Consider the following 107,891-nt stretch of genomic DNA (forward strand, 5'->3'; position numbering starts at 1 on the left):
GAGCCGGTCGTGGTCGGCCGCCGACCAGCAGCGGTAGACCGTGCCCTCCGCCTCCCGCCCGGCCCGGCCCGCGCGCTGGCCGGCCGACGCCTTCGAGACCCTGACCGTGGTGAGGGAGCCCAGGCCGCGGGCGTGGTCGGTACGGGGCTCGCGGGCCAGGCCGGAGTCGACCACCACCCGGACGCCGGGCACGGTCAGGCTCGACTCGGCGACCGACGTGGCCAGCACCACCCTGCGGGCCGGGCCCGGCGCGAGCACGGCGTCCTGGACGTGGGCCGGGGCCTGCCCGTGCACCTGGAGCACCGTCACGCCGTCGAGCATCCCGGCGACCCTGGCGATCTCGGCCACGCCGGGCAGGAAGCACAGCACGTCGCCCGCCCGCTCCGCCAGCGCCCTGCGGACCACCGAGGCCACGTGGGCCAGCAGCGCCGGGTCGACGCGCAGGCCGTGCGGCGGGGCGACCGGGCGGGCAGGCGGGGCCCACACCGTTTCGACGGGGTACGCGGCGCCGGTGGCCGCGACGATCGGGCCGCCGATCAGCCGGGACCACGGCTCGGCGTCGGCGGTCGCCGAGGTGGCCAGCAGGCGCAGGTCGGGCCGGAGCGTGTCGCGTACGTCCAGGAGGAACGCCAGGGAGGCGTCCGCGTCCAGGTGCCGCTCGTGGCACTCGTCGAGCACGACCGCGTCTACCCCGGCCAGCTCCTGGTCGCGCTGGAGGCGCTGGAGCAGGACGCCGGTGGTGACGACCTCGACCATCGGGTTGGCGCCCGTGTGGCGCTCGCCCCTGATCGTGTAGCTCACGCCCATCCGCCTGGCCGCCGCGCGCACGGCCAGCCGCCGCGGCTCGGCGACCAGCACCCGCATGCCCGCCTCGGCCAGGGCCAGGGGCACGACCGTCGTCTTGCCCGTGCCGGGCGGGGCCGTGAGCACCGCGCTGCCGTGCCGGTCGAGCGCGGCGAGCAGGCCGGGCAGGACGTGCCGGATGGGCAGCGAGTCGTGGCGCATCAACGCGGGGCGGGGACGTCGGCGGCCGGGCCGAGAACGGTGCTCGGGATCCCGGCGGCGGACAGGACGGAGTCGAGCAGGCCGGGGAAGCGGGACTCGAGGTCGTCGCGGCGCAGGCTCATGAACTTCAGCCGTCCCTCCTGCTTGGTCATCACCACGCCCGCCTCGCGCAGCGTCCGGTAGTGGTGCGAGGCCGTCGACTTGTGCACGCCCAGGTGGTCGCCCGCCTCGCCGCAGTTCATCACGCCGCTCAGGGCGAGCCGGACGACGATCTCCAGGCGGACGGGGTCGGACAGCGCCCGCAGGACCTCGGTGAGCTCGATGTCCTCCGTAGCCGGGTGAGGTAGCAGGCGCATGGTCAAACCCTACCTTCGTTTTATTGTTTGACAACAATCCAACTATAGGTCAGTTTGATGCGTGTCCAACTTTTTTGTGGAGGCCCCATGACTTCGCGGCTCTACCCGCTTGCTGCCGGAAATTTCGCCGTCGGTACGGGCATGTTCGTGACCGCCGGGCTCTTACCGCCCATCTCGAAGGACCTGGGGATCTCGTCCTCCGCGGCGGGGCAGCTCATGACCGTCTTCGCGCTGGCGTACGCGCTGCTGTCGCCCGTCCTCGCCGCCCTGACCGCCCGCCTGTCGCGCAGGACGCTGCTGCTGGTGGCCCTTGGCGTGTTCGTGCTGGGCAACGTCCTGACCGCGCTGGCTCCGACGTACCCGCTGGTCATGGCCACCCGGGTGGTCGCGGCGGCGGGGGCGGCGATGTTCACGCCGACCGCGTCCGGCGTGGCGAACGCGCTGACCGAGCCCGAGCGGCGCGGTCGCGCGCTCGCGCTGGTGATGGGCGGGATGACGGTCGCGAACGCGATCGGCGTGCCCCTGGGCACCTGGCTGGGCTCGGTCTCGGGCTGGCGGTCCACGCTCTGGCTGGTGGCGGGGCTGGGCGTGGTCGGGTTCGCCTGGGTCGCGACGGTGGTGCCGGACGTCAGGATCCCGACGTCGGGGCGGCTGCGGGAGCGTCTCGCGCCGCTGGGCGACCGGCAGGTGCTGGCGGTGCTGGTGACGCAGCTGCTGATGTTCGCGGCGGCGTTCACCGCCTACACCTACATCGGGTCGCTGATCGACCTGCCGCTGCCCGCCGTGCTGTGGGCGTGGGGCATCGGCGGCATCGTGGGCAACCAGCTCGGCGGGCGCTTCACCGACCTGTACGGGCCGCGCAGGATGGTGCTGCTCGCCCTGGGTGCGAGTACCGTGTTCCTGGCCCTCATCCCCGTCGCGAACCTGGCCCTGCCCGTCGCCCTGGTGTGGGCGTTCCTGTGGGGCGCGCTCGGCTGGCTGGTGGCCCCCGCCCAGCAGTTCAGGACCGTCTCCGTGGTGCCCGGCAACGTGCCGATCGGCCTGGGGCTGCTGTCGTCCGCCCAGTACGTGGGGCTGTTCCTGGCCGGGCTGGCCGGCGGCGCGACGCTCGACTGGTACGGCAGGACGGGCGTGATCGTGCTGGCCACCGCGTTCGGGCTGGTGGCGCTGCTGTTCACGCTGGCCACCTACCGCCCGGCGGCGCTGTCCCCGAAGGAGGGCGTGTCCGTCGGGTAGCGCGCCGTCGGCCAGAATGGTGATCATGTCCGAAGACATCGACCCCCGGAACGAGCCCGCGCCCTTCGGGGCCGTGGTGCTCCTGACGGCCGCGTCGGCGGTGGCGGTCATGGCGCTCAGCGCGTTGCTGTCCCAGCCGCCCGGGCTGAAGTGGCTGCTGTTCGGCCCGATCGCCCTCGTCGTGTTCGAGGTGGTCGTCCACGAGGTGTGGTGGCAGCGCTGGTGGGGCGCGATCCCCGGCGCGGTGGCGGGCCTGGCGCTCTACTTCGAGGGCCGCGCCGCGCTGAGCGACCTCGTCGGCGACGCCTGGGCCCACCCCGTCGCGTACGTCGCCGCCTGGACCCTCTTCGCCGTCGTCTTCGCCCTGTGCAGCCGCTACCCCCGGACCCTCCGGCCGACGTGATCTTCTCCGCCCCATAGGGGACGCCAGGTCGGTCCGCAGGCGGACGACGGGCGGCGGGCGCGGCGCCTACCGTCGTCGGCATGTTGAACGACCAGGTGACCTTTCGGCGCATCGCGGCGGGCGTACTGCTCATCGTGGCCCCGCTGCTCCAGGCCGTCGCCGTCGTCGTCGATCCCGGCACCTGGGGCGACGACCGGGAGGCGGTCAGCTACGGCGCGAACCCCGCGCTGGCCCAGACCGAGTCCGCGCTCTACCACTGGAGCTGGATGCTCATGGCCGTGGCCGCGCTCGGCCTGGCCCATCTCACCCGGCGCAGGGCCACGCGGCTCGGCCACGTGGCGGCGGGGATGACGGTGATCGGCTATCTCTCGATGTCCGCGCTGCTCATGATGGACCCCGTCGAGTGGTGGCTGGGACAGCACCACCCGCCGGAGGAGGCCCAGCGGATCCTCGACGAGATGCTGAACCTGCCCGGCGTCATCATCGGCTTCCAGATGCCGTGGATGTTCTTCGCCATCCTCGGCCTGCCGCTGCTGACCGCGGCCGTGTGGCGGGCGGGCTTCGTCGGCTGGTGGGTGCCGCTGCTCGTCTTCACCGGCTACGTCGTCTCGTTCCCCATCCCGTACGGGCCCCTGACCGTGGCGTTCTGGATCCTGCCCGTCGCCGCCCTGGGCTGGACCGGGTTGAAGATCCTGCGCATGGGCGACGAGGCGTGGGCGGCGTACTATCCGGCTCCGGCCCTCGTGTCAGCCTAGGGCCGGGATCCAGCCCGCGGTGACCGCGAGGATGAGGAAGAAGCCCAGGACGATCCGGTAGATCACGAAGCCGGTGAAGCGGTGGGTGCTGATGTAACGCAGGAACCAGGCCACGGCCAGGTATCCGACGACGAACGAGATCACCGTGGCGAGGATCGTCGGCCCCCACTCGGGGGCCGGGCCCTTGCCGATCTCGCGCAGCTCGTAGACGCCCGAGCCCAGCACGGCGGGGATGGCCAGCAGGAACGAGTATTTGGCGGCGTCCTCACGGCGGTAGTCGAGCAGCAGGCCGGCGGTCGTGGTGCCGCCCGAGCGGGACACGCCGGGGATCAGGGCGAGCGCCTGGGCGAAGCCGTACACGATGGCGTGGGTGAAGCTGAGGTGCTTCTCCAGCGTGAGCTTGTTGCGGGCGGTGCGGTCGGCGAACCAGAGGAGGAGGGCGAAGACGATCAGCGTCGTGCCCACCAGGCGCAGGTCGCGGAAGACGGTCTCGATCTGGTCCTTGAACGTCACCCCGAGCACCACGATCGGCAGCGAGCCGACGATGATGTACCACCCCATGCGCGCGGCCCAGTGGCCGCGCAGGTCCCTGTTGAACAGGGATCTGGTCCAGGTCGAGATGATCTCCCAGATCTCCTTGCGGAAATAGATCAGCACGGCCAGCTCGGTGCCGATCTGGATGACGGCGGTGAACGCCGCGCCTGGGTCCTGCCAGCCGGCGATGGCGGAGACCACCCGGATGTGGGCGCTGGAGGAGATCGGCAGGAACTCCGTGAGCCCCTGGACCAACCCCAGAACCACCGCTTCTAGCCAGCCGATCACGACGACAACCTTCCGAGAACGCGGGAGTGACGAGGGTGAGGCTAGCGGATGCCGGGGCCGGTGAGTTGCTCGCGTCGCGTACAGAGTCCCGTACGGCCACGAGGAGCACCGACCCCGTGAGATCTCAGAGGCGCTGCCACATCGCGGCGGCGGCCTCGGCGTAGTCGGTGAAGTCGCGGGCCGGGCGGCCGAGCGCCTGGCGCACGCCGTCCGCCACGGAGGCGTTGCGGCCGTCCAGGATGCCGGTGAACAGCGCGGCCAGGCCCGCGGCCTCCTCCTCGGGCACGCCGTCCTTGACGGCCGCGGCCACGTACTCCTCCGGCGTCACCCGCACGAACGAGATCTCCCTGCCGGTGGCCCTGGACAGCTCCTCGGCCGCCTGCGCGAACGTCAGCAGCCGCGGCCCGGTGAGCTCGTAGAGCCTGCCGGCGTGGCCGTCCCGGCTGAGCGCGGCGGCGGCCACGTCGGCGATGTCGTTCACGTCCACGAACGGCTCGGGCACGTCGGCGACCGGCAGCGCGACGACGCCTTCGAGCACCTGGTCGTAGAAGAAGCCCTCGCTGAAGTTCTGCATGAACCAGCTGCAGCGGACGATCGTCCACTCGGCCCCGGACTCCCGCACGGTCCGCTCGCTGGCCTCCGCCTCCGGCTCGCCCCGCCCGGACAGCAGGACCAGCCGCCGTACGCCGCCGCTCACGGCCAGCTCCGTGAACGCCTTGACGTCCTCGTACGCGCCGGGGAAGGCCAGGTCGGGGACGTAAGCGATGTAGACGGCCGTCACGCCGTCGAGGGCCGCCGGCCACGTGGAGCGGTCCTGCCAGTCGAAGAGGGGGCGGGACCCGATCCGCACGGGCAGTCCGAGAGCGTTGAGGCGGTCGACCACACGGCGGCCGGTCTTGCCCGTGCCGCCCAGAACCAGAATCGTCATATGTCTAGTAAGCCGCCATACCCATAAGACTCTCCATGGTTGAGAAGCGCAATGGCATATGCGATCGTCTAACCCATGGACCAGCTGGCGGCGCTCCTGGACGGCCCGCGGGCCCGTGGCGCCTTCCTGCTCCGCTCGATCCTGGATCCGCCCTGGTCGATGCGCATCCAGGACGAGGCCCCGCTGTCGTTGATCGCGCAGGTGCGCGGGGAGTCGTGGATCGCGTTCGACTCGGGCGAGCCGGTGCGCCTGTCGCCGGGGGAGGTCGCGATCGCCCGGGGGCCGCGGCCGTACACGGTGGCCTCGGAGCCCGGCCTCAAGCCGCAGGTCGTCATCCTCCCCGGCCAGGAGTGCCGCACGATCGACGGCGGGTCGCCCTACGGCACCATGTCCATGGGCGTGCGCACGTGGGGGAACGACCCGTCGGGGGGCACCGTGCTGCTCACCGGCACGTACAACCTGGAGGGCGAGGTCAGCAGGCGGCTGCTGGACGCGCTGCCGCAGCTGCTCACCCGGCCGGGCGACCCGATCATCTCGCTGCTCGGCGCCGAGATCGTCAAGGACGAGCCGGGCCAGGAGGCGGTCCTCGACCGGCTGCTCGACCTGCTGCTCATCGCGGTGCTGCGCTCGTGGTTCGCCGCTCACGCGAAGGAGGCGCCCGCCTGGTACCGCGCGATGGGCGACCCGGTGGTGGGCCGGGCCATGCGCCTGCTGCAGAACAACCCGGCGCACCCGTGGACGGTCGCCGCCCTGGCCACCGAGGTGGGCGTGTCCAGGGCGTCGCTGGCCAGGCGCTTCACCGACCTGGTCGGAGAGCCGCCGATGTCCTTCCTCACGGACTGGCGCCTGGCGCTGGCCGCCGACCTGCTGCGGGAGCCGGACGCGACGATCGGCTCGGTGGCCAGGAAGGTCGGGTACGGGAGCCCGTTCGCGCTCAGCGCGGCCTTCAAGCGCGTACGGGGCGTCAGCCCGCAGGAGTACCGGGCCGGATGAAACCACTGCTGCTGCTGGACGTGGACGGCGTGCTCAACCCGATGGGCCGGCCCACTCCGGACTTCCGGCGCTACCGGTGCACGATCGACGGCGACGTCTACACCGTGCACCTCAACCCGCGCCACGGCCGCCGGCTCCTCGACCTGGCCCTGGCGACCGGCTCCGAGCTGGTCTGGGCGACGACGTGGGAGCAGCACGCCAACGAATGGATCGCTCCCAGGATCGGCCTGCCCTCGCTGCCCGTCATCCCCGTGAGCCCGGACGTCGTCTCGGAGCGCGGGGAGATGTTCAAGACGTCGCACGTGGCCCGCTACGTTGGCCGGCGGCCGTTCGTCTGGTTCGACGACCAGGTGTGGGCGGAGGACGAGGAGTATCTCAGGGTGCATCAGGGTCTGGCCGACTTCCTGCTCGTCCACGTGGACCCGCTACGGGGACTGACCAGCCGACATCTGGGCATGGCACACGAATGGCTGACCCTTACAGGGTTTTCTCAGGGTTCCTGACGGGAGTCCGACGGCTTGGCCGTCCGTTGGACAGGTAGGTCGTCACACACGGAGGAAACATCATGTACCGCTCACGAGAGCACAGGATTCTGGCCGGCGTCTGCGGCGGTCTCGCCGACAAGATGGGCCTGCCGCCCACTCTCGTCCGCATCCTGTGGCTGCTGCTGTCGCTCATCCCCGGGCCGCTGTGGGTCGTCTACGTCGCCATGTGGATCCTCGTCCCGGAGGAGCCGCGGGGCTACCGCTCGGCGGCGTGACGCCCGCGCCGGGCGCCGGCCGGCCGCCCGCCGCTCAGGTCCGCGAGGGTGCGCGGATCCTGCACGCGGCGGGCCCGCGACGGCGGCTCGGGGCGCATGCGCCGATGCCCGGGACGCGGCTTATCCTCGAAGGATGAGGGCAAGGCCGCTGACACTCGTCCAGGACGAACTCGTCGACTACGACGCCGCGATGGAGCGCATGACCGACCTCGTCGGGCAGCGCCAGCGGGACGAACGGCCGGACACGCTGTGGCTGCTCAGCCACCCGTCGGTCTACACGATCGGGCGCCGCACGCCGATGTCCCACCTGCCCGCCCCCGAGCGCGGCATCCCCGTCATGGAGACCGGGCGGGGCGGCCAGCTCACCTACCACGGGCCGGGCCAGCTTGTCGGCTACCTGATCGTCAAGCTCGCCGAGGATCAGGGCATCGTCGACTACGTGCGCGAGGTGGAGCTGCGGCTGGTGGAGGCGCTGGGCAAGCTGGGGCTGCCCGCCGAGCGCCGTGACACGCCGCCGGGCTCGGAGCTGCTGACCGGCGTCTGGACCGCCGAGACCGGCCGCAAGATCATCTCGATCGGGATGCGGCAGAGCCGGGGCGTCACGAGCCACGGGTTCGCGCTCAACGTGGACGGTGACCTGGAGCCGTGGAACTGGGCGGTCGCCTGCGGGATGCCCGACGTGGACATGACCTCGCTCAAGCGGGAGCTGGGCACGGCCTCGATGGACGAGGTCCGCACGGCCGTGGCCGCCGCCTTCGAAGCGTCCTGAGCGATCTTTCAGCTGCGTGGAAAGACCTGCACGTCGGCATCATGCCCGCCACCGTCGAGTTTGGCGTCGCACGTATAGAGCGGCGTCTCGAGTGCTTCGGCGAGCGCAAGGTAGGAGGCGTCGTACGACGTGTAATTGTGCCGCAGCTCCCAGACGCGCTCCGCGATGCCCTTGATCTCGTAGCGGGCGATCCGCAGCGCGAGGTAATCGGCTCGTGCCTGCTCCGCCGCGGCCGTGCTGAGCCTGCCGCCGAGCGCGAGGCCCCGCAGGGTCGAGAGCACCTCGACATCGAGCAGGTGAGGGGCGTGGATGCTCGCCTGGAGGGCGTCGATGAGCTCGGCATCCGCCGCGCGTCCCGCCAATGCCTCGACCATCGCGGACGAGTCGATGACGATCACCGCCTGCCCTCGTGGACGGCGTCGAGGATGTCGGCGGTGGACGGCCCTTGGGATCGATCCCGAGACTTGAGCCGCTTGACTATTTCGGCATTGGTCGGCCTGGCGGCGATGTCCGCCAGCTCCCGTGCGACGTAAGCCGAGAGAGACATGCCTGCCTCGGCCGCCCGCTCCTTCAACGACTCGGCCACAGGCTCGGGGACATCGCGGATGTAGAGCGTTGCCATGAAGGAAATGCTAGCAGTTTGCTAGCAGGCGGGTACGGCCGCGGAGGCCGTACCCGCCTGCCGGGTCAGGAGATCGGGACCTCGTCGATCGTGCGGCGGGGGCCGGTGAACCAGTGCTTGGCCGACAGCGCCCACCACAGGGCGATGCCGACCAGCACCACCCCGACCGCGATCGGGGCGTAGTTGACCGAGGTCCAGGTGAAGGCCTCGTTGCCGGGCACGCCGGCGGGCGAGATCGGCATGATGAAGTAGATCGAGACGACGACGATCTCGACGCAGGCGATCCAGCACAGGACCTTGTACTTGCGGCCGAGCGTCCACGGGCCCGGCCTGAAGGCGTCGCCCGCGCGCAGCCGGAGCCAGATCGGGATGAGGAAGGCCAGATAGAGGCCGACGACCGCGATCGACACGACGGCGAGGAACGCGACCGGCGTGGTCAGCCCGGGAGGCGCGTAGAGGGCGGGCAAGGTGATCAGGGCGGCCACGACGCAGCCGCCGATGATCGCGTTGACCGGGGTGCGGTTGCGGTCCACCTTCGACCACAGCCGCCAGCCGGGCACGCCGCGGTCGCGGGAGAACGCGTACGTCATGCGCGACATCGACGTCACGCAGCTCATCCCGCAGAAGAACTGGCCGATCGTGGAGATCGCGAACACCGCGGTGGCCAGCGGGGCGGAGAGCGCGGTCTCGAAGATGGCCCCCACGAAGCCGCCCTGCTTGTTGATCTCGTCCACGTTCGTGGCCGCGAACAGGAACGACAGCAGCAGGATCCAGCCGCCGATCGCCGAGTAGAAGATCGACTGCCACAGCCCCCGGGCGGCGGTCCTGGCCGCGCCCTGGGTCTCCTCCGACACGTGCGCGCAGGCGTCGAAGCCGGTGATCGTGTACTGGGTCAGCAGGAAGCCGAGCGGCAGCACGTAGAACCAGAACGACAGCCCGTCGGAGCCCGCGCCGAAGCCGGAGTTGTTGTTCGTGCCGCCGAAGACGAAGCCGAGCGACTGGTGGTGGTCGGGCGCGAAGATCAGGATCCCGACCACGATCGCGGCGCCCGCGACGTGCCACCAGACCGAGACGTTCTGCAGCAGCGAGATGAGCTTGTGGCTGTAGATGTTGATCAGCGCGTGGGCCACGAGGATGATCACGAACAGCAGGAACGCCTGGGGCAGCGTGGCTTCCCACGCGCCGTCGGTGAGCAGCTTGAGCGTGGTGTTGAGGAACGTGGCGCAGCCGTAGTCGACCGACGCGGTGACGGCGATGAGGCCGATCAGGTTGAGCCAGCCGGTGAACCAGCCGTGGATCGGCTTGCCCAGCGTGGCGGCCCACCAGTAGATGCCGCCTGCCGTCGGGTACGCCGACACCAGCTCCGACATGCAGAAACCGATGATCAGGATGAACGCGGAGATCAGCGGCCAGCCCCAGGAGATGGCGATCGGGCCGCCGTAGTTCCAGGCCTGTCCGAAGGTGGTGAAGCAGCCGGCGAGGATGGAGATGATCGAGAAGGAGATGGCGAAGTTGGAGAAACCGCTCCAGGTGCGGGCCAGCTCCTGCTTGTAGCCGAGCTCGGCGAGTCGCCTGGAATCCTCTTCAGTGGTCATTGAGGTCTCCCTGGGGGGCGCGGAGGACGCTCCATTTGGACTACATCTAGACCATTTCTTTGGCGAGGACAAGGCGTTACAGGTGGGTTTCGGGCGCGTCAGGGTGTCCGGCCAACCGCCAGGACGATCTTCCCGGTGAGGGAACCGCCGAGCTGGGCGGTCTTCGCGGCGTCCAGGTCCTCCCACGAGCCGTTCAGGCCGATCTCGACGGAGACCTCGCCCGCCGCCACCAGGGCGAGCAGGTGCGCGAGATCGTCGGCGGGGGCCGTCACGTCGCCGAAGGAGTTGAGGGACCTGGCCGGGCCCAGGGAGAAGGTCGAGTTCGGGGGGAAGACGGCGGGCTGCCCGCAGGCCCAGCCGACGCTCTGGAGGTTGCCGCCGGGCCTCAGCAGGGCCCAGGCGGCGACGAGCGCCGGCCCGCCGACCGTCTCGATCACGACGTCGACCGGCTCCACCCCGTCCAGGCCCACCATGACGTCGACCCGCTCCACGCCGTCCCGGCCCACCGCGACGTCGACCGGTTCCACGCCGTCCCGGCCCGCCACGACGTCGGCGGCCGCGCCGAGGCCGGCCGCCAGCCGCGCCGCGCGTTCCGGCCTGCTGACCGAGGCGATGACGTGGGCGCCCGCGCGCTGGGCCAGCTGCACGGCCAGCCGTCCCACGGCCCCCGACGCCCCGGTCACCAGGACGCGCGAGCCCGGCGCGGGTCCGGCGGCCCGCAGCGAACGCAGCGCCGTGAGGCCGGCCATCGGGAGCGCGGCGGCCCGTACCAGGTCCACCCCGTCGGGCACCACCGCGATCGAGCCGGTGTCGAACGCCGCCCGCTCGGCCCACGCGCCCGCCCCGAACGCCGCCACCCGCGCCCCTTCGCGCGGTCCCGTGCCGTCCTCGGCGGCGCGCAGGACGACCCCGGCGGCGTCGTAGCCGAGCACGGTGCCCTCCGGCAGGCGGCCCATGTGCCGCAGGTCGCTGAAGTTGACGGACGCCTGACGGACCTCGACGAGCGCCTGCCCGGGCCCCGGCACGGGTTCGGGCACCTCCGCGAAGCGGCCCTCGGCCCCTGGGCCCACGACCAAAGCGCGCATGCTCATCCTCCCTGGCGTCAAGATGCGGACTGCCGGTCCGCTTCGATGGGAGGGATAGTATGAGGACCGACGGTCCGCTTGCAAGAGGAGGTAAGGCCGGTGCGGTCAGACGCGACCCGTAATCGGGAGGCGATCCTGCGGGCCACGGAGGAGCTGCTCGCCGCCCACGGCGCCGAGCACATCTCCCTCGACCGGGTGGCCGCGGCGGCGGGGGTCGGCAAGGGCACGCTGTTCCGGCGCTTCGGCAGCCGTACCGGGCTGTTCCAGGAGCTGCTCGCCGAGCGGGCCGCCGCGCTGGCGCTGGCCATCGAGACGCCCGGCTCCGCGCTCGGGCCCGGCACGCCGCCCGAGGACCGGCTGCCGGCCTTCCTGGACGAGCTGTGCGAGCTGGCCGAGCGCAACCTGGCGCTCTTCGCCGCGCACGAGCGGGCCTGCGCGGAGGACAAGTACCGCGACCCGACCTACCTGCGCTGGCACGCGCACGTGACGAACCTGATCGCCGAGGCCCGACCGGAAGGCGGCCTGGACGCGGAGTTCGCCGCCCACGCGCTGCTGGGCTGCTTCGACGCCGACCTGGCCCGGCACGTCATGGCGGACGGCGGGGCGGCGCGGCTCAAGTCCGCGGTCAGGGGCCTGGCCGAGAGCCTGCTCCAGGGCGCGGCTACTCCGTGAACGCGTCGGTAGCGGCCTGGCAGAAGGCCTTGAGGTCGTCGGGCTTGCGGCTGCTGACCAGGGTGTTGGGCCCTGACGTGCAGATCACGACCTCCTGATCCACCCACGTCGCCCCCGCGTTGCGCAGGTCGGTCCGCAGGCTCGGCCAGGACGTGATCGTACGGCCGCGCACGACGTCCGCCTCGATCAGCGTCCAGGGCGCGTGGCAGATGGCGGCCACGGGCTTGCCCAGGTCGAAGAAGGCGCGGGCGAACCGGACGGCCTGCGGGTCCATCCGCAGGAAGTCGGGGTTCGCGACGCCTCCGGGGAGCACGAGGCCGTCGAACGAGGCCGGGTCGGCGTCCTCCACCGTGGCGTCCACGGCGAACCGGTCGCCCTTGTCCAGGTGGTGGAACGCCTGGACCTGGCCCTGCTTGGTGGAGACGAGCTTGGGCGTGCCGCCCGCCTGCTTGACCGCCTTCCACGGCTCCGTGAGCTCCACCTGCTCCACTCCCTCGGGCGCGACGAGGAACGCGATGATCTTGCCGTCCAACATGTGACCTCCCTTGGGTCGAGTGCTTCCTTTCCCCCTTTCCGGGCGCGGCCGTAGTATGCACCTTTACCCCTAGGGGGTATAGTGGCGGCCAAGGATCAAGGGAGTGGAGGAGTGGGGCATGACCGTCACGACGTACCAGGTTGAGGGCATGACCTGCGGTCACTGCGTGAGCGCCGTGGCCGAGGAGGTCGGCAAGGTCGCGGGCGTCAGCGGGGTCCAGGTGGACCTGTCGGCCAAGGCCGTGACCGTCACGAGCGAGGCGCCGATCGACCGCGGGCTGATCGACGCGGCGGTGGTGGAGGCCGGCTACGAGCTCGCCGGGACGATCGAGCTGCTGCCGCAGGCGGAGGGCGGCTCGTGCTGCGGCTCCGGCGGCTGCCACTGATCGCCCCGTAGGATGCCTCATCGTCCCCTTGGGGGTGCCGCATCACGGCAGCCCCAAGGGGACTGAAAATTTACACCGCAAAAGGAAACGAGAATGAAACAATTTTCCGCAGCGCGTTGACACGCGGACTCTCTATGGTGTGCCTTTCTCTACACAGGAAAACCCCCGCCTGAAGGTGAGGCACATATGAGGAAATGGATCGCGCGCCTGGCAGCGCTGGGTGTCGCGCTGTTAGTTGCGGGTCAGGGCGCGACAGCCGCCCATGCCCAGGAGCCCGCGGCGGGGAAGAAGGTACTGCGCGTCGGGGCCACCCAGTCGATGGACTCGATGAACCCGTTCCTGGCCGTCCGCCTGGTCTCGACGTCGATCCACCGCTGGATGTACGGCTTCCTCACGGTGCCCGACTCCAAGACGCTGCAGCCCAGCGCCGACCTGGCCGAGTCGTGGACCACGTCGCCCGACGGGCTCACGTGGACGTTCAAGATCCGTGCGACCAAGTGGTCGGACGGCAAGCCGGTCACGGCCGACGACGCGGCCTGGACGTTCAACAAGATCATGACGGACGAGGCCGCCAAGACGGCCAACGGCCCGGCGGTCGAGAACTTCGAGAGCGTCACCGCCAGCGGCCAGGACCTGACGATCAAGCTCAAGTCGCCGCAGGCGTCCATGCTGGACAACCCGATCCCGATCATGCCCAAGCATGTCTGGGAGTCGGTCACCGACATGGCCAACTACGACGCCGAGAAGTACCCGGCCGTCACCAGCGGCCCGTACATCGCGATCGAGCACAAGAAGGACCAGTACGTCAAGCTGCAGGCCAACCCCAACTACTGGCGGGGCAAGCCCAAGATCGACGAGCTGCAGGTCATCTTCTACGACAACCCGCAGGCCGCCGTCGCCGGTCTCAAGAACGGCGACATCGACCTGCTCGGCCGGATGAACCCGCCGGAGTTCCAGGCCATCCAGAACGACCCGAACATCGAGGCGTGGAACACCCAGGGCCGCCGCGCGGCGTACCTGCAGATCAACCACGGCGCCACCACCACCGACGACAAGCCCGTCGGTGACGGTCACCCGGCGCTGAAGGACGTCAAGGTCCGCCAGGCGCTGCACTACGCCATCGACAAGCAGAAGCTGGTCGCCGAGGTCCAGAACGGGCTGGCCAAGCCCGCCGACGGCTCGATCATCCCGCCGATGTACAAGGACTTCTTCTGGGAGGCCACGGGCGACGAGAAGGTCACCTACGACCCCGCCAAGGCCAACAAGATCCTCGACGACGCCGGCTACAAGAAGGGCTCCGACGGCGTCCGCACGATGCCCGACGGCAAGCGCAAGCTGGAGTTCCGCTTCAGCATCCACACCGACACCCCGATCGAGGACAAGCTCGCCGAATACCTGACGGGCTTCTTCAAGGAGATCGGCATCACGCTGACGACCAAGAAGCTCGACTCCAGCAAGTTCACCGAGGAGACGGGCGTCACCGGCCTCTTCGACATCGCGATCAGCGGCTGGTCGGTCAACCCGGACCCCGAGGAGGTCCTGGCCACGCACCTGTGCAGCCGCAGGCCGGCCCCCGGCGGCGAGGGCGGCGGCACCGAGTCGTTCTTCTGCGACGAGACCTTCGAGAAGCTCTACAAGGAGCAGCTGCAGGAGCTCGACCGGCCCAAGCGCGCCGAGACCATCAAGAAGATGCAGGAGCGGCTCTACACCGAGGCCCCGGTCATCGCGATCTACTACAACAACGACCTCGAGGGCTACCGCAAGGACCGGATCACCAGCATCACCCCGATCCCCGAGGACAAGGGCCTCCTGTACGGCGGCAGCGGCTACTGGCCGTTCTACACCGTGGACGTCAAGGCCGCGGCGGCGAGCGGCGGCAGCGGCGGCGGCGGCTCCAACACCGGCCTCATCGCCGGCATCGTGGGCGGCGTCGTGGTCCTCGGACTGGCGGGCTTCCTCCTGAGCAGGCGGCGTAAGAGCGTCGCCGACGAGCGCGAATGACCACTCCGCTAGAAGCAGCAGAGCCCGCCGTCCAGGCGGCGGGCCCTGGTGACGAGCGCTCCACCGGCCGCGGCACGCTGCAGTACGCGCTGTCCAAGGCCGGTGGGGCGTTGTTCAGCATCGCCATGGTGATCGTCGGGACGTTCTTCGTGTTCCGGCTGCTGCCCGGCGACCCGGTGCGCAACCTCGCGCAGGGCCGCAACATGACGCCGGACCAGCTCAACCTCGAACGCCACCGGCTCGGCCTGGACAAGCCGGTGCTCCAGCAGTTCTTCGACTTCGTGGGCAACACGCTCAGGCTCGACCTGGGCACGTCCTACGAGTACAAGCGGCCGGTCCTGGACCTGATCGGCGAGCGCATCGGCCCGACGCTGCTCCTCGCGGGCACGGGCCTGGTCATCGCCGTCAGCCTCGGGATCTGGCAGGGCACGCGGTCCGGATGGCGGCCGGGCACCAGGTTCGACCGCTTCTCCACCGGCGTCTCGCTGGTGCTCTGGTCGGTGCCCACCTTCTGGCTCGGACTGCTGTTGATGATGGTGCTCGGCGTCGGCATCGGGCCCATTCCCGGCCTGTTCCCGTTCAGGGGCATCGAGAGCGTGGACGCGCCGGACGGCTTCGCGTACGTGCTGGATGTGGCCTCGCACATGGTCCTGCCGTGCCTGACCCTGGTGGGCGTGGTCTACGCCCAGTACCTGCTGATCATGCGCTCCTCGCTGCTGGAGGAGGTCAGCCAGGACTACGTGACCGTCGCCAGGGCCAAGGGGCTCCGCGACGACGAGGTCCGGCGCCGCCACGCGGTGCCCAACGCGCTGCTGCCCACGGTGACGCTGGTCTTCATGCGCATCGGCTTCGTGGTCGGCGGCGCGGTCACCGTGGAGACGATCTACACCTGGCCCGGCCTGGGTCAGCTGTTCTACCGTGCGATCAAGGTGCCTGACTTCACCCTCATGCAAGGGACGTTCCTGCTGATCACCGTGTCCGTGATCGTCATGAACACGCTGGCCGACGTGGTCTACCACATGCTCGACCCGAGAGTGAGGTCGGCATGACCAGCGTCGCCGCGGCCCGCCGGCGGCTCGTCCTGAGCCGGTTCTGGGCCGACTTCCGCACCCACAGAGCAGGCGTCGCCGGGATGGTGGTCCTGCTCGTCGCCGTGGTGCTCGCGCTGATCGCGCCGCTGTTCATCGACGAGGGCGTGACCAGTGTCGTCGACGCCCCCGGGCCCGAATTCGCCGCGCCGAGCCTGGACTTCCCCTTCGGGACCGACGAGTCCGGCCGCTCGATCCTGCTGATGGTCTGGTGGGGCTCGCGCACGTCGCTGCTCATCGGCTTCCTGGCCGCCCTGCTCAGCATCGTGATCGGCACGGTCATCGGCATCGCCGCGGGGCACTTCCGCGGCTGGGCCGGCGGCGCGCTCATGCGGGTCACGGACTGGTTCCTGGTGCTGCCCTCGCTGGTGACCGCACTGGTGCTGGCGGCCATCCTGGGCGGCACCACGTTCACGGTCATCATGGCGATCGCGGTCACCTCCTGGCCGTCCACCGCCCGCCTGATCAGGGCGCAGACGCTCGCCGTGGAGGCCAGGCCGTACATCGAGCGGTCGAAGGCGCTCGGCGGCGGGCACTGGCACATCACCACCCGGCACGTGCTCCCCAACGTGGCGCCGCTGCTGCTGGCCAGCACCACGCTGGAGGTGGCCAGCGCGATCGTCACCGAGTCCACGCTGGCCTTCCTGGGCGCGAGCGCGAACAAGACGTCATGGGGGACCATGCTGCGCTCCTCCTACGACTACGGCGCGGCCACGCATGGCGCGTGGTGGTACATCCTCATCCCCGGTCTCGCCATCCTGGCCGTCGTCATGGCGTTCACCCTGGTCGGGCGGGCGCTGGAGGCCGTGCTGAACCCGCGGCTCAGGAGGGCGGCATGAGTCTCCTTGAACTCGACGACGTGTCGGTGACGTACCGCATCGCCTCGGGCGAGGTGCCCGCCGTACGCGGTGTGTCGCTGAAACTCGACTCCGGAGCGGCACTCGGAGTCGCCGGCGAGTCGGGATCCGGCAAATCGACGTTGGCCATGGCGCTGATGCGGCTCCTGCCCCGCGACGCGCGCGTCGATGGCCGGATCCTGCTCGACGGCGAGGACGTGCTCACCATGAAGTGGGGCCGCATGCGCGCCGTACGGTGGGCCGAGGCCTCGATCGTGTTCCAGGGCGCGCAGCACGGGCTCAACCCGGTGCGCAGGATCGGCGACCAGATCGCCGAGCCGCTGCTCGTCCACGGCCTGGCCAAGCCGGAGGCCGCCCGCAAGCGCGTGGCCGAGCTGCTCGAACAGGTCGGCCTGCCCTCCTGGCGGGCCCGCAGCTACCCGCACGAGCTGTCCGGCGGGCAGCGGCAGCGCGTGATGATCGCGATGGCGCTGGCCTGCTCGCCCCGGCTGATCATCGCCGACGAGCCGACCACCGCGCTCGACGTGATGGTGCAGGCCCAGGTCCTGTCGCTGATCAAGGAGCTGGTCGCCGAGCACGACATCTCGCTGATCATGATCTCGCACGACCTGTCGGTGCTGGCGGACGTGTGCGGCCGGCTCGCGGTCATGTACGCGGGCCGCGTCGTCGAGTACGGCCCGTCCGCCGAGGTGTTCCACGACGCCAAGCACCCCTACAGCCGGGCGCTGGCGGCGGCGTTCCCCACGGTGGGCGACCCGGCCTCGCGGCTGGCGCCGAAGGGTCTCGGGGGCGACCCGCCCGACCCGATGCAGCTCCCGGGCGGCTGCTCGTTCCACCCGCGCTGCCCGGTCGCGCTGGACGAATGCGCCACGCTGGACGTGGACCTGTGGCCCGCGGGTGAGCGCCGTACCGCCGCTTGCGTGCACGTACGCGAGAAGGAGGGGGCCTCATGACCGAGACGCAGACCACCGCCGAGGCGGTCTCCACGGCCCGGCCGAGCCTGCTGGAGGCCCGCGACCTGCGCGTGGAGTTCCCCTCGCGGGGCCGCCGCGCCAAGGCCGTGGACGGCGTGAACCTGGCCGTCGGCGAGGGCGAGATCGTGGCCCTGGTCGGCGAGTCGGGCTGCGGCAAGACCACGCTGGCGCGCACGCTGCTCGGCCTCGAACGCCCCACCTCGGGCGAGGTCCGCTACGGCGGCGCCGCCCTGGACTACGGCTCCAGGGCGCTCAAGGCGTACCGCAGGCAGGTGCAGCTCGTGCTGCAGGACCCGACCGGCTCGCTCAACCCCAGGCACACCGTCTATGAGGCGGTCGCCGAGGGGCCGCGCATCCACGGCCTGCCGGACGAGCGGGAGGTCGTGGCCGAGGCCCTGTCCAGGGCGGGGCTGCGGCCGCCGGACCGGTTCTTCCTGCGCTACCCGCACGAGCTGTCCGGCGGGCAGCGGCAGCGCGTGGTGATCGCCGGGGCGCTGGCGCTCAACCCGAAGGTGCTGATCGCCGACGAGCCGGTGGCCTCGCTGGACGCCTCCGTGCGCGGCGAGATCCTGGCCCTGATGCTGCGGCTGCGCGACGAGCTGGGGCTGTCGGCCCTGGTCGTCACCCACGACCTGGGCCTGGCCTGGAACATCGCCGACCGGGTGGCGGTCATGTACCTGGGCCGGATCGTCGAGTCGGGGCCGGTGGAGCAGGTGCTGACCGCGCCGCGGCACCCGTACACGCAGGCCCTGATGTCGGTGCTGCCGGAGTCTCCCGAGCGGGTGGTGCTGACCGGCGAGCCGCCGGACCCGACCCGGATCCCGGGCGGGTGCCGCTTCCACGCCCGCTGCCAGGTGCTGGCCTCCGGGAAGGCGGCCGAGGCGGGGGTGGACGGCAGGTGCCGGTCGGAGCTGCTGGACATCCTGCCGGCCGTGCCCGGGGCCCAGGCGGCCTGCTACTACGCGGACGCCGCCGGCGCCTAGCCCAGGTCGGCGTCGTGGACCAGGATGGCGGCCTGGACGCGGTTGGCCAGGCCCAGCTTGGCCAGCATGCGGCTGACGTGCGCCTTCACCGTCGCCTCCGTCAGGCGTAGCTCGCGGCCGATCTCGGCGTTGGACAGGCCGCGGGCGACGGCCCTGATCACGTCCTCCTCCCGCCCGGTGAGCCGGTCGAGCTGCCTGCGCGCCACCTCGGCGCGGGAGGGGGCCCGGTTCGCGTACGAGGCGATCAGGCGCCTGGTGACCGAGGGCGAGAGCATGGCCTGGCCGCCGGCGACCGTGCGGACGGCGGCGGCCAGCTCTCTCGGCGGGGTGTCCTTGAGCAGGAACCCGACCGCGCCCAGGCGCAGCGCCTCGTGCACGTACTCGTCCAGGTCGAACGTGGTCAGCATGATCAGCTTGGGCGCGTCCGGCTCGGACAGGAGCCGCGCGGCGGCGGTCAGGCCGTCCATGCCCGGCATGCGGACGTCCATCAGCACGACCTCGGGCCGCAGCCGCCGCACGGCGGAGACGGCCTCCGCGCCGTCGCGGGCCTCACCGGCGATCGCGATGTCGCCCGCCGCCTCCAGGATCAGCCGCAGCCCCGAACGGACGAGCTCCTCGTCGTCCACGACGAGCACCCTGATCATGCCGGGATCCTGGCGCTCACGAGGAAGCCGCCGCCGTCCTGGGCGCTGGTACGGAGCGTGCCGCCGAGCAGCTCCACCCGTTCCCGCAGCCCCACCAGGCCCCAGCCCGCGCCGGGCAGCTCCTCGGGCGGCGACCCCGGCGCCTGGTTGCGCACCTCCACCTCCAGCTCCCCGGGCCCGTAGCGGATGAGCACGTCCGTGGCGGCGTCGCCCGCGTGCTTGTGCACGTTGGTGAGCGCCTCCTGGACCACCCGGTACGCCGTCCGCTCCACGGCCGGCTCGACCGGCCGCGCCTCGCCCTCGTCGTGCCTGGCCACCGCGATGCCCAGGGCGCGGGACTGGTCGAGCAGCCGGTCGAGGTCCCCCAGGGCGGGCGGCGGCCGGCGCTGGGAGTTCTCGGGCGTGCGCAGGACGCCGAGCACGTCGCGCAGGTTCGCCAGCGCCTCCCGCCCGATCCCGCCGATCAGGGCGGCGGCCCGCTCCGTCTCCTCGTCGGACGCCCGCATCTCCAGCGCGCCCGCGTGCAGCACCATGAGCGAGACCCGGTGCGCGACCACGTCGTGCATCTCCCTGGCGATCCTGGCCCGCTCCTGCGCCCTGGCCCGTTCGGCCCGCATGACGTGCTCGTGCTCGCGGCGCTCCGCGCGCTCCCTGGCCGCTTCCCGGCGGGTGCGCACCAGGAGGCCGAGCGCCAGCGGCAGCCCGATCACGGCCAGCGCCAGGATCAGCGCGTTGCCCGTGGTGGCGGTCATCAGCTCGTACGGGCCGCCGCGCCCCGCGCCCGCCAGCGCGGCGATCCCGCACACGGCCAGGCAGCCCCCGAGGTACGCGGCCAGGCGCCGCCCGCTCAGGGCCAGGCCCGCGTAGTAGCAGGCCACCAGCAGCGGCGGCCACATCACCAGCCACACGTAGCCGGCGGCGCCCACCGCGGCCAGCGGCCACCAGGACCGCCGCGCCTGCCAGGCGGCCAGGCCCGCGACCGCGGCGACCGCGACGAGCACCGGGAACGGCAGGCTCGACGGCACCCCGATCTGCCCGTTCACCACGAGCAGCGAGGCCGCGAACACACCTGCGCCGAGCAGCACGAACCGCATGCCTCACAGCGTAGGGGCCACCCGGAAAGGGACATTACGACGAAAGTAGCAACAGCCGATCGACGATCGGGGCGTCCCGGGCGGCGGCCCCCGGCACCAGCCTGGGCCCATGCGTAAAACCCTCGCGACAGTCGTGACGTCCCTGGCCGTCCTCGCCGGAGCAGCACCGGCGCAGGCGGCCGACCTTGCCCTTCCGAAGCCGACCGGGCCGCGGCCCGTCGGCACGACCAGCCTGCACCTGGTGGACTCGAGCCGCCCCGACCCCTGGAACCCCGAGGCGTCCCGGCGCGAGCTGATGGTCTCGCTCTGGTACCCGGCCAGGAAGGCCGCGGGGCGGCCCGCGCCGTACGTGACGCCCCAGGAGTCGGCCGCCATCGTGAAGGGCTTCCCGGACGTCTCCCCGGACGCGCTCACGAAGACCAGGACGTACGCCAGGCTCGACGCCCCCGTGAGAGGGGGCAGGCTGCCCCTGGTCGTCATGTCGCCGGGCTTCTCCTTCCCGCGCGCCACCCTGACCTCGCTGGCCGAGGAGCTGGCGAGCAGGGGATACCTGGTGGCGGCGGTGGAGCACACGTACGAGTCGGTCGCGACCACGTTCCCCGACGGCCGGACCACCACCTGCCTGGCCTGCGTGAAGGGCCAAGACAACGTCAAGGTGGCCGCGAGCCGGGTCAAGGACGTGCGGTTCGTGCTCGGCGAGCTGGTCAGGGGCCGGTGGGGCAAGGCGATCGACCGGTCGAGGATCGCCATGGTCGGCCACTCCATGGGCGGGTACGCCACCGCCCAGACCATGCTGGCCGACACCCGGATCAAGGCCGGCGTCAACCTGGACGGCACGTTCGCGCTGGACGAGCCGCTCGACCGGCCGTTCATGCTGGTCGGGGCGCCGGGGCACGCCCCCGGCTACGGCTCCTGGGACAGGGCCTGGACCAATCTGAAGGGCTGGAAGCGCTGGATCACGGTGGCGGGGACCGACCACTCGGCGTTCGTGGACTACGCCGTGCTCAGGCCGGCGCTCGGCCTGCCCGCGCAGGAGCTGGACGGCGCGCGGGCGCTGCGGATCACCCGCGCTCACCTGGTCGGCTTCCTCGACCTGCACCTGCTCGGTAAGCGGACCCCGGTCGAGGCTTATCCCGAGGTCACCGATCACGCCCGGAACGCGTCGGCGTTCTCCGAGGCCCACTGAGCGAAGCTGCGCGCGTCCCGGCCGGTGATCTCGCGCACGGTCGGGACCACCGTGTAGCCGACCTCCGGGGTGTCGCCCAGGGCGTGGACAAGGAACTCGATGGTCTGCTCGCCCATGCCGTCGGCGGCCCACTTGGCCCGCGCCTCGTCCACGGTCAGCTCCACGTACTCGACGCGGCTGCCGATCGAGGTGCCCAGGATCTCGACCTTCTGCCTGAGCGTGATCGCCTCGGGACCCGTCAGCACGTACGTCCTGCCGCCGTGGCCGCCCTCGACCAGCACCGTCGCGGCCACGGCGGCGATGTCGCGCTCGTGCACGAGGGCGCTCAGCCGGTCGCCGAACGGCTCCTTGATGACGCCTTCCGTCTTCACGGTCTGCGCCCACCAGCGCAGCGTGTTGGACATGAACTCGACCGGGTGCAGCAGCGTCCACTCCACCTCGGTCGCGGCCAGCGCCTGCTCGAGCGGGCCGTCCTCGCGGCCGCCCAGCACGGTGACCCGCCGCACGCCCGCCTTGACGGCCAGCTCCACGATCGCGGCGCCGTCCGGCAGGGGCGCGTAGTCGTCGCCCGCGAAGTTGATGAGGTGCGCGCCGGTGACGCCCTCGAAGGCGTCCTTCAGCGTCTCGGGCCGGGCGAGGTCACCGGCGACGACCTCGACGCTCTCGGGGAGTCCGGCCTTGGCGGGGTTCCGGGTCAGGGCGCGTACGTGCTGCCCGGCCGCGAGGAGCTCCTCGACGACGAGACGGCCGACGGTCCCGGTGGCTCCGGTGACGAGGATGGTCATGGCGAACCCCTTTTTCTTTGGAACGGAACGTTCTGCTCTTAGTGTAGCAGAACGGAACGCTTCATTCCGAGTAGTTCTTGAGCGAGATGGCGTTCGCGGCGCGGTGGATGGGGCCGGCGATCCTGTCGATCATCCGGTCGCGGCCGGGCAGGTGCGGGAGCAGCCTGAGCATCCTGGTCTGGAACCAGATGGCCACGGGCGAGCCGATCACCATGCCCTTGACGTTGGCCGGCCCGAGCGCCTGGTTGGCCTCGACGAACTCGCGCATCTCGCGCTCGTAGCCCTCCGCCCCGCCACCGCCGGCCAGCTCGCCGGCCAGCACGTACGCGCCCACGAGCGCCAGGCTCGTGCCCTGCCCGGAGGCCGGCGAGGCGCAGTACGCCGCGTCGCCCACCAGCACGACGCGCCCCTTGGACCAGCTGTCCAGGTGGATCTGGGTGACCGAGTCGAAGTAGAAGTCCTTGGCGTCGCGTACGGACTCCAGCAGCGCGGGCACCTCCCAGCCCACCCCCGCCATGGCCTTCACCAGCAGGTCCTTCTGGCCCTCGACGTCGCGGTGATCGTAGGCCAGCGGCTCGGACGACCACATGAACAGCGCCTTGGCGCGGGTGTCCTGGCGGGTGCTGTAGACGTTCGCGGTCCGGCCCGGGGCCGCGTGCACGGCCTCCTCGCGGTCCAGGCCCAGGGTGTTGGGGACGGTGCAGATGGAGATGTAGTAGCCGAGGTCGCGGGCGTACTGGGACTCCTCGCCGAAGGCGATCCTCCTGGTGTTGGAGTGCGCGCCGTCGGCCCCGACGACCAGGTCGAACCTGCGGGGCGCCGAGCGCTCGAACGTCACCGTGCCGTCCTCCGCGATGTCCGTGACCGAGTCACCGAAGACGTAGTCGACGTCGTGGCGGGTGAGGTCGTACAGGAGCTCGTTGAGGTCGCCGCGCATGATCTCGGCGTCGTCGCCCGTGCGCCCGCCGAACAGGTCGGCGTCCATGGTCGCGACCTTCCTGCCCCTGGCGTCGTAGTGGGTGGCGATCCGCATGTCCGTGCTCGCCGCGCGGACCGCCTCCATGAGGCCCATGCGCTCGACGACCCGGAGGGCCGCGCCCCGGATGTCCACCTTGTAGCCGCCCTCGCGGATCGCGGGGGCCCGCTCGACCACGGTCACGTCGAAGCCGTGCCGCCTGAGCCAGTACGCGGTCGCGGTGCCGGCGATGCTCGCCCCTGAGATGAGGATGCTCTTCGTCATGCCCCAGACGGTACAGATGTCTCAGACGCTTGTCTAGGACAAAATTTCAAGACAGTTGTGCTAGGCTCCGGGCATGGGAAACAGGGAAGATCTGCTGGCCGGGGCCAAGCGGTGCCTGATCGAGAAGGGCTACTCGCGTACGACGGCGCGCGACATCGCCAACGCGTCCGGGGTGAGCCTGGCGGGCATCGGTTACCACTTCAAGTCGAAGGAGGCGCTGATGAACGAGGCGCTCTTCGAGGCGATGCGGGAGTGGGGGGACGACCTGGCGGCGACCCTGACGGCCGACGTCCAGCCGGACGCCACGCCGCTGGAGCGGTTCGAGACGGCCTGGGACCGGGTGGTGGAGTCGTTCACCCGCCTGCGGCCGCTGTGGCTGACGCAGTTCGAGCTGCTGGGGCAGATCGACCACCTGCCGGAGGTGCGCGAGCAGCTGGTGCAGGCCACGGGGGAGGCGCGGCTGGGGCTGGCCGAGCTGTTCGAGGGGGTGGAGCTGGGGGGCGATCCGGAGCGCGAGCGGCTGGCGGGGGCGCTCTACCAGGCGCTGCTGACGGGTTTCCTGTCGCAGTGGCTCCTCGACCCGGCCGGCGCCCTGTCGGGCCGCGAGGTCGTCGCAGCCCTCCGCTCATTCACCTCCTGACGAGACGGTCAGAAGGCGCTGATGGTGGCGGGGGCGCGTTCGGTGCGGCTGAGCGTGCGGATGACCGCCGTGGCCCCGTGCCGGTGGACGGCCAGCCGGGCCAGCAGTTCGACCACGGGGTCGATGATCGAGGACGGCAGCTCCGGCGTGTCCAGCCCCACGCTCGCCGCCAGGTCGTCCGAGTGCACGACCAGCTCCACGAGCCGCGTGAGCAGGAAGTCGTCGAGCCGCAGCGACCACCCCGCCCACGGCAGGCCCACGACCCGGTCGCCGGGTTCGGCGGCCAGGGCGGCGGTCAGCGCGTCGAGCAGCGCCTGCGTCCGGTCGGCCAGCGCCGCGGGCCCGTCGGCGGCGGCGGCCTGGCCGCCGCGCCTGATGCTCACGTTGCTCTCGTGGTCGAGCCCCGCCTGCACCCACGGCGACCTCGAGTAGTGCTCCAGGAGCTCGACCGGCTCGCCGGCCACGCCGTCGGGCGCGAGGACGTCACGGACGCGGACGAGCTGGTGGGCCAGGTGCCCGGCCAGCCCCGCGACGCTGAACTCGGTCAGCGCGCTCGGCTTGTCCCAGGCCGCCGCCACGGCGGGATGGCGCAGCAGGGACACCGCGGACGTCGCGGCCACCAGATAGGACTGCCTGATTTCCCCCATTTGCCGCCCTTCCTCTGGTTTAGGTGGTAACTCGCGCCAACACTATCCCTCCGACAATCAGGGCGAGCGCCGCCATCCTGCCGACCGAGACGGGGTCGTCGTTGAGCGCGATGCCCAGGGTGATCGCGCCGACCGCGCCGATGCCCGTGAAGACGGCGTACGCGGTGCCGACGGGCAGCGTGTTCATCGCCTGGGACAGCAGCCAGACGGCGGCGGCCATCAGGACGAGGCTCACGAGCGTCGGCACCGGCCGGGTGAAGTTGTGCGTCGGCTTGATGCTCTGCGACCACGCCACTTCGACGAGGCCGGCGAGGAGCAGGACGAGCCAGTTCACCGGGCCGCCTCCTTGAGCGCCGCCGCCAGGGACTCCTCGTGCCTGTCGCGCAGGTCCGCCAGGGCCGGATCGAGCCGCGCGTTGACCAGCTCCGCGTGGATGAACGTCACGTCCTCGACCCTGAAGTGCCCCTTGAAGAAGTCGCGCAGGTAGCGCTCCTGGTGGTCGTAGGGCTCGCGGGGCGTGCCCGGCCCGTACGCGCCGCCCCGCGCGCTCGTCACCACGAACGAGCGGCCTTCGAGCGACATCTTCGGGAACGTGATCTGGTCGAGCCAGGCCTTGAGTGAGGAGGGGATCGAGTAGTTGTACATGGGCGTGCCGATCAGGATCACCTCGGCCGCCACCACCTCGTCGAGCAGCGGCTCCACGACGGCCCACGCCTGCCGCTGGGCGGGCGTCCGCACCGCCTCCCGATATCGCGAAATGTCGGTGATCTTGTGTTCGAGGAGGTGGTCGCAGAGCTCGGTCCACGCCTCGCCGATGTGCGGCACCGGCTGCGCGGCCAGGTCCCGGTACGCGTACGGGCGATCGGGGTGCGCCGCCCGCCACGTGTCGGCGTACACGGCGGACAACCTTCGCGAGAACGACGACGCCCGGCGCGCGCTCGCGTCCAGATGCAGCAACATGGTCTCTCCCTGAAGTGGACACGCTGTCCACTTCAATATAACCGGACGCCGTGTCCACATACAATGGGACGCATGGAGAGAGCCGACGCCGCGCGGAACCGCGCGCGCATCCTGGAGGCGGCCGCGCAGCTCTTCGCGGAGCGGCTCCCGCAGGACGTGACGATGGACGACATCGCCAAGAAGGCCGGGGTGGGCCGGGGCACGCTCTACCGCCGCTACCCCGACCGGGCGTCGATCGCCGTCGCGCTCCTCGACGAGCACGAGCGGGCGCTCCAGGAGCGGCTGCTGCGCGGAGACCCGCCGCTCGGCCCGGGAGCGCCGCCCGGCGAGCGGCTCGCCGCCTTCTACGCCGCGATGGTGCGCCTGCTGGAGGACCACCGGCACCTGGTCCTCGGCTCGGAAGTGGGCCGCTCGCGCTTCGAGACGGGCGCGTACGGCTTCTGGCGGGCGCACGTGCGCGCGCTCCTGGTCGCGGCCCGCACCCCGGACCCCGACGCGCTGGTGGACGTCCTGCTCGCGCCGCTGGCCCCCGAGGTGTACGGCTACCAGCGCGCGGTGCTCGGCCTGACCCCGGAGCAGATCACGCGGGCGCTGGCCGAGCTCACGGCGACCCTCAGGTCAGGGCCTTCCTGATGGCCGACCTGACGAACGCGCGGGCCAGCCGCCCCCTCCTGAACCGGCTCAGCACCGGCCGCGGCGTGCCGTACCTGCGCGCCCGGATGTCGGCCACCACGCTCTCGGGCGCCCCCAGCTCGGCGAGCACGTCGAGGGCCTCCCGCTTGCTGATCATCCGCCCTTCGCGCAGCGTGACCGTGGCCCGGGCGACCGTGAGCAGGCCCAGGTCCACCCAGATGTCACGCAGCCAGCGCCGCCGGGCCCGCGTCTTGACGAGCCAGTAGTCGCGCAGGTCACCGCGTACGAAGTCGGTCAGCTCCTCGTCCGACACCGGCGGCAGCAGCTCGGCGGGCGGCGGGCCGTACAGCTCCAAAGGCGCTTCGTGCAGCTCGCGGCGGGTGACCGCGCTGACGGGACGGCGGAAGATGCGCTCGTGCGCCCAGGTCACGTGCTCGGCCGAGGGCTCGGCCAGCTCCTGCCTGGCCAGGTACGAGCAGTGCAGCCGCGCGGCCAGCGGCCCGTCGAGCCCCCGGTGGACGGCCTTGATCCGGCGCCACTGCTCCATCGTCACCGGCGCGTCGACGACCGCGATCAGATCCAGGTCGCTGCGGCCGGGCTGGTAGTCATCGGTGGCGAGCGAACCGTGCGCCCATAAGGCGACCAAGGGCACGGCCGGTTCGACGCCCCGGAGAAAGTCGCTCAGCAGTCGTTCGGTCGCCGCGTGCATACTGGCAACTATGATCGATAAACCGCCGAGTGGGAAAGCCGCGCAGATCACAGCGGGTCCCCGCGGCTCCGGTCACTTCCTCAGGACGCGTTGAACAGCGCGCTCACCGACTCCCCGTCGTGGATGCGGCGCATGGCCTCGGCCAGAGCGGGCGCGATCGACAGCACGGTGAGCTTGTCGCTGGGCTTGGGCGACGGCACCGTGTTGGTGCAGACGATCTCCTCGACCTCCGGCAGCGCGCTCAGCCGCTCCACCGCCCCGCCCGCGAACAGCCCGTGCGTGCAGGCCACCCGCACCGAGCGGGCCCCGCGCTCCCGCAGCCGGTCGAGCAGTTCGATGACCGTGCTGCCCTTGGCGATCTCGTCGTCCAGGATGATCACGTCCTTGCCCGTGACGTCGCCGATCACGGAGCTGATCACCACGCGGTCGTCGCTGAAGCGCTGCTTGGCGCCCATGGCGACGCCCGTGCCGAGCAGGCGGGCGAAGTGGGCGGCCTCCTTGGCGTTGCCGAGGTCGGGGGAGACGACGACCGTGTTCGACAGGTCGTACTGGCGGAAGTGCGCGGCCAGCTCGCGCAGCGCGTGCAGGTGGTCGACGGGGACGCTGAAGAAGCCGTGCACCTGCGGCGAGTGCAGCGTCATCGCCAGCACCCGGCTGGCGCCCGCGGCCACCATCAGGTCGGCGACCAGCCGCGCGCCGATCGAGATGCGCGGGGCGTCCTTCTTGTCCGATCTGGCATAGGCGTAATGCGGAAGGACGACGGTGGTCCGCGCGGCGGACGCGCCCCGCGCCGCGTCCAGCATCAGCAGCAGCTCGACCAGATGCTCCTGCACGGGCGGCACGAGCGGCTGGATGAGGAACACGTCGCGTTCACGGCAGTTGGCCTGGAGCTGCACTTCGAGGACGTCGTTGGCGAAGCGCTCGATGCGCACCGGGTGGAGTGGCGTGCCCAGCTGCCGGCAGATCTCTTCAGCCAGCTCAGGATGGGCGCTTCCGCTGAAAACCGTGATGTCTCGCACGATTCCGTAAGCATAGCCACCCGACCTCGGCGTTCGCGTGAGCGACCCGGGGGTCCGGTCAGGCGAGCAGCAGATCGGCGGTCAGCTCGTCGAGGCCGGGCAGGACCCGCCAGGCCAGCGCCAGCGCGTCGGGAGCGGGCGGGTAGTGCGGGTGCGGCACGGCGATCACGCGCATGCCCGCCGCGTGCGCCGAACGCAGCCCGTTGCTCGAGTCCTCCACCGCCACGCACTTGCGCGGGTCCGCCCCGATCCGCCGGGCGGCCTCCAGATACCCGTCGGGCGCCGGCTTGCCGCGCTCGACCTCCTCGGTCGAGACCGTGGCCGCGAAGCACTCCTTGAGCTCGGCCGCGTCCAGCACCACGTCGATCAGCGTGCGCGGGGACGAGCTGGCCAGCCCCAGCGTGACGGCGTCGGACAGCCGCCGCACCGTCTCCACCGCCCCGGGCATCAGCGGCACCCCGTCGCGGTAGCGGGCGGCCATCTGGTCCACCACGCCCCGCGCGATCTCGTCGGGAGGCATCGACACCCCCAGCGAGTGCAGGTACGCGGCCCACTCCCCGGTGCTCATGCCCATGAGCCTGGACTGCGTGTCGGGCTGCCAGGTGCCGCCGTGTTCGGCGACGAACGCCCGGCGCACCTCCTCCCACACGGGTTCGGAGTCCACCAGCACGCCATCGAGGTCGAACACGCACGCTTCCATCCGCCCAGCCAATCACACGGCGTCGAGAAGCCGGGCCGGTCCTGTCCTTATTGCCCTAGATTCATGCTATTAGGGGTGTTTATTGAGCTATGTGAAGTGATTCCTGGGCACTCGGCTAGGCATGGCAGACCTTCCATTTCATGACAAGGACGACTTCGCGGACGCGGACCGCGGGTTCATCGCGAAGCTGAGCCCGGCAGTGATCCAGACTGCGGACGGCCGGGTCATCTGGGACAACGACTCCTACGACTTCCTCCAGGGGGAGTGCCCGGCGACGGCCCACCCCAGCCTCTGGCGGCAGGGCCAGCTGTGCGCCAGGCAAGGTCTGTACGAGGTCACCGAGGGGGTCTACCAGGTACGCGGCCTGGACCTGTCGAACATGACTTTGGTCGAGGGCGAGCGCGGCGTCCTCGTGATCGACCCGCTGATCTCCACGGAGTGCGCCGCCGCCGCGCTCCGGCTCTACCGCGAGCACCGCGGCGACCGCCCGGTCACCGGCGTGGTCTACACGCACTCGCACGTCGACCACTTCGGCGGCGTACGCGGCGTCACCGGCGGCGGCGTGCCGATCCTGGCCCCGGAGGGGTTCATGGAGCACGCGGTGTCGGAGAACGTCTACGCGGGCCCCGCCATGACCCGCCGGGCCGTCTACATGTACGGCCCCGCCCTGCCCCGCTCGCCCGAGGGCCAGATCGGCTGCGGCCTCGGCATGACCACCTCGACGGGCACCGTGTCGCTCATCCCGCCCACGACGGAGATCACCCGTACCGGCCAGGAGGAGACCGTCGACGGGATCCGGATGCTCTTCCAGCTCACGCCCGGCACCGAGGCCCCCGCCGAGATGAACTTCCTCTTCCCCGACCGGCGCGCCCTGTGCCTGGCCGAGAACGCCACGCACAACCAGCACAACATCGTCACCCTGCGCGGCGCCAAGGTCCGCGACGCCCGCGCCTGGGCGCGCTACCTGAACGAGACCGTCACGCTGTTCGCCGACCGCGCCGAGGTCGCCTTCGCCTCGCACCACTGGCCCACCTGGGGCCGCGGCGGCATCGTCCGCTTCCTCGAACAGCAGCGGGACATGTACGCGTACCTGCACGACCAGACGCTGCGGCTGCTCAACAAGGGCCTGACCGGGCCCGAGATCGCCGAGGCCATGCACATGCCGCCCGAACTGGAGCAGGCCTGGCACACGCACGGCTACTACGGCTCGGTCAGCCACAACGTCAAGGCCGTCTACCAGCGCTACCTGGGGTGGTTCGACGGGAACCCGGCGCACCTGTGGGAGCACCCGCCGAGGGAGAGCGCCGTCCGGTACGTCGACTGCCTGGGCGGCGGCTCGGCCGTGGTCGCGTTCGCCAGGCGCTACATCGGCGAGAACGACCTGCGCTTCGCCGCCCAGCTGCTCAACCACGCCGTCTTCGCCGACGAGGGCAACAAGGAGGCCCGCGACCTGCTCGCCGAGGTCTACACCCGGCTCGGCCACGGCGCCGAGAACGCCGTGTGGCGCAACTTCTACCTCATGGGCGCCCTGGAGCTGTCCGACGGCATCGTGCCCGCCGCCGTGGACACCACCACCTCGCTCGACCTGCTCGCCGCGCTGTCCGTGGAGCAGATCTTCGACTCGCTCGCCATCCGCGTGGACGGGCCGCGCGCCTGGCACGAGCGGCTGTCGATCGACTGGCACCTGACCGACCTGGGGGAGCGGTACCGTACGACGCTCTCGAACGGCGCGCTCATCCAGCAGCGCGACCCCGCGGACGAGAGCGCCGACCTGACGCTCCGGCTGACCAAGGACCAGCTCGTCGGGCTGCTGGCGGGCAAGGGCGTCGGGGGCGTGGAGCGCGAGGGGGACACGGGGGCGCTGCAGCGGCTGGTCGCGGTCCTCGACCACGCGACACCCGACTTCGCCATCGTCACGGCCTGATCCTTCGCCGAGCCATCGTCACGGCCTGATCGGGGACTCCTGCTCGGGCCGTTCGACCTCGCGGCGCAGCGCCTTGCAGGCCAACGCCTTGCAGGCCAGCGCCAGCATCGTCACCACCGCGGCCCCGACGCTCGGCCCGAGCACCAGCGGCAGGGTCAGCTCACCGGCGTGCCACACCGCCGCCAGGATCGCCGCCGAGGTCAGCACCGCCACCCCGAACATCGCCCCCCACAGCGGCAGCACGTCCAGGTACGCGAACAGCAGCGGGAACGCCAGCCACACGAACGGCGGCGCCGCCACCGCCAGCACCACCCATCCGGCCGTCACGAGCCCGAGCCACACGCCCCGCCGGACCCCGGACATCATCGGACCGGCGGCATAGGCGACGCCGAGCACGAGCCCCCCGACGGCCACGGCCACCCGGTCCTCGCGCAGCGAGCTCACCGCGGCGGGCACGAGAAGCCCGCAGGCCGTGGCATGCACCGCCCACCGCAGCAACCGCGACGGAATGTCCATCATTACTCACCAAGAGTAACCTCAGGATCCGGCGCCGTCACGCCTCGCGGCGCCGCCCGGCGAAGGTGGTGATCAGGAGGTACAGCAGCCCGGCCAGCACGAGGGCGATGACCACGCCGATGTTCGCCCCGGCGAACGTGCCCGCCTTCATCCCGTCACTCATCAGGAAGCCGACGATCCTGGCGATGTTCGGGTCGCTCGACGTGATCAGCCCGAGGCCCACGACCGAGGCCACGACCAGCGACACCAGTCCGGCCCAGTTGAGCGCGGGCGCGCCCGGCCGCAGCAGCCGCTCGTCGTACGACCTGCCGCCCGCGCGCAGCCGCCACATGTCCACCAGGAAGATCGCCACCCAGGCCGCCATCACGACCCCGATGATCGCCAGGAACGCCTGGAAGGTGGCGAGGAAGCTGCTGGACACGAACAGCAGGTAGTAGCCGCCGAGCACCATGAGCAGGCCGTCGATCAGCACCGCGTAGTGCCGCCTGACCGGCACGCCGAGCGCCAGCATCGACAGCCCGGACGAGTAGATGTCCATGATCGCCCCGGCCAGGAAGCCGCCGATGGCGGTCAGCAGGTACGGCAGTAAGAACCAGGTCGGCAGCGCCTGGGCCAGCGCGCCCACCGGGTCGCCCCCGGCGGTCTTGGCCAGGTTGGGGTCGCCGCCCGTCAGCAGCACGCCGAACACGAGCAGCACCATGGGCGGCACCGCGCCCCCCAGCGTCGTCCACAGCGCCACCGATCTCGCCCGGGAGTTCGCGGGCAGGTAGCGGGAGTAGTCGGCGCCGCAGTTGACCCAGCCCAGGCCCAGCAGCGTCATGGCGAAGACGACCCCGCCGACCCACTCGCCGGGGCCCGCGCCGCCGTTCAGCGACCCGCCGAGCTTCGGCAGCATGAGGGCCATGTAGACGACGGTCAGCACGACGAACGCGTACGTCAGGTACCGCTGGACCGCCATGATCAGGGCGTGGCCGTACACGCCGACCGCGATCACCACGACGGCCGCGACGGCGAAGCACACGGCGGTGGCCGTGGTGGCGGGGACGCCGGGCGCGAGCCGCCCCAGGATCGCCGCGCCGCTCTGCGCGGAGAGCGTGACGAGCACGATCTCCCAGCCGACGTTCGAGATGTAGGAGAAGACGGCGGGCAGCTTGTTCCCCTGGTAGCCGAACGGCGCCCGCCCCAGCGTCATCGTCGGCACGCCCGACCGCGTCCCCGCGACCGCGACCAGGCCCACCAGCAGGAACGACAGCGCGTACCCGACCGCCCCGGCGACGATCGCGGGGATCACGCCCAGGCCGAGACCGACCATGTAGACGCCGAAGGCGACACCGAACAGGGAGAGGTTGGAGCCGGCCCACGGCCAGAAGAGATCCCCCGGCCGGCCGCGCCGCTCGGCCTCGGGGACCGCGTTGATGCCGTTCTGCTCGACGGTCATCGTGTCCATGATCGGACGTTACTCGCCCCATACCCGGTAAGAGAACCCTTGGAGGGGCGATGACAATCTGGATGGCATGAGCGCGGAGACCGGGTTCGGCAGGCGGCGGCAGGCACTGGGCGTGTGCCTGGTGTCGGCGTTCATGACGGGTCTGGACGTGAGCATCGTCAACGTGGCGCTGCCGTCGATCCGCGCCGGCCTGCAGGCGACGGAGGACGGCCTGCAGTGGACGGTCTCCGGCTACGCGCTGACGTTCGGCCTGCTGCTGGTCCCGGCCGGGCGCATGGGGGACGCCAGGAGCCGCAGGACGCTGTTCATGTGGGGCGTGGCGCTGTTCACGCTCGCCAGCGCGGCGTGCGGCTTCGCCTGGGACATGAAGGTGCTGATCGCGGCCAGGCTCGTGCAGGGCATGGCGGCCGGGACGGTGAACCCGCAGGTGTCGGGGCTGATCCAGCAGATGTTCGAGCGGCACGAGCGGGGCCGGGCGTTCGGCGCGCTGGGCGCCACCATCGGCCTGTCCACGGCCGCCGGGCCGCTGATCGGCGGCGCCCTCGTCACCCTGTCCGGGCCCGAGCTGGGGTGGCGGTGGGTGTTCCTGGTGAACGTGCCGATCGGACTGGCCCTGCTGCCGCTGGCCTGGCGGGTCCTGCCGGCCCCGCGGCAGGACGTGTCGCGGCGGCCCGAGAGCATGGACCCGGTGGGCGTGCTCCTCCTGGGCGTCGGGGTGGCGGGCCTGCTGCTGCCCTTCATCCAGCGCCACCAGTGGGAGGGGAACGCCAAATGGCTGATCATCCCCGCCTCGCTCCTGATCCTGGGCGGTTTCGTGACGTGGGAGCGGTTCTACCGCCGCGAGCCTCTCGTGGACCTGGCGCTGTTCAGGAAACGCTCCTATCGCCTCGGCACGGCCATTGGGCTGTTCTACTTCGCCGGGTTCACCGGCATCTTCTTCATCTTCACCCTGTACCTGCAGAGCGGCCTCCATTACAGCCCCCTGCTGGCGGGCCTGTCGATCACGCCGTTCGCCCTCGGCTCGGCCTCGGCCAGCGTGGTGGGCGGGCGGGTGGTGTCCCGCGCGGGGCGCCGCGTGGTGGTCATCGGCCTGCTCACGGTGATCGCCGGCCTGTCGGCGACCATGGCCGCCACCGCGCTGGTGCCCGGACCCGGCGCGGGCCTGGCCACCGCCCTGCCCCTGCTGGTCGCGGGCATCGGCAGCGGCCTGGTCATCTCACCCAACCAGGCCATCACCCTGTCGGAGGTGCCGCCCGAGGGCGGCGGGAGCGCGGCGGGGGTCCTGCAGACGGGCCAGCGGCTGGGCTCGGCGATCGGCATCGCGACGGCCGGCTCCACCTTCTTCGGCGCGCTCGGCACGGACTGGGCGACCGCCTTCCGTCACGGCCTGCTGGTGATCCTGCTGTTCATCGTCATCTCCCTGTCGGCCGCCGCGTACGACCTCGCCCGCCCGAGTTAGCACCTCCGCTCGGGACCCCTCCCGACGCGTGGCCTGTAGAAAGGTCTTACCCCCTGCGGCCGGGCCACGTGAGCACGGCGTACCGGGCCGCAACAGCCGACGAAAGGGAGACCATGCACCCCCTGAAGGCCATCACCGCCCTGACCCTCGCCTGCGCGCTGGTCGCGACGCCGGTCCCGGCCGCTGCTGCTGCCGGACCGAACCTGCGGGCCTGCTACGACGGGAAGTGTAAGTTCACGTTCACGAGGGCCGTGAGCTTCCGCGTCTCCAGCACGTACGGCCTCGGCAGGGTGTACGTCTCCAAGCAGCACGTGGGCGGCATCTTCGACCAGGACATGGTCGTCGTGCGCGCCCCCGGCCTCAGCTCGTCCCTGGGGGAGGGCGCCAGAGGGGAGTTCCGGCACGGGAAAAAGCGCACCCTCAACTTCCGCGTGCTCTCGATCACCGACCAGGGGGCGACGATCCGTTTCGAAGGCTGACCGCCAACGGGCCGCGCCGAACACCGGACCTCATCACCGGCCGCTCCCCGCCCCCAGGCTAGGCTTCGGCGCAGGCTGGGAAGGCGGGGTGGGCACCATGAGGGCGAGGTTGCGGAGGTTGCTCGCGGGCGGGCGGGAGTTCGTGTGGAAGGGCGAGCTCCACCACGTGTCCGGCGGGCGCGACTGCCACAGGTGCGTCCGCCTGCGGGTCTGGGGCGCCGGGAAGAACAGCCGCGTGCTCCAGGCGGACCTGCTGTCGACGGCGGTCCTGCCGTGGGGCTGCGCGAGCGACAACTCCTACCCGACCCCGAAGGACGTGCGGGAGGTCATCGACCATGCGCTGAGGCGTGGCTGGGACCCTGACGCCGCCGGCGGGGTCTTCTTCCTGGGCGAGGACGAGCACGCCGCCGGGTTCGAGCTGACCGGTTTCCTCCTCACCGACCGCCTCAGAGACGAGGGGGCGCCGGACCCGACCGCCCGCGTGCTCAGCGCCTTCCAGCGCGCGACCGGCTCACCGCCCTAGCGCCGTCTCCGCCACGCGGCCGCGAAGGGGATCGGGTGTACCTGAAAGAAGGGACGCCATGCCGTGTCTCCACCTCGTACCAGGCGATCGGCTGGACCGGCGAACGACCTCGACTGCCCGCACACCGGGACTGACCCGCTCGTCGCCGCCTCCTGGAGTGCCGTGGCCTCCGAACCCCGAAGGCCACGGTCACAGCGTTAGCCTCGTGATCGTGACGACCAGAAACTCGCACTGCTCCTTCTGCGGCACGGCGTACGTCCCGGACCAGGAGTGGCCGCGGACCTGCGCCGGCTGCGGCAACACCAGCTACCTCAACCCGCTGCCCGTCGCCGTGATGGTGCTGCCGGTGGACGAGGGGCTGCTCGTGATCCGCCGTGACGTCGAGCCGCATCGCGGGGAGCTCGCCCTGCCCGGCGGCTTCATCGACCTGGGCGAATCCTGGCAGCAGGCGGCCGCTCGGGAGCTTCGGGAGGAGACGGGCATCCTCGTCGAGGCGGCCGACGTCCGGCTGTTCGACGTGCTCAGCGCTCCCGACGGCACGGTGCTGATCTTCGGGTTGGGGCCGCGTACGAGCTCGGCCGCCCTCCCGCCGGTGACGGCCACGGCCGAAACGACGGAGTGGCTGGTGATCGACGAGCCGCGGGAACTGGCGTTCCCGCTGCACACGCGGATCGTGGCGGAGTACTTCACCACGAATTGACCATCGGTCAGCCCGTACGCGTCCAGAAGTCATGGGGGTGACGGCCGGGCCGGAAACCCTGCGCCTCGACCATGGCCGTCGCCTCGTCGAAGCGGTGCGCGATCCCGGTCGGGTCGTGGGCATCGCTGCCGAAGGCGACCGCGTCCCCGCCTTCGTCGCGCCACCAGCGGACGATCTCGGGATGGAGCGGCCCCCGCGTGTTGACCTCCAGAGCCCGGCCGCTGTCGGCGAGCACGCGCAAGGCATGACGGAACTCGTCCTGGAACGCGTTCGGATCGTACGGCCCGGCCTGCGCAGGCCAGTAGCGAAGCGGGTAGTCGATGTGGGCGAGCACCGTGAAGGCGTCCGAGCTCTTGATCAGGCGAGGGATCTCGGCCAGGTAGTCCCGGACCACCTCCGCGGCCGGCCGCTGACGGTACAGGTATGGCGGTTCGGAGAACTGCCGCCCCACCGGCAGGCAGTGCAGCGAACCGAGCACCCGGTCGAACTGCCCGGCGTCGAGCAGGTTCGCGACCTCGTCGGCGTACCAATGCGGTTCGCCCAATTCCACCCCGGTGATGATGCGCAGGCCCGGAAACCGATCGCGGCAGCGCCGCACGCACTCCAGATATCCCTCGGAATCGAATCGCGGCGGAGCCAGCGTCCCCGTCAGCGTCCCGGCCGGCGTTCCAGCCGGCGTGACGAACGGCTTTAGCTGCGCGTATTCGTCGAGGTCGTCGGCATGGACCACCGAGGCCGTGAAGTCCACGTGCTCGGTGAACGCGACCGCGGGCAGCCCTGACTCCACCGCCCGCGCGCAGGTCCGCTCCATCGACCCGCCCGGCGCATCCCACGACCACTCGCTGTGAACATGATTGTCCGCAGGCAGCCCCACAACCCCGTCCTCTCCACCGGTCCTTTGCACCGTCTCTTATCGTGCGCGCCCTTCGGCCGGCCGGCTATATGGACATCGTCTCCGTCGAGCGCTCGTGCTGGTGCTGCTCGGGCAGGTGGCTTTCCGCATGCGCCCACACCACGACGTTGTCGTGCCGTCCCCGTTCCCGCTCTCGCTGAAAGAAGGTGACCACCTCCTGATCGGAATGGCGCAGGCTGAAATGGGTCAGCACGAACAGCGTGTCCGGGTGCGCCTCGATCACGGGTTTGAGCCGGCTCCACACCGTGTGCCCGACCCGATCGGCGCGAGCCAGCTCGCTGTCGTGGAGAAAGGTGCACTCGGTGATGATGACCGGATAGGTGAACAGCCAGGGGTTCCGCTCGAACACCGACACATGCGTATCGCCGAGGAAGGCGAAAAGAGGACGGCGTACCTGCCGGTCGACCTCCACGCCTTCTCGCCGCTTCTCGGCCATGATCCGGCCGAACGCCGCGCCGCGTCCTTCCCGAACCAGTTCGTCCCGCAGGTCCTGGAACTCGGGCAGCAGTTCCTTGACGTTCTCGCTGAACGCGTAGCCCACGCAGGGCACCTTGTGCTCGCATCTCACCACGCGCACGTGGTGGCCACGGGAGCCGAAAACGAATTCGTCGTCCTGCCGCACGCCGTGAAGACGGTAGGCCGGGGCCAATGCCGGATCGTACGGCGCCGCGTGATTCAGCTCGGAGGACGCGCGCAGGAAAGCCTCCACATACGGCAGCGCCTCGGCCGGCAGGTAGATGTCGGCACCGGACGGCCTGGAGGCGAGGTAGTCGAGATCCTTGGCGTGGTCGTGGTGCGTGTGCGTCAGGAAGACCGTCTCGGGCTGCCGCCCTTCACATAATCCGGCGTCGAGGGCGCATCGCAGCTCCGGTATGTGAAAGAAGGTCTTGTCGTTCGCCCGGGAGTAACCGGTGAGGGTGAACGTGGTGCCGGGGATCCGCCACGTCTTCCACTGCCGGAAAGGATGCCCCTTATCCAACAGGTCCGGATGCTCTTGGGAGGTCTGCGTCATCGGGTACGCCTTCCAGATGTTCGGACACTGGCCTTGTTGGCTGCTCGCCAGGTTCGCGGTCCGGCGGCGAAATTTCCAGTAAATATCTCTACCGGGCCGGCCGCCTTTCTCTCGGATGGGTGCACACGCTGGATGACGTCTACCGGTTCGAGCCCGTACCGCCCCGGCCGGTCGGAATGGGTCACGCGGCCCGCGTCATCGGCACCCAGGCCAACCTGTGGACAGAAGTCGCCGAAAATCGCGGGCGAGTGGACTACCAGGCGTTTCCCTGGGTGGTCGCGTTCACCGACGTGGCCTGGTCGGACCTGCCGGCTCCCGACGTGGCCTGGTCGGACCTGCCGGCTCCCAATGAACGCGACTTCGACGACTTCGAGCACTGGATGAACGCGGCACACTACGCCCGCCTGGACGCCCTGGACGTCGCCCACCGCCCGCCCGACGGACCCCGCCCCTGGCAGCAACGCCCCGGCATCCCCGGACGCCCGCAGAACAAACCCCTACGAACGTGGCGAATGGCCTGACCCGCCACACGGCCTGCAAGGCGACGAGCGACCTCCCCGCCGACCAGCCCCCTCGGAGCCGCCGCTCGATCGAGCAAGGCCCCTCGGCTCCCCCTCCACGCTCTTCGCCGCCCCGGCGACGCGCGCACCCTTGACCCTCACTCCAGAACCGAAGCACCTGCGCCTTCGCCGCCGAAGCCGTGAAGGACCTTGCTGTCAGGGTTTGCCGGCCTGACCAAACGAGCCGACCAGCGAAGGTCTGATGAAGTCGGCACGGTGCAGCCGCACTCCGGTGGCCCGCTCCGCCAGCGCAAGCGCGCTTGGCAGGGGTTGTTCGGTGAGATCGTCGAGGTCAAGCCCCAACTCGTGTACGTCGGCCAGGAGCGGATCAGGGTCGAGACCGTCTCGAAGGGAGTAGGCGTACCAGCTGAATGAGCTGATCAGCCGGCCGTCGACGAGATAGAAGAAGTAATCGTGCTTGAGGTCAACGAGCACGGTGGCCACGGCGGTGCCGACGGACAAGGAAACACGCTGCTCCCATGACATCCACGCCCATCCGTACTCGAGAACGGTCCCGCTCTGCACGGCATAGGCTGCGATCGGGAACCCGCCGGCAACCCCAGGGGCGGCCCCGATCCGCCGAAAGACTGCGTCGGGAGGCAACCCCCGCACGAAGGTCAGGCACAGCCCCGCCTCACCATCGCCACCGGTGCACTCCTCCGCCAGCCACACATAGTCGGCCGCCGGGGCCGAACTCCAGCCCACTCCGGCTCTCGGGGTGCTGGCGAGCGCGTCCCCCAGGGGCAGATGGCCGGCGATCTGCACCGGCCGATCAGGTGTCATAGAGGCCGTCCCATGGTGCATAGAACCCAAGGTGGTTGGGATAAAGCTCCGCGCACTCCTCGCCCTCATGATCTTCCAGGATCAGCCCGAACACCACGCCATCGAACTCCAGCCGAAACGGACGAATGGCGATGTCGCCGAACTCGAGGCCGGGCAACTCCGCAAGCCATTCGCCCAGCCGCCGATCGGCGGCGTCCACCGACTCCCTGTGCCTGTCATCGGCCCCGGTGCATTCGACGCGCGAGTCAAGGTAGTGACCTTCAGGGCTGAAGCGATGAAGAACGGCGTACCACCGCTTGTGGGACAACCAATCCTCTGTTCTCGAGTAGCCCTCCCGAAAGGCAGGAACAACCCCGCCAAGGAACTGACCATCGCGCCACTGGCCGATGCGGTCGGTGTGATAGTCGGGCTCGTACGAAATCGGGATGACCTCGGGATACGTCACGCCCCGAACAGTAACCAGCCCGTACGACAATCTCCCATTCCGCCTGCCGAGCACGCGTTACCCAGGACCCCTGAAAAAGCGGGAGCCGCAGGAAGCAACAACTTCCCGCGGCTCCGGTCTTCCACTCACGCGACATGGTTGGAAGGGCTCCAGCGTACTGTTCCAAGAGGATCTTTGGCGATGAGCCGCACCGCACCGCCTCCAACCGGCCGCGGCGGCACAGACCCAAAACACTCCGACTCAGCCGCCACCTTGATGAGCCATACGCCGCAATTTCGGTTGCCTGACTTCATGCCATCGACAACACTGCAGCGTGCACTCCCATGAGCACTTGATGGGCCTCGCGCCGATCGCAAGGACGGCCGGGCGGACCTTGCACTTGCGATCCCGACCGAGTCGGCAGTAGCCGTACTACCAGGCGCACTCGATGGCATGAACACGACGAAACCCATGTTCATCAACCCCGACCAGGGCACCACGCCCGGGCAACGACCTTGACCTCTGGTCTGCTCGCCCTCTCCCGGGTCGACGCCGGGCGGGATGATCAGGCCTCCACTTCAGCTACCCACCGCCCTGCCTCCACCACGGCGATCATCCCGAAGTAAAAGCCCTCCGGGAGGCAGAATGGAGGGCAATCGGCAGAGACGGGGGTTGCAGCATGAGCGAGCAACCTGGCGCTGCGCTGCAAATTCATGGGGCGCTGCACGATTGGTATGCGGTCCTGCACGTGAGCGGTGAGTTCTCCCGCGATGCTCGCTTAGGGTCTCGTCTTCGCGATGCGATGGCGGCGCTGCCCATCCCCGATCCGCCTTATCTGGTCCTCGACCTTGCTGGCGTTGCCTCTTGGGACAGCTGGACCATCGGAGCGATTCTGTCGAGCGCGAAGCGGGTGATGACAGGCGGCGGAGCATTGGTCGTCGCGGCAGCTCCCGCCGACCTGCTGGCGCACTGCCGACAGACAAGGCTGGACCGGCCGCTCAGATTCTGCGAGACGGTGGAGTCGGCCGAGGAGCAACTGCGCTCTGGCACCTGAGCGTCGGTACGGCGCTCAGCCAGCGAGTTGGATGAGCACGGCGTCGTAATGCCACGGCGAACTGTTGCAGATCCAGTTTTGGGCCTGAGCACCGCATGCATGGGAAGCCAACCACTCACCCGCCTTTGTAGCTGTACCAACGGCCCTTCAAGTAGCTGTAGCTCTCGCCGTACTTTCCGGCTATATCGTTTGGCTCGCCGGTGGGCAGCCAGATGAAACCTTTGTCGTCGCCAAGAAACCAGTCCCGTACACCGAACTGCGCACTGCCGGGGAGTCCTTCCCCGGTGACGCCGTCGTGGTACTGCGTTCCGTCGCACACGCGGTACAGGCCTGCCCATTGGCAGGGCTCTTTGCCGCTGGGACTCACGGCCACGGCTTTGGCGTAGGCCTCCATGCTTGTCTCGGAGAGTGTGAAGCGAATCCAGAACGGCGCGTCCGTGACGAGCGCGAGCATGACGCCGCCTGCGACAACGAAGGGCAAGACCCACCGGTACTTCAGGTCCTGTGCCAAAGTCCCCTTGTGCTCGGCCCACACCATCCGGATCGCCCAGTGGGCGAGCAGAAGCGCGCCGACAGGGATCGCGAGGAGAAACATCTCGAACTTGTCCCAGTACGGGTAGCTAGCCCGTATCAAGATGACAGTGGCCACGGCCGAGAAGACGATCAGAAACGGTAATCCGGGCGGTTTGCTGATCACGGCGTCACCCTAGCGTTGTCCGGTGACACCAGAGCAGCCGACTAGCCTGGCACCAGGCGACAGTGCGGCGCCTGGACGTCGAGTTCGGTGATGCGGCACAGCGACGCTACTGGGCGGGATGATCAGTTCCGCCCCTTGCCATCTACGAACCTCAGGCTCGCGCGCTGACCATCTCAGAGTCAGAAACCCCGCTTGGAGGCGAGTTCTCAAGGGATGCTGAGTGCTGTGCCTGACTTGTTGTGGGATGACGTTAAGGTTCTCTTCGACCCTGAGTTCAACGGAGCGTTGCCTGACGTGGTTGTAGAGGGGACGACTGTCGAGGACTGGCAGGTGCTGCTGGATCTCGTTCGGGCGCAGGGTTGGCAGTACGCCTACTCGGTAGGTGGCGAGCCGATGGAGTTTTCTTCGGCGGCTGACATGGCGGCGGCCGCCTACGGCGCCGGCGCGCCTGAGCTGAGGGTCACGCCCGAGCTGAGAGTCTGGCCGATTCCCGAAGTGCTGATGATCTTCCGGATGTATCAGACTGAGTCCATCGACTTCGATGTCGATCTCAGAGAGTTGCAGGGGCAGGAGCGATTGGACGTCCTGGTGGATGTCCTCTGCGTGATCGGACGGCGTCTCGGGAAGTCCGTGTTGATGAGCGCGGAGGGATCTCCTGGTCGTCCAGATCTTGGGTTCGATGTCGAGGCCGACCGGGTGGTAAAGATGGTTGATCCGGGCGTGTAACCGCTGTTGAAGAGCTTGGGGATGGGGCTCATGCCGACCGGCGCATCTCCGTCACGCTGGCAACATGATCGCGGCGGTCTTGACCTCATGACGCGTATGGGACGGACCTGTCGCCCTGACCGCCGTGAGGAGAATGAGATTCTTCCCTGGTTCACGAGATCAGGACTGCAGCCAGCGTCCATCGCGGTATTCGATCGGGATCTCGTCGTCCCCTGGGTCGATCCCAAGCGCCTCCAGCTCATCGAACCACCGGTCTCGACGAGAGTCGGGCAGCCGTGTCCCACACCAGGGACAGAACGAGATGATGACGGAGGAGCTGCCGCCATCATGGACCAGCAAGCCGTACTCGACGAACCGCTCATCGAAACTGATCAGCATGTCTGGGCAGCAGGAGCGATCCGGATGCCGCCCGCAGTTCCGAGTTACCTGTCGAACCATCGACTCGCAGCAGTGCTCGACCAAGGACGCCTCTCCCTCTAATGGCACGCAGAGATCGACAACTCTAGACAAGATCAAAGCCTGGGCGCTGAATCCATCGGCCTACCTGGGCCTCTCGGACGGAGAGCGGGTGACGAGAATCGAACCCGCGCTGTCAGCTTGGGAACTCTTTCGAGATTGTGGCGTCTGAGCAGGGGAACGCTGACCTGGCGTATGCGGGTCGAGCGACCGTGATTCCCTGTGGGCCGCCGACCGTACGGGCATGCAGTGGGAACGACGCGGGCTGTCAAGGTATGTGCTTAGTCCGATCGCCCCGGAGGCGCGTCTGACACGATGGGGGTGTGTCACGCCCTCTCCCACCTTCGGCTCCCGAGGGTCATGTCAGTTTGTTCGTAGATCTCAGTCCGTCCGGGAAGCCCGTGTTCGAAGTCCTGCCTGCGGCCAGGCTCGGTAATGATCGTTATGAGCTGCTTGGAAGTCCTGGTCTCGCTCTCGGCTGTGCGGTAGGTGACATCATCCGGCGTTCGCCTGATGGCCGATTCGTAGTGGAACTCAAGGGCGGCCAGCACTGCGTTCAGGCGGCCGCCATGGGGCCTTTGCCTGACGCCGGACTGCAGACTCTCTCGAATCTGGCTCAGCGATTCAAGGGCATAGCTGAATGGCCTCACGACCGGCGCTTGGCCGTGCTGACGCTTCCCGAATCAACCTTCCTTCCGGAAGCGGAATCGGCTCTCGATGCTTGGGCGAACACAATTCCGGACGCTCGATGGTGGTTCGGTAATCAGGAATGATGCGTCGGCGGTGTCGTGTGCCTTGATTGTGCCATCGGAGATTGGCGACCAGCCTCAAGCCTTCCCGGTCTCCATCCGGTCTGCCGTTGACCCGACCGCGGAGCGGCAGCGGGCCGGCTGGAGCCGGGGGAGGATCATCAATGTTCCCTATCCTCCCTATGGGTGGCTCGAACCCTGCACCGGCCCGGTCCAAGATCAATTAATGAGGCGCTCGTCCGGCTCCAACTCAGCACCCGGGATTGTGGAGCCGAGGAGCTATCCCAGCCCTGACGGAGTGGATCGCACCGCGCCGCACACGTTCTCCACCAAGAAGGACGCGGAGATCTGGCTGACCAACAAAGAGGCCGAACTGCTGGCCGGCGACTGGCTGGACCCGCCTCTCGGGAAAGTCGCTAAAAGTGCGGCGAGGCGTGGGTCGATGAGCGCCCGCGGTCGAGGTGGCTCGCGTCCGGAAGTGGCGAAGGCGTACCGGCTCCTGAAGGCCATCTTCAACACGGCTGTGGAGGACAGGCTGATCAAGGCCGATCGCGGACCCGTAGTCGGCCGCAAGGTGGCTGTGGCGCGATCGACCGCACGTGCTCTCGGGGCGGCCGAGGCAGTTCTCTGGTCCTCCCTGACTCCGTCCTCCGGATGAGCATTTCCTAGGTCACGAACCAGAGCCTCCACGCTACGTAACAGTTTCGTCACTCAAATGAGTATAGTCACGATTAGTGATCTATCGAAAACATTGAGTCTCCCGAAGAGCGGAGGCGGATGTGGCCAGTGAGTTCCAGCGTAGAAAGGTCGGCGGAGTCTTCCGGGCGATGGATGTGGACGGCGACGGCCGACTGACCCAAGCCGACTTCCAGGCGCTCGCCCACCGCTGGACGGCCGTCGGCGGGTCCGTCGACCCAGAGCGACTGGCCTCCATCATGACCGGTTGGTGGCCGGTGCTCCGGGCGGCCTCCGACCCTGGTGGCGATGATGCCGTCTCCCTCGACGAGGTGCTTCGCGTCGTGGAAGGACTCGGTGACATGGCCGACGCGGTCTCCGGCACGGCCGACGCGATGTTCGAGGCCATCGACTTCAATGGCGACGGCCTCATCTCCTGCTCGGAGTACGGCGCGCTCATCGAGACGTGGAACGGGGCGCCCGCGGCGACCGATGAGATCTTCCCGCGCCTCGACCTGGACGGTGACGGCCACCTCACCCGCGATGAGTTTCGCATCCACTGGACGGAGTTCTGGGCCGGCGACGACCCGGACGCTCCCGGAACCTACGTATTCGGCGCGCTGTCGGAATAGCCCGAAGGCGGCGTCCTCAGCGAGGTCGTAGAGCGCACCGAACGCCGGGGCGTTCCGCTATGACAGGACGTTGTCACGGGTGGAGGGTGCGGTCCTGCGCAGGTTCGGCTCCGGCCGTTGTTCCACACCGTGTCGTCGATGGCGGTGCATGGCCCGACCGGGCGGATGATCAGATGCCCCGCAAGCCGCCACAGGACGTTCCGCTCCTCCGGGGCGTCATCCTCGTTCGCGGCGAACTCCAGGACCAACGTCTGGTCCTTGCCGAGGCGCCGGGGTCGGGAGATGGTCCTCGGGCCGCCCAAGTATCCCGCAGGCGCGGGTACATGAGGATCTATGTGAAGCGGGAGGACGATGCGCTCGTCTTCGCGGGGGTCAAGGGCGGCCCGATGCGGCGAGCGGGTTCTACAAGGTGAGCGGTTGGACGTATGCGTACGGGCCATCGGGGTGCCGAGGCTCCATCCGCACGACCTCCACCACGCGGAGAACACGATCGCGGCGGAGCCGGGTACGGGGCTCAAGGACCTGATGGTTCGGATGGGCCATGACGGCGTGCGCGTCGCGATGATCTATCAGACCCGCCTGGCGTTCTGGTACCCGCTGGATGATCAGCGGCCCAAATGGCACGCTAAGACCAATAGGCTCGAACAAGATCAAAGCCCAGATCTTGAAAATTCCGGTCGACCTGGGCTTTCTGCTGTGGAGCGGGTGACGGGAATCGAACCTGCGCCGTCAGCTTCCAAGGAGCGGTCTCCAGCAGCGCAAACAGATCCGGGAGCGGATGCAGTGCGTGATCGGGTAGCGCGGAGATCTGTTCCTCGGCTACGGGGTCGATGATGAGGTTGAACACCTAGACATCGATCCCACGAGCAGCAAGGATCTCTCGCCATGGCCTCCCCTGAGGAACCGGTTCGCCGGCCAAGGCCTGCTGGGCAAGGACGTGCATCTGCCGGCGTCCTTCGGGATCCTTTGCGGTGTCACACGCGGAGATCCACCAGCGGTGCACGAAAGCGTTCAGCGCTCCAAGATCCAGGGTCACCCTGACCTCGTCGAGCACAGCCTTGAGCCCGGCATCGAAAGCCTCGCGATCTTCCGGGACGACCAGCGCGGCACGGATGGCCCGCAGGTTCTTCTCAGGCAGAGGCGAGCCGACGGAGATGAATTCCTGCGGCTGTGCGGTCATGCCCGCTTCCTTCCCTTCCTCTAGAGACTACAGAGGAAGGGTGACATCCTTCACGCACCCACGAGAGCTGGGCCTGCCAAGCCCTGTTCAGAGCCGTTCGCGCGGCTGCTCGTCGGGACCCTGGCTGTTCAGATCCGCCCCGGTCAGTTCGTGATCGTCCGCTTGAGAGGCGCCACGCTGTGTGCTTCCCCGCGGTGCAGTGATCTCAGAGTTTGTACAGCTTGTTGAATGGTGTCGTGATTCGTTCCTGCCGTGATCCGAAATCGACGACCACGGCGACCTCGTCTTCTACACCGATGACGACACCAAGGCCATACCGGTCGTGGGTCACCTGGTCGTTCACGCTGAACCGCTCGGCAGGCGGGGCGGGTGGCGGAGGTTTGAAGGGACTTGTGGACAGGTGAGGGCGGGACTGGCCGCTTGCTGACTTCATTCCCTCCAGTATGCGCCGCTTCTGAGAACGCTCACGACGTGGGATCGACAAGCTCGCCTAAATGATCAAGGTCCGGGTGAGGATTCGACTCCGGATTTGGGCCTTCGAGTTTGGAGCGGGCGACGGAAACCGAATCTCGCGCTGTCGGTGGGGACCGGCTACGCGGTCCTGAGCTGGGAAAGCCGAGGCAGGTCAGGGTGGCCGGTTGACCGTGGAGGTGGGACGGGCGCGGGTCGGCATCCCGCAAGCGAGCATCCCGCGCTTCCAGAGCACCTGAGCACCTACGTCGGCATCGAGCCGGGGGCGCTGCTCTTCCCCGGCGCGAAGGGCGGACCGTTGCGGGCGCATCGGTCAACACGCATACGAGCTGGGTTGACGTGGTCAGGGACATGGGCATGCCTGGCCTGCACTTCCGTGATCTGCGTCACGCCGGGAACATGGGGCCGAGTCGGGCGCGAGGCTCAAGGACCTGATAACCCGATGGGACACGACAACGTGCTTGCGGCGGCGATCTATCAGCACGCCGTAAAGAGGTGCCGACAAAGCCAGCCGAAACGGACGAATGGCGATGTCGCCGAACTCGAGGTCAGGGGAGTTCGGCGAGCCATTCGCTCAGTCGCTGGACCGCGGCATCTACCGACTCCCTGTGCCTGTCGTCGGCTCAGGTGCACTCGATGCGCGAGTCAAGGTAGCTGCCATCAGGGCTGAAGCGGTGGAGGATGGCGTACCACCGCTTATGTGACAACCAATCCTCGGTCATTGAGTAGTCCTCCCGGAAGGCGGCTACGACCCCGCCAAGGAACTGGCCATCGCACCACTGGCCGATGCTGTCGGTGTGGTAGGCGGGCTCGTATGAAATCGGGATGACCTCGGGATACGTCACGCCCCGAACCGTAGCCACCTTGTACGACAATCTCCTGTTCTGCCCTCCCAGAACGGCTGACGCTCCCAAAGCGATTCGCTAACTCGTCTTGTCGAAGTTGTCATCACAACCGAAGATCTTCCTGCCCGGGCCCGGGCCTTGCGGATGGTGATCATCCCGGAGCCGGAGCGCCCCCGCCGGAGGCTTTGTTTGTGCTGTCACTCATGCGTATGGCTCACGCTGTTCGACGAGAAAATATGGTTGCTGGAGCTGGGTGAGTTGTCTAGGTTGCCACGGTGGGCGAGGTTGCGGAGTTGAACGGTCCTACGCTGTTGTGCATTGTTGGACCTCCAGCGGTTGGCAAGATGGCGGTCGCCTATGAGATCGCACAGCTGACCGGGATGAAGGTCTTTCACAACCATTTGGCTATCGAGCCGGTGCTGCGGTTTTTCGAGTTCGGCAGCGAGCCTTACGTGCGTCTCGTTGGCGAGTTCAGACGACGGGTCTTTGAGGAGGTGGCCGCTAGCGATCTGGCTGGTCTGATCTTCACGTTCGTGTGGGCGTTCGACGATCCTGCAGATGAGGCTGAGCTGGAGCGTTACGCTGCTCCGTTCCGTAACAGGGAAGGACGGGTTTTCTATCTGGAGCTGTCCGCGAGCCAGGAGGTGCGTCTGGAGCGGAACAAGGGGGAGCTTCGCCTGGCTGAGAAGCCGTCGAAACGTGATCTCGACTGGTCGCGGCGAAACCTTCTGGAGATGGACGCCAAGTACCAGCTGAACTCGAATGGCGAGTTCACGGATCGGGCCGACTACTTGCGGATCGACAATACCGAGCTGTCGGCGGCCGCAGTCGCGAAGCTAGCCATCAAGCACTTCGGTCTCAGATAGCGGTTACGAGTATGGATTGCTCGGCTTGGAGATCGTGGGACTGGGCGGCTTCATCCGTCCATGCGCGGCCCGAGCACGGCGCGCGCGAGAACGGCCCCCAGGCCGCACGCGCAGCGTGCGGCCGAGCGCAGGGCCGCGCCGGCGGCGCGGAGCGTCGCCGCTTGATACCTACAAGAACTATTCGGCAGTGCGCTGGTTGTGCCTGGCGGCCTTGCAGGCCTCGGTGATGAGTTCGATGAGATCGGCTATGAGTTTCGGGCTTGCGGCGATGGTTGCGTGGGCGCTCATGCTGTGGGGGCTGCCGTCGAGGTCGACGACCGCGGCTCCGGCTTCGCGGGCGATGATGACGCCGGCGGCGGTGTCCCATGGGTTGTTGGTGAGCATGATGTTGGCGTCGATCTTGCCGTCTGCGACCCAGGCGAGATCGATCGCGGCTGAGCCGAACATCCGTATGCGTTGGACGCGTGCGGCCAGTTCCTGGGTCAGGGCGAGACGGGGCCGGTTCCGTTCGTGGGCATTCGTGCCCACGGCATAGTCGCCGATGGCCACGATGGCGGTTTCCAACTCGCGGGCATCGCTCACTCGAATGTCGGATCCGTTGGCTTGAGCACCTGCCCCTTCGGCTGCTGTATAGCGGATATCGAGGAACGGGAGATCGATGACTCCGAGCGTGGGCATGTCCTTGTCGATCAGCCCGAGAGATACCCCGCACAGTGGGATGCCGTGCAGGAAGTTGGCTGTTCCGTCCAGCGGGTCGAGTGCCCACATCAGGCCGTCACCCATGCGGCTGACGCCCTCTTCTTCACCGAGGAACCCGATCTCAGGTGTCTCTCGCGACAGGAATTCGCGTACGGCGTGTTCTACGGCGTAGTCCACTTCTGTCGCCATGTCACGGTCACCTTTGGCGGTGACGACACCGGGAGTCTTGGTTCTGATGATGTCGCTGGCGATTGATACGGCGCGTTCGGCGATGGGGAGAAGCGTTCGGGCGTCGATGGTCATACAGGTTTGCTCCGCTCCCACATATCCCTGAACACCTGGTCGAAGACGGGGAACAACCCCTCCGCGGCGGTGTTGTCTTTGATCACGAAGGTTGGCGAGTCGACTCCGCGGGACTGCGGTAGATACGGCTGGACCACGCAGAGCGCCCGGTCAACGATCAGCAGGTTGAAGCGGATCGTCTCGTCGTAGACGTGGAGTTCGAGGCGCTGGGCCGACGCGGTGTCGAGTCGATCGCGCAGCCTGGTCAGCATGGTGATGTTAAGTGCTGTGAGGGTCGTCAGAGTGTTGTCGGTGTAGCGCTCTTCTGCTTCGCGGGCGCGGATCGCCTGGCCTTTGGGGTCGAGGAAGAGGCAGCGGATGCGGGTGCCGGAGTCCAGCAGGCGCCTGAGCTGATGGTCGGGGTGGCTCTGGCAGATGATGTTGAGCGACAGTCCCGCCGCGCTGATCTCCTTCGCGCTGTCGAACATCGCCGATGGGGGATAAGCGGATGAGAAGGCGGAGCGGCTGCTGAAGACCGCGGTTACGTCGGCCATCTGCGGCATCGCGCAGGCCGCAACCTCGGGGCCGGCGCTTCGGGCTGGCTCTGGCTCTGTCCTCGGCGTGGGACTTCGACGGCGCCCGTGGAGAACAGCTCACGTGCGGACTTCCCCGGGAACATCGCTTCCAAGACGCGGCAGTGGCCCGAGTAGGGCAAGCCCTTGAGTTCGCCTGTCAGCCATCGATGGAGCTGCGCACGGCTCGGCCAACCACCCTGCAACGACGGGTCCACCTTCTTGGCGGCTTTGTCGTACTCCTTACAGAACGTGCTGTAGGTCTGCCAGTGGCGTTGCGTCAGAAGGATCTTCAACAGGATCGGCTGGTCAGTCATGATCCGCGCCTCGGGCTGGGGTGCCATACAGGCCCAGGTTAGCGACAGAGACGGGCTCGGACGAGACAAAGAAGAGACGAACGGAGACGAGTCGATCACAGACGGTACTCGCGGGCGATCGAGACGTGACAGTCTCTCGGGCAACCCTCGTTACATGACTGCGCCATGCGACTCCTGCTCCGGTCGGGGCTGGAAATACGTCAGCCTCCGCCGAGGCGTTGTGGCGGCCGAGAACTCGGGCGATGCCACTGTCGATGACCGACGCCGGGATGACTGCTGGCGGTGCAGCGGAACGGGGCAGGCGGGTGCGCTGCTGTGAACATCTACGCTGGCTGCTTTGCGCCTCATGTTGCTCCGCCTCGACCCGATCACATGCGCTTGGTCTGGCAGGAGGTCGCAAAGGAGCAGGGTCCCCCGCGTGTGGTCGAGTACACATGCGGGTGCGAGGACACGGCTTATGAGCTGTGTCGTGAGGCTGGCCTCCTCTATCTCCGTCGGACTGAGCGACGCGACGGGGTGGTGCAGACGGTCCACGAGACGTATCGCTGGCGGGCCAAGGAAGCTCTAGGTGTCTGGAATGCCCTTCTCGACGGTGGGGCTCTTTAGTGGGCGTGGCGCTGGGTGAAGTTCAGGGGCGCCCTTCGTCGCGTCTAGGGGGTTGGAGGAGGGACTTTCTGATGCGCAGCGAGACGGTCCTTCCACCAGTTCGTACCTTCCCGTGCTTTGGGGGAGACAGGCTGTCCAACTCGAACTAGGCTTTACGACAAGTCGAGTTGTTGGATGGTCGTCATGTCGTCTGAAGAGTTCGCGCCACCGAAGTACGCCCAGATCGTGCAGACGATCAGGCAGAAGATCGCGGACGGGACCTATCCGCCCGGGTCCCTGCTGCCGTCGGAGACGCAGCTTGTTCGAGACTTCAAGGTGAGCCGTCCGACAGTCGTCCGTGCCCTCCAGGTTCTTCAGCTCCGTGGGGTCATCGAACGTGAGCATGGCAAGGGGTCCTTCGTGAAGGCTGCCCCACCGGGCGCGTCCAGCCAAACCCCTCGTCCGGGCCGAGCTGTCCTGGACCGGGTGGAAGCCGACGAGAACTGCACGATCATCGATGCTGGACCACTAACGGCTACTGCTGCGGTCGCGAAGCTGTTGGACGTGCCGGAAGGGTCAACGGTAGTACGGCGCCGTGTTCTCTTCCGTGATGATGACCGGCCAACCGACCTGTTCACCATGTGGTGTCCCGCGCAGCAGGCCGAGGGGACACAACTCGGCGAGGCGCAACTGCTCACCGCCGGCATCAGGCAACATTTCCGGGCGAGCAAGGGACTCAAACTGCAACACGTCGTTGAAAGGCTGAGCGCTCGTCACCCCTCGGCCGACGAGTCGAAGGCGTTGCAGATTCCTAAGTCTTCGGCGGTCCTCGGGGTGCTTGCGAGCATCTTCAACGGTGGTGGGCGGCCCGTGCTGGTGGTAGACCTCGTCCTTCCAGGCGACCTCCATGAGTTGGAGGACTCCTACTCGCTGTAGGCGAAGCCTCCGCGCGCAACCAGACCTACTCGTACCCGACTTCGCGCTCGTTAGCGACTTCGTTGGCTGGGGGAGCCTGGATAGTTACCTCTGGACGCCAGTCGGAAAAACGAGTGTCGAAGATGAGGTCGGTTGAATCACTGTTCTTCTCAGAGGTCACCAATCGGCGGACCAGTCCCTTGGAGTCGGTGGATAGCCGCCAGTTGAGTACGACCGTCTTGTAGTCGAAGCCTTTGGGATAATCCGCGCGAAGCGATGAGGAGACTTTGTATATCTCGCCGAGCGAAACCGCTCCAGAGTACAGAGTCTCGCCTTTACCGCGGCGAACCGTGGTAGTCGACTTGAGCAACGCACCCAAGGTGGCAGGCTCGAGTACGTTCACCATCTGCAGGAAGCCGACCGCAGGCTGAACTTTGTCGTTCCTCAAAACCCACTGCTTACCTTCGGGCAGTACCGGGCTTCCATCGTTAAATATGCGGCCCCAGTAGTACATTCGACCATCAACGATGATGTCCCTGTGATGCTGAGGTATGTCCTCGTATCCGAGGGTCATGAGGGTGCGGTCCGAGGCGACCGGGCGGCCTGACCGATCGAGCTTCACCAGGACTTTCGCTCGGATGCCAACAATCTTCTTGGTGGGTTTGGTACCTCTCTCTACGATCGTGACTCCTCTGTACTTGGACAGCTGAGCCTTCAACGCGGACACAGGATCGGCAGCCTCAGCGCTCGCCGGGAGCGCGGTCATGGCTAACAACACCACCGTCACGGTAACGACGAACCGCTTCATAGAGCCTCCAGACTCGAAGTCGTCCAGAATTCTGCCGATTCGTCCGCCGTCGGGCCAAGTGGTTCTAAGAAAACTTGCGAACTTGTGTTGTCGAGCACCGAAAAGCTGGGAACCGTCACGGCAACTCGACAAGACGAGTTAGCGACAAGACGACTAGCTAGGATCAGCCTCATGGCACTGCAAGGTCCCATCCCCGTCACGTTCGACATGGTCTTCCCGCACGGCTGCTACATCGTGGGCGAGGTCGAGCCCGTCAAGGACTTCGACGCCTCGACCAACGGACGCTTCGTCCAGACCCGCGACAAGCAGAGCGGAGAGCTCGTCTGGCAGGTCAGCGTCATGGACGCGGACCCGTCGCTCAAGGCGGCTCAGAAGACCGTCTCCGTCAAGATCCTCAGCCCGACGCAGCCGGTTCCTCCGGCTCCGATGGCCGGACTGCCGTTCACGCCGGTCGAGTTCGACCACATGACCGCAACGCCGTACGTCAACCAGGCCGGGCGGCTGGCGTACTCGATCAAGGTTCGCGAGATGCGTGCTCCTCGTCCGGCCGGTAAGGCGACAGCCACTGCCAAGGACGCGGCGTGATGGGGCGGCGTAAGGCGCGTCCGGCCAGCACGATCAACCTCAAGGTCGGCCGGGGCGCTGACGTGCGGAACCATCCGTATCCGCAGCAGTCGCCGGTCCTGGGGCTCGTCTTCGGCGGCACACAGGTGCTCGTCACCATATCGGCCAACGATCACGTCACTCTCGACGACGTCGAGTTCGCTCGGAGTCTGGCGCGGGAGGCCGCCTTGTTCGCGGGTGCGGTGGAGAGTATGTTCCACGGTCTCCCGAACGGGCTGGGGGTGGCTGGTCGATGACGCTCAGCCCGTACACCTATGTCACCGTTTCCATGCGTCCCGGTCAGCCGTCGAGGGTCAGCGTCGCCTTCTGCTCGGCGGAGCTGCGGGCGCGCGCCTGGCTCGGGGAGAGCGGCAAGCCCTGCTTCGACCTGGACACCTCGGACGCCTCGGTGACCGTCTCGATCTCGGGGTCGGTGACCGATGACGACCTGACCGTTGCTCGCGAGATCTTCAACGCCGCCGCTCGGTACCTGGCCGACTGCGAGCGGCTGCACTCCGGCCAGACAGACAAGGCCACCGCTGGCGAGGCGGCCTGATGTTCAGTGGGGCCGCAGGAAGCGGCAACTCCCGGCGGCCCCTCGGTCTTCCGCACACACACGACATGCTTCGAAGGACTTCACCCTAATGTTCAAGAGGATGCCCGGCGACGAGCCGCACCGCATCGTCTCCACCACCCCCGACACGGCGGTGGTCTTAAAACCGGCCGTGCTGCAGACCCCGGCCATCATCACTCTGGTCATCTTCACCGCCCGGTTCGTGGCCGACCTCTTCCGGCTGGGCAAGCGAATCGTCGGCATCCCGCAAGCGATCATCCCGGCCCTGAGAGAGCACCTGCGGCTCTACGTGAAGCCCGAGGCAGGAGCGCTGATCTTCGCCGGGATCAAGGGTGGCCCGATGCGTCGGAGTGGGTTCAACAAGCTCTCCGGCTGGATGAAGGCCGTGCGGGCGATCGGCCGACTCGGGCGCGGGTCTCAAGGACCTCATGGCGCGCATGGGGCACGACAACGTTCAGGCCGCGATGATCTACCAGCACGCCGTCCGTGGAGCCGACAAACTGATCACGAAGCGATCGACAAGCACCTCATCGGGCACGAACTGGCGCGCGACGAGGATGACGACAATCCGCCTGGCCTGCTGGTGCCCGCCGGATGACCGGGAGCCCTAATGGCACGCTAATGGCACGCAGAGATCAAATACCCTAGACAAGATCAAAGCCCAGGTACCGAATCCATCGGTCTCCCTGGGCTTCCGCTATGAGAGCGGGTGACGGGAATCGAACCCGCGCTGTCAGCTTGGGAACTCTTTCAGGATCATGGCCTCCGACCAGGGGAAACGCTGACCTGGGTATACGCCTGTCGAGTGACCGTGAGCCCCCGCGACTCTCCGTGGATCGCCGTCCGAACGGGCACGCAGCGGGCACGGCCCGGCGGCCTGCACGAACTCCACTCGCTCTGCTCGGGCATCTACCTCACTCATCTACGGCCCTACCGGCGAGTGACTCGCGATCACAAAGGGTTGGACAGCGCCTCCGCATGGACAAGAAGATCTCGGCATGGGAACCGACATCCACGGATTCATCGAGTGCCGCACATGGACTCCCGGTCTCGATGTCGGCGAGACCGCTTGGTGCGCGGCTATCTCGCTGAAGATGTTGGTTGGCAGAGACTACGAGGCCTTCGATTGTCTCTTCGGGGTTCGCAGCTCAGGCCACTGGCGACCGATAGCGGCCGATCGCGGGCTCCCCCGGGATGCGTCGGAGAGCACCAAAGCGGGTTTGGCGGAATGGGGGAAAGCCGCCTTCGGTGTCACGTGGTTGAACTGGGATGAGGTCACCGCGATCGACTGGGATGAACCCGCCCTTCATCCGACCAACATAGCCCAGTACCGGCAGCTTCCAGATCAAAGCCTGGAACTCGTTTACCGCTCGGTATGGAGCCGCAGATTCGCTCGGGTAAGTGGCGTGGATACCTTGACGGTCGACCCTTATCAGGTTGCTGTGCTGTGGGATGAAGGCACCGAGTGGAGGGACAGAGACACCGTCTTCCGTGTTGAGCGTGCCACGCGCCGTCGTGCTGTACCGCCTGACAGCCTCTGGCATGGAGTATGGGCAGTCATGCGTACGCTCGCGCATGTTCACGGAGACGATGCTGTCCGCTTGGTGGCCTGGTTCGAGGAGTAGACGATCCGGCATGCCGAACAGCACTTTTCGTGTGTGGAGCGGGTGACGGGAATCGAACCCGCGCTGTCAGCTTGGGAAGTGCATCGAGCACGGCAGGTGAGACGGCTGAGCTGGGGGTTCGACTGGTCGTGAGTGACCGTGGTTGCCCCCTCGTCACCCTGTCTAATTGCACGCTAATTGCACGGCTGTCGCCCCGACTCCACCTCACAACATGGGCGGAACCTGTCAATTCGATCAAGGCAGTTAAGTTTGGCTAATTCTGTGTCGGCTTCTCTGTGGTGTCCTTCTGGTTCTCGTTCTTGGGCTTGTTGATCCACCCGGGACCAGACAGATCGGGCGGGGTGGGGGTGCCGCCGGTGGCGTGGCGTCCAGGGTGAGCGGCTTGAGCGGCGGCCAGGATGACGGCCCACCGATCGCGGACGGCGACAGCGCGGCCGTAGTGCACGTCAACCGGGCGGTGACAGCCGACCCCGGAGTGATGGTGCTCGTGGTTGTACCAGGCATAGAACTCCTGGCAGAACAGTCGGGCATCCTCGACGGAGCCGAAGCCGGGGAAGTCGGAACACCATCCAGCCGACGACGTAGCGGCTGTAGATGTCGATGATCGCGTAGCCCGGACCGCGGGGTTCGGTGATGTTCCAGGCCCACACGCGGTTGGGACGTCGGCTAACAGTTCGGGGACGGTCTTGGGTGGGTGGCGGGCCTGGGCGCGACGTTCGCGCACGCCGTCCTCGGCGCGCAGCAGCCGGTACATCGTGGAGATGCTGCACAGATAGACGCCCTCGTCCAGCAACGTCGCCCATACCCGCGGCGCCTTGTCAATGAACCGGTAGGAGTTGAGCGTCTCCAGCACCTCATGCCGCTCGGCGCGTGACAACGCGTCGGGCGGGGTGGGCCGCGGTGCGGGCGGGCCGGCCGGTCGAGGCCGGGGGTGCGCTGCCGAGTGCAGCGGCGCCCGGGAGATCCCGGTCAGCTCGCAGGCGTTCTTGGTGTTCGGCACCTGTTCCAGGCATCGAACGCCTCAGCGATCACTCGTTCGGCTTGCTCGGCCTCGGGGGCACGTCCGTGCTCTCGGACAGCAGTTCCAAGAGCTCGTGCTCTGATTCGAAAATCGGAGCCGCAGGAGCACGCGGCAGCGAACCCCGACCACTGATCAACGACCGTGGCTCAGCGGACGTTACTCGGTTCAGGCAACGGCGGCGCCCAGGGTGACCTGCTGGCCTGTGAGCTGTTCGAGCTGGCGCATGAGAGTGCGGGTTCTGCGGTCTTTGTTAAGGCGGGATTCGTAGAAGCCCGCGCCGAGGTCGTGAAAGTGGGCGTCGGGGTCGGATAGCGGATGCCATGCGATGGTGAGGACGGAGTTGCTGACGGCGACCAAAGCTCGGCGTTTTCCTCTTCGTTTGGCGATTCTGCGATATCGCGAGCCCAGGAAGGTGTCGGTGCGTGCGACACCGATGCCGACCTCGCCGAGGGCTCCGCTCAGCCAGGGGGAAGCCCCGTCTGCCGGTGGTGTGGTCGGTGCGGCGGCGTTTGATCTGGATGGCCTGGGCGGCATGGGGGAAGGGCAGGCCCGGGCGGACGGCGCAGATCTTCAGGCGGCGGATCTCGCGGTGGCCGTGCCCGGTCTCGTCGATGCGGTCGTTGAGGATGGCCTCGCGTCAGGGCAGAGCCTTGAGCCGGCGCAGCAGCGCGGACTGGTTGTCCGTGACGATGAACAGGTAGTGCCCTCCGGCCGCGACGATCTGCCGGGCGTGCTCGTGCTGGGTGTGCAGGGCGTCGGCGGTGCTGACCACGCTGGTGAGGTCGAGCCTGGACAGCAAGAGCGTGAACGCGGGGATCTCATTGCTTTTGGCTGCGACCACCAGCGGGCGCGAGACTGGGGCCGGAGTTCAGCCGCAAGCAGGCGCCAAGCACAGCAACGCCCATGCGGTCGATGTAAGCCCACTTCCATGGCGGGGACCGTCAGTTTGACCATGCCCTTAGGGCACGGATGAGACTCGTTGCCATGAACGCCGTGAATGAAGTCCCCATGAACCAGAGCCGCCGCACGCCCGCGCGGCCAGGCTGGCCCGAGCTCGGCGTCGCCGTGCTCGCGGCCGCGATCCTGTACGGGGTCGGGGCGACGATCGCCTACCTGCTGCCGGCCGGCTCCCCGGTCTCGCCCGGCCAGGCGAACTTCCTTGTCTCGGGCCTCGCGCCGCTCGGAGCGTTCGCCGTCGCCGTGCTCATCCGCATCCGCGACGTCCGCCCGTTCGGGATGCGGCGCGTTCATCCCGGTTGGCTGCTCGCGGCCATCGCGATCGGCCTCGCGTGCTTCGCGCTCAGCTGGCCGATCTCGGCGATCTTCGACCCGTTCTTCCCCGGGTCGGAGAGCCTCCAGGAGGGCTATCGCGACGCTGCGCGCGCGGGCGCGCTCTCCCTCGTGGTGACGATCGTGCTCGGCGGCCTGCTGACGCCCTTCGGCGAGGAGGTCCTGTTCCGCGGCGTGTTCGCGAGCTTCCTGTTCCGCTGGGGCACCTGGGTCGGCGTGATCGTGAGCGCGGCGGTCTTCGCCGTCGCGCACGGCGTCAACAGCATCATGCCGATCGCGTTCGTCGTCGGGCTCGGCGCCGGGCTGCTGTTCCGATTCTCCGGCTCGATCTGGCCGGCCGTGGTCATCCACGTCGTCCACAACAGTGCGGGCTTGCTGTACCAAGGCATCGGATACTGAGCCGTTCGACGAGCCTCCCCACGGTCGAGATCTCACGCATGAGTGCCGCGATCTTGTCGGGGACGGGGTCGATCGCCTCTTACCGCTGCGTGGCCGTACGCGGTCCTGGTGCGTTGATGGCACCGGCGAGCGCGACGATCACCGGCTGTAGGAGAAGGACGGGCACTCCACGTGAGCCTGGAGGGGCTTGAAGAGGTTCACGGTTCCCGCCGCCCTGGCGGCTCCGTCTCCTCGATCAGCGCTTGGGCGCGAGCGAGTGCCTTCAGCTGGGCGGTGTTGAACAGCTCGGCGAAAGCGGACCCGATCGCGGCCTCGGTGAAGCCCGGGCTGTGCGTCGCCGCGGCGCCGGGGTCCGCCATCCAGGGGAACCGGGCCTGGCTCCGCCGGATCGACTCGGCCAGATGGCGCGCGACGGCCTCGATCGTCGCGTCGTCGGTGTCCGCTGGGAGGTGGTAGAACTCGTCCTCGGCCTTGCCCTCGGTGACCTCTGTCATCAGCTGACGGAGGTCGTCGAGCGCGTCGTCCTTGAGTACCCCCGAGAACACGGTCAGCAAGGCTCGGTCCCGCTCCGACAGTCCTTCGGCGACCGGGCCGAACGGCACCGGGGTGTCCAGGGGGACCCGGTACTCGAGGATGACCGCCAACTCCGCGCGGATCCGTTGCAGGCGCTCGATCGTGCCTGCCAGTTCGGCGTCGAGCACGCGGATGGCTTCGTCGGGCTCCTCGTCCGCACTCCCCATCGCTCGGATCTGGGCGAGCGACAGTCCGAGCTCGGTCAGCCGCTTGATCTGAAGCAGCCGGACGAAGTGCGTCGTCTGATACTGCTTGTACCCGTTGGGCGCTCGGTCGGGCAGCTTGAGCAGCCCCATTCGGTGATAGTGCCGCACCGTCTTGACGGTGGTGCCGGCGAGGTCGGCGAGCTGTCGCGTGCTCCAGGCCATGCCCAGGTCCTCCTCTGATGTCGCGCCGGATCGTCCTGGATCGAGCCCAGCTCATGCCCCAGGGGCACGCTCAACCGCCGGGTCGTCGATCCTCGTTGCAAGATCAGACGACCATCATCATGCTCGTCGAAAACACAGGCGACCACGCTCGGCCAGATCTTTCCGGGGCAGGGAGGGCCTCAACCCCATACAACCCTAGAAACGATCAAAGCCAGGCGGGGAACCCATCCCTGGCCTGGCTTTTCATACTGAGAGCGGGTGACGGGAATCGAACCCGCGCTGTCAGCTTGGGAAGCTGATGTTCTGCCATTGAACTACACCCGCGTGCGACCCGAAGCCGCGTCCCCCACTGTAGCGGAAACTTGGCGTACAACAGCAATCCCAACCCCGCAGAGTTTCCGATCGGGCGGTAGGTTGCTCACCGTGCTGCTATCTGACCGTGACATCCTTGCCGAGATCGAAGTCGGCCGGCTCGGGCTTGATCCGTTCGACCGCGACATGATCCAGCCCTCCAGCATCGACGTACGGCTTGACCGGTTTTTTCGGGTGTTCGAGAACCACCGGTACCCGCACATCGACCCCTCGGTGGAGCAGCCGGATCTGACGCGGATGGTCGAGCCCGACGGTGATGAGCCGTTCATCCTGCATCCGGGGGAGTTCGTGCTGGCCTCCACCTATGAGGTGGTGACGCTGCCGGATGATCTGGCGTCGCGGCTGGAGGGGAAGAGTTCGCTGGGGCGGCTCGGGTTGCTGACGCATTCGACTGCGGGGTTCATCGACCCGGGGTTCAGCGGGCATGTGACGTTGGAGCTGTCGAACGTGGCCACCTTGCCGATCAAGCTGTGGCCGGGGATGAAGATCGGGCAGTTGTGCGTGTTCAGGCTCAGCTCGCCCGCCGAGCATCCGTACGGGTCCGAGAAGTATGGGTCGCGGTATCAGGGGCAGCGGGGGCCGACGCCGTCGAGGTCGTTCCGGGACTTCCATCGGACCAAGGTTTGATATCGGTCCCCCGGTAAGGTGACAAAAAAGACATCAAAGTACCCTCTGTCCCGGGTGTTGCACAACATACGCAGGGTAACCAGTAGGAGAAGGGGACATGAAGTTCGCATTTCGCCTGGTAGCCCGTACCCTTTCCACGGACCATCCCCGCACATCTGGAGAACGACGTGCGCCTGCGTCTCACGCCACGTGAGGACAGCTACTACGACCTGTTCGCAGACTCCGCGAACAACCTGGTCACCGCATCCCGTTTGCTGGTAGAGATCATTAGTGACGGATCGGACAGGGAGGCCCTGGCCGAGAAGATGCGTGCTTGCGAGCACGCCGGGGACGAACGCACCCATGCGATCATGAACCGGCTGAATGAGAGCTTTATCACTCCGTTCGACCGCGAGGACATCTATCGCCTCGCGTCCAACCTCGACGACGTGATGGACGCCATGGAGGCGGCCTCCGACCTCATCGTCCTCTACCAGCTCGACCACCTGCCGAAAGACGTGGTCAGGCAGGTCGAGGTGCTGGAGCGGGCCGCCGAGCTGACCGCCGAGGCGATGCCGCGGCTGCGGTCCATGAAGAACCTCAACGAGTACTGGATCGAGGTCAACCGCCTGGAGAACCAGGGTGACCAGGTCTACCGCAGGCTTCTGGCCAAGCTGTTCAGCGGTGAGTACGACGCGCTCACCGTCATGAAGATGAAGGAGGTCGTCGACGCCCTCGAAGAGGCGGCCGACGCCTTCGAGCACGTGGCCAACACCGTCGAGTCGATCGCGGTCAAGGAAAGCTAGGCCCAGTAGTGGACCTCACGCTCGCCCTCGTCATCGGCGTGGTCGTCATCTCTTTGGTATTCGACTACACCAACGGGTTCCATGACGCGGCGAACGCCATCGCAACCTCCGTCTCGACCCGGGCCCTGACCCCCAGGGCCGCGCTGTTCATGGCCGCGGCCATGAACTTCATCGGCGCCCACCTGGGCACCCAGGTCGCGCAGACGGTCGGCAAGGGGATCATCGACGCTCCGAACGGCCCCCACGGGCTGGTCGTCGTCGCCGCGGCGCTCATCGGCGCGATCTCCTGGAACCTGATCACGTGGTACTTCGGCCTGCCCTCCTCCTCCAGTCACGCGCTCATCGGCGGCCTGGTGGGCTCCGCCCTGGCCTCGGCCAGCGTGGTGCACTGGGACGGCGTGGTCGACAAGGTCGTCATCCCGATGGTGCTCTCGCCGCTGATCGGGTTCACCCTGGCGGCCTTGATCATGATCGCAATTTACTGGATCTTCCGCAACAGCCAGCCGGGCAAGACCAACCGCGGCTTCCGCTACGCGCAGACCGTCTCGGCCGCCGCCATGGCGCTCGGGCACGGGCTGCAGGACGCGCAGAAGACCATGGGTGTCATCTTCCTGGCGCTCACCGTCGGCGGGTTCGCCAACCCGTCCGACCCCATCCCGCAGTGGGTCATCCTGGCCGCCGCCGGGGCGATCTCACTGGGGACGTACGCGGGCGGCTGGCGCATCATGCGTACGCTCGGCCGGCGCATCATCGCGCTCGACCCGCCCCAGGGCTTCGCCGCGGAGTCGGCGGCGGCGACGGTCCTGTACGGGGCGGCCATCGGGTTCGGGGCGCCGATCTCCACCACGCACACGATCACCACGGCGATCATGGGTGTGGGGGCCACCAAGCGGCTCAGCGCCGTGCGGTGGGGGATCGCCGGGAACATCGTGACCGCGTGGATCCTGACCATCCCGGCCGCCGCCCTGGTGGCCGCCGTCTCCTACTTCATCCTTCACGCGATCGTGGAGTAGCCGCCTCCTCGGCGGGCGCGTACATCACGTCCACGTCCCAGCGGTTGAAGCCGAGGGACTCGTACAACCTGATCGCCGCCGTGTTGGCCTCGTCCACGTACAGCATCGCCTGGGCGAGGCCACGCGAGCGCAGGTGGCACAGCCCGGCCAGGGTCAGCGTCCGGCCCAGGCCGGTGCCCTGCTGCGTGGGGTCGACGCCCACGACGTAGACCTCTCCCAGGGGCTCGTGGCCGTGGGAGGAGGAGCCGTGGATCTTCGTCCAGTGGAAGCCGGCCAGCCGGTCGCCGCGGAAGGCCAGGAAGAACCCCTCAGGGTCGAACCAGGGCTCCTCCTCGCGGCGGATCAGGTCGTCCATCGTCCAGGCGCCCTGCTCGGGGTGGTGGGCGAAGGCGGCGGCGTTGACCTTGAGCCAGGCCTCCTCGTCCTGACCCGGTACGAACGTGCGCAGCACGACCCCGTCGGGCAGGGCGGAAGCCTCAAGAGGGGCGAAGAGGGAGCGGCGCATCTGCCAGAGCGAGCGCACCCGCTCGAAGCCGAACGTGGCCGCCAGCGCCCCGGCGCCCGCGTGGTCGCCGTGCGCCCACAGGCGCGGCCGCCCGTCCGCCAGCTCCACGACCGCGCTCAGCAGGCGCGCGCCGTGCCCTTGGCGGCGGTGGGCGGGGTGGATGACGAGCTCGGCGCTCGGCCCCTCGACCTCGTCCGTCGGGTCGATGTGGGCGTAGCCCACGAGCGTGCCGTCCGTCTCCAGGAGCAGGGACCGGGCCTGCGGATCGCCGCCGTAGCGGAGATGGAGCATCACGTGCTCGTTGAGCGGGCGGACGCCGTCGGCCTCCGTCGCCGCCTCCACCAGGTCGAGCACCGCGGCGACCTCGGTGTCGTCGAGCCGTTCCCTGATCTTCACATGCTCGCCCACAGGCCCTCCTTCGCTGTGAGCGATCACCTGGCGCCAATCCCATCCTTCGCTCACAGAACGAACTCTAGGCGTATGACTGGCAAATAACGCCATGTGACAACCTGACAAATCGTTACCTTTGCGACATTGGCTGCATAGGTTCCCGCCGTAACGTCTAGGGCCATGACGTCTCGTTCCTTCCTCCGGCTGGCGCTGGCCGGAGCCGTCGCCTCGGGTGCGGTCATGCTCGCCACGCTCCCGGCGGACGCGAGCAAAGCCCCTCGTACGGTGCCCGTACGGCTGCTCGCGCTCAACGACTTCCACGGCAACCTCGAACCCCCCACCGGATCCTCCGGCCGCATGGTGGACGAGAACGGCCAGACCGTGGACGCCGGTGGCGCCGCGTACGTCGCCACCCACATGAAGGCCCTGGCCGACAAGAACACCATCGCCGTGGCCCAGGGCGACCTCATCGGGGCGACGCCGCTGATCTCGGCGGCCTATCACGACGAGCCGTCGGTCGAGTTCATGGGCAAGCTGGGGCTCAAGGTGGCCGCGGTGGGCAACCACGAGTTCGACGAGGGCTACACCGAGCTGCGGCGCATCATGAAGGGCGGCTGCCACCCGGTGGACGGCTGCTCGCCCGCCGGGCCGTGGAAGGGCGCGCAGTTCGACTACGTGGGCGCGAACGTCCTGTTCAAGAACCGCAACGAGAAGACCGACGCGCTCGCCGCCCTCGGCGGCTCGAACTCGGCGCAGGTCAAGCAGGTCCTGTCGGACTGGGGCGTGCCCGCGCTGCCGCCGGTCAGCATCAAGTGGATGAACGGCGTGCCGATCGGCTTCATCGGCCTCGTCACGCAGACCACGCCGAACATCGTCACGGCCGAGGGCATCAAGGACCTCAAGTTCGTGGACGAGGTGAAGGCCGCGAACGTCGCCTCGAAGCTGCTCAAGCTCGTCGGGGTGAAGGCGCAGGTCGTCCTGGTGCACGAGGGTGACCAGGTGAACGCCGGCCAGTCGCCCGACGCCTGCAGCGCCGTCCCGGGGGCGGGCAACCGCATCGCCACGCAGGTGGACCCGGAGATCGACATCGTGCTCAGCGGGCACTCTCACCAGGCGTACCTGTGCAAGGTCAAGGACCCGGCGGGCAACGACCGCGTCTACTCGCAGGGCGGCTCGTTCGGGCGGGTCATCACGCAGGTGGACCTGAACGTGAACGTCAAGACGCGGGACATCGACCGCGCCTCGGTCGTCGCGGACAATCACGTCGTGACCCGCACAGTCACCCCGGATCCCGAAATTTCGGCGTTCGTGCAGACGTGGAAGGACCGCGTCGCCCCCGTCGCCAACAAGCCGGTCGGCAAGATCACCGCCGACATCACGAACACGGCCGCGCCGTCCGGCGAGTCCGCGCTCGGCGACCTCATCGCCGACGGCCAGCTGGCCGCCACGAAGACCGGCGGCAACGCCCAGATCGCCCTGATGAACCCGGGCGGGGTGCGGGCGTCCCTGACGTACACGACGTCCCCGGCGAACGAGGGCGACGGGGTCGTCACGTATGGCGAGGCGTTCACCGTGCAGCCGTTCAACAACCTCATGCAGGTCGTCACGCTCACGGGCGCCCAGCTCAAGACGGTGCTCGAGCAGCAGTTCACCGGCGGGCCCAACAACCAGCCGTTCACCAAGATCCTGCAGCCGTCGTCGAACCTCACCTACACCTACAGCCGGAGCGCCGCCTGGGGCTCCAAGGTGTCGGACATCAAGATCGACGGGGCGCCGGTGACGGACACACAGTCGATCCGGGTCGCCGCGAACAACTTCCTCGTGGGCGGCGGCGACGCCTTCGCCGCCTTCAAGGACGGCACCGACCTGTGGAGCGGGCCGCTGGACATCGACGCCTTCGTCGAGCAGCTCGGCAGGGACAACCCCATCGCCCCGCCGGCCACCAACCGGATCACCGTCGTCGACTGATCCCTGTTTCCCTCCGGCCCGCCCGTTTCCTCTCGGGCGGGCCGACCTTTTTTCGCGGGCCCGTTCTTCTCCACGGGTCCGTTCTTCTCCACGGGTCCGTTCTTCTCCACGGGCCCGTTCTTCTCCGCGCGGAGCGTTTCCCGCCGTACGTGGCGGGGCTTTTTCAGCTTGTACGGCAGAGCACGGGCGGCCCCACCCGCCGCACGTGGCGAGGGGCCTCCAGGGTGACGCCCGCTGACCCGCACGGGGCCGGCCGCCGTTACGGCGCCCCCATCAGCGCTTCCAGGCCAGCCACTTGCGCGCCCCCATCAGCGCTTCCAGGCCAGCCACTTGCGCGCCACCTCCGCCTCCAGGTCCACCCCGTGATGGTGGGCCATGAGAACCACGTGGCACAGCACGTCGGCCAGCTCCTCCCGGAAGCCCGCGTCCAGTTCGTCGGCCGTGCGCCCCTTGGTCCTGGCCCGGCCCGAGCGCATGAGGAACGCCTGGGTCAGCTCGCCGAGCTCCTCCTGGAGCTTGAGCAGGAACCAGGTGTCGTCACGCTCGATGCCGAGCTTGTCCGCGTACTGGCTGGAAATGGGTTCGATCTCGGCGGCGAGCTGGCGCAGATCCATGGGCGCGAGCCTACGGCAGAGCGCGACCGATCACGGCTCCCCGTAAAGGGGGAGCACGACGACGAAGCGGGCCCCGGGGAAGTGGTCGGCGAGGGTGAGGGTGCCGGAGTGGGCCATGGCGATGTCGCGGGACAGGGCCAGGCCGAGGCCGCTGCCGCCCTTGTCCTTGGCCCTGGCGGGGGCCAGGCGGGTGAAGCGTTCGAAGACCCGCTCCCTGTCCTGCGGCGGGATGCCGTCGCCGTCGTCGGTCACCGTGACGATCACCTTGTCGCCCTCTACCGCCACCTCCAGGTCGATCCGGGTGGCGGCGTGCCGGGTGGCGTTGTCGAGCAGGTTGGTCAGCAGGCGGTCGAGCTGTATGAAGGAACCGTGGACGGGCGCCGCGGCGCACACGTCGGGGATGATGGGCACCCGGTCGCCCTCGCGGCGGCGGACTTGGTCCATCGCCACGCGGGCCAGGTCCACCACGCGGCGCTCGCCGGCCGCGCCGGCGTCCAGCCGGGCCAGCATCAGCAGCTCGTCGATGATGCCGGCCAGGCGGTCGGCGGCGATCAGCGCCTGCTCGCCGGTGGCCCGCCAGTCCGTATCGTCCGGGTAGGCGTGGGCCACCTCCAGCTGGGTGCGCAGGGCCGAGATGGGGCTGCGCAGCTCGTGGGAGGCGTCGGCGACGAAGCGGCGCTGGGTCTCGGCGGAGCGTTCGAGGCGGTCGAGGGTGTCGTTGGTGGTGGTGGCCAGGTCGGTGATCTCGTCGCCGGTGTCGGGCACCGGCACGCGCCTGGTGAGGTCCTGACCGGTGATCTCGGCCAGTTCGGCACGGATGCGTTCGACGGGGCGCAACGCGGACCCGACCGTGATCCAGGTGATGCCCGCCACGCTCACCAGGACGAGCGGAGTGCCAATGAACACCAGGACATATATCCATCTGAGGGCCCGGTCCACGTCGGTCAGCGAGGACGCCCCGTAGACCGTCGCAGGGCCCTCAGGGGTCAGCACCGACATGGCCATGACGAGGTAGTGGGTCTCGGGCTCGTCGGGGCTGCGCGAACCGGTGCGCTCGGCGAAGCGGATGGTGTCGGGCCAGGTGGGCTTGAGGTCCGTCAGCCGCAGGCCCTGGGCCAGGCCGGGGCTGCTCGCGAGCATTCTGCCGTCCGTCGTGACCACCTGGAGGATGTGGACGCGGGACGGCGTCTCCAGCACCCGCGGCAGGCTCCCGGCACGCGCCTCGGCGGCGACCCGCCGTACGGCCAGCTCGACCCTCGCCTGGACCATGCCGCGCAGGTTTTCGGGGACGGTGGCGAGCGTGATGGCGGCGCTCGCGGTGAAGACCACGGCTGCTATCAAGGTCGCGACCGTGGTCAGCCGTGCGCGGATCGAGCGTGGAAACAGCCGTCTCACCATCCCATCCGGTCGCAACTGCGTCACTGTCTGTGACATTTACCCGCGCACGGCCCTCGCAACATGGCCGGTTGTGCGCCCGAGATGGGCTTTCGCTGGTGGCGATTCCGCTGAGGGCGTGCAGACCTACCGCGCCCGAACCCGGCGGGCCAGGGTGGATGCCATGAAGCTTTTGGTGCTGGGCGGCACGGAGTTCGTGGGGCGGGCGTTCGTGGACGAGGCGGTGGCGCTCGGCTGGGAGGTGACGACGTTCAACCGCGGCACCCACGAGCCGCGGGCCGGCGTGACGGCGTTACGCGGTGACCGCACGGCTCCCGGCGGTCTGGCGGCGCTGGAGCGCGGGGAGTGGGACGTGGTGGTCGACACCTGGTCCTGGGCGCGGGCCGCGGTCGGCGAGGCCGCCTCGCTCCTGGCCGACCGGGCCGGCCGTTACGTCTACGTGTCCAGCCGGTCGGTGTACGCACGGCCGGTGCCGTTCGGCGCGGACGAGAGCGCCCCGGTCGTGGCGGTGGCGGCGGACGACGGCGACGGCGACTACGCCAAGGACAAGGCGGGGGCGGAGCTCGCGGCGGTCGCGGCGTTCGGGGACAGGGCGCTGCTGGCTCGCGCGGGCCTGATCCTGGGCCCTTACGAGAACATCGGGCGCCTGCCCTGGTGGCTGAGCCGGATCGCCCGCGGCGGCCCGGTGCTCGCCCCGGAGCCGCGCGACCTCGGCCTGCAGTACATCGACGCCCGGGACGTGGCCGTCTGGTGCCTGGCGGCGGCCGAGCGCGGGCTCGGCGGGGCCTATGACGTGGTGAGCCCGCCGGCATTCGCGACGATGAGGCAGCTCCTGGAGACCTGCGTCAAGGTGACCGGATCGGACGCCGAGCTGCGCTGGGTGGCGGCCGAGCGGATCCTGGCGGCGGGCGTGCAACCGTGGACGGACCTGCCGATCTGGCTGATGGGCGAGGACTACGACTTCTTGCAGGGGGGCGACGTGTCCAAGGCGGTGGCGGCGGGCCTGCGGTGCCGTCCGCTGGAGGAGACGGTGGCCGATACGTGGGAGTGGCTGCGGAGCATCGGCGGCCGGCCCCCGATGCGCCCGGACCGGCCGAGCGTCGGCCTCGCCCCGGAGGTGGAGGCGCGGCTGCTGAGCTGAGGGTGTCCGGGAAATGGTGACGGCCACCCCGGCCCTCTCCGCGGGCTCTCGTCAGAGAACGGAGAAAGGCTCGTGATGGCCGCGGGCAACAGTCTGCCGTCCGGGGGTGGCCGCCGCAGGCAATTCCGACAAATGCTCTCGACTTCCCGCAAGCCATCATGTCGTTATGGGTACGTGGGTCTACATACGCGGCTGGCTGGAGTTCTCCGGTCAACGGGCCGAGGTTGAGCGGATCATCCGGCAGGGCGAGCCGGAGGGCTGGGCCTTCCCCGAAGGGGGCTGGCTCGATGCCGCCTGCTACGCGCGTGCCGTGCGCGAGAGCCACGCCGGCGAGGTTCTCGCGCTGATCCGCCGGATCGCCGCCCTGCCGCCCGACGCGGACGGTGACTGCGTCTGCGGTCTCTTCCTCGTGTTCCACGAGGTCGAGGGGCAGCAGGAGTGGCAGGTCCGCGACGGCGGCGTCCTCGTCGGCCGGGCCTCGCCGCGCCACGACTACCTGTGGAAATAGGGTCAGCGTGCCTTGCCGCGCCACGACTGCCTGTGGAAATAGGGTCAGCGTGCCTTGCCGCGCCACGACTGCCTGTGGAGATAGGTCAGCGTGCCGCGGCGCGGCCGGCCTGGCGGCCGGAGAAGAGGCAGCCGCCGAGGAAGGTGCCTTCGAGGGCGTTGTAGCCGTGGACGCCGCCACCCCCGAAGCCCGCGATCTCACCCGCCGCGAACAGGCCGTCCACGGGCTCGCCGTCCGGCCCCAGGGCGCGGGAGTCGAGGTCGGTCTGGATGCCGCCGAGCGTCTTGCGCGTGAGCACGTGGAGCATGACCCCGATCAGCGGCCCGGCGGCGGGATCGAGGATCCGGTGCGGGGCGACGGTCCGGCCCAGCTTGTCGCCGAGATAGCGGCGGGCGTTGCGGATGCCCTGGACCTGGGAGTCCTTGCTGAACGGGTTGGCCACCTGCAGGTCGCGGGCCTCGATCTGGCGGCGCACGAGGTCGGCGTCGAGCAGGGGTTCGAGCGTCAGCTGGTTCATCTTGGCGACCAGTTCGTCCAAGGTGCCGGCCACGACGAAGTCGGCGCCGTTGCGCTTGAACGCCTCCACCGGGGCCGGGGCGCCCTTCCCGAGGAGGCGCTCCCGGAGGAACGCCTTGCGGTCGTTGCCGGTGATGTCGGGGTTCTGTTCGGAGCCCGACAGGGCGAACTCCTTCTCGATGATCTTCTGGGTGAGCACGAACCAGGAGTGGTCGTGGCCGGTGCCGCGCAGGTGGCGCAGGGTGCTCAGCGTGTCGTAGCCGGGCAGGCAGGGGTCGGGCAACCGCCGCCCCAGCGCGTCGAACCACATCGAGGAGGGACCGGGCAGGATCCGGATGCCGTGACCCGGCCAGATCGGGTCCCAGTTGCGCAGGCCCTCCGTGTAGTGCCACATGCGGTCGCGGTTGACCAGCCGTACCCCGGCCTCGGAGCTGATGTCGAGCATCCGGCCGTCCACGTACGCCGGCACGCCCGTGACCATGCTCTCCGGCGCGTTGCCCATCCGCTCCGGCCAGTAGCGGCGCACCAGGTCGTGGTTGCCGCCGATGCCGCCGCTGGTGATGATCACCGCCGGCGCCGTCAGCTCGAACTCGCCGATCCTGTCGCGGTTGGAGGCCACCCCTCGCGGCGAGTCGTCCTCGGCCAGCAGCGTGCCCCGCACGCCCTGTACGGCGCCGCCGCTGACGATCAGCTCGTCCACCTGGTGGCGGTGGTGGAAGGTGACCAGCCCGCTGTCGGCCGCCTGCCGGACCATGCGGACGAACGGCTTCAGCACCCCCGGCCCCGTCCCCCAGGTGACGTGGAAGCGCGGCACGGAGTTGCCGTGCCCGTCCGCGCGCAGGTCGCCCCGCTCCGCCCAGCCGACCGTGGGCAGGAACTTGATGCCCAGCCCGTCCAGCCAGGCCCGCTTCTCCCCGGCGGCGAACTCGACGTAGGCCCGCGCCCACCGCACGGCCCAGGAGTCCTCGTCGTCCAGGCGGTCGAACTGGGCGCTGCCCTGCCAGTCGTTCCAGGCCAGCTCGAAGGAGTCCTTCACACCCATCCGCCGCTGCTGCGGGGAGTCGACGAGGAACAGCCCCCCGAACGACCAGAAGGCCTGGCCGCCCAGGTTGGCGGCGTTCTCCTGGTCGAGCACGGCGACCTTCTTGCCCCGGGAGGTCAGTTCGCAGGTCGCCACCAGACCGGCCAGCCCGGCCCCGACGACGATGACGTCAGCGTTCATGCGCCGATGATTCCACCTGATCAGCGTCCACCATAAGCCGCCCAGGCCCTGATTTCGGGCAGGTGCCGCGGTCGGTCGGGCAGCCGGGCGCGCGGCGGGTGCCCCAATCGGTCAGGCAGCCGGGCCCGCGGGTGCCCCGGTCGGTCGGGCGGCGGGGCGCGGCGAGTGCCCCAGTCGGTCAGGCGGCAGGGCCCGGCCGCCGTCGCGGGGCTGCTGCCGGACGGCGGCCGGGCCCTGTCGCCGCGGCCGGAGACTCAGGTCTTTCTTCTGCTCGCCGCTCCCCCTTTGGCGGGGCTGCGCGTCGAAGTCATGCCGCTGGTCGGACCGGGAGACAGATGGTGCTCCAGGGACTTCATGATCTCGGGTGCCAGGACCTCTGCCAGTGCCGGCGCGAGGGCGTCCGCCAGCGCGGACGACAACACCTGCGTGAGCAGGAGCCGTTCCATCGGCGACGCCTTCGACGCCGTACGCGAGGTCGACGACAGGGCCGATTCGATCAGGCTCGCCATGGGATCCCCGCCCCGGGTACGGGCCTTGGTGGTCTGGCCGGACTCGCTGAGGATGTCGCGGATGAGGTCGTCGATCATGGACTCCAGAGGGTTGTGCTCGGATGAGTTACCGGTTTGCTCCGGCGCCATGAGGTGCTCCTTTACGGTCGGTGTGAGCCGTCTCCCGATTTCCCCTTGCCGGGAAACCAGGAGACGGCGTTCTTCCTTGCGGGCCGGCGGGCGCGGTGATCGGGCGCGGTGATTCGGCGCGGTGGTCGGGCGGCTGTCGGGCGGTTATCGGGACGCAAGGGCGGCCAGCATCAGCGGGTGCTCGATGCCGGTCTCTTCGCCTTCCGCGCGGCGGCGCATGAGCGCGGCGAGCAGGAGGGGGTGCTCGATGATGTTCATCCCGCTCTCCCTGCGGCGGCGCATGAGCATCGCCAGCATCAGCGGGTGCTCGATGCCGGTCTCTTCGCCTTCCGCGCGGCGGCGCATGAGCATGGCGAGCAGGAGGGGGTGCTCGATCATGCTCGTGCCGCTCTCCTTGCGGCGGCGCATCAGCATGGCGAGGAGGAGCGGGTGCTCGATGCCCATCTCGGTGCCTTCCTCGCGGCGGCGCATGAGCATGGCGAGCAGGAGGGGATGCTCGATCATGCTCATGCCGCCTTCCTTGCGGTGGCGCATGAGCATCGCCATCAGCAGCGGGTGCTCGATGCCCATCTCGGTGCCCTCCTCGCGGCGGGCCGCGAGTGCGGCGAACATCAGCGACTCGAACGCCTCCCGCTCTTCGGTGCCGCGCTGCTCGGAGGTCTCGGTACGCTCTGCGGTCGTGGTCATCTGACTCCCTTTCAGGCCTGGTGGTGTTGCCGGAGATGCATGCGACCGATACCCGCGAGCGATAGGCCCCATTCGCCCGGAGAGCGTGTCGCACGGTTCCTGACCTGGCCTTTTACGTGGATCGCCGCAGCGCTCACCCGGGTGCTAGGACCATCGGCGTAGAACGTCTAGGGCGTGCGGCCGATCCGGTACGGCTCTCGCGCGTGCTGATACTCCTGCTCATGTCGATCACCTCCGCGCAGCGCCAGTCCGGCGTGCGGCCGTTTCTCGTCGGGATGTTCGTGGACGCCCTGGGCAGCGGCCTGTATTACCCGCTCACCTTGCTGTTCCTCCACAGGGTCACGGGCCTGCCCATGACCGTGGTCGGGCTGGGGGTGACGGCCGCGGCCGCGGTGGGGCTGGCCGCCAATCCGGTGGCCGGCGTGCTCATCGACCGGTTCGACGCACGGCGGGTGCTGATCGGTACGTACGTGCTGCGCGGGCTGGGCTTCGCCGCGTACCCGTTCGTGGACGGCTTCGCCGCGCTGATCGTGGTCGCGGCGGTGGTCGCGTTCGGGGATCGGGCCTACTATCCCGCCTCCGGTGGCTACATCTCGGTCCTGGCCGCGGGCGCGGACCGGGACCGGCTGTACGCGCTGATGTCGACCGCCAGGAACGTCGCGTTCGGCCTGGGCGGGCTGCTGTCGGCGGGGGTGGTGTCGCTGGGCGGCACGACCGGCTTCGTGATCATCGCCTCGGTCAACGCGGCCAGCTTCGCGGTGGCCACCGGCTGTCTGGTCCTGTCGGGGCGGCGCGCACCGGTGGAGCCGGCGCCTTCGGAGCGGGGCGGGTACCGGCGGGTGCTGGCGGATCGGCCGTTCCTCGGGCTGGTGGCGGCCGAGCAGGCGTTCACGCTGACGCGCCTGGTCCTACCTGTCGCGCTGCCGGTGTACGCCGTCACCGTGCTCGGCGCCCCCGACTGGTTGCTGGGCCTGCTGTACACGCTCAACACGATCCTGGTGGCCGTGGGCCAGCTCGCGGTCCGGCGACGGCAGCGCGCCGCCCGCCGTACCCACGCCATGGCCCTCGGCGGGGCGGTCCTGATCGTGTCGTGCGTCGCGTACGCCGCGGCGGCCGCGTTTCCCCCGGGACCCCCGCGCGTCATCGCCCTGGTGACGGCCACCCTCGTCTTCACGGGGGGCGAGCTGATGCACGCCACCCCGTCCTGGGCCCTGGCCGCGGCGACGGCACCGCCCGCCCTGCGCGGCCGTTACCTCGCCATCCACCAGCAGACCTGGGCCATCGGCAACGTCGTCGCCCCGGCCGCCTTCTCGGCCCTGCTGGGCGCCGCGCCCGTGCTGCTGTGGGGCACCCTCACCGTCCTGCTCGCGCTGGCGAGCCTCACCCTCCTGCGCCTCTCCCGCCGCCTCCCGCCCGACGCCGTCGCCGCACCGGGCGCCTGACGTGGCCGCCTCGGGTTGACCTTGACGCGACGTCAACGTGTCTAATCAGGGGCGACCGGCCCGAGAGAGCTGAAAGTGAGGGGACCGATGGTCAGAGCCGCGCTGCGGATCGTGCTGTTCGAGCTGAAAGGACTGCTGGCCATCGGGCAGTGGATCATCAGGCGTCGTGATGGCGTGCCGGACGGGGCGACCGTCGTGACATACACGAAGGCGCAGACGTTCATGCTGTCGCTGATGCTGTTCGCGATGGCGGTCGAGACCGTGGTGGTCGATCTGCTGCTGGTCGCGCTCGACGTGCCGGCGTGGCTGCGGTTCGCGGTGCTGATCGCCGACGTGTACGGGCTGCTGTTCGGGGTCATGCTGGCCGCCGCCTGCGCCACGAGGCCGCACGTCATCACCCCGGACGAGTTGCGCATCCGGTTCGGCGTGTATTTCGACGTACGCGTACCGGTCGAGCGGATCGTCGCCGTGCGGGCCAGTCGCAACTACAACGAGAGCGGCATGGTCATCGTCAAGGACGGGCGGCTCAGCGTGGCGGTCTCGTCGCAGACGAACGTGACGGTGGAGCTGAGCGAGCCGGTGGCCTTCGTGCGGCCGTTCGGCAGCCGGGGGGAGGCCACGTCCATCCGGTTCTTCGCCGATGAGCCGGAGAAGGTCGTGGCGGCGCTGCGTACGGACCGGACCGCCGAGGCCGCCTGATCCGCCGGCGTCGCGGACCGGTTCCGGTGCGGTCCGGCCCGCGAGGGAGCTGAAGGCCGGGCCGCGGGGCCCGGCCCGCGAGAGAGCTGAAGGCCGGGCCGTGGAGCCCGGCAGGCGAGGGGGGCAGGGCCGGGCCGTCGCGGCCCGGCCCTTCGTGCGGGTTAGCGGGTGATCTTGACGTCGTCCACGCCGGCCTCCACCAGGGAGGCGCCCGAGGCGTCGGCGGCGTCGATGAGGATGCGGACCGTCTGGCCCGCGAACGCGTTCAGGCTGGCCGTGGCCGTGGTCCAGGCGCCGTCGCGGTTGGTGGCGGCGCCCGCCTGGTTCAGGACCGTGGTGGTGGTGCTGCCGACCACGCGGACCCGGAAGTAGTCGGCGCTGGAGGCGTTCGAGCCGTGCGCCAGGTACCACGAGAACGACAGGTTCAGCGGACCCGTGGACGGGAGCGTGATCGGGGGCGACTGGATCGAGGAGACGCCGCCGTCGAGGTCGTAGTCACCGGCGGCCGAGCCCGCCAGGCGGCCCGTGACCAGGTCGTTCGTGCCGCTGACCGTGGTGCCGAGCTGCTTGGCGCCGCTGGAGGTGGTGGCCTCGGGGTCGCCGCGCTCCCACTGTCCGGTGGTGGCGGTGTCGGTGCTCGACGGGTTGACCGTCCAGCCGTTGGCCGTCTCGAACGTGTCCTGCCAGACCACCACGGGCGGTACGGCGGTGGCGATCGTCCACACCGAGTACGCGATCGCGTCGGCGTTCCGGTCGAGCGCGGTGTCGTTGATGTTGGAAGTGGTGTCGCACGAGCGGTGGTAGCAGGCGTCGAACGCCTGACCGGCGGTGCCGCCCCACAGCGTGGCCTGGGCCGAGCTCTTGATGCCCTCCGCGCCCGTGAACGTGCCGCCCGCCGGGATGCCGACCGCGATGAACGGGCCGTAGTCGGAGCGGCCGTCGAAGTCGGTGCCCCGGGTCGGCACGCCGATCGACGTGAAGTAGTCCTGGATGACCTTCTCCAGCTCCGCGGATCCGGTCGGGCCGGGACCGGAGCCGGTGCCGTCCGAGTTGTCGCCGTCGTACACGAAGTATCCGGGGTTCGGGGAGCCGACCATGTCGAAGTTCAGGTACCCCTTGATCCGTGCGCGGTCCGCGGCCGCCAGGTTGTTCACGTAGAACTGCGACCCGCGCAGCCCCAGCTCCTCCGCGCCCCACCAGGCGAAGCGCAGGTGCTTGGCCGGCTGGAGAGCCTGGCGCGACACTTCGAGCGCGGTCTCCAGGATGGACGCGCTGCCCGAGCCGTTGTCGTTGATGCCGGGACCGGCGGTGACGCTGTCGAGGTGCGCGCCGACCATGAGGATGTCGTTGGGGTCCCCGCCGGGCCAGTCGGCGATGACGTTGTAGCCGGTGGCGCCGTTGTAGGTGAACGACTGGAGCGTGGTGGTGAAGCCTGCGGCGTCCAGCTGGCCGCGTACGTAGTTCGCGGAGGCCAGGTAGCCCGGGCGGCCGTGTGCGCGGTTGCCGCCGTTGGCGGTGGCGATGGACTGGAGCTGGGTGAGGTGGGCCTTGACGTTGGTGAGGGAGATGTCCGGGGCTGCTGCGGCCTGCGCCGGCACGGCCGTCAGGGCGGTGATGGCCAGGGATAACGCTGTTGCCGCGACGATGATCGATCGCATTGCGGCGCCTCCATCCGAGGTCGAGGGTGGGAGATCCCGAGATGGTGCTCGTTGGAACCGGTGGTGCTCGTTGGAACCGGTGGTGCTCATTGGAACCGGTGGTGCCGTGGTGCCGTGGTGCGAAGGTGTCGAGGTGGTGCCGTGGTGCCGTGGTGCCGTGGTGCCGTGGTGCGAAGGTGCCGAGGTGCCAAGGTGGTGCCCGGGTGGGCGGCCGCCAAGTCGGCCGCCCACCCGGTGTGGAGCCGTCAGGCGGCCGACTTCGCGGCCAGGGGTGCCGTCGCGGGGGCCGTTCGCGGCGGGATGGAGCGCAGGTTGAAGGCGAAGCGGGCGACGGAGTCCGCGATCGCGTCCAGGTCCACGTCCAGCGCGGTGTCGTCGATGTTGGCGATCGTGTCGCATGCCTGGTGGTAGCAGGCGTCGTACGCGACCCCCGCCGTGCCGCCGAACAGCGCCGCCTCCTCGGGCGTCTTGATGCCCTCGGCGCCGGTGAAGATCCCGCCCGCCGGGATGCCGGCGTCGATGAACGGGCCGTAGTCGGAGCGCCCGTCGAAGTCGGTGCCGACGGTGGGCAGGTTGCGCGAGCCGTAGAAGGCTTCGAGTTGCTTCTCGATCTGTGCCGATCCGGGCGGCCCGGCCGGGGAGCCCTCGTTGTCGGAGTTGTCCCCGTCATACAGCTTGTACGCGTAGTTGGGCGAGGCCACCATGTCGAAGTTCAGGTAGACCCGGATCCGGTCGCGCTGCGTCTCCGGCAGCGACGCGACGTACTGGTCGGACCCGAGCAGCCCGATCTCCTCGCCCGCCCAGAAGCCGAAGCGCACCTTGTTCTTCACCGGATAGAGCGCCATCTCCTCGGCGACCTCCAGGATGGACGCGGTGCCCGAGCCGTTGTCGTTGATGCCGGGACCGGCGGGCACGCTGTCGAGGTGGGCGCCGGCCATCACCACGTTGCGCGGGTCGCCGAAGCGGGACTCCGCGATCACGTTGTCGTTGGTGCCGAGCACGAGGGTGGAGTCGACCTTGAGCCGTACGGTCGCCCCGGCCGTGGCCGCCAGCTCGTTGCCGACCGCGAAGTCGGCGAAGACCATCGGGACCCCGGCCCGCCACTCGCCGATGTCCAGCGGGTACGCGTCGGTCCGGCCCGGCTGGCCCTCGTTGAACACGATGATCCCGGAGGCCCCGGCGCGTCCCGCGTTGCGGATCTTCAGGGCGAAGGCGCACGTGCCGCGCTGGATGAGCGCGATCCGCCCGGCCACGAACCCGTCGAAGTCGGACGCTTCGCAGCCGCTGGTCGAGGTCGGTGTGGGGGTCGGCGGCAGGGTCAGGTCCACGGCCTGGACCTGCGCGGTCACGTCACCGGCGGGGGAGGGCTCGAAGGAGAAGAAGTCGTCGTTCGGCGCGTACGTCTTGGAGCTCGGCGCGGTGAGGCTGAGCGTGGGCGGGGAGTTCTCGGCCCAGCTCTGGACGAAGTCGATCGGCTGGAGCGTGACCTTGTATCCGGCCTTGCGTAGTTTGCCTGCCACGTAGTCGCGGGAGGCGTTGTAGCCGGGGGTGCCCGCGGCGCGGGTGCCGCCGTTGGCGTCGGCGATCGCCTGGAGGGCGGCGAGGTGCTTCTTGGCGTTCGGGCCCTTCACCTGCTTGACGAGCAGTTTGGCGAAGAGGTCGTCAAGGCCGCCGGCGTTGGCCGGGGTGGTCAGAGCCAGCGGTAGGGCTAGTGCGGTGATCAGTGCGATGGCGATTCGACGCATAAGGGTTCCCCTGGTGGACGAATGCGATGATTCCCTCGAGCCGCCACGCGAACGTAACCCGGCAGAGGATCACTGAGAAGGCCCACTCGGGCGTCAATATCCGGACATATCCGGATGAGGTCACTCGGCGCGGCGGGCGCGGGCGCGCCGCTTGCCCTCGTGCATCGCCTGTACGCGGGCGACCGGGATCGTGTGCCCCTCCTCGACCAGGTCGGCGGGCAGCCGCTGCGGCTCGGGCATGGACTCCGCCCACGGGTCCGCGTCCTTGAGCAGCCCGGCCGCCGTGTGCACGGTGAAGTCGGCGGGCACGACCTGATCGAGCGACTCCCACGCCACGGGGAACGACACGGGCGCGCCGGGGCGTACGCGAGGGCTGTAGGCGGCCGCCACCGTGGCCCCGCCCGCCCTGGTCGAGTCGATGAACACCTTGCCCGCGCGGTCCTCGCGGATGAACGCCGTGGTGGCCAGCGCCGGGTCCACCCGCTCGGCCCGGGCCGCCAGCGCGCGGGTGGCCGCGGCGAGGTCCTCCATGCCCGTCCCCTCGGCCACGGGCACGAACACGTGCACGCCCTTCGCCCCGCTGGTCTTCACCGCGCCCGCCAGCCCGGCCTCGTCGAGGGCCTGGCGCACCAGGAAGGCCCCGCGCACGGCCAGCTCGAAGGCGTCGCTGCCGTCGGGCGGGTCGAGGTCGAGGATCATGTGGGTGGGATGGGAGCCCACGAACAGCCCCGGGTGGTACTCCACGGCCCGCTGGTTGGCGAACCACAGCAGCGTCCTGCGGTCGTTGCAGAGCGCGTACGTCACCTGCCGGCGCGACGCCTCGGCCCACACGGAGACCGACTGCACCCATTCGGGGGCGTACTTGGGCAGGTTCTTCTGCATGAACGGCTCCTGCCCCGGCCGTACGCGGATGACCGAGAGCGCGCGGTCGCGCAGCACCGGGAGGATCCGGTCGGCGACCGCGTCGAGGTAGTCGACCAGGTCGCGCTTGGTCGCGCCGGCCCCGTCGAACAGGGGCTGGTCGAGGTTGGTGAGCGCCACCCCGTCACGTGTCTCATCGCCGGCCACCCGCCCTACGATGCCCATGACGTGTGTCCGAGGTCAACAACTGGAGCCCGATGACTCGCTACCTCTACCTCACCCGCCACGGCGAGGCCACGCCGGACGAGAGCGGCCTGACCGCGAACGGCCGCCGCCAGGCCGCGCTGCTCGGCGAGCGGCTGAAGGACGTCCCCCTCTCCGCCGTCCACCACGGCCCGCTCCCGAGGGCCGCCCAGACCGCGCGCCTGATCGCCGAGCACCTTCCCGGCGTGCCCGTGCGCGTCTCGGAGGCGGCCGGGGACTACCTCCCGTACGTGCCGGCGAAGGAAGAGCTGCCCTCTGAGCACGCGGACCGGTTGCTCGGCTTCCTCGCCGGCTTCCCGGCCGACGGCGGCGCGCGGCTCGCCCGCCAGGCCGAGGAGCTGTTCACCGGTCCGGTGGAGGAGCCGCGTCACGAGCTCGTCGTCACGCACAACTTCCTGATCGGCTGGCTCGTCCGCGCCGCCCTGGACGCCCCCGGCTGGCGCTGGCTCGGGATCAACCACTGCAACGCCGCCCTGACCGTCATCCGATATTCGCCGGACCGCCCGTCCTCCGTGCTCTTCTTCAACGACATGGCCCACCTGCCGCCCGAGCTCAGGTGGACCGGATTCCCGCCCGAGCTGCGCCTGTAGCTCCCCGCAGGCCGGGCAGCGCGGCCGGCCGCCCGCTGAGCAGCAGGAGCAGCGCCTGTACGGGCCCTTCGACCACGTCCCCCTCGCCCGCCGACCAGTCCACGTCCGTGGCCACGAGCCGCAGCCCGCGCAGGCGCCGCTGCGGATGGAAGGGGAAGCCGCGCTCCCAGATGTGCGCGGCGCAGGCGCGGGCCGCCTCCAGCGGCATGGCCCGGTCGAGGCCGAGCGGCACGGCGATGTCCTGGGCGTGGACCAGCACGTCGAAGAGCGGGTCGAGTGGCTTGGTCGTCGGCGCCCGGCGGTGCGAGGTGGCCGACTCGCGTACCTGCGCGACGAGCTCGCCGACCGGCAGCCTGGCGTGACGTACCGCCGTGTCGTGGACGAAACGATTGAAGCTCCCGCGCGCCCGGACGAAGTCCACCATCGCCCGCGGGACGCTCACCCTGGTGGCGAGCGCGAGGTGGGCGGCCACGTCGCGGATCCGCCAGCCCTCGCAGAGCGAGGGCCGCTCCCAGTCGTCCGGGGGCAGCGAGCCGAGCAGGTCGGCCACGCCGCGCCGCTCGATCTCGAGGGCGGCCCAGATCTCTTCCTGGTTCATCGCACCCTCCCATTGCTAAGGTGGCCTTAATATAAGGCTTCCTGGGCGATTGGAGAAGGGGCTTGGCCGCCACACATCCACCGCACGTCATTGCCCTGCTCTATGAGGCGTACCTGCGGCTGCAGGATGTCGTGCTCGACGCCGGCAGGACGTACGACGCCCGCATCCGGCCGGCGCACTCGGCGGTGTTCTTCCACATGGAGCACGACGGCATCCGCCTGAGCAGGCTCGCGGAGAAGGCGCAGATGACCCCGCAGGCGATGGGGGCGCTGGTCGACGACCTCGAGGAGCTGGGCTACCTGCGCCGGGTGCCCGATCCGGCCGATCGCCGCGCCAAGCTCATCGAGTTCACCGAGCGTGGCGACGAGGCGCTGAGGGTCGGCTACACCGCGATCGACGACGTCGAACGACGCCTCGCGGCCCTGCTCGGCGAGGACGGCCTCGCCGAGCTGAACACCACGTTGGGCCGCGTCATCGACGCCTTCTAGCCGGCCGTCTTCTCCCGTTCCTCGCGGGTGGGGATCAGCCCGGCGGGCGCGAGGATCTTCGACTCCTCGAATGGCGCCTCCGTGGTCCTTCTGGTGGTGGACGGCGGGGCCCAGACGCCTGCGTCCCGTCGTACTTCGGCCGGGGGCTTTGGGGTGGACGGGGGCCGGACGCTACGTCGCGCCGTACTTCGGCCGGGCCGGGTCGGCTGTGGTCACGGCCGTCTGCGCGTCCAGCTCCCAGCCTTTCGCGTACGCCGCGGCGAACCCTTGTCCGCCCAGCGCGGCCTGCCCCCGGCGGGTGAGCTCGCGGACCTGCGGATCGGTGTGGTCGTGCGCGCCCCGCAGCCGGGCGGCGGCACCGAGCAGCACGGCCGACTTGTGCCGCCGCCCGCGCGCCTCGGCGAGCGCGGCCGTGTTCACCGTCACCAGCGACAGGACCGGCAGTTCGCGGGTCGCCAGCGCGGCCGCGTACGCCTCCCGCAGCCCCTTGTCCGCGCCGGGCAGGTCGCCCAGCGCCAGGCACAGCGCGGCCCGTGCGCTGCCGACCAGCGTCCGGGCGTGGTCCGCGGGGAACGCGGTGCCGCCGAGCAGACCCCGTTCGGCGTCGTCGAGCAGGTCGCCCGCCCTGTCCAGGTCGCCGAGCCGCACCCGGAGGCCGGCCTCCCATGCGTCGACCAGGACCAGCAGCTCCGCCGAGGACGCGTGCACCGCCCGCTCCCGGGCGGAGTCGATCATCGCCATCGCCCGGCCGGTGTCGCCGCGCCGGAGGTGCACGTCGATCCAGCGCAGGTCGCTGTAGAGCTGGTCGCCGAGGCTGAGCGTGCCGAACTCGCCCGCCAGCCTCCGGGCCTCGCGCAGGTCGGCCAGCGCGCCGTCGAGGTCGTCGTACCGCCGCAGCCGGGCGCGCATCGACAGCGTGGCGGCCTGGCCCCAACGGTCGCCGGCCTGCCGGAAGCGGGCCAGGGCCGCCTTCACATGGACCCGCGTCCGGTCGAGCGCGCCCGCGTTCTCGGCGATCTCGGCCTGGAACATGTGGGCCAGCCCGGACAGCCACCCGTCGTTGCCGTCGGCCAGGCGCTGGAAGATCGCGAGCGCGGCCTGCTCCTCCTCCAGGAAGAGCAGGATCGGGCCGAACACCCGGTAGTGGCCCGGCAGCTCCGGATGCGCGAGCAGGCGGTCGGCCAGCCCGCGCATCTCCGCCCGGTCGTCCGCGGCTTCCCCGGCGGTGATCCCCGACAGGATGTCCGCCCGGCTGAGCAGGTAGGCGGCTCGGGCGCAGTCGCGCTCGGGCGTCGGCCCGCCGCCGGGTATCGCCAGGGTCTCGCCCAGCCAGTAGGCGGCGTCGAGGTGGCGGCCGGACATCTGCCAGTACCAGGCCAGGGTGAGGGCGAGGGCGGTCGCGCCGGGAGAGTCGTGGGTGGCGCACAGGTGGCGCAGGGCGGCGAGCGTGTTGTCGTACTCGGAGCCGATGACCTTCATGGCCGTCAGCTGGCCGGGCCCGCGCAGCTGAGGGTCGTGGCGGGCCATCAGCTCGGTGAAGTGGGCGGCGGCCAGGGCGCGGGCCGTGCCGAGGTCGCCGGTGTCGGTCAGGCGGTCGGCGCCGTACTCGCGGATGGTTTCGAGCATGCGATAGCGGCCGGTGTCGGGCGCGAGCTGCAGCAGCGACCGGTCGACGAGGGTGGCGAGCAGTTCGGGGATCTCGGCGGCGGGTACGGCGGTGCCGGCGCAGACGGCGGTGGCCGAGGCGGTGGTGACGCCGCCGGCCAGGATGGAGATCCGTTCCGCGACGGTGCGTTCGTGCTCGTCGAGCAGCTCCCAGCTCCAGGCGATGACCGCGCGCAGGGTACGGTGCCGGGGCGGCGCGGTGCGGCTGCCGGTGGTGAGCAGCCGGAACCGGTCGGAGAGCCCGTCGGCCAGGTCGGGCAGCGACATCGTACGCAACCGGGCGGCGGCCAGCTCGAGGGCCAGCGGCATGCCGTCCAGGCCGTGCACCACGCGCACCACGTCGGGCAGCGTGGTCTCGTCGACGTCGAAACCGGGTCGCACGGCCGCGGCCCGCTCGGTGAACAGGCGTACCGAGGCCGCCGTCCGGGCCTGTTCGACGCTGTCGTCCGGGTCGGGCAGCGCGAGCGGGGCCAACGGCACGAGCGCCTCGCCGTCGACCGCGAGAGGTTCGCGGCTGGTGGCGAGCACGCGCAGCCCGGGGCAGCGGGGCAGCAGCGACGCGACCAGGTGGGCCACGGCGTCGATCAGGTGCTCGCAGTTGTCGACCAGCAGCAGGCCCTCCCGGCCGCCGAGCTCGCCGACGAGGACGTCCAGCTCGTCACCCTCGACCCGCTTGCGGGCGTCGAGCATCGCGCCGCCCCGGAGCCCGGTCCCGGCGAGTACGGCCGTGGCGATCTTCGCCGGTTCGGTGACGGGCGCGAGGTCAATAAGCCAGCCGCCGTCGCGGTATTCGTGCTGGTGGCGGCGGGCGGCCTCCAGCGCGAGCCGGGTCTTCCCGGCGCCGCCGGGGCCGAGGACGGTGACCAGGCGTCCGGTGGCGAGCAGGGCGCCGATGCGCGTGAGGTCGTCGTCGCGGCCGATGAAGCTGGTCAGCGGCGCGGGCAGGTTGGCCGGCCGGATCAGGCCGGGCTCGGTGGCCACCCGCCACCCGGCATCCCGCCCGGCCACGGCCGCAGCGCTCCCGCCCCCGGTGTCCGCGCCCGCAGCGCTCCCGTTCTTGGCGTTCGCGCCCGCCGGGCTCCTGGACGCAGTGCCTGCAGCCGAGGCGTCTCGCGCCAGGACGGGCTGGTCGGGGCGTAGCAGGCGCAGATGGCGTTCCCGCAGGGCGGTGCCCGGGTCGGCGCCGAGGACGTCGGCCAGGGTGTGGCGGACCCGCTCGTAGACGGCCAGCGCCTCGGCCTGACGCCCCTGGGCGGCGAGCGCGTCCATCAGCAGCGCGGCCGCCCGCTCGTGGACCGGGTGCTCGGCCAGCAACCCGGTCAGCCGGGCAGCGGCCACCTCGGCCCGCCCCAGCGACAACTCGGCGTTGGCGAGGTCGGCGACCGCCTCGATCGACACCTGTGCCAGCCGGGTCGCCACCGTGGGCGCGACCGCGGCGATGAGTGCGGGTTCGGCGCCAGGACGGTCGCCCCACAACGCCACGGCCTCGGCGAGCGAGGCGCCCGCGGCCTCGGGGTCATCTGCCCGCAGCCTCTCCCGACCGGCAGTGGTGAGCTGTTCGAAATGCAGCGCGTCCACGTCGGCCGCGTTCACCGCCAGCCGGTAGCCGCCCGTGACCTGCACGACCACGCCGCCGGCCGCGTCGGCCGGAGTGAGGGCGCGGCGCAGGCGGGAGACGAGGGTCTGCAGGGCGGGGCCGGGGCCGGACGGCGGCTCCTCCGCCCAGATCGCGTCGACCAGTACGCCCGGCTCCACCGCGCGGCCACCGGCGAGCGCCAGCCGGACGAGCAGGCCCCGCAACCGCGCGCCCAGAACGGGCAGGACGGTGTCACCGCGAGACACCTGAAACGCGCCGAGCAGCGTGACGCGAAGCCGTGCATCCCCGTCCATTCCCCAATCTTCGCGTGTTCCCCCGCAAGACCTCGAAACAGGGCAGCCGTGTCAGCGCCGTATTCGCCCCGTGTCAGCGACCCGCCTCAGTCTTCGCATGCCGTACCACCATCTCGAACAACGGAGGCAGCAGATGATCGAGACCGACAACGCCGGCGGCTGGGTCCGGAGCTGGGGCGCCTCGCCCCAGGCGGCGCACGACGGGCTCGGCTCGCTGGATGGCCACCCGCCCCTCGCCGACGTGACCCTGCGCCAGGTGGTGCGTATCAGCGGTGGCGGGCGCCGGGTGCGCGTCCGCTTCACCAACGAGTTCGGGACCGCGCCCTTCACCATCGGCGCGGCGCGGGTGGGCCTCGCGGCGCCCGGCGGTGGTGTGCGGCCGGGCAACGAGCGCGTGCTGACCTTCTCCGGCGCGTCGGCCGTCACCGTCCCGGCGGGCGCGCCGATCCTCAGCGATCCGGTCGACCTGCCCCTGCCCGCCCTCGCCAAGCTGTCCATCAGCCTCTACCTGCCGGGGAGCGTGGAGACCTGCACCTGCCACGACCCCGCCCTGCAGACCGGCTGGACGATCCCGGGCGACGCCGTCGGCGCCCTCACCCTGCCGGAGGACGCGGAGGTTCTGCCGGTGCGGGCCCTGATCTCCGCCGTCGAGCTGCTCCCCGACTCCCCGGCCAAGACGGTCGTCGTGGTGGGCGACTCCCGCGCCGACGGCGCCGGCTCGACCCCGGACGCCAACCACAGCTGGCCGGAGCTGCTGGCCGGAGCTGCTGGCCGAGCGTCTCGCCGAGCGGGGCGTGGCCGCCGGCTACGTCTCCAACCAGGGCATCAGCGGCAACCGGCTGCTCAACGACGGCATCGGTGCCGCCGCCCTGGCCCGCTTCGACCGTGACGTGCTGGCGACGCCCGGCCTCGGCTACGTGGTGCTCTCCGTAGGCGGCAACGACCTCGGCATCTCCTTCGCCCCGCGGGACGACGACGGTCCTCTGGCCGATTTCCTGAAGATGTTCCCTGGCGCCCCGGTGACGGCGGACGATGTCATCGCGGGCTACCGCCAGCTGATCGCCCGGGCGCACGAGCGCGGCGTGCGGGTCTACGCCACCACGATCGCGCCCTACGAGGGCGCGGAGATCTACACCCCGGAGGGTGAGAGCGCACGCCAGGCGGTCAACGAGTGGATCCGCACCGGCGGCGCCTTCGACGCCGTGCTGGACTTCGACGCCGTCTGGCGCGACCCGGACCGCCCTAGCCGGATCAGGGAGGACTTCCACGCCGGCGACCAGCTGCACGGCAACGACGCGGGCTACCGGGCCCTGGCCGACTCCATAGAGCTGTCGCTGTTCGGCTGAGCCGGCCCGCCTGTGGGTCACAGGCTGCGGGCGGTGATGTCGCCGTTGGAGGTGGTGGCGTGGATGTCGAGCTCGGCGGTGCCGTCGTTCTTGAGGGTGTTCGTGATGCGGCCGTAGCTGGTACCGGCGTCCAGGGCGGCCGAGACGCCGGCGGCGGCGGCGATCGAGATGTCGCCAGACTCGGTGCGGAGCACGACCTTGCCGCCGGTGGCCTCGGCGATGTGGATGTCGCCGCGGGCGGTGCTGATCTCGGCGGGGCCGCCGAGGCGGCCGACCTCGACGTCGCCGTCGGTCGCGGTGAGGCGCAGGCTCGCGGTCTCCTCGAGCGTGATCTGGCGGTACGCGCCCTCGAAGGCGACGTCGCCGAGGCGGCCGGCGGTCCGGAGCTCGGCACTGGCGCTCTTCGCCTCGACGCGGGAGCCGGCGGGCAGCTTGACCGTCACGTCGATGGATCCGGACGGGCCGAGGTACTGGTTCTTGGCCGCGGAAGTCTCGATGCGCAGGACGCCGTCGGCGAATGCGACCGTGGTCTGCTCGGCCGCCTTCACGTCACGGCTCTTCGAGGCGTTCGTGGGCCGGACCTCGACCGTGGTCTCGGCCTGGTCGGCGGCGATGAACTGCAGGCGTCCCGCGGGGATGTCCAGGACGGCGGAGATCGCGGCGGGGGTGTCGAACTTCTGCATGATGTGCTCCTGTGCGGTGTTTCTTTCGATGTCCAGAGCATCGCCGACCGCGCTGATGCCGGACCGTCGCCGTCCTGACGCCGCCGCTGACAGACGGCGGTTCAGGAAGGCTCACCCACCGAACTGAGCCAGGTGGCGGACGAGCGGACGGTGGTGAAGCGAAGAACGTGCAAAGGAGCAAAGCGTGGATCGTGGACGCGTCGCTGGATGTCCGCTCGTCGCGCCGCGTGCTGGGACCACGCCCACCAGGCGGGATGATCCCGCCGGAACCATTCCGCGACGGTCTCCCGGTTGCCGTTGAAGATCGACTCGCGGAGGAGCGTCCTGCGCAGCGACCGCCGCAGGATCCGGGGCATGATGACCCGCCGGGGGTAGTCCAGCCACACGACGGTGTCAGCACGCTCCCACAGCAGATCACGGACCTCCGGATAGCCGAACGAGTCGAAGACCCAGGCGGGCGACCGGGTGATCTCGGTGACCTGGGCGGCGAACCGTTCGTTCTCGGCCCAGCCGGGGCCGGCGAAGAAGAGATCATCCATCTCGTGGTAGGGCACGGCGAGCCGACTGCTCAGCGAGCGTGCCATGGTGGACTTGCCCGCCCCTGTGATGCCCACGACGAGGATGCGACGCACCCGTACACCTTAGGCTCGCGGCGCGGCGAGGTGCCGGTCCGAGTGTGGGAGGGGGCCTTCGGGGTGAAGGCCCCCTCCGCGGGTCAGGGTTGCTTCCAGGGGTTGAAGTAGGCCACCGTACCGAAGTCGATCTCCATCGAGCCCGAGGTGCTCCCGGCCGTAGCCGTCGCCCCGGTGACGAAGATGCGGATGCCGGCCGCCGCGTCCACCGCCAGCGCGTGCGAGCGGTCCTGCGCCCCGGCCGCCCCGTCGTAGCGCCCCGTCCACACCTCCTGCCCAGTGGCCGAGTCGTACGCGACCGTCACGTAGTCACTCCCGCCGACACCGTCCTCGGAGTCGGAGCTCTCGCCGGTGATGACGACCCTGGAGCCGTCCGGGGTGGCGGCGACGTCCCAGGCGTAGTCCTCGCCCTTCCCCTGCCCGTCGCGGCGCTGCACCCACGCCCGCTGACCCGTGCCCGGGTCGTAGGCGACCGTGGTGAAGTCGGACCGCGTGCCCTCTCCCTCCGTGTTGCCGGTCACGTAGAGCCTGCCGGCGGCGAGGATGATGGCGTGCGGGGTGTCGCTGCCGTGCGCCGGCCCGTCGTAGCGGTCCGTCCAGAGCTCCTTGCCGGTGGCGACGTCGTAGGCGACCGTGACGAGGTCGGTCTGCGTGCCCTTGCCCTCGCTGGATCCGGTGACGTAGACGGACTTGTCGTCCACGGCCATGCCGGAGGGGATGTCCATGCCGTTCGCGGGGCCGTTGTGCCGGGCGGCCCAGAGCTGTTCGCCGGTGGCCGTGGCGAACGCCACGGTGCCCCAGTCGGAGAAGCCCGTGCCGGGGACACCCTGGCTCTGGCCGGTGACGAAGAGCCTGGACCCGTCCGGGGTCACCTCGATCTCCCGCGCGTCGTCGGTGCCGCCCCCGGGCCCGTCATAGTGCCGCAGCCAGGTGCGCTCCCCGTTGCCGGCGTTGTACGCGACGACGAAGTAGTCGTCCTTGCCGCCCTCGGCCAGCGTGCTCATGCCGGTGGCGTAGACGCTCTTCCCGTCGGGGCTGACCGCGACCGCGTTGGCGAAGTCCGACAGGTTGCCGGGCCCGGTGTGCCGGGCGACCCAGAGCTCCGCGCCCGAGGCGGTGTCGTACGCGATGGTGACTGCGTCGTTGCCGGTGTCGGTGCCCGCGCTGATGCCGGTGACGAAGAGCTTGCTCCCGTCGGGGCTCATCACGATCGCCGCCGGCTCGTCGTACGTCCCCGCGGGGCCCTTGTAGCCCTTGCTCCACAGTTGCGCGCCGGTGGCCGCGTCGTAGGCGACGGTGGCGATGCTCGGGCTGAGCGCGCCGGGGGACGTCCCGAAGCTGGCGCCCGTCACGTACACCCGCTTGCCCTTGGGATCGAGCGCGATGAACTCGGCGGAGTCCGCGCCGCCCGCGGCCCCGTACGTGGCCGACCAGGTCTCGGGCACCGGCCGCACGAGGACGGGCACGCGTACGCTGTGCCGCCCGTCCTTCCACGTGAGCTGCCCGCCCGTGTAGGCGTTCATCGGGGCCGTGGTCCGCGTGAACGTGACCGTGAACGACTTCGTCTGCCCCGGCCGCACCGTGAGCCGGCTCGGCGTGACCTTGGCCGTGATCCCGGCCAGTCCTGAGGTGGAGGCCGTGTACGTGGAGGTCGAGCCGCCGACGTTGGTCACCGAGCGCGTCACGGTCTGCGTTCCGGGCAGCCGGCCCACCGAGATGGACGGGCCGTTGAAGTCACTGGGGTCCAGCGAGTGGCCCCGCTCCTTCAGCGCGTCGCACACCTTCCGATCGATGCCCGTGGTCGTCCCGCAGAGGAACGCCGTCCAGTCCTTTACTCCGCTGTCGTAGACGAGCCCGGGGTCGGCGGCGCTGTTGGGGGCGACGTGGCCGGCGCCCTGGCCGAAGATCACCTTCGGGTCGGTGCCGGGCCCGTCCAGGACGTCGGTGCCGCTGGTCATCAGGGCCGACTTGACGGCCATCGGCGACCAGCTCGGGTGCAGGTCCTTCAGCAGCGCGGCGAGCCCGGCGACGTGCGGGGCGGACATGGACGTCCCGCTGGACAGCCCGAACTCGGCCCCGTTGTTGCCCGGCGGCGCCGTCGCGGCCAGGATGTCCTGCCCGGGAGCGGTCAGGTCGGGCTTGAGCAGGTCACCGCCGCCCGCGCTGAGCGGGCCCCGGGAGGAGAAGGCGGCCAGGTAGGGAGCCGGGACGTCGTCGGTGATCCTCGCCTGGTCGATCGTGGCCGTCGCGCCGCTCGTGGCGGCGTAGTCCTTGACCGCCTGCCGGTCCTTCACCGCGAGGTGCACGGTGGGGATGGAGTGGAAGTCGGCGTTGAGGGAGTTCTCGTCGACGTTCACGAGGACCGTGCCGACGCCGCCCGCCTCGGCCACGGCCAGGCTCTTGTCGGCGCGCGGCGTCACCCCGCGGTCGCAGATGACGATCTTGCCCTTCACCTTGGCCGGATCGAGGACCGGTTTGCCGTCGTTGTTCCTGGCGGCGTAGCACTGGGCCACCATGGCCGGGTCGGCGCCGGGCAGCCCGACGGCGGTGGAGTCGACGAGCGGTGCCGGGCCGGCCTTGGCCGTAGCCAGCGAGGCCCCGCTGTACGCCGTGCCGTTCCCGAGCGTCATCGAGCCCTGCGTGCCGCGGTTGTGCGTGCCCGCCGCGACCGTGGCCACCCAAGGGGAGGGGTGGTTGACGGTGGAGGCGGCGGGGCCGTCGTTGCCGGCGGAGGCCGAGACGAAGATGCCCGCCCGCGCGGCCGCCAGGAACGCCATCTCCGCCGGGTCGAGGAAGTCCGTGCTCGTGCCCGAGACCGAGTAGTTGATGACGTCCACGCCGTCCGCGACCGCCTGGTCGATGGCGGCGACGAGGTCGGAGTAGTAGCCGTTGGCCGTCGAGGAGTCCTGCGCCGACCAGAGCGCCTTGTAGACGGCCACCCGGGCGCGCGGCGCCATGCCGCTGATCGCGCCGAACGCCGCCGCCGGACCGGTCGCGGGGACGGCGTGGTTGCCGGCCGCAGTCGAGGCCGTGTGCGTGCCGTGCCCGTTGTAGTCGACCGGCGAGGTGAACTCCCACGGCAGCAGTTCCCGCACGGCCGCGTCGCCGCCCCAGGCCGCGTCGAAGTGCCGCGCCGCGACCACCTTGCCGTTGCAGACCGCCGGACTCGTCTGGGGGCACGCGCCGTGGAAGCCGCGGATCGGCTTGTACGGCCTGCCGCTGCCGTCGGGGTTGGCGAAGCTCTTGCTGGACGGCGTGACCCCGGTGTCGATCACGCCGATGACCAGGCCGTCGCCGGCGCCCTTGCCGTGCCGGCCGCCGGTGGGGCCGCCGAGCTGCTCCCAGAGGCCGCCGCGGGCGTCGAGGCCCAGGAAGTGCGGCGTCGAGGACGTCTGGACCGTCACCTTCCTGTCCTCGGTCACGGCCACGACGTCGGGCATCGCCCGCAGCTCCCTGGCCTGCGAGTCGGTCAGCTTGGCCGCGAAGCCGCCGTACGAGTAGACGTACTCGTAGAGCTTCCTGCCGCCGCCGACCTTCTTGAGCGCGGCGTCGTGCCGGCCGCGCAGGTGGTCCACGTACCTGGTCACGTCGGCCGAGCCCGGGTCGATCTTCTCGCCCTGCGCGGGTCTGGTGGTGGACAGCCCGGCCACGTCGCCCTCGTAGGTGGCGACGGGGTCCGCCGCCATCTGCACGATGTAGGTCTTCTGCTCTTCGGGCGCGGGCTCCGCCTCGGCCACGCCCGGCCAGGCCACCGCGATCAGCGCGGTCGCCGCTATGAGTAAGCGGCGGCCACGCGTAGGTTCGGACAGGTCCATCATCGCCCCTCTGTGCATCGCCCGCTGATCACGCGGAACGATCGCTGAGGCTAATGAGGACGGCCGGGGGGCGGCATCCGTACCGAATACGGATTTTTGGGTGGCATCTATCGCGAGAAGGAGATCAGGTAGCCTGTTTTCCTCTGATATATCGCCATTAGGGCAGGTAGGGGGTGGCCGCATGCCCCGCGTCGCCCCCTCGGGTTCCCTCTCCGACGTGCTCATCGGACGCGGCTCCGAGCTCTCCCTCCTCCGTACCGTCATCGCAGCCCCGCCCTCGCTCGCCATCGTCGAGGGGGAGGCCGGCATCGGGAAGAGCCGCCTGGTGGGGGAGCTGCTGTCCGCGTCCGGGGCGCGCCGGCTCGTGGGGCAGTGCGAGCAGCTCCAGGAGCCCCTGCCGCTGTCCCCTTTGCTCGACGCCTTCCGCCTGGCGGGCGATCTGATCGCGTCCCGGCCGGCCGGCCCGGTGGTGGGAGCGCTCGCGCCGCTCCTGCCCGAACTAGCCGGGCACCTGCCGCCGCCGCTGCCCCCGTTACCGGATCAGCGGGCCGAGCGGCACCGGGTGTTCAGGGCGGCCGTGGCCCTGCTCGACCACCTGAGCCCGCTGGTGCTCGTCCTGGAGGACGTGCACTGGGCCGACGGCGGCACGCACGACTTCCTGGCCTTCCTCGCCGCCCACCAGCCACGCGACGTCGCGGTGATCCTCACCGTCCGCACCGGGTCGGGGTCGCTGCCGATCCGTGAGGCCTTCGCCCGCGCGCCGTCCGGCCCGGCGCGGGTGCTCACCCTGGTCCCGCTGAGCCCGCCCGAGGTGGAGGAGCTCGCGCGGAGCATCCTGAAGGCCGAACTCCCCCGTACGTTCGCGGCCCTGCTCTACGAGAAGACCGGGGGCATCCCGTTCGTCGTGGAGGAGGTGCTCCGCACGCTGCTGGAGCGGCTGCCCGCCGGCGAGATCCCCGGACGCCCCGACGTCCTGTCCGCCCTGGCCGTCCCGACCGTGCTGCGCGACGTGGTGTTGCAGCGCCTGTCCTCCCTGGACGGCGCCGCACGGGAGATCCTCGGGGCCGCCGCGGTCATCGGCACGACGCCCGACGACCGGGTGCTCGCGGAGGTCACGGGCCGCGGCCCCCTGGAGATCGCCAAGGCCCTCGCCTCGGCGCAGGCCATGGGGCTGCTGCACGAGGAGGACGGGCAGTCCCGGTTCAGGCACGCGCTGGCGCGGCAGATCGTGTACGAGTCCGTGACCGCGCCGGAGCGGCGGTGGCTGCACCTCAGGACCGCGCAGGCACTGGAGAGCGGGCCGGGTCCCAGGCCGGTGGCCCGGCTGGCCCACCATTTCCGGCTCGCGGGGCGTACCGAGGAGTTCGTGGCGAACGCGGAGGCCGCGGCCGGCACCGCCCTGTCCCACGGGAACGACGCCACGGCGGCCCGATTCCTGCTCCAGGCGCTGGAGGTCGGCTCGCTGCCCCGGGAGACGCGGGTGCGGCTGGCCGTCAAGCTGGGCCGGGTGGCGGTGGACGGCCTGGCCCACGCGGAGGCCGTACCGATGCTCGAACGCCTTCTCGCCACCGAGCCGCTGCCCGCCCACCTGCGCGGCGAGCTGCGCTTCGCGCTCGGCCGGCTGCTGCGCCAGCAGGGGGAGGCACGGGCCGGCCATCTGCAGATCGAGCGCGCGGTCGGCGACCTCGGCGACCGGCCCGCGCTGCTCGGGCGCGCGCTGGCCGTGCTCGCCGCGCCCGAGACCGTCGTGGACCGGCACGTGAGCGAGCACGCCGCGCGGTGCGACGAGGCGGGGGAGGCCGCCCGCCGCAGCGGCGACCCCGACGTGGACATCGCGGTACGCATCGCGCGGGCCTCCCTGCTGCTGGAGCAGGGGGACCCGGAGAGCGGGCGGCTCATCGACGACCTGCTGCGTGACGACCGGCTCCGCGGCGTGCCCAGGGAACACGCCCGCGCCTGCCTCAACTGGGCCCAGGGCGCGCTGCACATCGGCCGCCTGGAACGCGCCGAGGCCCTGCTGGCGGAGGGGCGCCGGGTGGCCGGCCAGGCCGAGTACCTGCGGGTCGCCGAGGTCGTGGAGCTGGTGTCGGCCGCGGTCGACCGGGCGGCGGGACGCTGGGACGGCCTGGAGGCCCGGGTCCGCCGCCTGGGCGGCACACCCGGCTGGGCCGCCTTCCCGGCCGCGTCGATGGAGGCGGGGCTGCTGCTCGGCGCGCTGCTGGCGGCGACGGGTCCGGCCGAGGAGGCCGTGGCGTGCCTGGGCGAGGTGATCGCCGTCGCGGAACGGGCCGGCGCCGTCTGGCCGCTCATCCCCGCCAAGATGACGCTCTCCCGCCTCCTGCTGACCCTGGACGACGTCGCCGGGGCCGCCGAGCACGCCACCGCCGCGCTGTCCCTCGTACGGGCCAAGGGGAACTGGGTGTGGGGCGCGGAGACCGTCCTGTGCCTGGTGGACGCGCTCGGCAGGACGGCAGGGACCGTGGAGCTCGTGGACGAGCTGGGCACCGGCCTCGAAGGCGCCGACGCCCCGATCGCGCGGGCAGCGCTCCTGACCGCCCGCGCCGTCGTCTCCCAGGACCGGCCGGAGGCCGACGGACTGCTCGACGCGGCGCGTACCACCCTTCAGGAGGCCGGGCTGCGCTACGAGGAGGCCCAGGCGGCGGAGCGCCTGGGCCGATGGCGCTGCGAACGCGGCACGGGCGACGGCGGTCCTGCGCTCGAAGCGGCGCTGCGCCTGTACGCGGCGATGGGGGCCGACCGGGACCTCGCCCGGATCAGCCGGATCATGCGGCAGAACGGCGTGCCGATCCCTTACCCGTGGCGGGGCGGACGGCCGTCCCACGGGCAGACGCTGTCGTCACGGGAACGGGAGGTGGCCCTGCTGGCGGCGGAGGGCAAGACGAACCAGGAGATCGCCACCGAGCTGTTCCTGTCGAGGCGGACGGTGGAGAGCCACGTCTCCAGCGCGCTGCGCAAGCTGGGCCTCCCGTCGCGCAGGGAGCTGCGGGCCCAGGGCGGTCTGGCGGATCCGTAGCGGCTCAGTCGACCAGGCGGTGCTCCCAGGCCCAGGCGACGATCTCGACCCGGTTGCGCAGGCCGAGCTTGGTCATGATGCCGGACACGTGCCCTTTGACGGTGCTCAGCGAGATGAAGAGCTCGGCGGCGATCTCCTGGTTGGTGCGGCCCCTGGCCACGGCCCGGACCACCTCGAACTCCCGCTCCGACAGCGGCTGCGCGGGCGCGCGCCCGGCCGGGGCGGCGGTGGCCGTGAGGTGGCGCAGCAGCCGGAGGGTGAGCGAGGGGGAGATCAGGGCGTCGCCGGCGTTCGCGGCCCGGACCGCCTCGACGAGCAGGTCGGGGCCGACGTCCTTCAGCACGAAGCCGACCGCCCCGCCGCGCAGAGCGCCGTGGACGTACTCGTCGAGGTCGAAGGTGGTGACGACGACCACCCGCAGCGGCTCGGCGACCTGCGGCCCCGCGAGGGCCCGCGTGACCTCGATGCCGTCGAGCCCGGGCATCTGGATGTCCACGAGGCACACGTCGGGGCGCAGCCGGCGGGCCAGGGCGACCGCCTCGGCGCCGTCGGCGGCCTCGGCGACGACGCTGATGTCGGGCTGGTCCTCCAGGATGAGGCGCAGGCAGTCACGGATCATCGCCTGGTCGTCGGCCAGCAGGACGGTGATGCCCGCGGCGCTCATGGCTGCTCCCGCGCCGGGACGGGGAGGGTGGCGGCCACGGACCAGCCGGCGCCGGGGCGCGGGCCCGCGCGCAGCGTCCCGCCCAGGGCCTCGACGCGTTCGCGCATCCCGACCAGGCCGTATCCCCCATGTCCGACGCGTCGAAGCCGGCGGGCCAGGGCGGGCGGGGCGTCGTCCGCGACCTCGACGGTGACCGAGCTCCGGGCCCGCGTGACGGTGACGGTGACCGAGCGGGCCTGCGGGGCGTGGCGGGAGACGTTCGTCAGCGACTCCTGCACGATCCGGTAGACGGTGGTGGCCACCTCGGGCGGCCAGAGCGAGGTGTCCTCGCCCTCGGGCAGCCGCAGCCGTACGGCGGGTCCGTGGCCGCCGAAGCGCCTGACCAGCTCGTCGAGGCCGTCGAGGGAGGGCAGGCCCCGGGCCGGGTCGCGGAGCAGGCCGACGACGCGGCGGGTGGCGGCCAGGGCGTCGGAGCCGGCCGCCTCGATGTCCGCCAGCGAGGTCTCCAGCCGCTCCGGCTGCTTGCGCGCGAGCAACCGCGCGGTCTGCGCCTGGAGCACGACGCACGTGACGTGGTGGGCGACGACGTCGTGCAGCTCCCTGGCCAGCTCCATGCGCTCCCCACGGCGTACGCGCTCCTCGACGGCCCGGCGGCGGCCGGCCAGCAGCCGAGGCCACAGCCCGGCCACGACGGCGCCCGCCCAGCCCGCGGCGCTCATGGTCCCCACGGCCGGCTGGGAGCCGACGGCGAGGGCCGCCGCCACCACCACGAGCCCGCCACCGGCGACGGCGCAGGCCGGGCGGGGAGCGAGCACCCGGACGGCGGACCCGACGAGCACGGACAGCCCGAAGGTCACGCCGGGGCCGGGCTCGGCGGGCAGGTGGGCCACCCGGGCGGCCACGACGGCGGCCGCCGCGACGCCCAGCCCCGTGACCGCCGTCCACAACCGGTCGCGCCGGCGCACGAGCGCGAGCGCGCAGACCGCCGCCCCGGCGGCGCACCCGAGCACCCAGTACGCGCCACCCCAGCTCGCGCCGATCCGGTAGCAGTAGAAGGCGAGCACCGCCGCGGACACCGCGCCGATTGCCACGTCGGCCGCGACCCCGGCCCGCCACTCCAGCACCCGCACACGCCCAGGCTAGGAGCCGCCGCCCGCCCGCCGCACCGGCCGAAAGTACGGTCATCCGGCTCCCCTCCCAACAAGTAGGAGTCACCGATCGCGATGGGACTTCACCGGCGATCGGCCAGCCAGCAAACTGTCCCTGCGGCCATCGCCAGTTCTTCCGCGAAACGTGAAGCGTGGCTCTTTCGCGGGAGCGTTCACGCGATGGCCGTCACCATTGCGGACGGGGACACGGCACCCGCGGACCGGCGAACGTCATCCGGCCCGGGGTCGAATCTGCACGTCCCGGGAGGACGGCACGCCTGCCTTCGGAGAAAAATCCGTACCCGCTTCGACGATCGATCGCTCCTGATCATGAACGGCTTGCCATCATGTGCTCACACAAAGCAAGGGCCCTGGCCACGGGCCGGGATCCCTTCCGGCCGCAGCGAAGGTAGGTGTGCGTGAACGTAGAGGCGGAGATCCTCGACCTGAAGCTCCGGGTGGAAACCCTCGAAGCGGCCCTGCGCTCCAACCGAAGCCCGCGGCACGACGACATCGTCCCGGCCCAGGCCGGCCCGTACCGGTCCGAGCTGCCGGCCCTCGTCGCGCAGGTGTCGATCGGCGTGTCCGAGCTGAGGGCCGAGATCGCGGACGTCCGCACCGAGGTGGGCCAGGACTTCGAGGCTCTGATCGTCGAGGTCGCCGGGGTCCGGGTGCAGCTGAGCGAGAACTACAAGGCCGTTCAGGCGGACCTGCTCGGGAAGATCGACTCGCTGCGCTGCGACATGATCGACCTCGGCCTCCGGCTCGACCGGCTGATGGAGGCGGGCGACGCCTGAGACCGCCGGGGGTCAGGCGCCGAGGTCGTCGGCCAGCCGGCTCAGGTAGGCCGCGAACTGCCGCCGGTCGCGCTCGTCCCAGGAGGCGGTCAGCTCCTCGAAGGCCCGGCGCTGCCACTGCCTGGCCCCGGCCAGCAGCGCGTGGCCGCTCTCCGTGAGCCGCAGGCAGGCGCGGCGCCGGTCGCGCTCGGAGGTGTCGCGGGCGAGATAGCCGGCCTCGACGGCGTCCCTGACCATGCGGCTGGCGCCCGAATGATCGAGGCCGAGCTGGTGCGCGACGGTGCCGACGGTGGGCGGCTCGGGCGCCTCCCCGTCGGGGCGCGCGTTCGTGTGCACGGCCTCCACCACCAGGATGTGCTGCACGTGACGCGGCTCCCCGGTCAGCTCTTCCGACGCCCGCCCGGCCCACCGGCGGGACCAGAAGCGCACCAGGTGGAACAGCGCCGGTCCCCCGTCGGTCTCCTCGCTCATGCCCTCACCCTACGGCAGGTTGCATGCGATACGCACGTATGATTGTGTGCGTTTCACACACATCTTTTCGGAAGGGATACCGTCATGACCATCGTCATGAACCACCTGATCGTCCCCGCCGCCGACCGCGAGGCGGCGGCGGCGTTCTTCGCCGGCCTGCTGGGGCTGCGGGTCGGCCCGCCCGCCGGGCCGTTCGCGCCCGTCAGCGTCAACGAGGACCTCACGCTCGACTTCGACGACCGCCGCGCGCCCCAGCCCGGCCACTACGCCTTCCTGGTCGACGACGACACCTTCGACGCGGTCATGGAGCGGCTCGGGGACGACCCGGCGATCGAGTACGGCTCCGGCCCGATGAACGGCTGGGACCGCGAGATCAACCGGCTGGCGGGCGGCCGCGGCGTGTACGTGCGCGACCCCAACGGCCACAGCTACGAGCTGTTCACCGTCGAGCCCGAAGATCACTGAGTCATCGGTTCGCGGGAGGCGCCGCAGGTGGGCAAGGCATGATTTAACCGGTAAATCCAGCGAAGCGGTGAGAAGGGCAAACTGCCAGCGTCTGGCCCCCTCCGGTGGCTAGAGTGATGATTCCAATATCGGCGGGATATTTCCTGGTATCCGCAGCGCGAGGAGTCGCGGGTGAATCACCGCGTGACCGACGAGGCCATGGTCCGAGCCCTGTACCGCGAATACGGCGCCCCCCTGATGGCCTTCGCCGTCCGGCTGACGGGTGGCGATCGGCGCTGGGCCGAGGACGTCGTGCAGGAGACCCTGGTACGCGCCTGGCGCAACCTCCCCGACCTGCGTACCGACTCCGGCTCCCTGATGCCCTGGCTGGCCACCGTCGCCCGCCGCGTGGTCATCGACAACCGGCGCCGCTCCGGCTCGCGCCCGCTCGACACCGTCGAGGACGTCCCGGAACGCCTCAACTCGGTGGCCGCGGAGGACGACCAGCTGTTACGCGAGATCGTCGTCACCGACGCGATGATGTCGCTCTCACCGGCCCATCGGCAGGTGCTCACGGAGACGTTCCTCCTGGACCGCACGGTCCAGGAGGCGGCGGAGATCATCGGGGTGCCCGTGGGCACCGTGAAGTCCCGCGTGTACTACGCCATGCGCGCGTTACGCGTGGCGCTGGAGGAAAGGGGGGTGACGCTGCCATGACGTGGGAGGCGCGTCACGACGAGAGCCACGCCGAAAGGGGGGTGACGTTGCCATGACGAGGGAGGCGCGTCACTTCGAGCCACCGCGAGAGGGGGGTGACGCGCTCATGATGGAGATGCGTCACGAGGAAAGGGGGGTGACGCGCTCATGACCGAGGTGCGTCACGAAGACGTGGCCGCGTACGCGCTCGGCCTGCTCCGCGGGGAGGAGAAGGCCGAGTTCGAGCGCCACCTGAGGGGCTGCCCGAGCTGCGCGGAGGAGGCCGGGGCGTTCGCCGAGATGGGGGAGCTGATCAAGACCGTCCACCCGGACGACCTCCTGCCCAGCCCGCCCGACCCCGAGGTCGAATCGCTCCTGGTGCGCCGCGCCGCCACCGAACGCCGCCGCCGGGGCCTCTACCGCACGTTCATGTCCGCCGCGGCCTGCGTGCTCGTCGCGGCCGGCGTCTTCCTCGCCGTCAGCTCGGTCACCGGCGGCCCGAACCCCGACAGCATCCACAGCCCGGCCCGCGCGCTCCTCATGACCGGCCACACCTACTCCGCCACCGACAAGAGCACCGGTGTGTCCGCTCTCGTCGGGCTGGAGGACAAGGGCTGGGGCACCCACGTCGCGCTGGAGCTCAAGGGCGTCAAGGGCCCGCTGCAGTGCCGCCTCATGGCGGTGGGCAACGACGGCCGCTCCGAGGTGGTGGCGAGCTGGGGCGTGCCGGACAAGGGGTACGGCGTGCCCGGGGCCCCCGACCCCCTGCTGCTGCACGGCGGCACCAGCCTCCCGGAGTCCGAGCTGAACCACTTCACGGTCGAGACCTTCGACGGCAGGACCCTGGCCACGATCCAGGTGTGAGCTCACAGCCCCGACAGGCTCGCGCGCAGCTCGCGGACCTGCCGGGGCTCCGCGATCCCGTCCCAGGGGGAGAGCGCCGCCAGCCCCGCGTCGCGGTGGCCGGCGGCGTTCCCGGCCCGCAGCCGGGCCAGGTGGAGGTGGGCCAGCGCCGTGCTCACCCCCGTGGGGGGAAGCCGCGGCTCGGCCTCCTCCAGCAGCGCGACGACGTCCTCGGGACGGTGATCGGGCTCCTCCAGCAGCACCCCGGCCCGCTGTACGAGGCAGCGGGCCCGCCCGATCTCGTCCGCGGTCTCCGCGTAGAGCCGCTCGGCATCCTTCAGGTTGGACCTGGCGTCGAAGCGCAGCCCCAGATAGTGGTGCGCGAGCGCGAGCAGCTCCTGCGCGTGCGCCGCCGCGCCGTCGTCCTCGGCCCGCGTGGCCAGGTCGAGCGACTCGAACAGCACGATGCGGGCGTCGTCGTACAGGCGGCGCGCCTCGAGGTCGCGCCCGTCGCCGTCGAGCGTCTGCCCCTTGCGCAGCAGCAGCGCGGCCACGTTGATCAGCCGGAGCGAGTGCCCGGCCAGGTCGCCGCCGGACAGCGCCTGGCCGTAGCGCACGAGCGCCGACTCGACGGCGGTGAACTCGTCGCCGGCGGCCAGCAGGATGGCAGCGTGCTCCAGGTGCAGCTCGGCGGGCCACGACTCCACCCTGACCCGCAGCCTGGCCGCCCGGTTGAAGTGCTGGCGCGCGGTGGTCGGGTCGCCCCAGGTGAGCAGGATCGCGCACTGGCGCAGCTCGGCCGTGGCCTGCACGTGCTCGTCGCGCAGCGCCTTGGCCGCCTCGGCCAGCGCCTTGGCGGCCCGCAGCCGGTCCTCGTGCCGCTGTTCGAGCCGGAACCAGGTCTCCAGCCCGTCCGCGATGCGCGCCAGCGCCCGGGCGGTCTTGGGCACGGGGCTCCCGTGCGCCAGCACCTCCAGCAGCACCCTGTCCTCGATCGCGAACCAGGCGCGGGCCTCCTCGCCGGGTAACAGCGCGGCGAACGAGTCGGCCTCGTCGGCGAAGTGCTCGACCAGCCGCCGCCAGGCCGCGGCGTCCTTCGGCGAGGGAGGCGGTCCGGGCGTGCCGCTGGGGAACGCGCCGGTCACCCTGACGCGCGTCATCCGTACGTTCTCCACCAGGCCCAGGTCGGCCAGCTCCCCGATCGCGTCGGCGGCGGAGGGCACGCCGAGCAGCGCGGCCGCCGCCCGGTGGTCCACCTCGGCGATCGGCAGGCCAGCCAGCAGGACGAACAGCTGCTTGGCCGTCGGCCTGAGCTGCCTGACGCTGAGGTTGAGCACGAAGTCGAGGGTCTTGACGACCGACAGGTTACGCAGGTCGTCGACCAGGGACTGCAGCGCGACGCCGGGGTTGCGGGCCAGCCAGCGGCCGATCCTGACGATCTCCAGCGGGCTGCCCAGACAGGCGTCCACCAGCAGTCCGAGCGCCTTCGGGTCGCGGTTGACGCGCTCGTCGCCGATGTGGCGGGCCAGCAGCGCCTGCCCGGCCTCGGGCGCGAGCGGGCCGAGCTGGATCGGCTCGATGTGCTGCGGCAGCTCGTCGGTGAACGTGCCCGCCACCACGATGTGCGCGCCCGGCACCCGGGGCGGGAGCCAGGCGATCTGGCTCCAGGTGCTGACGTTGTCCAGCAGGAGCACCCGGTCCGTGCCGGTGAGCGCGTCGATCACCTGCGCGGTGGCGTCCTCCGGCTCCTGGATCGCGCCGGGCGGCCGGTCGAGGGTGCGCAGGACCCGCTGGGCCACGCTCAGCGGCGTCTCCGCGTGGTCCCTGTCGGGGCCGCGCAGGTCGGCGTAGCGCTGCTTGCGGGCGTCCGCGGTCAGGTCCCATGTGGCCAGGGTCGCCACCGAGGACGTGCCCATGCCCATCGCGCCCTGCACGACGACGATCCCGCGCTCCTTCGCGCGCTCCTTGACCTGCTGGATCTCGGCGTCCCTGCCGACCAGCCCGTCGATCCTGTCGGGGAAGGGCAGGCGTTGGAAGACCGGCTGGGGCGGGGCCTTGCGGCGGCTGCGTACGAAATGGGTGAACCAGCCGGCCACGATCGGCAGCGAGAGGATCAGGATGACGAGCAGCCAGGGGGGCAGCCACTCCGTCACCCGCTCGATCAGCTTCTCCTGCAGCAACAGGACCGTGCCGCCCACGGTCAGCAGCCCGCCGAGCCCCAGCTCGGGCAGGTGCGCCCCGGCCTGCCGGGAGAGCTGGGACAGGCGGAAGCGCAGCCGGTCCTTTCGCGAGATATCCGTCATGGGCGCACCCCTCGCGTCAGCCCCCGGTACAGCCAGCGCCCGGTGACGACCACCAGCAGCACGGGCACCGCGGTCGCGATCACCGACTGCGCCGCCAGCGGCCCGGCCGCGCTCATGAAGTGGCGGGCCTGCTCCAGCAGGATCAGCGGCAGGTGGTCGCCCGACGGCCAGTTGAGCAGCAGGCCGACGACCGTGTCGTTCCAGACCAGGACGAACGCCAGGACCGCGGCCAGCACCAGGGCCGGGCGCGCCTCGCGTACGACGTGGAACAGCTCCCAGCGGCCCCGCGCCAGCATGGGGGCCGGCACGCGGACGAACGCGTTGTGGAGCACCAGCACCGCCAGCGGGATCACCAGCGCCGCGTGCACGATGGCCAGCGCCGGAGCGGTGCCGACGACCGGGCTGAGCCAGCGCTCCAGCGGCACCGCGAACGCCTGCGGCGGCAGCACGGCCAGGGCCACCGCGACCAGCAGCACCGGCCGCCAGGCCCGGCGCGGCAGCAGGTGCTCGTGCGCCAGCACATAAGCGGCCGGCACGGCGGCCAGCAGCACCAGGCACACCACCACGACGGCCCGCAGGAACGTGGTGCCGAGCGCACCGGTGAACCCGCCGTCGGCCAGCGCCTCCGTGTACGAGCCCAGCGTCCAGGGACCGCCGCCCCACCACCCGGACAGCGCCGCGGCGACCGGGTCGCGCAGCGAGGTCAGCACGAGCACCAGGAACGGCACCACCCAGAGCACCGACACGGCCGCGCACAGCAGCCAGATCCGCCAGCCCTTCCTGGGCGGCGGCGGGACCACCGGCTCGGCCCAGGTCACCCGCCCGCGCAGCCCGAACAGGGCGGGCACCGCCATCACGGCCACGAGCGCCGACAGCCCCACGGAGAGCGCGGAGGCCCGCGTGTCGCCCAGGTCGCCGTGGTGGCGCCACCAGAACAGCCCGCCGCCCTCGACCTCGGCCTGCATCGACCCGGGCGCGCCCATCAGCACCACGTCGAAGACCCGGGCCGCCGCCGCCAGCGCGAACAGGTACGCCAGCGCGGCCGGCCCGGCGAGCGCCGGGACCACGACGGACCAGAGCCTGCGCCGCCGCCCGACGCCGAACGCCCTGGCCATCCGCAGCAGGTTGGTGGGCAGCCGCGCCAGCGCCTCGTGGAAGACCAGGAACGCGACCCCGGCCCACTGCCAGACCAGCGCCAGCCCGAACACCACCCAGATCCACACGGGGCCGAGAAAGGCCACCTCCGTGCCGAACAGGGCGTTGACCAGGCCGCGGCGCGGGTTGGTGTCGAACATCAGCCGGAAGATCGCGCCCGTGGTGAGCGGGGACACCGCGGCCGGCAGCACCAGCAGGAAGCGCAGCACGCCGCCGAGCACCGGGCCGGCGTTCCTGGCCAGCCAGGCCAGGCCGAGGCCCACGGCGCACACGACCACGGCCAGCACCAGCCACATGAACGAGTTGCCGAGCGACTGGAGCACCCGGCCGTCGAGCAGCACGTCGTACGCGCCGGGCCCGGCCGAGAGGCTGAACACCACCGTCGCGCAGAGCGGGACCAGGATGACGCCCGCCGACAGCAGGACCGCCAGGAGGAGGTAGAGCGAGGCGCGCAGGCGGCCGATCCCGTGCCGGACCAGCGGGATCCTGGCGTCGTGGTGCGTGGCGGCCTCGAACAGGAAGGCGTCGCGCCGGCTCACAGGGCTCCCTCCTTGCTGCCCGCGACCAGCTTGTCGCGGGCCGCGCCCGCGGCCGTGGCGGGATCGACCTCGTTGGCGGCGACGTCGGTGAACAGCTCGGTGAGCACCCGCCACAGCCCGCGCCCGTCGCCGCCCTCCAGGCCGCCGATGAGCCGGTCGGACAGGTCGTAGTGGGCGTTGTCGGCGGCGTTGAGCTCCTGGGCGGGGCCGCGCAGCAGCTCGTGGGAGGGCGGCGTGAACGGCGTCAGGAAGCCGCCGTCGGCGATCCAGCCGGTCAGCGCGTCGTGCTCGCCGCTCGCCCGCGGCCTGGTCAGCCAGTTGACGAACTCGACCGCGTGCGCCGGCCCGTCCCGCATCGTCACCGCCACGTCGCCGCCGACGACCAGCGGGGCCGGGTTGCTCCCGTAGGCGGGGAAGCGGAAGTGCGCCGCGACGCCCTTGCCGCCGTAGTGCTCGATGACGGGCAGGGCGAAGTCGGGGGCGGCCACCACGGCCGCGGTGCGGTAGGCGAAGACGTCGAAGATCGAGTCGTGGAACTGCATGGTGAGCGCCCGCCGGGCCTGCTCGGGGGTGAACGCGCCGCGCCAGATCGTGCCGAGCAGCTCCAGCGCGTCCGCGACCTGCGGCGCGCTCCACCAGTCGGGGTTGCCCGGCAGCCCGGGCGGGAAGAGGCCGCCGTAGACCTCGGGGGCGAAGGCGAGCAGCACGTTCTCGAACCAGTCGCTGAGCACCCACCCGTCGGCCGCCCCGATCGCCACGCTGCCCGGGGTGGGCTGCCAGGAGGTCAGGTCGGCGGGCGGCGTGTACTCCCCGGCCCGGTGCCAGACGAGCGACTTGTGCGCGAGCTTGAACCAGGCGCCCAGCTCCTCGTGGCTCCCGGGCGGCGTCACGAGCCCCCGCCAGAACTCCTGCTGCCGGTGGTCGCCCGTCCAGGGCCGGATGCGCGGCCCGATCGTCGGATCGAAGAGCAGGCCCAGCCTCGGGATCACGGCCACGTCCGGTATGACCTCCTCCGCGGGGCCGCGCAGCACGGCGGCGATGTTGTCGCCCGCCGAGAAGACGTGGACCGGGCGCCCGTACTCCTTGACCACGCCGAGGAAGCGCCGCAGCTCGTCGCCGCTCCACACCACCGCCACCTGCAGCGGCCGCTCGCGGGCGCAGCCGGCGAGGGCCGCCGCGGGCAGCGCGGCCAGCAGCGTTCTACGGGTCAGGGGCATCGGCGATCTCCCAGAAGCGCGAGGGGGAGGCGAGGCTGGCCACCCTGGTCCGGTCGTCGGTGACGACCAGCACGGCCAGGCTGGGGTCGGTGCCCAGCGCCGCGCTCACGGCCGCGTGGCAGGGCCCGCAGCCCGTGCGGTCCTCGACCACCATCACCTTGACCGCCGTCCGCCGGCACAGGGCCCGCGCCAGCGCCACGTGCAGCCGCTCGTCGTGGGCCAGCTCGTGCGGCCGCGACCGCAGGAAGCCCTGGATGTCGGTCTTCTTGGCCATATAGGCGACCATGCCGCGGATGGGCGGGGACGCCTGGTCGTCGCGGGCGGTCAGCGCGAGGTTCTGCTCGACGGTCAGGTGCGGCAGCAGGCCCGCCCCGGCCGGGATCAGCCCGATCTCGCGCTCGGCCGGCAGCCGCATGGTGATCTCCTGGCCGTGGATGCGGATCTGGCCGTCGTCGGGCATCTCCAGGCCGACCAGGATGTCGGTGAACGCGTCGGCCTCGGCGCAGCCGGCGGCCACCACCACGGCGGTGCGCCCCGGGCCGACCGTCAGGGGATCGGGCGCGAGGGCGCGGCGCGTGCCGTGCGCCTGCCAGGCGAGGCCGGACAGCTCGAGAAGCGGCGGGACCTCGACCACCATTCGACGTTTTCACAAAGAGTGGATCACGGCAACGTAATTGGCCGCTCCCGCTACGTATCGGTCTGGCTTACCCGCTCACCCAGAGGCAGAACGGGTGCCCGGACGGGTCGAAATGCACGCGTACGTCATCCTGTGGCTGGAAATCGGCCATGGCCGCGCCCAGCTCGACGGCGCGGGCGCTGCTCGCGTCGAGATCGTCGACCTCGATGTCCAGGTGCATCATCATCCCCTGCTCGCCGGGCGAGGTGGGCCAGACCGGGCGGACGAAGCCGGGATCGCTCTGGAAGGCCAGCCCGGGGCCGCCTTCTGGCGGGGCGAGCAGCACCCACTCGGGCTCGTCTTCCTTGACCCGCCAGCCGAGCAGCTCGCGGTAGAAGGCGGCCAGCGTCGGCGCGTCGAGCGCGTCCAGGCAGACGGCCGACCATCTGAATCCGGTCATGCGGTACCCCTGAAGTGAGTGGTGAACCAGTTCCTGGCGTGCTCGGCCACGGTCTCCAGCGCGCCGGGCTCCTCGAACAGGTGGGTGGCCCCGGGCACGACGGTGATGCGGCTCTCGGCGTGCAGGCGCTGCTGGGCCTCCTCGTTCAGCTTCACCACGATCGGATCCCGGCCGCCCACGATGAGCAGCGTGGGCGCGCGGACCGCCGCGAGCCGAGGCCCCGCCAGGTCGGGCCGCCCGCCGCGCGAGACGATCGCGGAGACCGCGTTGTCCGGCTCGGCCGCCGCCCACAGCGCCGCCGCCGCGCCGGTGCTGGCCCCGAAGTAGCCGATGGGCAGCCCCGCCGCGTCCTCCTGCTCGCGCAGCCATCGCGTACGTTCCAGCAGCCGCTCGGCCAGGAGCGCGATGTCGAAGACGTTCGCCCTGTCGGCCTCCTCCTGCGGCGTGAGCAGGTCGAACAGCAGCGTGCCCAGCCCCGCCTTGTTGAGCGCCCCGGCCACGTAGCGGTTGCGCGGGCTGAGCCGGCTGCTGCCGCTGCCGTGCGCGAACACCACCACTCCATGAGCGCCGTCAGGAACCACCAGATCGCCGGACACGTGCCCCACCTCCCTCCGTCGATCTGCCACTGCCCGCACAAGCCCCGCTCTATCCGTGGCGGGATCAGGCATACTGCACGGATGTCCGATTTCGCCGACTTCCGGAGCGAGGGGCGGGCGGCTCTGCTGGCGGGCCGGGCGACCCACGACAGTCCCATGGTGGAGGGCGCGAGGCGGTGGGGAGCGGCGGCCGTGCTCCGCCCCTCGGGCGAGGTGCTGGACCGGCTGGCGGCGCTGGCCGGGACCATCGAGGCGCCGGGGCACTGGGTGCACGGGAGGCGGACCCTGCACGTCACGCTCAGGTCCCTGGAGCCCTACCGCGACCGGATCCCGGCCGGCGACCCGCTCCGCGCGGTCTACCGGGACGCCCTGGCCGAGGCGGCGCAGGGCGTCCGGCCCGCGCGGGTGCGGCTGGCGGGCGTGAGCCCGCATCCCGGCGGCGTCCTGGTCTGCGGCCATCCCGAGGACGACACGCTGGTCAGGCTGTGGGAGCGGTTCGCGCGCGCGATGGCCGCGCGCGGCGTGCGGGACCTGGAGCACGGACGCGTACGCGACCGCTGGTACGTCAGCCTCGTCCACTTCGCCGGCCCGCTCGCCGACCCCCGCCGGATCGTCGACTGGTGCGACGCCCACGCCGACGTCGATTTCGGCCTGGCCGAGCTGGACACCGCGGAGATCGTGCAGTTCGTGCTCGCGGACTCGAGCATCCACGTCAAGGCGCTGGAAGCGGCCCGGCTGACCCGGGCGTGACAGCGGGGTGCCACCAGGCCCCATTCGTGGGTGGCACCCCGCCGCCGTCCTGTTCAGCCCAGCACCACCGCCGTGACGAACTGCAGCAGGTGCCAGGCCACGTAAGCGCTCAGCGAGCAGAAGGCCCACTCCTTGCCCCGGCTGATCCTGGAGATCCACCGGAGCTCCTCCGCGGGCTCCCTGCGCGCCTTGAGGGTCCTGGTGACGAAGTACGCCGACATCAGCCAGGCCGCCCCCGACCCGCCGAGCAGCCCCAGCGAGAGGGCCAGCAGGATCGGGGAGCCGCCCAGAAGGTCCGACGGCGGGAGCTGGCGGACCCAGGCGGCCGACACGCCGGTGAGCAGGACCACGGTGATCCGCCTGTCCTTGCGCGCCTGGCGCTTGAGCCACTGAAGGTCTCGACGCAGATGGTTCTTGAGCATCCGGATCACCCCCGTTGGAGTAGCTGGTAGCACCAGCTAACGGAAATTTCCGGAGCAGATCTGCGACCTCACCACCGAGAATTCACGACTTTTAGCGATATTTCAGGTCGTGGGGCTGGTCCCCAGCTCGCGGAGGTCCTCCGACACCCGCCGTACCTCGAAGACGTCCCCCACCTCCTCCAGCAGCCGCAGCGCCTCCCGCAGATAGCCGCCGGCCGCGCCCCGGTTCCCCAGCCTGGCCGAGATCAGCCCCAGCGCCCGCAGCGCGCACCCCAGGTCCCGCCTGGTCCCGCACTCCAGGTGGACGTCCCTGGCCTGGCGCGCGTGGACCAGTGCCTCCCCGGCCAGGCCGAGGTCCAGCAGCACCATGGCCAGCGTCGTGAGCGCCGCCGCCCACCGGTCCTTCGTGCCGGTCTCGTTCTGCAGCTCGACCGTCTCCCACGCGAGCTTCAGCGCCTCCTGCGGCTCGCCCGCCGTGTGCAGCGCCTGCGCCATCGACAGCAGCGCGCTGGCCCGGTTGTCCCGCAGCTCCTCCCTGATCGCCAGTGACGCCTTGGCCGCCCGCAGCGCGGGCTGGTGCTGCCCCAGCGACAGGTACGTGTTCGCCAGCGTCTCCTGCACGTCCGCCTCGGCCCGCCGGTTGCCCATGCCCTGCACGATGTCCAGGGCTTCGAGCGCGTACACGAACGCCACGTGCGGCAGCCCCTGCCGCCGCCGCACCCTGGCGAGCCGGTTGAGCATGCGCGCCTCCACCGGCTCGTCGCGGATCATCCGGCTGATCGCCAGCGCCTGGTTGAGGTAGTCGTCGGCCCGCAGGTAGTCCGCCAGCCGCCAGTGCACCAGCCCGATGTCCCCGAGCGTCTCCGCCCGGCCCGGCTCGTGGTGGAGCTCCACCTGCACGGCCAGCGCCTGCTCGTAGTAGGAGAGCGCCTCGTCGTACCGGGAGCCGTTGCGCGCGATCCGGCCGAGCGCGCACAGGGCGCGCCCGCAGCCGTGCTGGTCGCCCGTCGCCGTGTACCCGGCCAGGGCCCGCTCGGCGTCCCGCTGCGCGTCGTGCGGCAGCCGCAGCAGGTCGTAGATCTCGGCCAGGCAGAGCAGCGTCTCGGCCTCGGCGTGCTCGTCGCCCAGCTCGTGGCAGATCGACAGCGCCTCCAGGCCCTCGGACAGCGCCGCGTTCGGCTCGCCCAGGTCCCGCCGCACGGTGGCGAGGATGATCAGGCTCTGCGCCGTGCCCCGGCGGTCGCCGAGCTCCTCGCGTACCTTCAGGGCCTGGCCCGCGTGCTGCAACGCCGGCTCGTAGCGCTCCTGGGACAGGTGCAGCCGCGAGAGCGTGTGCAGGCAGCTCGCCACCCCGGCCAGGTCGCCGATCTCGCGGTAGAGGCCGAGCGCCTCGCCCGCGCACCGCAGGGCCTCCTCGTTGTGGCCCGCGATGTTGTGGACCTCGGCCAGGTCGTTGAGAGCGCGGGCCCGCCCCTCGGCGTCGCCGAGCGAGGCGAACTCCTCCAGCGCCTCCCCGATGAACCTGGCCGCGAGCGTCGAGGGCCCGATGTCCCGGTGGATCGAGCCCAGGTTGCTGCGCATGCGCGCGATCGCCCGCCGGTTGCTCACCTGCATCGCCGCGGTCAGCCCGGCCTGCTGGATCTCCAGGTTGATCTCGTTGTACCGCAGCTTCCTGAACGGCTCGAACACGGCCTCGGCCAGCCGCCACGCCATCCCCTGGGCGCCGCTCTCCTCGGCCAGCCGCACGGCCGAGACCAGCGAGCGCCGCTCGGCCTCGAACCACTCGGGCGCCGTCGCGGGGTCGGTCGCCACCGCCAGGTAGTGGTCGAGCAGCCGCGCCCTGGCCTCCCGCACGCCTGCCTCGGCGTGCCTGCCCAGCTCCCTGGCCAGCCGCTTGACCAGGTCGTGCACCCGGTAGCGCGGCCCGGCCAGCGGCTCGACGAGATACGCCCGGTGCAGCCCCTCCACCGCCACCACGGCCTCGCTGACCGCGACGCCGAGCGCCGCGGCCAGCACCTCGGGCGTGAAGTCCCGGCCCGGCAGCAGCCCCACGTGCCGGAACGCCCGCCGCTGCCCCGGGCTCAGCGACTCGTACGCCAGGTCCAGCGCCGACCTGAACGCCTCCTCCGGATCGCCCACCAGGAGCGTGCCCGGCCTGCGCAGCTCCTCGACCCGC

117 protein-coding genes and 1 tRNA gene (2 of these 118 cut by a window edge) are annotated in these 107,891 nt (G+C 70.2%); 54 read left to right on the forward strand and 64 right to left on the reverse strand.

From position 1 onward, the window contains the following. Together hrpB and H4W80_RS39045 are read right to left on the reverse strand one after the other, a co-directional pair. On the reverse strand, positions 1–1,005 hold the beginning of the coding sequence (hrpB, locus tag H4W80_RS39040) for an ATP-dependent helicase HrpB (protein ID WP_225963895.1). 1,380 nt of this gene lie to the left of the window's left edge; the window shows 1,005 of its 2,385 coding nt (coding positions 1–1,005); the start codon lies at positions 1,003–1,005; the stop codon falls past the left edge of the window. Continuing rightward, a complete protein-coding gene (locus H4W80_RS39045) occupies positions 1,005–1,361 on the reverse strand; it encodes an ArsR/SmtB family transcription factor (RefSeq protein ID WP_192789647.1) in 357 nt (118 codons plus the stop codon). The genes hrpB and H4W80_RS39045 overlap by 1 nt, the downstream gene beginning before the upstream one ends. An 87-nt stretch (positions 1,362–1,448) precedes the next feature. Between H4W80_RS39045 and H4W80_RS39050 the strand changes: the two genes are divergently transcribed. The 3 genes from H4W80_RS39050 (at position 1,449) to H4W80_RS39060 (ending at position 3,755) form a co-directional block, all read left to right on the forward strand. Beyond that, positions 1,449–2,597 carry an MFS transporter gene (locus tag H4W80_RS39050; protein ID WP_192789648.1) on the forward strand — a complete coding sequence of 383 codons (1,149 nt, stop codon included), beginning with the start codon at positions 1,449–1,451 and terminating at the stop codon, positions 2,595–2,597. 25 nt (positions 2,598–2,622) lie between these two features. Further along, positions 2,623–3,000: a hypothetical protein gene (locus tag H4W80_RS39055; protein WP_192789649.1), complete on the forward strand. Its 378-nt coding sequence runs from the start codon at positions 2,623–2,625 to the stop codon at positions 2,998–3,000. An 80-nt stretch (positions 3,001–3,080) separates the two neighbouring features. Next, complete coding sequence (locus H4W80_RS39060; RefSeq protein ID WP_192789650.1) at positions 3,081–3,755, forward strand: hypothetical protein; 675 nt, start codon at positions 3,081–3,083, stop codon at positions 3,753–3,755. Here H4W80_RS39060 and H4W80_RS39065 read toward each other — a convergent pair. Together H4W80_RS39065 and H4W80_RS39070 are read right to left on the reverse strand one after the other, a co-directional pair. Then, complete coding sequence (locus tag H4W80_RS39065; RefSeq protein ID WP_318787263.1) at positions 3,747–4,577, reverse strand: undecaprenyl-diphosphate phosphatase; 831 nt, start codon at positions 4,575–4,577, stop codon at positions 3,747–3,749. The two genes, H4W80_RS39060 and H4W80_RS39065, sit on opposite strands and share 9 nt — an antisense overlap. Positions 4,578–4,701: 124 nt before the next feature. Next, a complete protein-coding gene (locus tag H4W80_RS39070; RefSeq protein WP_192789651.1) occupies positions 4,702–5,505 on the reverse strand; it encodes an NmrA family NAD(P)-binding protein in 804 nt (267 codons plus the stop codon). A gap of 75 nt (positions 5,506–5,580) precedes the next feature. Here H4W80_RS39070 and H4W80_RS39075 point away from each other — a divergent pair, with 75 nt between their 5' ends. The 4 genes from H4W80_RS39075 (at position 5,581) to lipB (ending at position 8,027) form a co-directional block, all read left to right on the forward strand. Beyond that, positions 5,581–6,498 carry an AraC family transcriptional regulator gene (locus H4W80_RS39075; RefSeq protein WP_192789652.1) on the forward strand — a complete coding sequence of 306 codons (918 nt, stop codon included), beginning with the start codon at positions 5,581–5,583 and terminating at the stop codon, positions 6,496–6,498. Continuing rightward, positions 6,495–7,001 (forward strand): HAD domain-containing protein, encoded by a 507-nt coding sequence (locus H4W80_RS39080; RefSeq protein ID WP_192789653.1) that lies wholly within the window; start codon positions 6,495–6,497, stop codon positions 6,999–7,001. The genes H4W80_RS39075 and H4W80_RS39080 overlap by 4 nt, the downstream gene beginning before the upstream one ends. A 62-nt stretch (positions 7,002–7,063) precedes the next feature. Continuing rightward, entirely contained in the window at positions 7,064–7,258 is a 195-nt protein-coding gene (locus tag H4W80_RS39085) for a PspC domain-containing protein (protein WP_192789654.1), read from the forward strand. Between the two features lie 133 nt (positions 7,259–7,391). Further along, a complete protein-coding gene (gene lipB, locus H4W80_RS39090; protein ID WP_192789655.1) occupies positions 7,392–8,027 on the forward strand; it encodes a lipoyl(octanoyl) transferase LipB in 636 nt (211 codons plus the stop codon). Between the two features lie 8 nt (positions 8,028–8,035). On the opposite strand, the gene H4W80_RS39095 is transcribed toward lipB, so the two are convergent. The 4 genes from H4W80_RS39095 to H4W80_RS39110 form a co-directional block, all read right to left on the reverse strand. After that, positions 8,036–8,425 carry a type II toxin-antitoxin system VapC family toxin gene (locus H4W80_RS39095; RefSeq protein WP_192789656.1) on the reverse strand — a complete coding sequence of 130 codons (390 nt, stop codon included), beginning with the start codon at positions 8,423–8,425 and terminating at the stop codon, positions 8,036–8,038. Then, positions 8,422–8,649, reverse strand: coding sequence for a FitA-like ribbon-helix-helix domain-containing protein (locus H4W80_RS39100; protein WP_185070191.1), 228 nt, complete (start codon positions 8,647–8,649; stop codon positions 8,422–8,424). Before H4W80_RS39100 ends, H4W80_RS39095 begins: the two co-directional genes overlap by 4 nt. Before the next feature lie 65 nt (positions 8,650–8,714). Beyond that, the gene (locus tag H4W80_RS39105) at positions 8,715–10,244 is read right to left on the reverse strand and encodes an amino acid permease (protein ID WP_192789657.1); all 1,530 of its coding nucleotides are present in this window, start codon (positions 10,242–10,244) and stop codon (positions 8,715–8,717) included. Between the two features lie 98 nt (positions 10,245–10,342). Beyond that, positions 10,343–11,329, reverse strand: a complete 987-nt coding sequence (locus tag H4W80_RS39110; RefSeq protein ID WP_192789658.1) for a zinc-binding dehydrogenase — start codon at positions 11,327–11,329, stop codon at positions 10,343–10,345. A 99-nt stretch (positions 11,330–11,428) separates the two neighbouring features. On the opposite strand from H4W80_RS39110, the gene H4W80_RS39115 reads away from it, so the two are divergent. Continuing rightward, the gene (locus H4W80_RS39115) at positions 11,429–12,001 is read left to right on the forward strand and encodes a TetR/AcrR family transcriptional regulator (protein WP_318787264.1); all 573 of its coding nucleotides are present in this window, start codon (positions 11,429–11,431) and stop codon (positions 11,999–12,001) included. On the opposite strand, the gene H4W80_RS39120 is transcribed toward H4W80_RS39115, so the two are convergent. Further along, entirely contained in the window at positions 11,991–12,536 is a 546-nt protein-coding gene (locus H4W80_RS39120; protein ID WP_192789660.1) for a type 1 glutamine amidotransferase domain-containing protein, read from the reverse strand. The two genes, H4W80_RS39115 and H4W80_RS39120, sit on opposite strands and share 11 nt — an antisense overlap. A gap of 118 nt (positions 12,537–12,654) precedes the next feature. On the opposite strand from H4W80_RS39120, the gene H4W80_RS39125 reads away from it, so the two are divergent. The 6 genes from H4W80_RS39125 (at position 12,655) to H4W80_RS39150 (ending at position 18,824) form a co-directional block, all read left to right on the forward strand. After that, on the forward strand, positions 12,655–12,921 hold the full coding sequence (locus tag H4W80_RS39125) for a heavy-metal-associated domain-containing protein (RefSeq protein WP_192789661.1): 267 nt from the start codon (positions 12,655–12,657) through the stop codon (positions 12,919–12,921). A gap of 186 nt (positions 12,922–13,107) precedes the next feature. Continuing rightward, positions 13,108–14,922 carry an ABC transporter substrate-binding protein gene (locus H4W80_RS39130; protein ID WP_192789662.1) on the forward strand — a complete coding sequence of 605 codons (1,815 nt, stop codon included), beginning with the start codon at positions 13,108–13,110 and terminating at the stop codon, positions 14,920–14,922. Continuing rightward, positions 14,919–15,971: an ABC transporter permease gene (locus tag H4W80_RS39135; protein ID WP_192789663.1), complete on the forward strand. Its 1,053-nt coding sequence runs from the start codon at positions 14,919–14,921 to the stop codon at positions 15,969–15,971. The genes H4W80_RS39130 and H4W80_RS39135 overlap by 4 nt, the downstream gene beginning before the upstream one ends. Next, on the forward strand, positions 15,968–16,849 hold the full coding sequence (locus H4W80_RS39140) for an ABC transporter permease (protein ID WP_185070207.1): 882 nt from the start codon (positions 15,968–15,970) through the stop codon (positions 16,847–16,849). The genes H4W80_RS39135 and H4W80_RS39140 overlap by 4 nt, the downstream gene beginning before the upstream one ends. Then, positions 16,846–17,820, forward strand: a complete 975-nt coding sequence (locus H4W80_RS39145) for an ABC transporter ATP-binding protein (protein WP_192789664.1) — start codon at positions 16,846–16,848, stop codon at positions 17,818–17,820. The genes H4W80_RS39140 and H4W80_RS39145 overlap by 4 nt, the downstream gene beginning before the upstream one ends. Beyond that, entirely contained in the window at positions 17,817–18,824 is a 1,008-nt protein-coding gene (locus tag H4W80_RS39150; protein WP_192789665.1) for an ABC transporter ATP-binding protein, read from the forward strand. The genes H4W80_RS39145 and H4W80_RS39150 overlap by 4 nt, the downstream gene beginning before the upstream one ends. On the opposite strand, the gene H4W80_RS39155 is transcribed toward H4W80_RS39150, so the two are convergent. Beyond that, complete coding sequence (locus H4W80_RS39155) at positions 18,821–19,468, reverse strand: response regulator (RefSeq protein WP_192789666.1); 648 nt, start codon at positions 19,466–19,468, stop codon at positions 18,821–18,823. The two genes, H4W80_RS39150 and H4W80_RS39155, sit on opposite strands and share 4 nt — an antisense overlap. Further along, the gene (locus H4W80_RS39160) at positions 19,465–20,562 is read right to left on the reverse strand and encodes a sensor histidine kinase (RefSeq protein WP_192789667.1); all 1,098 of its coding nucleotides are present in this window, start codon (positions 20,560–20,562) and stop codon (positions 19,465–19,467) included. Before H4W80_RS39160 ends, H4W80_RS39155 begins: the two co-directional genes overlap by 4 nt. A 109-nt stretch (positions 20,563–20,671) precedes the next feature. On the opposite strand from H4W80_RS39160, the gene H4W80_RS39165 reads away from it, so the two are divergent. Next, complete coding sequence (locus H4W80_RS39165) at positions 20,672–21,748, forward strand: alpha/beta hydrolase family protein (RefSeq protein ID WP_192789668.1); 1,077 nt, start codon at positions 20,672–20,674, stop codon at positions 21,746–21,748. Here H4W80_RS39165 and H4W80_RS39170 read toward each other — a convergent pair. After that, the gene (locus tag H4W80_RS39170) at positions 21,709–22,533 is read right to left on the reverse strand and encodes an NmrA family NAD(P)-binding protein (RefSeq protein ID WP_192789669.1); all 825 of its coding nucleotides are present in this window, start codon (positions 22,531–22,533) and stop codon (positions 21,709–21,711) included. The two genes, H4W80_RS39165 and H4W80_RS39170, sit on opposite strands and share 40 nt — an antisense overlap. Before the next feature lie 61 nt (positions 22,534–22,594). Further along, complete coding sequence (locus tag H4W80_RS39175; protein ID WP_192789670.1) at positions 22,595–23,773, reverse strand: FAD-dependent monooxygenase; 1,179 nt, start codon at positions 23,771–23,773, stop codon at positions 22,595–22,597. A gap of 73 nt (positions 23,774–23,846) precedes the next feature. Between H4W80_RS39175 and H4W80_RS39180 the strand changes: the two genes are divergently transcribed. After that, a complete protein-coding gene (locus tag H4W80_RS39180; protein WP_192789671.1) occupies positions 23,847–24,413 on the forward strand; it encodes a TetR/AcrR family transcriptional regulator in 567 nt (188 codons plus the stop codon). An 8-nt stretch (positions 24,414–24,421) separates the two neighbouring features. Here H4W80_RS39180 and H4W80_RS39185 read toward each other — a convergent pair whose 3' ends face one another. Genes H4W80_RS39185 through H4W80_RS39195 form a run of 3 tightly spaced genes read right to left on the reverse strand, consistent with a single transcriptional unit; the run spans position 24,422 to position 26,020 of the window. After that, positions 24,422–25,060 carry a maleylpyruvate isomerase N-terminal domain-containing protein gene (locus H4W80_RS39185; RefSeq protein WP_192789672.1) on the reverse strand — a complete coding sequence of 213 codons (639 nt, stop codon included), beginning with the start codon at positions 25,058–25,060 and terminating at the stop codon, positions 24,422–24,424. Between the two features lie 19 nt (positions 25,061–25,079). After that, positions 25,080–25,394, reverse strand: a complete 315-nt coding sequence (locus H4W80_RS39190; protein ID WP_192789673.1) for a DMT family transporter — start codon at positions 25,392–25,394, stop codon at positions 25,080–25,082. Beyond that, entirely contained in the window at positions 25,391–26,020 is a 630-nt protein-coding gene (locus H4W80_RS39195) for an FMN-dependent NADH-azoreductase (protein ID WP_192789674.1), read from the reverse strand. Before H4W80_RS39195 ends, H4W80_RS39190 begins: the two co-directional genes overlap by 4 nt. A gap of 72 nt (positions 26,021–26,092) precedes the next feature. Here H4W80_RS39195 and H4W80_RS39200 point away from each other — a divergent pair, with 72 nt between their 5' ends. Further along, entirely contained in the window at positions 26,093–26,653 is a 561-nt protein-coding gene (locus H4W80_RS39200; RefSeq protein WP_192789675.1) for a TetR/AcrR family transcriptional regulator, read from the forward strand. Here the strand turns inward: H4W80_RS39200 and H4W80_RS39205 are convergent. The 3 genes from H4W80_RS39205 to H4W80_RS39215 form a co-directional block, all read right to left on the reverse strand. Then, positions 26,634–27,362 (reverse strand): nucleotidyltransferase domain-containing protein, encoded by a 729-nt coding sequence (locus H4W80_RS39205; protein ID WP_192789676.1) that lies wholly within the window; start codon positions 27,360–27,362, stop codon positions 26,634–26,636. The two genes, H4W80_RS39200 and H4W80_RS39205, sit on opposite strands and share 20 nt — an antisense overlap. An 80-nt stretch (positions 27,363–27,442) precedes the next feature. Next, positions 27,443–28,381, reverse strand: a complete 939-nt coding sequence (locus H4W80_RS39210) for a ribose-phosphate diphosphokinase (RefSeq protein ID WP_192789677.1) — start codon at positions 28,379–28,381, stop codon at positions 27,443–27,445. A 58-nt stretch (positions 28,382–28,439) separates the two neighbouring features. Next, the gene (locus H4W80_RS39215; RefSeq protein WP_318787265.1) at positions 28,440–29,069 is read right to left on the reverse strand and encodes an HAD family hydrolase; all 630 of its coding nucleotides are present in this window, start codon (positions 29,067–29,069) and stop codon (positions 28,440–28,442) included. A 133-nt stretch (positions 29,070–29,202) separates the two neighbouring features. Between H4W80_RS39215 and H4W80_RS39220 the strand changes: the two genes are divergently transcribed. Further along, positions 29,203–31,005 carry an alkyl/aryl-sulfatase gene (locus H4W80_RS39220; RefSeq protein ID WP_192789679.1) on the forward strand — a complete coding sequence of 601 codons (1,803 nt, stop codon included), beginning with the start codon at positions 29,203–29,205 and terminating at the stop codon, positions 31,003–31,005. A gap of 18 nt (positions 31,006–31,023) precedes the next feature. Here H4W80_RS39220 and H4W80_RS39225 read toward each other — a convergent pair whose 3' ends face one another. Both H4W80_RS39225 and H4W80_RS39230 read right to left on the reverse strand, forming a co-directional pair. Then, positions 31,024–31,524 (reverse strand): hypothetical protein, encoded by a 501-nt coding sequence (locus H4W80_RS39225; RefSeq protein ID WP_192789680.1) that lies wholly within the window; start codon positions 31,522–31,524, stop codon positions 31,024–31,026. Between the two features lie 34 nt (positions 31,525–31,558). Continuing rightward, positions 31,559–32,968 (reverse strand): purine-cytosine permease family protein, encoded by a 1,410-nt coding sequence (locus H4W80_RS39230; protein WP_192789681.1) that lies wholly within the window; start codon positions 32,966–32,968, stop codon positions 31,559–31,561. Positions 32,969–33,035: 67 nt separating this feature from the next. Here H4W80_RS39230 and H4W80_RS39235 point away from each other — a divergent pair, with 67 nt between their 5' ends. The 4 genes from H4W80_RS39235 (at position 33,036) to H4W80_RS61575 (ending at position 36,129) form a co-directional block, all read left to right on the forward strand. Continuing rightward, positions 33,036–34,427 carry an MFS transporter gene (locus H4W80_RS39235; RefSeq protein WP_192789682.1) on the forward strand — a complete coding sequence of 464 codons (1,392 nt, stop codon included), beginning with the start codon at positions 33,036–33,038 and terminating at the stop codon, positions 34,425–34,427. 113 nt (positions 34,428–34,540) lie between these two features. Continuing rightward, positions 34,541–34,906: a hypothetical protein gene (locus H4W80_RS39240; protein WP_192789683.1), complete on the forward strand. Its 366-nt coding sequence runs from the start codon at positions 34,541–34,543 to the stop codon at positions 34,904–34,906. 97 nt (positions 34,907–35,003) lie between these two features. Continuing rightward, complete coding sequence (locus H4W80_RS39245; RefSeq protein WP_192789684.1) at positions 35,004–35,429, forward strand: hypothetical protein; 426 nt, start codon at positions 35,004–35,006, stop codon at positions 35,427–35,429. Positions 35,430–35,640: 211 nt separating this feature from the next. Continuing rightward, positions 35,641–36,129: an NUDIX domain-containing protein gene (locus H4W80_RS61575; protein ID WP_318787266.1), complete on the forward strand. Its 489-nt coding sequence runs from the start codon at positions 35,641–35,643 to the stop codon at positions 36,127–36,129. A 7-nt stretch (positions 36,130–36,136) separates the two neighbouring features. Here H4W80_RS61575 and H4W80_RS39255 read toward each other — a convergent pair whose 3' ends face one another. After that, the gene (locus tag H4W80_RS39255) at positions 36,137–36,940 is read right to left on the reverse strand and encodes a PHP domain-containing protein (RefSeq protein ID WP_264086023.1); all 804 of its coding nucleotides are present in this window, start codon (positions 36,938–36,940) and stop codon (positions 36,137–36,139) included. A gap of 127 nt (positions 36,941–37,067) precedes the next feature. Then, positions 37,068–38,054, reverse strand: a complete 987-nt coding sequence (locus tag H4W80_RS39260) for an MBL fold metallo-hydrolase (protein WP_192789687.1) — start codon at positions 38,052–38,054, stop codon at positions 37,068–37,070. Between the two features lie 119 nt (positions 38,055–38,173). Between H4W80_RS39260 and H4W80_RS39265 the strand changes: the two genes are divergently transcribed. After that, a complete protein-coding gene (locus H4W80_RS39265) occupies positions 38,174–38,575 on the forward strand; it encodes a family 20 glycosylhydrolase (RefSeq protein WP_318787267.1) in 402 nt (133 codons plus the stop codon). Between the two features lie 195 nt (positions 38,576–38,770). Here H4W80_RS39265 and H4W80_RS39270 read toward each other — a convergent pair whose 3' ends face one another. Together H4W80_RS39270 and H4W80_RS39275 are read right to left on the reverse strand one after the other, a co-directional pair. Next, complete coding sequence (locus tag H4W80_RS39270; protein ID WP_192789688.1) at positions 38,771–39,379, reverse strand: DUF6461 domain-containing protein; 609 nt, start codon at positions 39,377–39,379, stop codon at positions 38,771–38,773. A gap of 7 nt (positions 39,380–39,386) precedes the next feature. Continuing rightward, positions 39,387–39,842, reverse strand: a complete 456-nt coding sequence (locus tag H4W80_RS39275) for a hypothetical protein (RefSeq protein WP_192789689.1) — start codon at positions 39,840–39,842, stop codon at positions 39,387–39,389. A 658-nt stretch (positions 39,843–40,500) separates the two neighbouring features. Here H4W80_RS39275 and H4W80_RS39280 point away from each other — a divergent pair. Then, a complete protein-coding gene (locus tag H4W80_RS39280; protein ID WP_192789690.1) occupies positions 40,501–40,875 on the forward strand; it encodes an STAS domain-containing protein in 375 nt (124 codons plus the stop codon). Between the two features lie 115 nt (positions 40,876–40,990). Here H4W80_RS39280 and H4W80_RS39285 read toward each other — a convergent pair whose 3' ends face one another. Further along, positions 40,991–41,572 (reverse strand): hypothetical protein, encoded by a 582-nt coding sequence (locus H4W80_RS39285; RefSeq protein WP_192789691.1) that lies wholly within the window; start codon positions 41,570–41,572, stop codon positions 40,991–40,993. A 225-nt stretch (positions 41,573–41,797) separates the two neighbouring features. On the opposite strand from H4W80_RS39285, the gene H4W80_RS39290 reads away from it, so the two are divergent. Continuing rightward, complete coding sequence (locus H4W80_RS39290; RefSeq protein ID WP_192789692.1) at positions 41,798–42,298, forward strand: hypothetical protein; 501 nt, start codon at positions 41,798–41,800, stop codon at positions 42,296–42,298. Between the two features lie 159 nt (positions 42,299–42,457). On the opposite strand, the gene H4W80_RS39295 is transcribed toward H4W80_RS39290, so the two are convergent. Further along, on the reverse strand, positions 42,458–42,784 hold the full coding sequence (locus H4W80_RS39295; protein ID WP_378525740.1) for a DUF6980 family protein: 327 nt from the start codon (positions 42,782–42,784) through the stop codon (positions 42,458–42,460). Positions 42,785–43,155: 371 nt separating this feature from the next. Between H4W80_RS39295 and H4W80_RS39300 the strand changes: the two genes are divergently transcribed. The 3 genes from H4W80_RS39300 (at position 43,156) to H4W80_RS39310 (ending at position 44,810) form a co-directional block, all read left to right on the forward strand. Then, positions 43,156–43,527: a DUF4265 domain-containing protein gene (locus H4W80_RS39300; RefSeq protein WP_192789694.1), complete on the forward strand. Its 372-nt coding sequence runs from the start codon at positions 43,156–43,158 to the stop codon at positions 43,525–43,527. A gap of 202 nt (positions 43,528–43,729) precedes the next feature. After that, the gene (locus H4W80_RS39305) at positions 43,730–44,161 is read left to right on the forward strand and encodes a hypothetical protein (protein WP_465263719.1); all 432 of its coding nucleotides are present in this window, start codon (positions 43,730–43,732) and stop codon (positions 44,159–44,161) included. Positions 44,162–44,282: 121 nt separating this feature from the next. Continuing rightward, positions 44,283–44,810 carry an EF-hand domain-containing protein gene (locus H4W80_RS39310; RefSeq protein WP_192789696.1) on the forward strand — a complete coding sequence of 176 codons (528 nt, stop codon included), beginning with the start codon at positions 44,283–44,285 and terminating at the stop codon, positions 44,808–44,810. Positions 44,811–45,435: 625 nt separating this feature from the next. Here the strand turns inward: H4W80_RS39310 and H4W80_RS39315 are convergent. From H4W80_RS39315 to H4W80_RS39330, 4 genes are all read right to left on the reverse strand, one after another. Next, positions 45,436–45,657, reverse strand: a complete 222-nt coding sequence (locus H4W80_RS39315; protein ID WP_192789697.1) for a hypothetical protein — start codon at positions 45,655–45,657, stop codon at positions 45,436–45,438. Then, on the reverse strand, positions 45,658–45,990 hold the full coding sequence (locus tag H4W80_RS39320) for a DUF6247 family protein (RefSeq protein WP_192789698.1): 333 nt from the start codon (positions 45,988–45,990) through the stop codon (positions 45,658–45,660). It abuts the gene before it with no gap. Between the two features lie 205 nt (positions 45,991–46,195). Then, positions 46,196–46,423, reverse strand: a complete 228-nt coding sequence (locus tag H4W80_RS39325) for a hypothetical protein (RefSeq protein WP_192789699.1) — start codon at positions 46,421–46,423, stop codon at positions 46,196–46,198. A gap of 661 nt (positions 46,424–47,084) precedes the next feature. Then, positions 47,085–47,306 (reverse strand): hypothetical protein, encoded by a 222-nt coding sequence (locus H4W80_RS39330; protein ID WP_192789700.1) that lies wholly within the window; start codon positions 47,304–47,306, stop codon positions 47,085–47,087. Between the two features lie 275 nt (positions 47,307–47,581). Between H4W80_RS39330 and H4W80_RS39335 the strand changes: the two genes are divergently transcribed. Further along, positions 47,582–48,172: an ATP-binding protein gene (locus tag H4W80_RS39335; protein ID WP_225963900.1), complete on the forward strand. Its 591-nt coding sequence runs from the start codon at positions 47,582–47,584 to the stop codon at positions 48,170–48,172. 177 nt (positions 48,173–48,349) lie between these two features. Here the strand turns inward: H4W80_RS39335 and H4W80_RS39340 are convergent, their stop codons facing one another. Then, positions 48,350–49,174: an inositol monophosphatase family protein gene (locus H4W80_RS39340; RefSeq protein WP_192789701.1), complete on the reverse strand. Its 825-nt coding sequence runs from the start codon at positions 49,172–49,174 to the stop codon at positions 48,350–48,352. Continuing rightward, the gene (locus H4W80_RS61580) at positions 49,171–49,707 is read right to left on the reverse strand and encodes a DUF5919 domain-containing protein (RefSeq protein ID WP_225963901.1); all 537 of its coding nucleotides are present in this window, start codon (positions 49,705–49,707) and stop codon (positions 49,171–49,173) included. The genes H4W80_RS39340 and H4W80_RS61580 overlap by 4 nt, the downstream gene beginning before the upstream one ends. Before the next feature lie 1,124 nt (positions 49,708–50,831). Here H4W80_RS61580 and H4W80_RS39350 point away from each other — a divergent pair. After that, positions 50,832–51,563, forward strand: a complete 732-nt coding sequence (locus H4W80_RS39350; protein WP_225963902.1) for a GntR family transcriptional regulator — start codon at positions 50,832–50,834, stop codon at positions 51,561–51,563. Between the two features lie 25 nt (positions 51,564–51,588). Here the strand turns inward: H4W80_RS39350 and H4W80_RS39355 are convergent, their stop codons facing one another. Continuing rightward, entirely contained in the window at positions 51,589–52,350 is a 762-nt protein-coding gene (locus H4W80_RS39355; protein ID WP_192789703.1) for a hypothetical protein, read from the reverse strand. A gap of 171 nt (positions 52,351–52,521) precedes the next feature. On the opposite strand from H4W80_RS39355, the gene H4W80_RS39360 reads away from it, so the two are divergent. The 5 genes from H4W80_RS39360 to H4W80_RS39380 all read left to right on the forward strand — a co-directional run bounded on the left by H4W80_RS39360 (position 52,522) and on the right by H4W80_RS39380 (position 55,152). Further along, entirely contained in the window at positions 52,522–52,935 is a 414-nt protein-coding gene (locus H4W80_RS39360) for a plasmid replication, integration and excision activator (RefSeq protein WP_192789704.1), read from the forward strand. Continuing rightward, positions 52,935–53,210, forward strand: coding sequence for a hypothetical protein (locus H4W80_RS39365; RefSeq protein ID WP_192789705.1), 276 nt, complete (start codon positions 52,935–52,937; stop codon positions 53,208–53,210). Before H4W80_RS39360 ends, H4W80_RS39365 begins: the two co-directional genes overlap by 1 nt. Beyond that, positions 53,207–53,509 carry a hypothetical protein gene (locus tag H4W80_RS39370; RefSeq protein ID WP_192789706.1) on the forward strand — a complete coding sequence of 101 codons (303 nt, stop codon included), beginning with the start codon at positions 53,207–53,209 and terminating at the stop codon, positions 53,507–53,509. The genes H4W80_RS39365 and H4W80_RS39370 overlap by 4 nt, the downstream gene beginning before the upstream one ends. 100 nt (positions 53,510–53,609) lie before the next feature. Further along, positions 53,610–54,125, forward strand: a complete 516-nt coding sequence (locus tag H4W80_RS39375) for a hypothetical protein (RefSeq protein WP_192789707.1) — start codon at positions 53,610–53,612, stop codon at positions 54,123–54,125. Between the two features lie 400 nt (positions 54,126–54,525). Beyond that, on the forward strand, positions 54,526–55,152 hold the full coding sequence (locus H4W80_RS39380; protein ID WP_192789708.1) for a hypothetical protein: 627 nt from the start codon (positions 54,526–54,528) through the stop codon (positions 55,150–55,152). 253 nt (positions 55,153–55,405) lie between these two features. Here H4W80_RS39380 and H4W80_RS64740 read toward each other — a convergent pair whose 3' ends face one another. From H4W80_RS64740 to H4W80_RS39395, 3 genes are all read right to left on the reverse strand, one after another. Then, positions 55,406–56,152: a hypothetical protein gene (locus H4W80_RS64740; RefSeq protein ID WP_192789709.1), complete on the reverse strand. Its 747-nt coding sequence runs from the start codon at positions 56,150–56,152 to the stop codon at positions 55,406–55,408. A gap of 186 nt (positions 56,153–56,338) precedes the next feature. Further along, entirely contained in the window at positions 56,339–56,707 is a 369-nt protein-coding gene (locus tag H4W80_RS39390) for a hypothetical protein (RefSeq protein ID WP_192789710.1), read from the reverse strand. A gap of 103 nt (positions 56,708–56,810) precedes the next feature. Next, positions 56,811–57,014 carry a hypothetical protein gene (locus H4W80_RS39395; protein WP_192789711.1) on the reverse strand — a complete coding sequence of 68 codons (204 nt, stop codon included), beginning with the start codon at positions 57,012–57,014 and terminating at the stop codon, positions 56,811–56,813. 143 nt (positions 57,015–57,157) lie between these two features. Here H4W80_RS39395 and H4W80_RS39400 point away from each other — a divergent pair, with 143 nt between their 5' ends. Continuing rightward, complete coding sequence (locus H4W80_RS39400; protein WP_225963903.1) at positions 57,158–57,862, forward strand: CPBP family intramembrane glutamic endopeptidase; 705 nt, start codon at positions 57,158–57,160, stop codon at positions 57,860–57,862. Between the two features lie 197 nt (positions 57,863–58,059). Here the strand turns inward: H4W80_RS39400 and H4W80_RS39405 are convergent, their stop codons facing one another. Both H4W80_RS39405 and H4W80_RS39410 read right to left on the reverse strand, forming a co-directional pair. Further along, positions 58,060–58,803, reverse strand: a complete 744-nt coding sequence (locus tag H4W80_RS39405; RefSeq protein ID WP_192789712.1) for a helix-turn-helix domain-containing protein — start codon at positions 58,801–58,803, stop codon at positions 58,060–58,062. A gap of 253 nt (positions 58,804–59,056) precedes the next feature. Next, a tRNA-Gly gene (locus H4W80_RS39410) sits at positions 59,057–59,127 on the reverse strand. A gap of 99 nt (positions 59,128–59,226) precedes the next feature. On the opposite strand from H4W80_RS39410, the gene dcd reads away from it, so the two are divergent. From dcd to H4W80_RS39425, 3 genes are all read left to right on the forward strand, one after another. Continuing rightward, on the forward strand, positions 59,227–59,802 hold the full coding sequence (gene dcd / locus H4W80_RS39415) for a dCTP deaminase (RefSeq protein WP_318787641.1): 576 nt from the start codon (positions 59,227–59,229) through the stop codon (positions 59,800–59,802). A 167-nt stretch (positions 59,803–59,969) separates the two neighbouring features. Next, positions 59,970–60,587 carry a DUF47 domain-containing protein gene (locus H4W80_RS39420; RefSeq protein ID WP_043625094.1) on the forward strand — a complete coding sequence of 206 codons (618 nt, stop codon included), beginning with the start codon at positions 59,970–59,972 and terminating at the stop codon, positions 60,585–60,587. Between the two features lie 8 nt (positions 60,588–60,595). Further along, positions 60,596–61,600, forward strand: coding sequence for an inorganic phosphate transporter (locus tag H4W80_RS39425; RefSeq protein WP_192789714.1), 1,005 nt, complete (start codon positions 60,596–60,598; stop codon positions 61,598–61,600). Here the strand turns inward: H4W80_RS39425 and mshD are convergent. Beyond that, positions 61,575–62,513 carry a mycothiol synthase gene (gene mshD / locus H4W80_RS39430; RefSeq protein ID WP_318787268.1) on the reverse strand — a complete coding sequence of 313 codons (939 nt, stop codon included), beginning with the start codon at positions 62,511–62,513 and terminating at the stop codon, positions 61,575–61,577. The two genes, H4W80_RS39425 and mshD, sit on opposite strands and share 26 nt — an antisense overlap. 162 nt (positions 62,514–62,675) lie before the next feature. Here mshD and H4W80_RS39435 point away from each other — a divergent pair, with 162 nt between their 5' ends. Then, entirely contained in the window at positions 62,676–64,463 is a 1,788-nt protein-coding gene (locus H4W80_RS39435; RefSeq protein ID WP_192789716.1) for a bifunctional metallophosphatase/5'-nucleotidase, read from the forward strand. A gap of 308 nt (positions 64,464–64,771) precedes the next feature. Here the strand turns inward: H4W80_RS39435 and H4W80_RS39440 are convergent, their stop codons facing one another. Both H4W80_RS39440 and H4W80_RS39445 read right to left on the reverse strand, forming a co-directional pair. Continuing rightward, entirely contained in the window at positions 64,772–65,077 is a 306-nt protein-coding gene (locus tag H4W80_RS39440; RefSeq protein WP_192789717.1) for a nucleoside triphosphate pyrophosphohydrolase family protein, read from the reverse strand. Between the two features lie 30 nt (positions 65,078–65,107). Beyond that, complete coding sequence (locus H4W80_RS39445; protein WP_192789718.1) at positions 65,108–66,418, reverse strand: sensor histidine kinase; 1,311 nt, start codon at positions 66,416–66,418, stop codon at positions 65,108–65,110. A gap of 217 nt (positions 66,419–66,635) precedes the next feature. On the opposite strand from H4W80_RS39445, the gene H4W80_RS39450 reads away from it, so the two are divergent. Continuing rightward, on the forward strand, positions 66,636–67,613 hold the full coding sequence (locus tag H4W80_RS39450) for an NAD-dependent epimerase/dehydratase family protein (RefSeq protein ID WP_192789719.1): 978 nt from the start codon (positions 66,636–66,638) through the stop codon (positions 67,611–67,613). Positions 67,614–67,779: 166 nt separating this feature from the next. Further along, positions 67,780–68,121 carry a hypothetical protein gene (locus H4W80_RS39455; RefSeq protein WP_192789720.1) on the forward strand — a complete coding sequence of 114 codons (342 nt, stop codon included), beginning with the start codon at positions 67,780–67,782 and terminating at the stop codon, positions 68,119–68,121. An 85-nt stretch (positions 68,122–68,206) separates the two neighbouring features. Here H4W80_RS39455 and H4W80_RS39460 read toward each other — a convergent pair whose 3' ends face one another. The 3 genes from H4W80_RS39460 to H4W80_RS39470 form a co-directional block, all read right to left on the reverse strand. Then, entirely contained in the window at positions 68,207–69,859 is a 1,653-nt protein-coding gene (locus H4W80_RS39460; RefSeq protein WP_192789721.1) for an FAD-binding dehydrogenase, read from the reverse strand. Positions 69,860–70,113: 254 nt separating this feature from the next. Continuing rightward, on the reverse strand, positions 70,114–70,446 hold the full coding sequence (locus H4W80_RS39465; RefSeq protein WP_192789722.1) for a hypothetical protein: 333 nt from the start codon (positions 70,444–70,446) through the stop codon (positions 70,114–70,116). 195 nt (positions 70,447–70,641) lie between these two features. Continuing rightward, positions 70,642–71,184: a hypothetical protein gene (locus H4W80_RS39470; RefSeq protein ID WP_192789723.1), complete on the reverse strand. Its 543-nt coding sequence runs from the start codon at positions 71,182–71,184 to the stop codon at positions 70,642–70,644. A gap of 221 nt (positions 71,185–71,405) precedes the next feature. On the opposite strand from H4W80_RS39470, the gene H4W80_RS39475 reads away from it, so the two are divergent. Next, a complete protein-coding gene (locus tag H4W80_RS39475; protein WP_192789724.1) occupies positions 71,406–72,626 on the forward strand; it encodes an MFS transporter in 1,221 nt (406 codons plus the stop codon). An 87-nt stretch (positions 72,627–72,713) separates the two neighbouring features. Then, positions 72,714–73,325, forward strand: a complete 612-nt coding sequence (locus H4W80_RS39480) for a hypothetical protein (protein ID WP_192789725.1) — start codon at positions 72,714–72,716, stop codon at positions 73,323–73,325. Between the two features lie 161 nt (positions 73,326–73,486). Here H4W80_RS39480 and H4W80_RS39485 read toward each other — a convergent pair whose 3' ends face one another. The 3 genes from H4W80_RS39485 to H4W80_RS39495 form a co-directional block, all read right to left on the reverse strand. Further along, positions 73,487–74,983 (reverse strand): M28 family peptidase, encoded by a 1,497-nt coding sequence (locus H4W80_RS39485; RefSeq protein WP_192789726.1) that lies wholly within the window; start codon positions 74,981–74,983, stop codon positions 73,487–73,489. 245 nt (positions 74,984–75,228) lie between these two features. Then, complete coding sequence (locus tag H4W80_RS39490) at positions 75,229–76,728, reverse strand: M28 family metallopeptidase (protein WP_192789727.1); 1,500 nt, start codon at positions 76,726–76,728, stop codon at positions 75,229–75,231. A gap of 120 nt (positions 76,729–76,848) precedes the next feature. Beyond that, positions 76,849–77,796 carry a DNA polymerase domain-containing protein gene (locus H4W80_RS39495; protein WP_318787269.1) on the reverse strand — a complete coding sequence of 316 codons (948 nt, stop codon included), beginning with the start codon at positions 77,794–77,796 and terminating at the stop codon, positions 76,849–76,851. A 50-nt stretch (positions 77,797–77,846) separates the two neighbouring features. On the opposite strand from H4W80_RS39495, the gene H4W80_RS39500 reads away from it, so the two are divergent. Next, positions 77,847–78,443, forward strand: coding sequence for a histidine phosphatase family protein (locus H4W80_RS39500; protein ID WP_192789729.1), 597 nt, complete (start codon positions 77,847–77,849; stop codon positions 78,441–78,443). On the opposite strand, the gene H4W80_RS39505 is transcribed toward H4W80_RS39500, so the two are convergent. Continuing rightward, positions 78,406–79,041, reverse strand: coding sequence for a maleylpyruvate isomerase family mycothiol-dependent enzyme (locus H4W80_RS39505; protein ID WP_192789730.1), 636 nt, complete (start codon positions 79,039–79,041; stop codon positions 78,406–78,408). The genes H4W80_RS39500 and H4W80_RS39505 overlap by 38 nt on opposite strands. A gap of 62 nt (positions 79,042–79,103) precedes the next feature. On the opposite strand from H4W80_RS39505, the gene H4W80_RS39510 reads away from it, so the two are divergent. Beyond that, the gene (locus tag H4W80_RS39510) at positions 79,104–79,529 is read left to right on the forward strand and encodes a MarR family winged helix-turn-helix transcriptional regulator (RefSeq protein WP_225963904.1); all 426 of its coding nucleotides are present in this window, start codon (positions 79,104–79,106) and stop codon (positions 79,527–79,529) included. A 171-nt stretch (positions 79,530–79,700) separates the two neighbouring features. Here H4W80_RS39510 and H4W80_RS39515 read toward each other — a convergent pair whose 3' ends face one another. Beyond that, positions 79,701–83,084 carry an AfsR/SARP family transcriptional regulator gene (locus H4W80_RS39515; protein ID WP_192789731.1) on the reverse strand — a complete coding sequence of 1,128 codons (3,384 nt, stop codon included), beginning with the start codon at positions 83,082–83,084 and terminating at the stop codon, positions 79,701–79,703. 133 nt (positions 83,085–83,217) lie between these two features. Between H4W80_RS39515 and H4W80_RS64290 the strand changes: the two genes are divergently transcribed. After that, positions 83,218–83,973 (forward strand): hypothetical protein, encoded by a 756-nt coding sequence (locus H4W80_RS64290; RefSeq protein WP_337960007.1) that lies wholly within the window; start codon positions 83,218–83,220, stop codon positions 83,971–83,973. Then, positions 83,879–84,430, forward strand: a complete 552-nt coding sequence (locus H4W80_RS61590) for a GDSL-type esterase/lipase family protein (protein ID WP_337960008.1) — start codon at positions 83,879–83,881, stop codon at positions 84,428–84,430. Before H4W80_RS64290 ends, H4W80_RS61590 begins: the two co-directional genes overlap by 95 nt. Positions 84,431–84,447: 17 nt before the next feature. On the opposite strand, the gene H4W80_RS39525 is transcribed toward H4W80_RS61590, so the two are convergent. From H4W80_RS39525 to H4W80_RS39535, 3 genes are all read right to left on the reverse strand, one after another. Next, positions 84,448–85,113, reverse strand: coding sequence for a DUF4097 family beta strand repeat-containing protein (locus H4W80_RS39525; RefSeq protein WP_192789732.1), 666 nt, complete (start codon positions 85,111–85,113; stop codon positions 84,448–84,450). A gap of 101 nt (positions 85,114–85,214) precedes the next feature. Continuing rightward, a complete protein-coding gene (locus tag H4W80_RS39530) occupies positions 85,215–85,745 on the reverse strand; it encodes a P-loop NTPase family protein (RefSeq protein WP_192789733.1) in 531 nt (176 codons plus the stop codon). Positions 85,746–85,828: 83 nt separating this feature from the next. Further along, positions 85,829–89,578, reverse strand: a complete 3,750-nt coding sequence (locus H4W80_RS39535) for a S8 family serine peptidase (protein ID WP_192789734.1) — start codon at positions 89,576–89,578, stop codon at positions 85,829–85,831. A 163-nt stretch (positions 89,579–89,741) separates the two neighbouring features. Here H4W80_RS39535 and H4W80_RS63950 point away from each other — a divergent pair, with 163 nt between their 5' ends. Next, complete coding sequence (locus tag H4W80_RS63950; protein WP_192789735.1) at positions 89,742–92,594, forward strand: helix-turn-helix transcriptional regulator; 2,853 nt, start codon at positions 89,742–89,744, stop codon at positions 92,592–92,594. Between the two features lie 4 nt (positions 92,595–92,598). Here H4W80_RS63950 and H4W80_RS39545 read toward each other — a convergent pair whose 3' ends face one another. After that, positions 92,599–93,258, reverse strand: coding sequence for a response regulator (locus H4W80_RS39545; protein ID WP_192789736.1), 660 nt, complete (start codon positions 93,256–93,258; stop codon positions 92,599–92,601). After that, a complete protein-coding gene (locus H4W80_RS39550) occupies positions 93,255–94,388 on the reverse strand; it encodes a sensor histidine kinase (protein ID WP_318787270.1) in 1,134 nt (377 codons plus the stop codon). Before H4W80_RS39550 ends, H4W80_RS39545 begins: the two co-directional genes overlap by 4 nt. Positions 94,389–94,825: 437 nt before the next feature. Between H4W80_RS39550 and H4W80_RS39555 the strand changes: the two genes are divergently transcribed. Beyond that, complete coding sequence (locus tag H4W80_RS39555; RefSeq protein WP_192789737.1) at positions 94,826–95,203, forward strand: hypothetical protein; 378 nt, start codon at positions 94,826–94,828, stop codon at positions 95,201–95,203. Positions 95,204–95,215: 12 nt separating this feature from the next. Here H4W80_RS39555 and H4W80_RS39560 read toward each other — a convergent pair whose 3' ends face one another. Next, a complete protein-coding gene (locus tag H4W80_RS39560; RefSeq protein WP_192789738.1) occupies positions 95,216–95,674 on the reverse strand; it encodes a MarR family winged helix-turn-helix transcriptional regulator in 459 nt (152 codons plus the stop codon). Between the two features lie 84 nt (positions 95,675–95,758). Here H4W80_RS39560 and H4W80_RS39565 point away from each other — a divergent pair, with 84 nt between their 5' ends. The 3 genes from H4W80_RS39565 to H4W80_RS39575 all read left to right on the forward strand — a co-directional run bounded on the left by H4W80_RS39565 (position 95,759) and on the right by H4W80_RS39575 (position 97,678). Next, entirely contained in the window at positions 95,759–96,139 is a 381-nt protein-coding gene (locus H4W80_RS39565) for a VOC family protein (RefSeq protein WP_192789739.1), read from the forward strand. Positions 96,140–96,310: 171 nt separating this feature from the next. Further along, complete coding sequence (locus tag H4W80_RS39570; protein ID WP_378525718.1) at positions 96,311–96,835, forward strand: sigma-70 family RNA polymerase sigma factor; 525 nt, start codon at positions 96,311–96,313, stop codon at positions 96,833–96,835. Positions 96,836–96,982: 147 nt separating this feature from the next. Next, on the forward strand, positions 96,983–97,678 hold the full coding sequence (locus H4W80_RS39575; protein ID WP_192789740.1) for a zf-HC2 domain-containing protein: 696 nt from the start codon (positions 96,983–96,985) through the stop codon (positions 97,676–97,678). A 2-nt stretch (positions 97,679–97,680) separates the two neighbouring features. Here the strand turns inward: H4W80_RS39575 and H4W80_RS39580 are convergent, their stop codons facing one another. The 6 genes from H4W80_RS39580 to H4W80_RS61605 form a co-directional block, all read right to left on the reverse strand. After that, positions 97,681–99,960 carry a hypothetical protein gene (locus H4W80_RS39580; protein WP_192789741.1) on the reverse strand — a complete coding sequence of 760 codons (2,280 nt, stop codon included), beginning with the start codon at positions 99,958–99,960 and terminating at the stop codon, positions 97,681–97,683. After that, the gene (locus H4W80_RS39585; protein WP_192789742.1) at positions 99,957–101,654 is read right to left on the reverse strand and encodes an ABC transporter permease subunit; all 1,698 of its coding nucleotides are present in this window, start codon (positions 101,652–101,654) and stop codon (positions 99,957–99,959) included. The genes H4W80_RS39580 and H4W80_RS39585 overlap by 4 nt, the downstream gene beginning before the upstream one ends. Beyond that, on the reverse strand, positions 101,651–102,871 hold the full coding sequence (locus tag H4W80_RS39590) for a hypothetical protein (RefSeq protein ID WP_192789743.1): 1,221 nt from the start codon (positions 102,869–102,871) through the stop codon (positions 101,651–101,653). Before H4W80_RS39590 ends, H4W80_RS39585 begins: the two co-directional genes overlap by 4 nt. Then, positions 102,855–103,508, reverse strand: a complete 654-nt coding sequence (locus tag H4W80_RS39595; protein WP_192789744.1) for an ATP-binding cassette domain-containing protein — start codon at positions 103,506–103,508, stop codon at positions 102,855–102,857. The genes H4W80_RS39590 and H4W80_RS39595 overlap by 17 nt, the downstream gene beginning before the upstream one ends. A gap of 67 nt (positions 103,509–103,575) precedes the next feature. Next, complete coding sequence (locus tag H4W80_RS39600; RefSeq protein ID WP_192789745.1) at positions 103,576–103,947, reverse strand: VOC family protein; 372 nt, start codon at positions 103,945–103,947, stop codon at positions 103,576–103,578. Continuing rightward, positions 103,944–104,543, reverse strand: a complete 600-nt coding sequence (locus H4W80_RS61605) for a dienelactone hydrolase family protein (protein WP_318787271.1) — start codon at positions 104,541–104,543, stop codon at positions 103,944–103,946. Before H4W80_RS61605 ends, H4W80_RS39600 begins: the two co-directional genes overlap by 4 nt. A gap of 81 nt (positions 104,544–104,624) precedes the next feature. Between H4W80_RS61605 and H4W80_RS61610 the strand changes: the two genes are divergently transcribed. Continuing rightward, complete coding sequence (locus H4W80_RS61610) at positions 104,625–105,293, forward strand: 2'-5' RNA ligase family protein (RefSeq protein ID WP_225963905.1); 669 nt, start codon at positions 104,625–104,627, stop codon at positions 105,291–105,293. A gap of 53 nt (positions 105,294–105,346) precedes the next feature. Here the strand turns inward: H4W80_RS61610 and H4W80_RS39615 are convergent, their stop codons facing one another. Then, positions 105,347–105,715, reverse strand: a complete 369-nt coding sequence (locus tag H4W80_RS39615) for a hypothetical protein (protein ID WP_192789748.1) — start codon at positions 105,713–105,715, stop codon at positions 105,347–105,349. A gap of 102 nt (positions 105,716–105,817) precedes the next feature. Beyond that, positions 105,818–107,891: the 3' portion of a tetratricopeptide repeat protein gene (locus tag H4W80_RS39620; RefSeq protein WP_192789749.1), read on the reverse strand. 1,388 nt of this gene lie beyond the right edge of the window; only the last 2,074 of its 3,462 coding nucleotides appear in the window; its start codon lies off the right edge, out of view; its stop codon occupies positions 105,818–105,820.

Source organism: Nonomuraea angiospora (assembly GCF_014873145.1).
GTDB classification, from domain to species: Bacteria; Actinomycetota; Actinomycetes; order Streptosporangiales; family Streptosporangiaceae; genus Nonomuraea; species Nonomuraea angiospora.

What these genes read in the sequence shown, in the direction of transcription:
- lipB (WP_192789655.1), top strand. Translation starts at nt 7,392, where the DNA reads ATGAGGGCAAGGCCGCTGACACTCGTCCAGGACGAACTCGTCGACTAC.
- H4W80_RS39135 (WP_192789663.1), top strand. Translation starts at nt 14,919, where the DNA reads ATGACCACTCCGCTAGAAGCAGCAGAGCCCGCCGTCCAGGCGGCGGGC.
- H4W80_RS39475 (WP_192789724.1), top strand. Translation starts at nt 71,406, where the DNA reads ATGTCGATCACCTCCGCGCAGCGCCAGTCCGGCGTGCGGCCGTTTCTC.
- H4W80_RS39170 (WP_192789669.1), bottom strand. Translation starts at nt 22,533, where the DNA reads ATGACCATCCTCGTCACCGGAGCCACCGGGACCGTCGGCCGTCTCGTC.
- H4W80_RS39100 (WP_185070191.1), bottom strand. Translation starts at nt 8,649, where the DNA reads ATGGCAACGCTCTACATCCGCGATGTCCCCGAGCCTGTGGCCGAGTCG.
- H4W80_RS39325 (WP_192789699.1), bottom strand. Translation starts at nt 46,423, where the DNA reads ATGAAGTCAGCAAGCGGCCAGTCCCGCCCTCACCTGTCCACAAGTCCC.
- H4W80_RS39400 (WP_225963903.1), top strand. Translation starts at nt 57,158, where the DNA reads ATGAACGCCGTGAATGAAGTCCCCATGAACCAGAGCCGCCGCACGCCC.
- H4W80_RS39085 (WP_192789654.1), top strand. Translation starts at nt 7,064, where the DNA reads ATGTACCGCTCACGAGAGCACAGGATTCTGGCCGGCGTCTGCGGCGGT.
- H4W80_RS39180 (WP_192789671.1), top strand. Translation starts at nt 23,847, where the DNA reads ATGGGAAACAGGGAAGATCTGCTGGCCGGGGCCAAGCGGTGCCTGATC.
- H4W80_RS39545 (WP_192789736.1), bottom strand. Translation starts at nt 93,258, where the DNA reads ATGAGCGCCGCGGGCATCACCGTCCTGCTGGCCGACGACCAGGCGATG.
- H4W80_RS39140 (WP_185070207.1), top strand. Translation starts at nt 15,968, where the DNA reads ATGACCAGCGTCGCCGCGGCCCGCCGGCGGCTCGTCCTGAGCCGGTTC.
- H4W80_RS39080 (WP_192789653.1), top strand. Translation starts at nt 6,495, where the DNA reads ATGAAACCACTGCTGCTGCTGGACGTGGACGGCGTGCTCAACCCGATG.
- H4W80_RS39470 (WP_192789723.1), bottom strand. Translation starts at nt 71,184, where the DNA reads ATGACCACGACCGCAGAGCGTACCGAGACCTCCGAGCAGCGCGGCACC.
- H4W80_RS39560 (WP_192789738.1), bottom strand. Translation starts at nt 95,674, where the DNA reads ATGAGCGAGGAGACCGACGGGGGACCGGCGCTGTTCCACCTGGTGCGC.
- H4W80_RS61580 (WP_225963901.1), bottom strand. Translation starts at nt 49,707, where the DNA reads ATGGCCGACGTAACCGCGGTCTTCAGCAGCCGCTCCGCCTTCTCATCC.
- H4W80_RS39120 (WP_192789660.1), bottom strand. Translation starts at nt 12,536, where the DNA reads ATGTTGGACGGCAAGATCATCGCGTTCCTCGTCGCGCCCGAGGGAGTG.
- H4W80_RS39260 (WP_192789687.1), bottom strand. Translation starts at nt 38,054, where the DNA reads ATGACGCAGACCTCCCAAGAGCATCCGGACCTGTTGGATAAGGGGCAT.
- H4W80_RS39145 (WP_192789664.1), top strand. Translation starts at nt 16,846, where the DNA reads ATGAGTCTCCTTGAACTCGACGACGTGTCGGTGACGTACCGCATCGCC.
- H4W80_RS39505 (WP_192789730.1), bottom strand. Translation starts at nt 79,041, where the DNA reads ATGAACCAGGAAGAGATCTGGGCCGCCCTCGAGATCGAGCGGCGCGGC.
- H4W80_RS39580 (WP_192789741.1), bottom strand. Translation starts at nt 99,960, where the DNA reads ATGACGGATATCTCGCGAAAGGACCGGCTGCGCTTCCGCCTGTCCCAG.
- H4W80_RS39440 (WP_192789717.1), bottom strand. Translation starts at nt 65,077, where the DNA reads ATGGATCTGCGCCAGCTCGCCGCCGAGATCGAACCCATTTCCAGCCAG.
- H4W80_RS39320 (WP_192789698.1), bottom strand. Translation starts at nt 45,990, where the DNA reads ATGACCGCACAGCCGCAGGAATTCATCTCCGTCGGCTCGCCTCTGCCT.
- H4W80_RS39110 (WP_192789658.1), bottom strand. Translation starts at nt 11,329, where the DNA reads ATGCGCGCTTTGGTCGTGGGCCCAGGGGCCGAGGGCCGCTTCGCGGAG.
- H4W80_RS39500 (WP_192789729.1), top strand. Translation starts at nt 77,847, where the DNA reads ATGACTCGCTACCTCTACCTCACCCGCCACGGCGAGGCCACGCCGGAC.
- H4W80_RS39230 (WP_192789681.1), bottom strand. Translation starts at nt 32,968, where the DNA reads ATGGACACGATGACCGTCGAGCAGAACGGCATCAACGCGGTCCCCGAG.
- H4W80_RS39220 (WP_192789679.1), top strand. Translation starts at nt 29,203, where the DNA reads ATGGCAGACCTTCCATTTCATGACAAGGACGACTTCGCGGACGCGGAC.
- H4W80_RS39195 (WP_192789674.1), bottom strand. Translation starts at nt 26,020, where the DNA reads ATGTTGCTGCATCTGGACGCGAGCGCGCGCCGGGCGTCGTCGTTCTCG.
- H4W80_RS39615 (WP_192789748.1), bottom strand. Translation starts at nt 105,715, where the DNA reads ATGCTCAAGAACCATCTGCGTCGAGACCTTCAGTGGCTCAAGCGCCAG.
- H4W80_RS39370 (WP_192789706.1), top strand. Translation starts at nt 53,207, where the DNA reads ATGACGCTCAGCCCGTACACCTATGTCACCGTTTCCATGCGTCCCGGT.
- H4W80_RS64290 (WP_337960007.1), top strand. Translation starts at nt 83,218, where the DNA reads ATGATCGAGACCGACAACGCCGGCGGCTGGGTCCGGAGCTGGGGCGCC.
- H4W80_RS39305 (WP_465263719.1), top strand. Translation starts at nt 43,730, where the DNA reads ATGAGGCGCTCGTCCGGCTCCAACTCAGCACCCGGGATTGTGGAGCCG.
- H4W80_RS39050 (WP_192789648.1), top strand. Translation starts at nt 1,449, where the DNA reads ATGACTTCGCGGCTCTACCCGCTTGCTGCCGGAAATTTCGCCGTCGGT.
- H4W80_RS39375 (WP_192789707.1), top strand. Translation starts at nt 53,610, where the DNA reads ATGCCCGGCGACGAGCCGCACCGCATCGTCTCCACCACCCCCGACACG.
- H4W80_RS39130 (WP_192789662.1), top strand. Translation starts at nt 13,108, where the DNA reads ATGAGGAAATGGATCGCGCGCCTGGCAGCGCTGGGTGTCGCGCTGTTA.
- H4W80_RS39340 (WP_192789701.1), bottom strand. Translation starts at nt 49,174, where the DNA reads ATGACCATCGACGCCCGAACGCTTCTCCCCATCGCCGAACGCGCCGTA.
- H4W80_RS39535 (WP_192789734.1), bottom strand. Translation starts at nt 89,578, where the DNA reads ATGCACAGAGGGGCGATGATGGACCTGTCCGAACCTACGCGTGGCCGC.
- H4W80_RS39225 (WP_192789680.1), bottom strand. Translation starts at nt 31,524, where the DNA reads ATGATGGACATTCCGTCGCGGTTGCTGCGGTGGGCGGTGCATGCCACG.
- H4W80_RS39060 (WP_192789650.1), top strand. Translation starts at nt 3,081, where the DNA reads ATGTTGAACGACCAGGTGACCTTTCGGCGCATCGCGGCGGGCGTACTG.
- H4W80_RS39390 (WP_192789710.1), bottom strand. Translation starts at nt 56,707, where the DNA reads ATGCCGCCCAGGCCATCCAGATCAAACGCCGCCGCACCGACCACACCA.
- H4W80_RS39245 (WP_192789684.1), top strand. Translation starts at nt 35,004, where the DNA reads ATGAGGGCGAGGTTGCGGAGGTTGCTCGCGGGCGGGCGGGAGTTCGTG.
- H4W80_RS39465 (WP_192789722.1), bottom strand. Translation starts at nt 70,446, where the DNA reads ATGATCGACGACCTCATCCGCGACATCCTCAGCGAGTCCGGCCAGACC.
- H4W80_RS39380 (WP_192789708.1), top strand. Translation starts at nt 54,526, where the DNA reads ATGGGAACCGACATCCACGGATTCATCGAGTGCCGCACATGGACTCCC.
- H4W80_RS39075 (WP_192789652.1), top strand. Translation starts at nt 5,581, where the DNA reads ATGGACCAGCTGGCGGCGCTCCTGGACGGCCCGCGGGCCCGTGGCGCC.
- H4W80_RS39600 (WP_192789745.1), bottom strand. Translation starts at nt 103,947, where the DNA reads ATGACCGGATTCAGATGGTCGGCCGTCTGCCTGGACGCGCTCGACGCG.
- H4W80_RS39350 (WP_225963902.1), top strand. Translation starts at nt 50,832, where the DNA reads ATGTCGTCTGAAGAGTTCGCGCCACCGAAGTACGCCCAGATCGTGCAG.
- H4W80_RS39155 (WP_192789666.1), bottom strand. Translation starts at nt 19,468, where the DNA reads ATGATCAGGGTGCTCGTCGTGGACGACGAGGAGCTCGTCCGTTCGGGG.
- H4W80_RS39525 (WP_192789732.1), bottom strand. Translation starts at nt 85,113, where the DNA reads ATGCAGAAGTTCGACACCCCCGCCGCGATCTCCGCCGTCCTGGACATC.
- H4W80_RS39070 (WP_192789651.1), bottom strand. Translation starts at nt 5,505, where the DNA reads ATGACGATTCTGGTTCTGGGCGGCACGGGCAAGACCGGCCGCCGTGTG.
- H4W80_RS39460 (WP_192789721.1), bottom strand. Translation starts at nt 69,859, where the DNA reads ATGAACGCTGACGTCATCGTCGTCGGGGCCGGGCTGGCCGGTCTGGTG.
- H4W80_RS39595 (WP_192789744.1), bottom strand. Translation starts at nt 103,508, where the DNA reads ATGGTGGTCGAGGTCCCGCCGCTTCTCGAGCTGTCCGGCCTCGCCTGG.
- H4W80_RS39175 (WP_192789670.1), bottom strand. Translation starts at nt 23,773, where the DNA reads ATGACGAAGAGCATCCTCATCTCAGGGGCGAGCATCGCCGGCACCGCG.
- H4W80_RS39200 (WP_192789675.1), top strand. Translation starts at nt 26,093, where the DNA reads ATGGAGAGAGCCGACGCCGCGCGGAACCGCGCGCGCATCCTGGAGGCG.
- H4W80_RS39160 (WP_192789667.1), bottom strand. Translation starts at nt 20,562, where the DNA reads ATGCGGTTCGTGCTGCTCGGCGCAGGTGTGTTCGCGGCCTCGCTGCTC.
- H4W80_RS39450 (WP_192789719.1), top strand. Translation starts at nt 66,636, where the DNA reads ATGAAGCTTTTGGTGCTGGGCGGCACGGAGTTCGTGGGGCGGGCGTTC.
- H4W80_RS39355 (WP_192789703.1), bottom strand. Translation starts at nt 52,350, where the DNA reads ATGAAGCGGTTCGTCGTTACCGTGACGGTGGTGTTGTTAGCCATGACC.
- H4W80_RS39205 (WP_192789676.1), bottom strand. Translation starts at nt 27,362, where the DNA reads ATGCACGCGGCGACCGAACGACTGCTGAGCGACTTTCTCCGGGGCGTC.
- H4W80_RS39240 (WP_192789683.1), top strand. Translation starts at nt 34,541, where the DNA reads ATGCACCCCCTGAAGGCCATCACCGCCCTGACCCTCGCCTGCGCGCTG.
- H4W80_RS39435 (WP_192789716.1), top strand. Translation starts at nt 62,676, where the DNA reads ATGACGTCTCGTTCCTTCCTCCGGCTGGCGCTGGCCGGAGCCGTCGCC.
- H4W80_RS39405 (WP_192789712.1), bottom strand. Translation starts at nt 58,803, where the DNA reads ATGGCCTGGAGCACGCGACAGCTCGCCGACCTCGCCGGCACCACCGTC.
- H4W80_RS39575 (WP_192789740.1), top strand. Translation starts at nt 96,983, where the DNA reads ATGACCGAGGTGCGTCACGAAGACGTGGCCGCGTACGCGCTCGGCCTG.
- H4W80_RS63950 (WP_192789735.1), top strand. Translation starts at nt 89,742, where the DNA reads ATGCCCCGCGTCGCCCCCTCGGGTTCCCTCTCCGACGTGCTCATCGGA.
- H4W80_RS39165 (WP_192789668.1), top strand. Translation starts at nt 20,672, where the DNA reads ATGCGTAAAACCCTCGCGACAGTCGTGACGTCCCTGGCCGTCCTCGCC.
- H4W80_RS39280 (WP_192789690.1), top strand. Translation starts at nt 40,501, where the DNA reads ATGAGCGAGCAACCTGGCGCTGCGCTGCAAATTCATGGGGCGCTGCAC.
- H4W80_RS61610 (WP_225963905.1), top strand. Translation starts at nt 104,625, where the DNA reads ATGTCCGATTTCGCCGACTTCCGGAGCGAGGGGCGGGCGGCTCTGCTG.
- H4W80_RS39235 (WP_192789682.1), top strand. Translation starts at nt 33,036, where the DNA reads ATGAGCGCGGAGACCGGGTTCGGCAGGCGGCGGCAGGCACTGGGCGTG.
- H4W80_RS39045 (WP_192789647.1), bottom strand. Translation starts at nt 1,361, where the DNA reads ATGCGCCTGCTACCTCACCCGGCTACGGAGGACATCGAGCTCACCGAG.
- H4W80_RS39125 (WP_192789661.1), top strand. Translation starts at nt 12,655, where the DNA reads ATGACCGTCACGACGTACCAGGTTGAGGGCATGACCTGCGGTCACTGC.
- H4W80_RS39105 (WP_192789657.1), bottom strand. Translation starts at nt 10,244, where the DNA reads ATGACCACTGAAGAGGATTCCAGGCGACTCGCCGAGCTCGGCTACAAG.
- H4W80_RS39490 (WP_192789727.1), bottom strand. Translation starts at nt 76,728, where the DNA reads ATGCGTCGAATCGCCATCGCACTGATCACCGCACTAGCCCTACCGCTG.
- H4W80_RS39515 (WP_192789731.1), bottom strand. Translation starts at nt 83,084, where the DNA reads ATGGACGGGGATGCACGGCTTCGCGTCACGCTGCTCGGCGCGTTTCAG.
- H4W80_RS39455 (WP_192789720.1), top strand. Translation starts at nt 67,780, where the DNA reads ATGGGTACGTGGGTCTACATACGCGGCTGGCTGGAGTTCTCCGGTCAA.
- H4W80_RS39360 (WP_192789704.1), top strand. Translation starts at nt 52,522, where the DNA reads ATGGCACTGCAAGGTCCCATCCCCGTCACGTTCGACATGGTCTTCCCG.
- H4W80_RS39055 (WP_192789649.1), top strand. Translation starts at nt 2,623, where the DNA reads ATGTCCGAAGACATCGACCCCCGGAACGAGCCCGCGCCCTTCGGGGCC.
- H4W80_RS39565 (WP_192789739.1), top strand. Translation starts at nt 95,759, where the DNA reads ATGACCATCGTCATGAACCACCTGATCGTCCCCGCCGCCGACCGCGAG.
- H4W80_RS39365 (WP_192789705.1), top strand. Translation starts at nt 52,935, where the DNA reads ATGGGGCGGCGTAAGGCGCGTCCGGCCAGCACGATCAACCTCAAGGTC.
- H4W80_RS39485 (WP_192789726.1), bottom strand. Translation starts at nt 74,983, where the DNA reads ATGCGATCGATCATCGTCGCGGCAACAGCGTTATCCCTGGCCATCACC.
- H4W80_RS39480 (WP_192789725.1), top strand. Translation starts at nt 72,714, where the DNA reads ATGGTCAGAGCCGCGCTGCGGATCGTGCTGTTCGAGCTGAAAGGACTG.
- H4W80_RS39590 (WP_192789743.1), bottom strand. Translation starts at nt 102,871, where the DNA reads ATGCCCCTGACCCGTAGAACGCTGCTGGCCGCGCTGCCCGCGGCGGCC.
- H4W80_RS39255 (WP_264086023.1), bottom strand. Translation starts at nt 36,940, where the DNA reads ATGGAGCGGACCTGCGCGCGGGCGGTGGAGTCAGGGCTGCCCGCGGTC.
- H4W80_RS39150 (WP_192789665.1), top strand. Translation starts at nt 17,817, where the DNA reads ATGACCGAGACGCAGACCACCGCCGAGGCGGTCTCCACGGCCCGGCCG.
- H4W80_RS39185 (WP_192789672.1), bottom strand. Translation starts at nt 25,060, where the DNA reads ATGGGGGAAATCAGGCAGTCCTATCTGGTGGCCGCGACGTCCGCGGTG.